The organism is Bacillus cereus group sp. BfR-BA-01430 (assembly GCF_022663115.1).
Lineage (GTDB): Bacteria > Bacillota > Bacilli > Bacillales > Bacillaceae_G > Bacillus_A > Bacillus_A cereus_BD.
In genome coordinates, this window is record NZ_JAKUEW010000003.1 from 1 (window position 1) to 113683 (window position 113683).

Below are 113683 nucleotides of genomic sequence, written 5' to 3' on the forward strand. Positions count from 1 at the left end.
AATAGACGCTTCTCTTCTTTGTTTTGGAGTTGTGTTATCTTCCATTTCATTAAAGGCTGGAATTGCTTTTTCTAACTTCTTCGAATCAATGCGTTCATTCACAATATCTTGGCCAAGTAGTGTAACGAATGTGCCAATTACAGTTGCTTGTTCTTGTTTAGTTAGTTGCATCTATCCTCACTCCTTACGCTAATCGCTTATACAAAATTAAAGACCACGACACTAATGCGACGTGGCCATATATAAATTCAATCGGTCTTTTCATCCTTATTGCGGATTCTTACCGCCCATGCCCGTTCTTCGGTAACGGTAACGTTTTGATAAAGGGGCTATGATCATTGATTATGAGCGCATAGATACGCTATCCCCACAGTATTCTTTTTTCAAAGAACTATTAACTGTAGAAATATCGTACCGTCGATTCCAATATAAAAAGGTACCCCATTTGGTACCCTCTTTGTCCATTTATATCATGCCTAACGCCTTGGCCAAATTCACCACAGCGGACTTTTTCTTTCGATAAAACTTCCCTTTTTTCATTCCGAGTACAGTGTAAATATACTCATCGTTCAACTCTTTCGCACTCATGTACTTCATTTCTAGTACACGCTGTTCGTCTTCATCTAACGCTTCCTCAAATGCTCGTTTTAATTGCCTGTATCGAATTTCGTCTGGTGCGCTAGTTTGTCGTAACTCTGGAAACAATAATTCCGCTCCTAGTTCTGTTCGCTCTTGTAGATTTTGAAACTTTACTTTTAGGACTTTATAATCACGTAACTCTTCTATAACGAAAGGGCGTATTTCTTTCTCGTTTACATATCTAGAAGATGACGATTGATTCATACGATACGATTCCCCTCCGTTTAAACTTATTCTTTCAAAGGATTATTTTGTTTAGTTTTATTTCTTTATCTTTATAAATCGCCTAACTGTTTTTCGTGGCGTTACATTTACCATACCAAAGAAGTTTTCTACTTCTCTTGCCCAAACATTTTCAGTGTTATAATCATCTTCTGATTGATAGATCACATGAGGCTTGTCCTTATCTATAAACGTTACTCCTTTGTGGTAAAACATCTGAACTTTGTTGATTTCCTGTCCTTCAGGAGTATGGGCATCAAAAGCAATCCCACCATCTTCTAATTCAGACGCACGACCTTCAAACTCATTGAAGGGTAATGCTATACAACTGAAAAAGTACTCCTTTTGTTTATAATGCATATATAAATCTCCATGTTGCATGTCTCGTTCTTCCTTTCTATTAAAATAATGACATCTGCCCGCTCTTATTCTGCTCTTCCAATTCCTTTATTCTCTTCTCAAGCCTTTCGATTTCTTTCCGCATTGGTACGTTCCTCTTTTGTTAGTTTCATATCAACACCTACAAGACTGCTTTGAGCGCCATGCCTAATGCTTGTGATCTACCTTGTAGTTCAAGACGGTGTTCACGTTCTTCACTGGCTATTTTTTCAGCTAATCGAAGATTATCGTTCATTCTGCGCAACTGGTACTCTAACTCGAATTTCTTTTCATTCAGAGCATTAAATTCGTTTTTTAACACGTTGTAATCTTCCTCAGAGTCTCGTAATTGCTGTTTCATACGTTCAAAGCTATCTTCTGCTTCTAGGCGTGCCTTTGTTTCTGCAATAAGATCTTGCGCTAACTTTTCTTTTAAATCCTTTAATTCGCTATATCGCTTTGATATTTCGTTTAATTCTTTAGCTAGTGCATCTTTTTTGTCTATGATTGTAGCCATTGTTTCTTGCCAGCTGCTATCTAATGTCTCTGTCTTGCTTATATGAGAAGAAGCCACAGATTTTAATTGTGACGGTTCAGATTTCGTTTTTTCAACGTTTTGACGCTTTGGTAATGTTTTTGTATCACGAAGTTTCTTAGACGCTCCTACACGCTTTTTAGACGCGCTATTCGCTTCACGCCTTCTCGAAATGTGATAGTATAAATTCCCTTCCGTAACTCCAAGATGTTCAGCGATTCTTCCCCATGTCCATTTCTTTTCGTCCGCAGCACGTAATTTCTCAGCCGTTGCACAAATTTGATCCCAGTTTTTTTGTTCAGCCATACTACTCGTTCTCCCTTCGATTAGGCTACCGCCTAATTTTTCGAGTGTTTTCCCTATTTCACAATTTTGACGACAATACCCATTACGCTTGTCTTGACTAAGCTTTTTAGGAACCTTCTCACACCCTTTACATTGACTATCTTGTATATCTAGAATCCTAAGTCGTATCTGACGCTTCTCCGCTCTATTCAACCCATCACCCCATGTATGAGATTGAAAGGAAAGTAGTACAACGAATTCGCTATACTACCAACCTGTTTTATTAGTCTTCTAACTCTTCATCGAAAGGCTTGTCCTCATCTGTTACTTCGTATTCCTCCGATTCTTGTTGCTCTTGATCCTGAACCGGTTCTTCTGAATTTGGTTCTTCCACTGGCTTCTCCTCTGCCTTTGGTTGTTGCGGAGCTTCTGGCTGATTTTCTTTCCATTCGTGCCATTTCAATGCTAATGGAGCCACACGCTTACGATATTCATCGATAACTTCAATAATTTGGCCAGATGACATATCCAACTCATTTGCAAGTTTCAAGTAAGATTCACCTTCAAGGCGTCGTTTCACGATTTCAGGTAATTTCTTCGGCATTCCATCAAAGCTTGGTGCTAAACCACTGATAATAAATTCATCGACAATTTCACGATCCGCTTGTTCTTTTTCTTCACGCGTTGGAATCTTTTCTTCTGGAATATCAAAGTCTGCTTCTAGCTGTTCATACTCTGGTTTCACTTCTTTTACGATGCCTTTATCATCTACTTCATACTGCGTAACAGGTTCGTTTGTTTTTGTATTGATAGTGACGTTAAAGCTAACTTGCATGGATTCTAATGCAATAAGAACTTTTGTATCGATTAAGTCTGATAAAGCATCTAATTTACCTTTTAACGATGAATCCGTTACTTCTAACACAATTTCTTTTTTGCCATCTGGTTTAAGGTTTACTTTTTTTAACGTTGGTTTGAATTCGATATATGCCATTATGATCCGCTCCCTTTATTTAGCCTTTTTTAGTTTTTTCTCTTCACGCTTTAATCTGTCGTACTCATCCAAAGTGATAAAACCACCATATTTTTTCACATGTTTTAGCAAAATGAGCTGTAAATGTGGGTATTTGTATTCGAATAATTTTCGCTTAACCTTAAAAGTTTCTGTACATAGACCTTTTATATCGATGACTTCTACATCACCATTTGGCAAATAAACCATGAAGTCTGCTATATATGTAATTGCTAGAAACTTTTTGCCATTCTTCGTGAATGCTGGTTGCAAGTTAAAGCATGGTTGTAATTCAAAATTTAAAACCTCACCTGCAGCTTGGCGAACTTTTAACCCCTCGTAGTAATCAGCCTCAGCTTTGCTATCAAAAACATGACCATCTAGCTCAACTTTTTTATTTCCGTACTTACTCATCGCGAATCCCTGTACTTCCAAAACCATTGATTCCTCGCTCACTATCAGGTAGTTTGTCTACTTCCACAAAAAGAGCTGTTTGCACTGGCGCTATTACGCCCTGTGCAATACGGTCTCCTTTTAATATTTGATACGCTGTACTTTCATAAAATTCCGGCTCACCATGAATATCGTTGCATCCGTAATCTTCGTTACCTTTAGGAGAGGTATTTTCAATAATCACGCCAACCTCTCCTCTAAAACCACTATCCACCGTTCCAAGAATTACCCTTAACTTTGTTCTTCTTGAAATCCCACTTCTTGGCCTTACTTGAAGCTCGTAACCTGGCGGAATTTCAAAAGCTAATCCTATAGGAATGACTTTTGTTTCTCCTGGCTTAATAATTACGTCCTCCGCTGCCATTAGATCAAACCCAGCATCTCCAAACCTCGCATATCGCGGGAGGTCCACATCTTTCAACCTTTTAATTTTCACTCGCAGGTTCATCGTTTTTCCCCTTTCGCTTCGCTGATCAATAAAGTAATTTCATACGCGCCATGTTCCATCGCTTTCATGTAGCACACTCCTTTTGTAAAATTATTGTAAAAATAGTTATCGCTCGAACCACCTAACTATTTACCGCGTTATAATGTAAGTGAGTCTATCATCCATGCAAAATACCCTATGACTTGCTAGGAGCAATCCTAGCCTTTTTATGTGCCCCTACATCACTTCTGTGTAAGTACCTTTTCGATAATCTCGAACTACATTGCCATCCTCATCAAAGTAAGCAATCTCCCAATATGGATGACAATTGTGCTTCTCTATTTCTCCATCGAACAAAACGAACAAATTAGTTTTCCAGTTTCCGACGATCGTACCCCACATGCCAGCTACGTTTACTCGCATACCCATGTAAGCAAAATGCAACTTTCGAAACTTCTGCATTTTCTTGAAGCTTTCTTCCTTGCTGAACAGTTGTGTTATATCGAAAATTCCAAGGTTCTCACACTTCACAAACTCCATAAATGTACTCATTGGCATTAAAGTGAATTTTGTTTTATACGTTTGCCAATACTTAAAGCGAGCTTGTCCTTCATTCTCAGCAATGATAAATTCCTCACATGGCCAATGTTCTAAAATGGTTCGTAATTTGAACTTGTATAACAAGCTCATTGCGCTCTCCCCCTTTAATTTGCAATTAACTTCCGAAATAGTTCTTCATTACGCGTATCTAGTGCAAAATCGATGAGTTGCTTTTTAAGAAGTCTCTCGATGTCATCATGATCTTCTCCGTCTAGGTAGGTTTCTAATGTGCATTCATCGTCTTCAACTACTTCCATGTATAATTCATTACTGTATTTCCCTTTGAAATTTAGCTGAATGTAGATTGGGTCCCTATTGGAATTAAAATGCATAAATGTATCTAATCCTTCGGTAAGAGTGTCATTCGGTTTATAGCATGCAAATTCTCTACCTTCCGAGAATGTCGCTGAAATCTCTATCCCATATGGATACTTTTTAGCATTCTCAACAAAATGAATCCTTTCTACAAACTTTCCATACTTATTGAATGTATATAAAACTCGATATCCTTCATCTTCTCTTGATAACACGTTATCTAAAATGAATTTCATAAACTCCCGCTTTTTCTCAAATGACACGTTGCTCATACTTCACACCTCCAAATTTCATTTCAGCTTCCTTCAAACGTGTTTGAAAATCTTCCCACTCTTGTGCGCGTTTCTTTTGTTCCATCACACCCACTTCACAAGTACATGATTCAAACAACCAAGCCCCTGGGAACGGAGAACTAAATACTTTACCAGTGCCATTGCATGAGCACATATCATTCACTCCTTCTCGCGATAATCTTCGCCTTCAACAGCGATTAAATAATGTTTACTCATTCCAAACAATCGACTTTTTGCTGCATAACCAATCTTTTCAGGTAATGTTTCATCATCTTCATTAGAGCTGTATAAAATCGGCAAATTATGGCGATACCTATAATCAATAATTTGATAGTAGAGATTCTCTTTTGCCTCTGACCACTTAGATTTCCCTAAATCATCCCATATGAGAATCTCTACTTTTTTTGCATGGTCCAACAAACGATTAAACTCTTTCTTTTCATCGTTCATCATCTTTGCTGCAATGAGATCGTCCATAAAGGTTCCATCCGAAATGAGCAACACACTATATCCTTGCTTCATAAGATACTTTGCTGCAGCTACTTGAAGATGTGTTTTGCCAAGACCAAAACTGTTATGATCCCTTTTCGCCTCTGCTCGCTTAGCTGGTTCTAATTGTTTAATTCGTAACTCACCAAATGTAGCTATGAAACCCAAGCTATTCTGTTTTGTTTCTCTAATCTCTTTAAAGTTCTTCAAATACTTTGCCATTGTGTTATACAGAAGCTTTTGTTCTTCTGTTTCTCTCATATAAGAATCAAAACGAGCGTCTGCAAATTCTTCTGGAATCATCGCATTTTTCAAACGACGTTCTAACACTCGTTGCGCTTTACAATCGCAATCCTTTTGCATAGAAACTCTCATACCAAATTCATTTACTTCCTCATAGAAGATAACTTCCGTATCTTGACACTTCGAACATTTATACTCGTTTAATGAAGCTCGGCATGTTCCGCTTTCTATTTGCATTTTCCTCTTCATAATTTCTGCTCGCTGCATAACCTCTGCCAGTGCGCTTCCGATGTGCTGCATTTCCTACACCACCTCTTCGGTTTTTATAATCTTCATCGAGTTTGATAACATCTGCCAGTGTTTTAACGTTGTTCTTTTGCCAATTACTTAAAATTGTTCGAATATATGTCCATCTTGGAGCATTTTCATCAAGTGCTTTATCAACTGCTGCATTCACCAACTCACTGCCAAATAAGTCGCAAAATTCACCTAATTCTTGCTCCGCAATTACACTTAACGGGATGCTATTCTTCATCAGATGTTCCAAGCTATTTTTAAACTGTAGATCAATTAACGGATGTGGATTATCATCATCATCTATATTTGTAGTAATCTCTGTAGTATTCTCTGTATTTGTCCTTACTTCAAAGTAGGGAGGGTCCTTACTTTCAAGTAAGGAGGGTGGTAACTTTGAAGTAGGGTCCCTCTTTACTTCAAAGTAAGGAGGGTCTATTTCTATTTGTTGATACATGCTAGAAATCTTTTTGATTTCTGATGCTACTGGTTCTACAAACATCACATTATTCAAGACTTTTCCATCAACATTGATAGTACGAAACTCAATTTTTATAAGCAGCATGTCCGTTAATAAATCACACGCTCTCTTTACCTGCAATTTTGAAAAACCAAATGTATCAGCTAATTGTTGATAGTTCTTCTGTAATTTATCTGCCTTGAATTTTTTCTTATATGTGACCTTCCCTGTTATTTCATCTCGAATAACTGTAGGTCTATACCAATAAACAATTTCACTTAAAACCATAATTGCTACTATGTGAGGTTTTCCGTTACTAAAAGTGATGTAATTAAACCATTCGTGATCTACCACATTTCCTTTCAGGTTCAATCCTCCAATTTCAGATACAACATTACTCATGCTGTTACCCCCTTGTGCAAATCGCGATGTAAAACTCATTTTCCTTGACAACTTTCTGTATACGATAACCTGGATAACCAATTTGTATATACCTTGCAATCAACTGTTTCAACTCATCTTTTGATTGTGCTCTCTCCCATAACTTGCAGGAGAGAAGCACCTTGGATTTGTTATTCATTCTTCAATCACGAATTCTTCTTGGCTTGTCCCTTCTGTTGGTGTTTCTTCCACCTCAACTGAATCAGCTTCAATAAATTGCGGTTCTTCTGTAATATCTTTTCGGACTACTTCGTCATGCTGTGCTTGCGATTGAACTTCGATACTAATTGGCAAGTATTTGAACATGTAACGAACTACTGTTTTCTTTGCCATTTCTTCATAATCGGACTTCCAAGGGCTATAATTTGAATTTGCAGAAGCTGAACGTTTACGACGCTTTTCAATTTCACTCTTTGGCATAAACTCCATCTGATGACCACCATCTTTGAAATGAGCAACTGCATATGCTCCGATAAATTCGCCACGATCGCCAAATGATGGTTTATGTTTTAACTGTGGATTTAATCCTAATTCATATTCAAATTCATCATTTTCGTACACTGCATGAGCATAGATGCTTTGAATGTGCCCCGAACGTCTTGCTAAATCAATCATCCCTTTGTAACCAATGATAAAAGTCGCTTCACCTTTATAAGGCAAGATGTAGCAGTGTCCGAGTAATCCTGGTTCTAACCCCAACTGCACTGCTTGCATGACAGCTCCCATAAGCGATGGTACATTGCATTCAAGCAATTTAGGGTTTGTACGAATAGTTGTTAAAGCAATGCGACTCATACGATCCATGTCCATATGTTTTGGTAATACTTCCGCGAAACGTGGAGCCATTTTCTTCATGTACGCTTCCACTGTCTGTTCAGGTGATAAAGGTGCATTCACTTTACGGTTTGCTAATTGATTTTTGATTTTTTCGTTTGTAGCCATTAGTTTTTATCCCCTTTCGTTAACACTGTTAATTTCATTCCATCATTGCCTTCAAAGTTCTCTATGTGCAAAGAACGTCGTCTTCCGGATATATCCACCAATACTAGACACTCAGCTTCCACCCTATTCACAAGATAAAATTCATTCCACTTATCTCCATCGACATCATGTCCTTCAACAAAAACTGCTTTACCAAATAACTCTTTATTAAAAACTGTTGCTTGAATAAGAAACTTCATCAATTATTCCTCCCTTATTTAACTGAGAAGCGACGAGAAGTCGTTTCTTTTGTATACTTTTGAAATAACTCAGGATGTTCTTTTGCAAATCTCTTGCTATCAAATCGTTTGTAGCTATAAGTTTTCCAGTAGATTGTATAGTTCTCAGTTCTACCAGCTTCATTTTTGCCGAGTTTCGCTTTAAGTTTGTTCTCATATTCTGCTTTCTGTTCTTGCAAGCTTTTAATTTCTTTATCAATTTGATTGCGAGCCTCAATCAGAATTTCTTCATCTCTTCCTAAGCTAACAAAGCTGTCTTCGACTGATTTTGGATACAGGTGTTTAAGTAGCTCGGTGGATGCCTCTGTTCCATCAAACATCGGTGGTTCATTCTTCTCAACATGATTGAGCCAGAAGTCTTTTTCAATATCGATGATGTATTGAATGATTTCTTCATCTCGCTCGATCTTTTTGTACACGAATTTGTTTCCACCAATGAGTACCGCAATCCACCATGCTTCGTATCCAGTTACAGCCATATAATGTTGGCATTGAAGAAGATAAGCGTCTGGAACTTCCTCATCTTTCCATTCTTTTTTAAAATATTCCGACGCTGTTTTGCATTCAAGACCAATTTGTTCACCAACAATAAGCCTGTCCACGTTAGCAAGCATCCACGGATATTCAGGATGTTGTAAGATTGCGTTCCTACGTTGCACCTTTAAATTCGTACGTTTGGAGAACTCTTTTGCCACTACTTCTTCCAAAACATTTCCGAAGTACGCTGCTTCACTTTGTTCATCTTCTTTTTTTATTACTTGTGTTTTTTCAAGGAATACTTGAACTGCTGATTTCCATTTATTCAAACCTACGATAGCCGAAACATCTGAACCGCCAATACCTTGTGTTCGTGCTTGCAACCACTGTTTATGGTCCATATTGAGTGTATTTATTAAAACTTTCGCTTGCATGTTTTATTCACTCACTTTCTGTGGTATACTAACTTCAACTTATCTTTTAACGAGGAAGCCCATACCCGTGGGTTTCCTTTTTTATTCTCCAGCGGTTTTCTTCTCAAATCCAAGCTGCGTAATCATGTAATTCATGATGTTTTCACGCAAAACCACTTCACCATCTGGAGCCACTAAGAACTCATCCCCCGGCAAAATTTCACTGCCCATTGCATCCTCAATTGGATGGTCAATCATGTTTTCTTGTGGATCTGGTATGCCGTATCCATTGTGCATGAACATTGGATTATCAATCATCTAACTCACCTCCCCGCAAAGCGTTATGTAATGCGCTCGCTCTACAACCGATGCATCAATGCCTTGACTTCTTAAATGCTGAATGATCCCCAAGATGTTTTCGCGATCTCGTTCACGTTCTTCATCATGCCTTTCTTTGGCCCGATATAATTCTGCAAGTTCCCTTCTAGCCAAGCGTGCCTCCTTAATCCAGATACAAAGCATTAATGGATCGTGTTTCTTCACTGCTTCAATTTGCTTCTGTTCGCAATACTGCAAAAACTCATCTAATATTTGTTTTCTTTCCATGTCTTTTTGTAGAACTGGTGCTGTTATCACGATTTCACTCCTCTTCTTTTCGTTCAATAGTTCGTAAGTGACGCTTGATTTTATTACGAAATACCTTACTTACTTTCATTGCTTTGATTGCCAGCCAAGTGTCAAATATTTGTTCATCCACCACAAACTCTTTAAAAACGTTTGTATAACCAAACAAATTAATAATTGTAGAATGATCGTTCGTTGCAAGTGTTGCTTCATAAAATGTGTCACGCTCATCACGTGGTTCCTCAATCACTTCCAAAACTTCAAATCCTGCTTCTAAATGTTTTTGAACTGCCTCTTGCAAAACTTTTGGCGCTTCTTCCAATTTGATTGACTTCATATCACTTTCCCCTTTCGCAACTTTTTGTTTTCTTCTTCAAGTCGCTCGTTCTCGTTGATAAGCTGTTCAATGAATGTTCCCACGACTGCTATTCCCCCAAAAACGACTACGATGACTAATCCAGTGATGAAAAGACTAAACGTACTTTCAGCCAATGCTGGATCCATGTGATACCTCCTTTTGTTTATCAACCCATTCAAGAAAATCTTCTACCTTAACGCGTTTACTTTTACCGATTGTGATTGTTGGGAAATCTTTTCGTTTCATCAGTGCATATGCAGATGAACGAGAGATATTTAAAAACTTTTGTACATCTTCTGCCTTTAGCGCGAATGGTAATTCTTTGATTTGATACATAATTAACACTCCTTTTCATTTTCATTGGTACATAGATCCTCGATTTATTCGGGATAATAAATGATATAAGAGGCATACCAAGTTTGCTTCAAGCAAACCATTAGGTAAAAAAATAAGTCGTTTTATACTGACTCCTTTAAAATTTCTTCAGTTGTTACATTCAATAATTTGGCTAACCTAACTAGCTTTGTAATACTTGGTTGCCTGTTGCCTAGCTCCAAATTACAATAGATAGATTTATTTCGATAGCCAATATTTTCAGCCACAAAACTTTGACTATATCCAAGTTGTGTCCTCAAGGCTTTAACTTTTTCGGTATCAAGTACCATCATTTTATCACCTTCATCTTGTTTGTTAATTTGATTATACACTAAGGGTTTGCTTCAAGCAACCCTTTTATACAAAAAATTTAGTTGTCTTACAGCAAACCTTTTTGTTACATTCTATATAGGGACATCATTAACTATAGTTAATGATTTTAAGGGGAGGATTTACTAATGAGTGATAATATAATTGGTATTCGAATTAAAGAAATACGTGTAGAACTTCTAAAAATGAGTCAACGTGAATTTGCAGAAGCTTTAAATGCAAAGAAAACAATGATATCTCTATATGAGAACGGTAAAAGAAATCCCTCCAGAGAAACAGTAGAAAAAATGTCGCGATTATCTGGAGTTTCTGCGGATTACATCATGGGATTATCTGAACATAAAAGTTTAAATTCAAAAGATTCAAGAGCTCTTAAAGATGATCTCAAAGAACTAATGCAACAGATCGACGAACTCAATCCGCGAAAACGAGAAGAAATAATCAATATGATTAAAAATGAGTTATAAGAAAAAAGCGATAGATAGCTTAATTGCTAACCATCGCTTTTTTTAATCTATTAAGCTTTTCTATAGCCTCTTTATCACCTTGGTATACTTTTTCTAATAATGCTTCCATTTTATTCTTAATTGCGGTTAATTCTAACTGTTCTGCTATTTGATTCTTCATGCTATTCTCCCCTATCACCCTTGATTATTCAAAAATGTCAAAATGAAGAAAATGAATAAGTCCTATAACGTACGAAATGCCATTACACTTTGAAGTGTAATGGCATTTCGCTTTTTGATATTTATCCGATGGTACCAGGATCCAACATCATTTTTACAGGTTCTTTAACTTTCTCCTTACCAACTTCATTTGAAATTGAAGATACAGATAACGTAAGAGCACATACAATTGCTAAACCAGCTATAATCTTTTTCATCTCAACAATCTCCTTATTTTAAAATATCAAATATTTTTATGTAGAATAAATTACCATCTTTCAAAAATCGATGATAAGCTTTTTTACGTAATTCAGAGTTTTTAGTAGCTACAGCTAGATATAAATCTTGAAAAGCTGTACGATTCTCAATTTTGTATAACATTTCAGCTGCTGCGTCATGTTCATTTAAAAAAATTTTCAGTAATGCTTGTTCAGCTATATCATGAATATAACTTGATTTTACAGGAATTTTCCGAATTATACAACAGAAAGCTAGTGTATTCTCAACTAATTTCCTTTTCAGTAATGATTTGCTATTTGTTATTTTATGTAATTCTTGAAGTGAAATTTTAAAATAATGAATAGATTTCTCTACATTTGTAAAAATATAACTTTCCCCTAGAACACTGTAGGCTGTTGCCTTTAACAGACAAGGCATTTCGGCTATATTTAGTACCTCATATAATAAATTTCTTGCATTCTCTACTTCATCTTGCATTAAGTACGCATAGGCACATAAAATATTCAATTCTGTATTAATTAATGTTTTTTCTAAACCATCTGGCATTTCATATAACTTATCTCGAATCATATCGTGCATAGTTACAAATAGATTATAAGCTCCCATATCTGAATACCCGTAAATACTTAACAAGTTCACTAAAATATTTATATTAACTTTATTTAAATTAACCTTTGCACGTAAATCATCTAGTCTTTTAAAAAAGTCTTTTGAACGCAAATTCCCAGATTGCCTTTCAATTCCAACTTTAAAAATTTCTTTATAATGTTTCGTGACAGATTGTCGACAATCTCGTTCAAGTAGGCTATGCAAGATATCCGTATATCCAGCCAAATATGTGTAGTACATCGCTGCTCTAATATCTGCTTCTTTATCTGTAGATTTTAAAAATCCTTGAACAATTTCCATTTTTTGATCTTCTGTTTCTGTATTCACAAGAATTTTCATCAACTTTGAAAAATTCATAGGTACTTGACCATTTATTGTTTTCCATAAGTTTGATTGAGATAAATGAGTTATTTTTGAAAGTTTTGTAAGAGTAATGTCTTTTTCAGGTACAATCTCCTCTAAGTTTATACAATCACGCATTAGAACCCTCCTCAGTTTAGACCCGAAGACACAGCCCTAATTTTTCTCAATAGGAAAACGCATCACAACGCTATATATGCCTGAGAATTATGTTATACTAAATGCTGACTCATGGAAGGTTTTCCCTATCACCGGTAGGGTAAAACGTAACAGTAGTGTGGCCTCACTACTGTTACGCCGTGGGTCTTTTTTGTCATTTATTTGTTGCTCTTATCTTATCATAAAAATCAGAACGTTCATTCTCGCATTTGGTATTCCATGTTGAGAAATTTTTTCAAACCTTTGAATTTTAGCACAAGAATATTTTACCACAAATAAAGAACGTTTGTTCTTATTAATTTTTAAAAAATATTGAGAAATTTTTTCTATAAACAAAAAAAGAGCCAAACGGCTCTTTTAAACACCTGTTCCCGGATCATTAATTGTTTTCCAACCTGTTCCAGGTTCTTCGTTGTATTTCCAACCAACTCCTGGATCATACATACCCATTCCACCACCTGGGTCTTTTGTAAACTCTCCCATTTCTCATTCCCCTTTCTTGTTCTGAGTCTATAAATATTTTAACGCACATGTTCTATATCTGTAAATTTTCTTTTACAGAAATTAGGCTAACATGCTATCATTCAGATACCACTACCACAAATCACAGCTTGTATCTAGAAAACGATTATGACGAGGTGAAAATCATGGCATACTTTCGTAAACGTGGTGAGAAGTGGTCTTTTACTATGGATGTTGGCAAGGACCCAATCACTGGTAAACGAAAACAAATTACTAGAGGTGGTTTCAAGACAAAAAAAGCTGCTCAAGAAGCCGCAGCCAAAGTTACAAATGATTTAGCGAATGGAGATTTTGAGAATAATGATATCCGTTTTTCTCAACTCGTAGAGATCTGGATGCAAGAAAAAGAAACAACATGTAGACCATCAACACTATATCAATACAAACGCATTCTACGCTCACGTGTTATGCCTGAATTTGGCGAGAAAAGGTTGTCAGATATAAAACCTCTAACTGTTCATAATTTTCATCAGAAGCTACTTAAAGAGGGTCTAACTACGAAATACATTTCATCTGTTGATGTTATGTTAAAACAAATCCTTGATAAAGGTGTAGAGCTAGAAATGATTAACTCTAATCCAGCTAAGAAAGCAAAACGACCAAAAGTAAAAAAGAAAGCGCAAGCTAGTTGGACAATTGAAGAAGCAATGAAATTTATGGAGTATGCAAAAATACAAGGAAGTTACTATATTACATTTGTTTTAGCATTGCATACAGGCATGCGTATCGGAGAAGTCTTGGCTCTAAAGTGGAATGATATTAATTTCGAAAACAAGACTATCCATGTTCAAAGAACGTTAACACTTGTGGATGGTAAGTATGTATTAGGCGAAACAAAAACTGAAGCATCTAATCGTGTGATTCCAATGACCGAGGAATTAGCAGAAGAATTGGTAGAGTATCAAAAATATAAAAAAGATAATCCTCTCGATTTATTAATTTGTACGAGAAATAAAAAAATCGTGCACCCATATACGATACGCTATCAGATGAAGGCTTTGTGCAAAGCGATTGACGTACCGTATATTAGATTTCACGATATTCGAAGAACGTTTACAACTATTTTAATCGATTCTAACGTAAATGCAAAGGTTGTTGCAAAATTACTTGGTCACACAAATGTTTCTACATCATTAAATATCTATACGGATGTTTATGAAGAACGTCAAATTGAAGCTGCTGAAAAGTTACAAAATGCATTAAAAAGTGGTCGAAGTGGTCAAAATGTGGTCGTTGAGGAAAATCAAGAGGGTTAAACCCTATGATATAAGTGGTATAATGCTTTTATAGTGTAAGTTTTTTCTTTACACTATAATGAAGTCATTATAGTAAATAATATATAGATTATCATGTTTTTCGAAAAGATGCTACACTGAAAGGAGAGATTATTATAAAGGCAAGCGGTATTATCGTTGAATACAACCCCTTTCATAACGGTCATGTTTATCATGTGCAACAAACAAAAAAGTTAACACAATGTGATGTTACGATTGCGGTCATGAGTGGATCTTTTTTACAACGTGGTGAGCCAGCTCTCGTATCTAAATGGCATCGAACAAAAATGGCTTTAGCTGGTGGTATTGATCTTGTTGTAGAACTTCCTTATGCATTTGCAACTCAAAAAGCGGAAACATTTGCAAATGGGGGCATTTCTATTTTAAACGCGCTTGGTGTTTCAGATATTTGTTTTGGAAGTGAAGATGGACACGTTCAAAACTTCTACAATACTCTATCTTTACAGCAAAAGAAGCAAAATACTTTTCATCAGCTCGTACAGCAATATATAAGCGAAGGAAATAGCTATGCAAAAGCAACTTCTGAAGCCTTTTCTCATATTTTATCAGGACATAACACAATTGATATGTCACAACCAAACAATATATTAGGATTACATTATATTCAAGCTATTTTGTCACAAAAAAGTATGATTCGTGCTCATACGATAAAAAGATTCGCAGCTCATTACCACGATGAATCCTTTACAGACAAGCACATCGCCAGTGCAACAAGCATTCGCAAACAACTGTTTATCGAGGATTGCTCCTTTACCAGTATAGATCCATTTGTACCGAATTGTACTTCTTCTCTTTTAGAAGAATATTATCATGTATACCATGTATTACATAATTGGGAAACATATTTCCCTCTTTTCAAGTACAAACTCTTGACGATGTCTGCTAAAGAACTCCAACATATATACGAAATGGAAGAAGGTTTAGAACATCGTATATTAGCTAAAATACAGCATGCCACATCCTTCCTTACATTTATGGAGGCTATAAAAACAAAACGATATACGTGGACAAGATTGCAGCGAGTATGCACGCATATTTTAACCAATACAACAAAAGAAGAGATAGAGAGCGCCGCAATCGAAAACCATGCACCGTATATTCGGTTACTTGGCATGTCCCAAAAAGGGCAATCTTACCTTTCTAAAAATAAAAAACAAATAAGTCTTCCTCTTCTGACTCATACAAAAACATTTGAACATCCTGTTTTAAACATAGAACGACGAGCAAATGCCGTCTATCTTTCCGCTTTACAAGAACCTTTACGCACAAAATGTATACAACAAAATATAACACAACATCCAATTCGATATAATGAAATAGACAAGACATTCTTATAACATAAAAACGGAAAGCGATATGAACGAATCTTTCATATCGCTTTCCGTTTTAAGTTCAATGAAAAAACTTTAAAAAAAGAAGTTACTTTTTCTCCGGCATCTTTTCTAAATAAGCTAATGCATCATCCAATGTATCCACCGGTACAATTTTCATTTTTGTTTTAATATCTTTAGCAGCTTCAAGTGCCTTTTTATAATTTGAGTTTTTCGCTCCTTTTTCATTTGGAGCAAAGAAGATTTCAGCTCCTGCGTCGCTTGCAGCTACCACCTTTTGTTGAATTCCGCCAATTGGACCAACCTCTCCTTTTTCATTAATTGTACCTGTTCCAGCAATTTCATGCCCTTTTGTCATATCGTTTTCAATTAATTGATTATAAATCTCTAACGTAAACATCAGGCCTGCTGATGGTCCCCCGATCTCATGGGAGTCAATCTTCACTTTTGGATCTGCCACTAATTCTCGTTCTGTAACAATAGAAACTCCAATACCAACACGCCCCTTACCGCCAGGGATTTCTTTTACTGCCAATTGTTCTTTCAAATGTTTTCCATTTCTTATATATTCAATATGTACAACATCGCCTTCTTTTTTACTTGTCATATATTCAGCAAATCGCTCTGTCATTTCAAATGATTTTTCATCAACAGCTACAATTACATCCCCAAGCTTTAATTTTCCTTCTGCCGGCATATTGTCTGCAACCCCAGCGACTAACACTCCTTTATTTTGAAAAGAAACGGGACGATTCGCTCGCTTATATGCATTATAAATAGCAGCATTTTGAGAGTGTTTCATCGCATAATCTTGGCGAAATTGATATTCTTCATCACTCTCACCTTTTTGCAATATTTCCTCCGCTTTCGAAATATGGTTATATTTGTTAAATTGTGCAGCTATCAAATTGATTACATTAGCAGGTCCCATCGAAACTGTCACAAGCATAAAGTCACCAGATTCTTTCTTTCCGCCTTCCACTTGTACATAAGGGGTTAACTTCGCAGCCATTCCTGGTTTTGTTATATAGTAAGGCAGGCGAACATATACAAGTAGCATCGCCAATATAACTCCAATTAAAATCGCATATATAAACCGAAAACGCTTAAACATTATTTTTCTCCTTCCACTGCTCAATTAATAAGTAAATATCTTGAATATGTTTCTTTGCTTCTTCTTCTCCTACTCGAATAATTTCTTCAATATTTGTAAAGGCACGAGAACTAAACTGTTCTACTGCTGGACGCATCATTAAATCCGATGCAATTTGTCGATTAACAACAAGTTCATACTGCATAATTTCAATGCTTTGCATAATTACGTCATAAATAGAATTGATTTCACCATTTACTTTAATAGGGGATACATCTACAGCAATTACAATATCAGCCCCTAAATCTTTGACGACGGATACAGGAATACGATCAATCACTCCTCCATCCACTAATAAGCGCCCATCTATTTTTTCAGGAACAAACACTCCTGGTACAGAAATACTTGCCCTAACAGCATCAGCAATAGATCCTTTTGTAAATACAACTTTTTCCCCCTTTAAAATGTCAGTGGCTACAACTGCAGTTGGGATATCTAACTCTTCCATTTTTTTATTATATGTAAACATTTTAATCATATCTTTTACACGTTTTCCAGAAATAAATCCCATTTTCGGAACAGTAAAATCTAAATAATATTTCCTCTTAAATACTGAAGCCATTCGATAAAGTCTTTCAACATTACAACTTGTAGCATAAAATGTTCCAATTAGCGCCCCCATACTACTTCCTGCTATCATATCAATAGGAATATTAGACTCACGTAATATCTTAATAACCCCTACATGAGCAAATCCTTTTGCCCCACCAGAGCCAAGAGCCAAGCCTATTTTCGGTTCTCTCATATCAATCACCCTTAAACTTTTTTTATCCCTTTTTCATACTTATGGTCTAAATTTACTATGTATCCACGTATACTGAAATGAACGTTTTTTGGGACAAAGGGGGATTTTGCAGTATGTATGAAAAATGGAAAACAGCTTTTCTCACAATCACAACGCTATTTCTAACATTCTCTCTTGTACTTCATCCCCAAGCCGCATTACAATCTTCTATTCGCGGATTAAATATGTGGTGGGAGGTTGTCTTTCCTTCATTATTACCTTTTTTTATCGTTGCCGAGCTTTTAATTAGCATAGGCGTTGTAAAATTTATCGGTGTCCTTTTAGAACCTCTTATGCGCCCTCTCTTCCGAGTCCCTGGTATCGGCGGGTTTGTTTGGGCAATGGGAATGGCCTCTGGTTTTCCTGCTGGCGCGAAACTAAGCGCTAGATTACGTCAAAGTAACCAACTAACACAAATTGAAGCAGAACGCCTCGTCTCTTTCACAAATTCTTCCAACCCATTATTTATTTTCGGTGCTGTATCTATCGGGTTCTTTAATAATCCAAAATTAGGCTTCATTTTAGCCGCCGCACATTATATAAGTAACTTTACTGTCGGACTACTTATGCGCTTTTATGGTGACAATAAACCTTACATAAAACATGCATCACCCGTTCAAAAACGTCCCTTACAACATGCTTTTTCCATTCTCCATGAGACACGTTTACAAGAAAAAAGACCAATTGGAAAACTGCTAGCAGATGCCATTATTTCTTCCATTCAAACGTTACTTATGATTGGCGGATTTATTATCTTATTCTCTGTTTTCAATAAAATGATTACCGTTTTTCAAATTACAGCAACTCTGAGTTTTATTATGCAACATATTTTATCTTTCTTCCAATTGTCCACTCATTTTAGTATTCCTATTTTATCTGGCCTTTTTGAAATGACACTAGGAAGTAAAATGATTAGCCAAACAAATGGTACAACTATTTTGGAACAAGCAATGATTACAAGCTTTATCCTTGCCTTCAGCGGCCTTTCGATTCAAGCGCAAGTAGCGAGTATACTAGCTGATACTGATATTCGCTTTAAACCCTACTTTTTTGCCCGAATCATTCAAAGTATTCTTGCTCCTATTTACACATTTATATTTTGGGGACCACTGTATGAAAAATCACATTCTTTTTCACCGAACCAACAAGATATTCCTGTCTTTTTATCCAATTATTCTTCAGCACTTACAAATACTTGGGAATTACTTCTTCACTATGGACCCATTTTTACACTACTTTGTTTGTATCTATATGTTATTTTATTATTCTTACGCACCATACGCTAACTCTGTAACGCGTTAGCGAATCGAACAGAGTTACGAGAAAATCTCACTGCTCCCTATAACAAAATCAGTAAAGAAAAACCCCGTTTTATTTTAACGGGGTTTGAAACTTTTCTTTTAAAGCACGTTCAACACAAGATGGAACAAGTCCTGATACGTTCCCTCCGTAACGAGCTACCTCCTTCACAATACTTGAACTTAGAAATGAATATTGATTATTTGTCATAATAAAAAACGTTTCAATATTCTCATCTAACTTTCGATTCATCGAAGTAATTTGCATCTCATACTCGAAATCAGAAACAGCTCGTAAACCTCGCAAAATGGCATTTGCATTGCGCATTTTCGCATATTCAACCAACAACCCACTATGTGAATCTACTTTCACATTTGGAATCTCCTTTGTTGCCTCTCGGATTAACTCTAAACGCTCTTCCACCGAAAAAAATGGCTTCTTTGCTGAATTATTTAAGACGACAACATATACTTCGTCGAACACCTTTGCTCCCCTTTTAATGATGTCCAAATGTCCAAGAGTTATTGGATCAAAACTCCCTGAAGAAATTGCTATGCTTGTCATTCGGTCCCCCCACCTTCATACTTATAAATCGAAATGGCTGTAATACCGTACTTTTCTACTCTTACCTTTACAAGCTCTCCTATTGTTTCAGGTAAGATCACTTCATTCCCATGCTCTGCCATAATTAAACCATCTTCATTCAGCAATCCATGTTGATCTATAATGCTAATGAGAGAGACTATTTTTTGATCTTTATATGGCGGATCTAATAGGATTAGATCGAATGAAACCTCACGTTTAATTAGCGCTTTCACAGCTCTTTCCGCATCATTTCTATATACTTCAGCTTGATTATGTACTCTACAACTTTCCAAATTTTGATGAATTATCTTCACTGCTTTATGATCTCGATCAACAAAGATTACTTTGTCCATCCCTCGGCTAAGCGCTTCAATCCCAAGACCTCCGCTTCCGCCAAATAAGTCAAGGGCACTCCCTCCCTCAAAGTATGGACCTATTATATTGAAGATAGATTCTTTTACTTTATCTGTTGTTGGACGTGTTGTACTACCAGGTACAGCTTTAAGCGGATGTCCCTTACATTTACCAGAAACTACTCTCATTTGTTGTCACTACCTTTATTTCAATCTATAAACTATGGAGCGATTATTCGTAACCGCTATCAAACCTCAATATTTTCTAATCATTTTACCATTACAGAATAACTGAATCCGTTACTTATGAAAAGAAAAATATTTATTTTCAGCAATATTTTATGTGTATATTCAGCTAACAATCACTTCAAGAATATAATGGAAAATGAATGAACCTGTACACTTTATCTATTTATGATTAACGCAGCGAGTTCACTTTACCTTTTTTATCCTATCATAAAATAAAAGAAAAATAAAAAGCCTACGATAAATTTTAAATTCATTATGTATATCTTCAATTAGATTGGACATAAATAAAGATAACAACATCACCTTCGATGTTGTTGCCAACCGCGGAGAAGACTTACGTTTCCCCATAAGTTCTTCCTCCGGTTTCTCCTCTCCCTTTGCCTTCTTACTAGTACATACTAGTATAAGAAGGGCCCTGCTTTGCAGGGTTTTTTTCTTTGCCTTCTTTTCATTTAAAAAATGAAATGATACAGTAAAAGAAAGAGGAGGAAACTGATATGATTCAACGTTTTATTGAACTAGGAGAAGGCTACTCTGACTTATATGAATTACTTGAAATTGCCAAAGCAAACAAAGAACGTGTAACGCATATGTTACAATTCGAAACCGTTAAAAATCATAAAAAAGTATGTTCACTTGTTGTCATCCTAAAACCAACAACTGTAGGCGATTTCCAGCCACTATACATATGTCGTGAAGGCATCCCTATACTTGATCATAAAAAAAGTAAGCGAATGATTTTATTTGAAGAAACTGCTGAACAAATCGGCAAAAAAGTAATTCCCTTTACTGTGAAACCATCTACAACTTTCCCAGAAAAAGAGTTGTACTTTAATCATCTAATTGGCATTTTGCGAATGAATCACTTTATTCCCCCAATGAAATAAAGTAAAACTTTCATCAGTAGGGGGCCTTCCTCCACGCGAAAAACCCCCCTACCCAAATCGGCTAGGGGGGATTTTACTTAACTATAATCATATTCTTTCGCACGATCTGGACGTGAATTTTCAAATTCCGTTTTTAGAAACGGACGATACGATTGTTCAATCCTCTTAACAAACGGAAGTTTATTTAACTTATGCATCATATGTTCTAATTGATCCATATCACAATATACAACTGCATATTTTAATCGTTTTGATATGTAATGAATATTACCATATTTACGTAAAATTTTGGCATGTTTTAATGAATGTAAATAAACAATCAAACTCTGTCGTTGTCCAAACATAATCTTCTCCTTCATCATACTCTTCATATATTCTACTAACATAAATCAGAAATTTTCGACATTATAGCACGCCATAGCTTCGGTCCTATTCTTCTTCCACATTTCAAAAACGGGGTATATTACCCCGTTTTTTTACAGCCACAACTACCTCCGGAGCCACAACCGCCTCCACAACCACCTGCATCAAAAAACGGATTCCCGGTAGGAACTTTAATCGCAGATGAAACTTCCGAGCCAATTGCCACGCTCACTTCATCTAATAATTTTTGTAAATTACTTTCCGCTTTTTTAAAAGCAGCAATCTTATCATGCAAATCTACAGATCGCTTTAATTCTCGCATCTTTGTCGAAACAAAAGCATAATCCGGATGATACTTACCAAATCTTCTAACTTCCTCATAGCGCTCTTTCATCGCCGCGAACTGACGAATGAGCTCCTGCGCTTCCGAATCTTCCTGTAAGTCCTTGAAACATTTGCGATAGTTCTCTGCTATATCTGAATAAACAACTGCCTGTGCTAGTTGTTCTGCCTTATCTAAAATTAATACGCTTTCTAGCGTCGCTACAATCATGAGAGACACCTCCAAGTATCTATCATAACATATTTTAAAGCAGAACTACTAATCTGGCCGTCTCACTTACATATAAAGTGAAACTTTAATCAGTGGGGGTTTTCTTCATCCCCCACTGATTATGAACCCTCACCAATCGGGCTGTTACGGGCAGCCCTACTCCCACCTATCTTCCTTGCTTCTTTCTGAATCTTGAGGAGGGAGTCTTACTGCCCGTTAATGCGGGATAACATAGTAGCAATAGAACTACCCATTCTCATCCTTATACGCAAATGTGCTCTGCAATGTTATATTTTAAAACTTCCCATTTTCCTTGATCTTCTTTTACATAATTCATACAAGCGTTTTTCAAAGGTGTTTTAAATGTAATTTCTTCTGGCAAAATCGCGTGCAAAATTGCTTTAATTGCATGTGAATGTGCCACAATGATGATGCGCTTTCCTGCATGCTTTTTTGCAACATCTTGTAGCGCTGTAAAACAGCGATTTACAATCTCTTCATCCGATTCCATACCTTCTACGTTTCCGATTGCAATCTGCTCTCTCACTGTCGCAACTGGCTTCCCAGAAGCTTCTCCAAAATTCCGTTCAACAAAGCGTTCATCCAAAATAATTGAATGTATTCCTACCACTTCACCAATTGCTTGTGCTGTTTCCTGAGCCCGAATCAAAGGACTACTAATAATTACATCCCATGTTTCTAATTGTAAAGCAGCAGCACTTTGACTCGCTTGCTTTTTCCCAACTTCATTTAGCGGAATATCTTCACGCCCTTGAATAATCTCTTGAAAGTTCCAATCAGTTTGTCCATGTCGTACGAAACAAATTTCCGTCATGCTGTAACTCCTTTTTTTCAATAATACGTTTCTATTGTAACAAAAGTTTTACATGACGGACATAGTTTTTCCTTCCCATTACGTTGCATTTTGCTGAGCCATGTATTGAAACATATCAATCATAATGGACGCCACCGCTAATTGATTTTGAAATTTTTCTACTTTATCCGGTATAGTTTTTTTGAAATGTTGTAAAGCAGCGAGTTCAAAAGCTTCCTTTTCATCTGGATTACGCGACAGTTTACGATACCAATATGGCTCTTCTCGAATATAGCGTTCTAAATCTTCATTCGCTTTTATAAATTCCATCAGTTCCGCTCTCATCCTCTTTTCCCCCTAATCTTTTCGAAAGAAAAACGGATTATTTTCAGAATTTCTTTGCTCTGGTTGTGTACGATTCTCTTTAAATTGTTGAATCACTTGTTGGACACTTCCGATTGCACTCGTTACATTTGTTAAATGTTGCTGCATCTCTTCTACATTTAATTTTTTGAAAAAAGAAAGCATTTGCTCCATTAAATCTGAAGTTCTTTCCTCTTTACTTTCTTGTGCTGGAGAAGATACTTGTTCACCATCCGCTTGATACTGTTTCCATATTTCATCTTTTTCCCCAAGTAAATACCATTCTTCATAAAATTGTTGCCATGTTTTTTGGCCACTGCGAACTTCATGAACCATTTTAGGATGATGATTAACAAACTCTTTAAATTGTTGAACAGAAGGATGTAACGCTCTTTTTGTCGTTGGCATAATCCTCACCTCTTCATATATATCTACTATATTGTAAGAAAAAAAAGGCGCATGGTTCGCCTATTTTTAAACGATTCATGCACCTTTTTATTTCCTTATAAAATTTTGCGTATAAAACTTGTCATATACACCGACACCAAGTCCAGTAAACTGCTCATTTAGCAAGTTTTTTCGGTGACCCTCACTATTCAACCAGCCTTGCAGTGCAGCAATCCCATCACTATGTTGAGCTGCTATATTTTCACCAGCTAATTGGAAAGCCACTTGTCCTCGCTGTAATCGATCTCCTAATGTGCCATATTTCGGTGAATCATGTGAAAAATAATTATTTTCCTTCATATCTTTACTATGTCCAAATGCAACATCTGCAGTTTGTTGATCCCATGTTAATAAAGGTAACTGATGACGTTCTCGAATAATATTTGTTAAATCTAAAATTTGCTGCATATTTCCATGTTCTACTTGTGACATTTTCTCTGGAGACATCGGTTGTTCTGGCATTAATTCACCGGAATATACAAGTTGATACGGTCTTTGACGTAGTAATGTATCATCATCCATATAACGAATTCCAACAAGCTCATGCGTAAAGTGATCAAAATACAACTGTGCCCAACTATCCTCTTCAATTGAAATAAGTGGTTGTTCCATTATTTCAGTATCAGACAATTCAAATTGATAACTATTCTTTCCCTTTTTCAAAGAAATCTCATGAGAAAATGGCTTCTTTTTATATGCTTCTTCATATTTTTCATTCATACGAAATGGTGTCACATCAACTTGATCTCCAGCTGCATAAGCTGTTACAATTTTATGCTCAGCAATTCCAAATTGAACATATTGTGATAAATCTTGATTATATACCCACCATTCATATCCATATGCAGAAGGCTCAATCCGAGATGGCTCCCCCCACTTGGCTAGTAAATTTTCAGCATCTCTCCCTAAAAAGTCAGCAATCGTTTGTGCCTCTCCCTCAGTTACCGGCTTCTTTTTCTTTACGAGTTTTTGTTCTTGCTTATAATGAGAAGGGCTTAATATATATTGTGAAACGAGTAATTTCCCGTACAAATCAATAGCTAAAATAAAAATCGTAATCATTACGATACGCAATAATTTCTTCAAACGATATACCTCCTGGGCAAACATAAAGTTGAGATATACACAAATTCCTTACTAGTCTTTCCCTTTTATGTGTACCGTACTCTTTTCTTTCACTATACCATATTTTGATGAAAAAAGTTGTGATTCTCTCTTTTCTCCCAATACGAATTGCGTTTTCTAATTTTTCATACTATTATAAAATTGACGTCTACTATTTTATAAGGAGGGATTCCATGCAATTCGCAAATTCAAAACTCATTGGAACAGTAATTGACTTTACACTTCTTACAGAAATTATGAAAAATCACCATTTCGTGCTAGCAGGCCAATGGGATTATGAGAGGGTTACATATGATTATAAATTCGAGATATTAAAAGATGTATATTACTTAAGAGTACAAGGTGTCGCAGTCGAAGGAGATATTGGAGGGCGATACGCACAGATTAAATTGCTTGCACCACTGTTAGGAAAACATTATTATCCACACGGTGTTGAGTATGGTACAGATGAAACTTTCCCTACAAATGTTATTCAAAAAAGTGAACAACTTCTTCAAAATATTGAAAAAGAACTAAAAGAATTTCAAATGATTGAATAAGGTGACACTTTCATCATTCTTCATTCCTCACGAATTAGACTTTTATAGGCAACTTAAATAAAACAGGCGCATCGATACAGATATGCGCCTGTTTTATTTGTTCTCCCGAAAACTTTCCCTATTCTGTTTATTTTGTTTGCAAATATGGCGGAACTGCTTGTAATTGTTCTTCATCTTTTTCCCGTTCTTTACGAGCCCATTTAAAAAATACATATCCAATCATTGTACCATACACGATTTCCTGAACAATTTTCATAATGATACCACCGGTTTGCTGATCTTGTACAACGGGCATCCAATGCAAAAACTCTGGACCTGTAATATTTAAATCGGTCAATGTCCCTGCTGGTACACAAAGTTCCATCGCTTTCATCCAAGCGCTTGAATCTGTATAGGTCGCAAATAATGGCTCGCTTGCAAAAATAATTAATGCACAAGCTGGCGTTAATAAAATACCGTTAGCAAACATATATCCTAACTTTTTTATATCACTTAATGACTGTTGCTCTGGCAATGGATTTAACATCGGCCACCACATCATTACCGATGTAAAAAACAATATAGCTAAAACAATGGGGTGCGCTACTTGACTTTGCTTTACCGCATCAAATACAAGTGGCAAATGATAAAAAGAAAACAAGCCATTAAATACAAATAAAGCAATCAATGGTTTCGCAAATAACTTTAAAATAACTTGAATCGCTCTAAAAGATGTAATATAGCTATATAACCAAACTGGTATTCCTAATAACAATAATGGAGGTACCGCGATATACATCACTGCCATTTCGAGCATATGAGCACTGAAAATAATATGTCCTATTAAATCAATCGGTCCTCCCTTTACAATATATAGAAGAATGATTCCTGACGTAAAATAAAATATCTGTTTTTTACTAACCTTTTCTGCATGTTCAAATCTTGTTCTATACGGTCCAATGATGAAAAAATAACAGATGAGAATCGAAATCATAAATATGAAAAAAATCGGACTCCATAATGCTTGAAAACCAAATATCCACAAGTTACTCATGATTTACACCCACCTTTCAAAAATGTAGTCGCTTCATAAAAAAGGAGGGCCATAGTAATCCAAAGGCCCTCCCCTCATGTCTTCTTATATCCACACAATTGTCATGAAGGCCAAAACCGTTAATAGTCCGATTAACAATCCAGAGTATAGAAAGAACGAAGCTGCTTCATGTCCTTTATGACTCATGTGCATAAAATAATACAATTGAAATATGACTTGAACGACCGCTAATAATAAAATAAACGGGACAGAGAAAATGGGACTAAATGTCTTTGGATACGCCACTGCTACAAATGCTACAATTGTCAAAAAAATCATTAGTCCAAATGTAATAACTTGATGTTTCATTTCCTCTGCACTTTTTCTTCTACGATAAACGAGATCTACCTTTGAATTATTCGTTTGCTTTGTCGCCATTGTTTATCCCACCATTCCCATCAAATATACTACAGTGAAAATAAACACCCAAACTACATCAATAAAGTGCCAATAAATAGATGCAACATAAAACTTTGGAGCATTATATAAATTCAAACCACGTTTCGCATTGCGAAAAATCAAAGTTAAAATCCAGCATAGTCCAAACAATACGTGTAATCCATGTGTGCCAACTAACGCATAAAAAGCTGAACCAAATGCACTGCTTCTCATAGTATGCTTAAATTCGTGCGCATAATGATAAAACTCATAAATTTCAAACCCTAGAAACCCTAAACCTAACAGCACCGTAACAAGTAACCAAAGCTGCATTTGTTTAAAATGAAAGTTCTTCATATGATACATTGCATATACACTCGTTAAACTACTTGTTAATAGAAGCATTGTCATAATAAACACAAGTGGCATTTGAAACATTTCTTGCGAAGAAGGACCACCGTTTGTTGAATTTTTTAATGCTAAATATGTTCCAAACAAGGAAGCGAACAATACTGTTTCGCCTCCAAGGAACAGCCAAAATCCGACAAACTTATTTTTTCCTTCGAGGGTTGCTTTTTCAGGCTCTGCTGGAAATGTTTCATTCGTTAATTTTTCCTCTACATGCATTATGCCGTGCCCCCCTTATCATCCAAGTCTTCTTTATGAATATGATAACCGTGATCATCAATTATAGATCGGAAGAACATTGTACCGAATGTAATGATAAGCCCAATAATGGCTACGAAGAGCCAAAACTTATCTTTTCCACCTTGCATATACATCGCGCCAAATGCTGCTATAAATAAGCCAAGCGATATGACAAATGGTGAAAATGAAGCGTTTGGCATATGGATGTCACCGATAGGCTCTGCTGGTGTCATCTCTTTATTCCCATCACGTTTCTCAATCCAAAAAGGATCTAATCCGCGGACGAACGGTAATTGCTTAAAGTTATATTCTGGCGTAGGAGCAGGCATCGTCCATTCCAGCGTGCGACCATCCCATGGATCACGCCCTGCTTGTTCTTTGGACACTGTCGTTTTCACGATGTTATATAAAAGAACGATTGTTCCAAGTCCCATAAACGCAGAACCAACCGAACTAATTAAGTTCCCCATTTCTAATCCTTGACCTGGTAAATACGTGTAATAGCGGCGCGGCATCCCAATTAATCCAAGGAAGTGTTGAATAAAGAACGTTAAATGGAAACCGATAAAGAATAACCAAAATGTAATTTTCCCCAATGTTTCATTCAATACTTTGTTAAACATAAGAGGCCAATAATAATGCGCTCCTGCCAATAAACCAAACACAACGCCTCCAACGATTACGTAGTGAAAATGCGCTACAACGAAATAGTTATCATGGAACTGATAATCAGCTGGTGCAGAAGCAAGCATAACCCCTGTTACACCGCCCATTACAAATGATGGAATAAAACCAACAGCCCACATCATCGGTGTTGTAAAACGAATACTTCCTCCCCACATTGTAAAGAGCCAGTTAAAGATTTTAATTCCCGTCGGTACTGCAATTGCCATCGTTGCAACAGAAAAGATCGCATTCGCAACAGGACCGAGACCAACTGTAAACATATGGTGTGCCCATACCATAAATCCTAAAAATCCAATTAATACTGTTGCAAATACCATCGATGAATAGCCGAATAATCGTTTTTTGGCAAATGTCGCAAAGATTTCTGAGAATATTCCGAAAGCTGGAAGTATAAGAATGTACACTTCTGGATGCCCAAAGATCCAGAATAAATGCTCCCATATAATCGTATTCCCTCCCAAAGCTGGGTTGAAAAAACTTGTACCAAATAAACGATCTAACATAAGTAACCCTAATCCAACTGTTAATGGTGGAAAAGCGAATAAAATAAGTGAAGATGTGACAAATGTTGTCCATGTAAACATCGGCATTCGCATATATGTCATTCCTGGTGCACGCATATTAATGATCGTAACAAGAAAATTAATACCACCAATTAGCGTACCGAGACCTGATATTTGCAATCCCAATACATAAAAATCAATACCATGTCCTTCAGAAGCTAAAGATAACGATGCATACGATGTCCACCCTGCATCAGGAGCTCCTCCTAAAAACCAACTTAAGTTTAAAAATACGCCTCCAAAGAAAAATAACCAAAATCCAAGTGAGTTTAAAAATGGAAATGCTACATCACGCGCCCCAATTTGAAGTGGCACAGCAGCATTCATAAATGCAAACACAAGCGGCATAGCTGCGAGGAAAATCATTGTTGTACCGTGCATCGTTAATACTTGATTGTAAGCATCTCCAACAAGAAAATCATTGTTTGGAATTGCTAATTGTAGACGGATAAATAGTGCTTCTATTCCGCCGATGATAAAAAATAATCCACCTGCAATTAAATAGAGAATGGCAATTTTTTTATGGTCTACTGTCGTTAAATAATCCCATATAACAGCACCCATCCCCTGTTTTTTTGCTACAGAACTCACGTCTTCAACCTCCCCTTCGCAAATCATAATCCCTATTATTTCTCAACTTTTAACGTCTTCAAATATGCATTTAATGCATCAACTTGGGCATCCGTTAAATTTCCATATTTGCCAGTCATTTTATTTCCTGGCTTCATATTTTCAGGATCTTTCAGCCATTTCTTCACATTTTCATCATTGTTTTCGGCAATGCCGGCAACCATATCGCGATCAGCGAAGTTTGCTAGGTTTGGTGCGATACGTGCAGAAGGTGGTCTACTATCATTTGATCCAACTGCATGGCAACCAATACAGCTTTTATCAAATATTTCTTTCCCTTCTTGCTCTTTTGTAGAAGCTACTTCTTTTTTGCCATCAATTTTCTTCATATCAGCAATCCAATTTTTGTACTCGCTTTCATTAACAGCTTTTACTTTAAATTGCATTAATGAATGTGATGGACCACAAAATTCTGTACAAAATCCATTATAAGTGCCCGCTTTATCTGCTTTTAACCACATTTTATTTACATTATCTGTATTCGTATCCATTTTTCCAGCTAATGATGGAACCCAGAACGAATGCTTAATGTCGGCACCTTTCAAATTTAAATAAACCTTCTTACCTGTGGGGATAACTAAATCTTGAGAAGTCACTATCTTTTCTGATTTATAAGAAAATTCCCACCAATAAAGATTCGCTGTTACATCAACAACGATTGTGTCTTTATCGATATTCTTTTTCTCCATTGCACTTACATCAGCAAGTTTGAATGTATATGTAACCGTTGGAACAGCTAATATCAATAAAAGTATAATTGGAATAACTGTCCATATAATCTCTAGTTTGTGATTTCCTTCAACTTGCTGTGGAATGTAATCCTCCTGCCCTTTCCTTTGTCGGAAACGCACAATTACATACAAGAAAATAATAGTAACTACCAATACTACACCTACCATAATTGCACTTGCTAACAACAGTAAATCATATTGCATTTTCGCTACTTCACCTTGTGGAATTAAAGTAGATTGAAAGGCTTTACCGCATCCCCCTAACAGTAAAGCCATCAGTGAAACGAACGAAAACAGTCGCCACTGTTTCTTCATACAAACAACCCCCACTTTCTTTGTGAATTAGATTATACTTTATAATAAGTAAAGTAAATCTCAACGTAAAGAAATCCACTCGTGTCGTTGTCTTAGAAGAATGTAACTACAATCATTGACACAAATAAGATTGTTAAATAATTCAAGGAGTAGACAAACATTTGAACGGACCATTTGATGTCATCTTTCTTACGGAATCCATAGAATCCCAAAACAATCCATCCGATGTTAAGCAATGTTGCAATTACCATAAATGTTATGCCAAGCCCACTCATATAAAATGGTAATGGTAATAAACATACTGTCCAAATCATAATTTGGCGTTTTGTAATATCAAATCCATGAACAACCGGAAGCATTGGAATTCCTGCATTTCGATATTCATCAACACGCTTCATCGCTAAAGCGAGGAAATGTGGGATTTGCCAAATAAACATAATTAAGAATAACATCCAAGCGATTGGATAATCTAAGCTAGGATGAATTGCCGCCCAACCAATTAAAGGCGGAACCGCTCCAGATACGCTACCTACCACTGTATTTAGCGTATATGCTCTTTTTGTCCATAAAGAATATAAAACGACATATGTGAAAGCACCAATAAAACCTATAAATGCTGCCATCGCTGTTGTCAATAACAAAAATACAAATCCAAGAAGTAATAAAGTAACACCTAACGTTAATACAAATCCAGGTTTATATTTTCCTGTCACCGTCGGACGATTTTTTGTCCGCTCCATTAAGTGATCAATATCGCGATCAATATAGTTATTTAAGCTACATGCCCCTGCCATAATGAGTGCGGAACCTACGATTGTAAAGAACATTTTATCTAAATGCTCTAAAGCATTCAACCCATTAAAATGTAGCGCTAACCAAAATCCAGTAAATACAGTTAATGTATTTGAATTGACAATCCCCATTTTAACGAGCGCTAATAAATCTTGGACACGCGTTGTCTCCGGTACATCTGTTACAGCTGACTCATCATGCAGCTCACTTGTTGCATGGTTCATCATTTCAACCCCCTCTTAAAACATTCGTCCTTCTTCTGTGCTTAGACTCTCTAAAGCAGTACGCTTCTATATAGCTATATTATTACAATAGAAATATTGTTAACTCATTCCACTGCTACTCTACGCTCATACTCCCATATATTAAATCATATTTCCCAAACATTTTGTGAAGAAAACATGAACTTTTTGTGTCGAATATTTAAAAACTTTTTCCGGTTCATCCCTATCATAACATGATATTATCCTCTATAATAAACTATTTTGTCATATTTAGCATGCATTCTCCCCATTTCTTTTCATAATAAAAGTATTTTTCACTAAAATATGTATTTTTTAATCCGTTTTTTCTTTTTGAACGCGTTTTATTCTATCTCTTCATTTCTTTGCTATTTTATTAGTTTTTATATATTATTAGGACTGTAATGCGTTTGACTCTCCAAACGCAATCGGAATGAAAATATTTCACAATAACTTCATAACAGAAAGATGGTGAAAAAGATTGCAACGCTTTATTAAATGGTTAGCAGTCATTACAAGCCTAGACCTATTAGGTGTTCTACTAGGGGGAGCATTAGTTACAAAAACTGATTCTGGTCAAGGATGCGGTAAGTCATGGCCACTTTGTAACGGTGAACTTGTTCCATCTAATCTATCAATGGAAACAATTATTGAGCTAAGCCACCGTTTAACATCTGGATCGGCAGGAATTCTTGTTACACTCCTTTGTATTTTATCTTGGAAATATTATAAACATGTGCGCGAAACAAAACCGCTTGCTATTTTATCTTTTGTGTTTTTAGTTGCACAAGCATTAATGGGCGCAGCAGCTGTTGTTTGGGGACAAGTCCCTGCTGTACTCGCTATTCATTTTGGTATTTCCTTAATTTCGTTTGCTTCTGTTATTTTATTAGCGTGTCTCATTTTTGAAATCGATAAAAAATTTGATGCACGTTCTCTTATTATGGATAAAAAGATGAAATTCCATATTTATGGTGTAACAATTTACAGCTATATTGTTGTCTATACAGGGGCTCTTGTACGTCATGAGCGTGCAAGCTTAGCATGTCCAGAATTTCCGCTTTGTAGTAAAAATCGACCATGGCCTACTCAATTACATGAATGGGTGCAAATGGGACATCGTATTGCTGCAATCTTACTATTTGCTTGGATCGTATACGCAATGATTCTCGCTATTCGTCATTATAAACAGGAACGAGTCGTATACCTTGGATGGATTACTTCATTCATCCTTGTTACACTTCAAGCAATCGTAGGAATTTTAGTCGTATATACAAACGCTAGTCTCACAATGGCATTACTGCACTCTCTCTTTATTTCATGTCTCTTTGCTGTATTATGTTATTTAGTCATGTTAGGAACTCGAAGTAAGGTAAATGCAAACCAACCGTCCTCAACAGAAAACAAACGATTCTTTTCATAAAGAAAACGAGCTGCGATCAAGCAGCTCGTTTTCTTTATGTTTATTATTTACAACGACGAATCCATGTTAGAAAAAATCAACTGACTTATAGTTGCTTTTTTCATTATTGTTCCAATTCAATTAATAAATCTCCTGTTTGAATTGCATCTCCATCTTTCACGTACACTTTCTTCACTTTTCCATTGAACGGCGCTTGAACAGTTGTTTCCATTTTCATTGCTTCTGTAATTGCCATAGAATCACCTTTTTTCACTTCATCGCCTTCATTCACAACAACTTTAATAACTGTCCCTGGCATTGTTGCGCTAATGTGATTTGGGTTCTCACGATTTCCTTTCACGCGTTGTGCAACTGTCGCCTTAATACTTTCATCCTTCACAACAATTTCACGAGGTTGCCCATTAAATTCAAAGTAAAGTACACGCGTTCCATCTGGTTGTGGTTCTCCAATTGAAACTAATTTCACCATCAATGTTTTACCACGTTCAATTTCAACACCGATTTCTTCCCCAAGTCTCATACCATGGAAGAATGTTGGAGTATCAAGCACAGATACATCTCCATAAAGTCCTGCAACCTTCTCATAATCCATAAATACTTTTGGATATAACGCATATGCAACAACATCAAAAATTGTTACTTCGCGTCCTAGCTTATGGAATAATTCTTCTTTTAAAGCATCAAAGTCCACTGGTTCTAATAATTCACCTGGTCTTACAGTTAATGGCTCTTTTCCTTTTAAGATAATTTTTTGTAATTCTTTTGGAAAACCACCATATGGCTGTCCAAGATCACCAGAGAACATCTCAACAACTGAGCTTGGGAAATCTAAAGCATGGCCACGTTCAAAAATGTCTTGTTCGGTCAAATGGTTTTGTACCATAAACAATGCCATATCCCCAACAACTTTTGATGATGGTGTTACTTTTACAATATCCCCGAACATATCATTCACACGGCGATACATCGCTTTTACTTCATCGAAACGATCTCCTAATCCAACTGCTTTCGCTTGTTGTTGCAAGTTACTATACTGACCGCCTGGCATTTCATGCATATATATTTCAGTATGTGGAGCATTCATACCACTTTCAAACGGCGCATAATATTTTCGTATATCTTCCCAGTAATGAGAAAGTTTTTCTAACGATTGAATATTGACATCTGGCTGTCTTTCATTCCCCCCTAATGCGTAATATAACGTATTTGCACTTGGTTGTGACGTTAAGCCTGCCATAGAGCTTACTGCTACATCGACAATATCAACGCCAGCTTCAATTGCCTTCGTATACGTTAAGATACCATTTCCACTCGTATCATGCGTATGAAGGTGAATTGGAATTGATACCGTATCTTTTAAGGCTGAAATGAGATCATAAGCCGCATTTGGTTTTAATAATCCAGCCATATCTTTAATACCTAAAATATGGGCACCAGATGCTTCTAGTTCTTTTGCTAAGTTTTTATAGTATTGCAAGTCGTATTTACTGCGCATTGGGTCATGAATATCCCCTGTATAACACATTGTTGCTTCCGCAATCTTACCGCTATCTCGTACAGCATGAATAGCAACTCTCATGCCTTCAACCCAGTTTAAACTATCAAATATGCGGAAAACATCAATGCCAGCTTGCGCAGAACATTCTACAAACTTTTGAATGAGATTATCTGGATAGTTTTTGTAGCCCACTGCATTTGCTGAACGAAGTAACATTTGGAATAATACATTCGGCATACTTTCACGAAGTTGCAGTAATCGTTCCCATGGGTCTTCTTTCAAGAAACGGTATGCCACATCAAATGTAGCTCCTCCCCACATCTCTGTAGAGAATAAATTTGGTAACATTCTCGCCGTCGGCTCAGCAATTTGTATTAAATCTTTTGTACGCACACGCGTTGCTAATAGAGATTGGTGGGCATCACGGAATGTTGTATCCGTTAACAGTACACGTTTTTGATCTTGTACCCATTTTACAAGGCCATCTGCACCATGCTTATCTAAAATTTGTTTTGTGCCTATTTGGATTGGTTCATAATGTTTTACATTTGGTATACGTGCATCTGGGAAAATCGGCTTTTCTTTTTTCCCTACTCCTGGGAAACCATTTACCGTTACTGTCCCGATATAACTTAACATCTTTGTACCACGGTCTTTTCGTTTCGGGAATACAAATAATTCAGGTGATGCATCTATAAATGATGTGTCATATTCTCCTGATAAGAAATTTTTATGCTTCACTACATTCTCTAAGAATGGAATATTTGTTTTAATACCACGAATACGGAATTCTTTTAAGTTACGCTCCATTTTTGCGGCAGCTTGTTCAAATGTAAGTGCCCAAGTTGTCACTTTTACAAGTAAAGAATCATAGTACGGCGTAATAACTGCCCCTTGAAAGCTATTACCTGTGTCAAGACGAACACCGAATCCTCCACCCGAACGGTATGCCATAATTTTTCCTGTATCAGGCATAAAGTTATTGAGCGGATCTTCTGTTGTTACACGTGATTGGATGGCATAACCATGAATGATGATATCTTCTTGTTTTGGTATGCTCACAATCTCGCTATGTAAAGTGTGGCCATCTGCGATTAAGATTTGTGATTGTACGATATCAATCCCTGTAATCATCTCTGTAATCGTATGTTCTACTTGTACACGTGGATTTACTTCGATGAAATAAAAATCATCACCTTTCACAAGAAATTCCACTGTACCAGCATTTAAATAATTCACATTTTTCGTCAACTTCACTGCCGCCTGACAAATACGATGGCGCAGGTCATCCGAAAGTGATACACTTGGTGCAATTTCAACCACTTTTTGATGACGACGTTGTACAGAGCAATCTCGTTCATATAAATGAACGACATTCCCTTCTTCATCTGCTAATATTTGCACTTCTATATGCTTAGGTTTTTCAACAAATTTTTCAACATATACTTCATCGTTACCAAAAGCTGCTTTCGCTTCTGATTTTGCTCGATTATATGATTCTTCCAGCTCATTATGATTGCGAACAATACGCATACCTCTACCGCCACCACCAAGGGAAGCTTTAATAATAATTGGGTATCCATATTTTGTCGCAAATTCTTCAACATCTTCTAATGAATCCACAGGTCCATCGCTACCAGGAATGACTGGAATATTTGCTAATTGCGCCTGTGTTCTTGCTTTTACTTTATCTCCAAACATATCTAGATGTTTACTTTTCGGTCCAATAAAAATGATTCCCTCTTCTTCACAGCGTTTTGCAAATTGAATATTTTCTGATAAGAAGCCATAACCAGGATGAATAGCATCTACATTGTTATTTTTAGCAATTTCAATAATCCCTTCAATATCCAAGTAAGCATCAATCGGCTTCTTGCCTTCCCCTACTAAATAAGATTCATCCGCTTTATATCGATGATAAGAACGGCTATCTTCTTTTGAATAAATTGCAACTGTACTTAAACCAAGCTCTGCACAAGCTCTAAATACACGAATTGCAATTTCTCCACGATTAGCTACCAATACTTTTTTAATGCGTTGCAGCTTTGTCATAATTTTCCCCCTCTACTTTCCTACCACTCTAGAGATTACATAGACATAGATACACACCCTAAAGAGCGTGAAGTTCTTCACTTTCTTTTTCAACCTATACCTAGAAAGTTTCACTTTATTTTTATACATCATACCTTATTTTTCAACAAATGATAAGTTTTCTAATCAATTTGTTTCATAAAAATAGTATAGCATACCTCTCCACATTCTAACACCCTTTTTGTATAACATATTTGAATAAAAATGACATACTTTTATTGCAAACAAACAAAAAGTATAACACTTTAACTTATAAGAAAAGAGGTTGCCCTAAAATATAACTTTTCGGACAACCTCTTTTCTGGAAATTATAATGTTGTAATACTCATCATTCTTTCACTTTATTTCACCACAACAAGATGCGGTTCCTTTTTCTCTCTTTCCGGTTCCACTTCTCTTCGTTGTTTCTCTTGCTGTTTCACATGACTACTTATATTAAATAATATGCCCATCGCAATTAAGTTTGCCGTTAAAGAACTACCACCGTAACTGACAAATGGTAAAGGTACACCAGTAAGTGGGATTACGCCAGACATACCACCAACATTAACAAACGTTTGAACACCAATTAAACTGGCAAGTCCAATTGCAATTAAACTGCCAAAAGGATCTTTACATTTTTGTGCAATTCGAAATGCGCGAATAATAATCAGTAACAAACTAATTAAAACAATCGCTACCCCGATAAAACCAAGCTCTTCAGATATAATTGCCATAATAAAATCGGTTTGCGGTTCTGGTAAATATCCATATTTTTGTATACTATTACTTAGCCCCTTACCATGTAGACCTCCTGAAGCAATAGCAACATACGAATTTATGAGTTGAAATCCATTCCCTTGTGGATCTGCAAATGGATCGAGAAACACAGCAAAACGAGCTTTTTGATATTCGCTAAGCATGTGATTCCCTATAAAATACAGAACAGGAATCCAAGCGATAGAGGTTAATGCAAATCGTTTTATCCATATATTAATACGAACGCCTGAGCAAAGGAACATAATTCCTACCATGCCCCCAATTAATATGTCCGTTCCTAAATCATTTTGCTTTAAAATAATAAACATGATCAAACCAACAACAAACAGTGTAAGTGCGGAACCTTGAAAAACTGGCGTATCCGTCTCTTGTTTCCTTGCAAAAAAACGAGCTAATAAAATAATAACGACTATTTTCACGAATTCTGCCGGCTGTATTCCTAATATCCAGCCTTTTGCACCGTTTACCTCTTTACCAAACAAATAAGCCGCTGCTAATAATCCTATACTTCCCAAACTCATTAATACTACAATAATTCTTTTTCTCCAAAGTCTATACGGAATAATCGAAATAAGAACGAATATGATTCCTCCAATAGCTAAAATGAATAATTGTTTATTAAAAAAGAAGTTCGCTGGTTTATTCTTCATAATCGCAACGATGGAGCTAGCACTGTATACCATTATAACTCCCAACACACATAAAATAATAAGAGGAAGTAATAATGAATAGTCCATTCTTTTCCACATTTTTTTCATTTCATTTCCTCTTTCTATTTTCATTTTAATTATTGTTGTATTCCATATGTATATATTGTCTTCCTGCTTTATATACAAATAAAAAGCTCAAACTGATTCAGTTTGAGCCCCTTTATTTGAACCCGTCATCATTTTTTATTTGTAAATGCTTCATGAAGTGCTGATAATTCCCGTTCAAGCTCTCCTAACATCTCTTTTCCTTGTTCTTCAGAAATAAGATCAAGACGAACCGCAAAGTCAACCTCACGGGATAAACCAAACATTTGTGTATCTAGCACTTCTTCATATAATGGACACTGCGGCATCGTAAGGTGGTCCATTTGTACCTTAATAAGTCTTAAAATCTTCTCCGCATCCGCTTGTAGAAGGGCAAGTGCCTTTTCCTGATGATTTGCTACTGTCTCAGACGCCAAATTGATTCCCTCCGTTTCCGTCCTACTCTCCTATCCTATCTATTAATATTAGCGATAGTTTTGACAAATTGCAATAGAAACATTTTTTGTGACATCCTTGTCTAATCCTATTATACTGAAAAGTGGGAGTATAATACAAATGGGGGAACAACAATGAGCGAAATTTTGTTTATTAGTGGAAAAGTTCGTTTTCCACTTACGATTGATCCAAGCGTTTGGATCTTTGATGATCGAAAAGTAGACTTAACAACTTACTTTCATGAACCACAACAAGAAACATCTGAATTAGAAACATATTTAAAGCATACTTCTGAGCATTGGGATCGAGAGATTCGTGATGGAGCAGCTTTCCCACCAATTCAAAAAAGCGTCAAACAATTTAAAAAGGAAAAACTGATTACAGGGACTTTCGGAATGCCATTTCAACCTTTTCTTAAAAACGCGGAAGTGATGGACGGTGTGACTGAGATAAAAATCGAAACACTTCATGATGAAATTACATTGCCGCTAAAACAAGTACAAGATGCCATTCTTGGTTTTTCAAAAGATGGGCAACCACTGAGAGAAGACGGGCCTGTTCATCTTTATTTTGGAGATGGTTCGAATCAAAATAATCCGATTCGAAATATCCGGAAATTCATAATTATATGAGTGATATTCTGTATTCAATCACGAGTGATTCTTTTCTGTTTTGACAAAAAGGAGTAGGGATGATCCCTACTCCTTTTTACAATAAATCCGCTGCTAATTGAGCTAAATTAGATCGTTCACCTTTCACGAACTTCACATGACCGCTAATTTTTTGTTCCTTCAGTTTCTCGACCACATATGTTAAACCATTATTATATTCATCTAAATAAGGATGATCAATTTGCTGCGGGTCTCCCATTAATACGATCTTACTCTTTTCCCCTACCCTTGTTAAAATCGTCTTCACTTCATGTTTTGTTAAGTTTTGCGCTTCATCGATAATAATAAATTGATCTGGAATACTTCTTCCTCTTATATACGTCAGTGCCTCTACTTCAATTGAGCCCATACCAGCTAATATAGCATCTAATTCCCCTGGTTTTTTCGTATTGAATAAATATTCAAGATTATCAAAAATCGGTTGCATCCACGGTCTCAACTTTTCCTCTTTTTCACCTGGTAAATAACCGATATCTTTCCCAACAGGAACAATAGGCCTCGCTACAAGGAGCTTTTTATACAATCCTAAATCTTCTGTTTGCATAAGCCCAGCAGCTAAAGCGAGCAACGTTTTCCCTGTCCCCGCCTTTCCTGTTAAAGTAACTAACGGAATATCTTCTCGCAACAACAATTCTAATCCCATAATTTGCTGTACATTGCGCGGACGTATTCCCCAAACTTGTTCATTATGAAACACTAACTTTTTCACTTTTTTCCCTGAACGATCTACAATTCCAAGTGCAGAGCTTGATCCACCAAGCGCATCTTTCATCACAATAAACTGATTGGGATAAAACGGATGATTCGCAATTTCCGATAAAGGAAGTTCTCCTTTTTCATAAAAATAATCCAATTGTACTTTTGATATGTAACCTTCTAAAAAACCCGAATATATATTCTCCACTTCAATAACTCGATCGCTTAAATAATCTTCAGCTTGCAGTCCTAAGGCGTCCGCCTTCACTCTGACGAGGACATCCTTACTGACTAAAATAACTGGCTTTCCATCCTCTTTTTCTTGCTCTTCTAATGATAAATTTTTTGCCACTGCTAAAATGCGATTATCATTTGTTTTTTCTACAAAAATGTCTTGCAGTTGAACAAATGAACGATGATTTAACTCAATCCGAAATGTCCCTCCATTTTCAAGAGGAATACTGTCATATAACTTTCCAAGTTCACGAAATTTATCGATTAACTTAGATACATAGCGAGCATTTCGTCCAACTTCATCCATATAGCGTTTTTTCGAATCAACCTCTTCTAATACAACTGCTGGAATCACTACTTCATTTGTTTCAAAAGAAAAAATAGATAACGGATCCTGTAAAAGTACATTCGTATCTAACACGTAGATTTTATCCAACCTGTTACCCCCTGACTCCACTTTTAAGTTTGTAGAACAAGGGTTTCATCCATAATAATATGGACGAACCATTGTTATAATTATATGTACCGTACAAACGAGGTAGAATCGAAATTCATATAAATTTAATTTTTTCTTCCTCTTCAATTTAGAAAACAAATCAAAATTTATAACCTATAAGAAGACAAAAGTTATCTATTCACTCGCTGAAAAGAAGAAGGTACACATAATCGCCTTTATAATTCTTTCATACCCGTCAGCACTTGATGATCTAATTGTTTAGCCGCTCGTAAATCATATGTCTTCTCAAAAGTTGGTTCAGTAGCAAGCCTTGCCCCATAAAACATCACATCACGAACCTCTTTTATCGCTACCTCTATCACTGTTAATTTCAAAGGAATTCCTTCCATCTTTTCAGTTATAAATTTTGCCTCGCCGCTTATGGAAAATACGGATTCATTCGCCATGATTGTGAATACAATTCCTGTATTGTGACGCAAATTTTCTACAATACGCGAGCGCTGATCAACAGCAAAACGAATACTTTCTTCACTCATTGCATATATCCATGAAATAGCACTTACATTGGGAATCTTTTTTTCAAAATCAACTGTAGCAACTGTAACAATATTCTCTCTACGTAAAATTTGTATGAAAGATTCCGATAATTTAAGCTCCACTATATTCGCCATATTTCCACCTCCAAATGTTTCCTATCTTTATGATAACTTATTTTTAGAATTGCGAAAATATTATTTTTTTCCTCTATATCTCAAAAACATTGAACTTACATGATATACTTATATCGATAGAATTTGTATTGAGGTGACGAAATGAGAGTCAAATGCATGATTTGCGATAAAAAAGATAAGCTAGATGATGAAAATCCTTTGGCTAAAAAGCTTCGTAACCGCCCAATTCATACATATCTGTGCCCAGAATGTACAGAACGTATTGCAGAACGTACAATGAAACGCCACGCAACCGGAAAGTTTCATTTATACCAAGATAAAACAGTAGAAGATGAGTGGTAACATAAATGAGTCCTTAATCATTCAGATAAGGGCTTATTTATATTTCTCTGGTTCCTGATTGGTGAAGCCTCATAATCAGTGGGGGATGAAGAGAACCACACTGATTAAAGTTTCACTTTATCTAGTCTATAAAACAATCGATTAATTCTAACGGAAACCTCGCATAACCCATTTCTTTCTCTTTTTCATACGTAACTATATACATCTCTTCTCTTTTTTCTACTTTCACATTCTTTAATTGATGATCTTCATATAATATGTTGTGAAATAGCTCATAGGTTTCTTGCGCAGCTATATCATCTGGTCGTGCTTCAACAATTATTTTGATTGTTAACCAGTTGTATAATGCATCTTGTACGGAATGCATGAGGTTCCCTCCTCTTAACTTACTTTTTGTTGTTTTGCTTGTCGCAGGCGCAGTTTATAAATTCCTAATACAATTATCGCTACAACAAGTCCTTCCCCAACTGGTAAAAAAACAGCAAAAAATGTAAGAACGGTGCATCCAATCGCTAACAAAGCATAAATAACAACATTTTTTAATACCGATAACTTCCTCGCAAACCCTAAATGATAAACAATGGCACTTAAAACGATAATAGTGCCGTAAAGCATCCACATTCCCATTTTAGGATTTACATCTACTTGATATAGCTTTGCAAAAAAAGACATTTTCTCAAGCATCCTCTTTTCTCCCCCTACTAACAACAAAAATCGCGTTCTTCTCGTTTTTATTATATTTTCCACTACCTACTATAAGAGTACCTTGCAACAAAAATACTGTCCACAAAAAAGAGTAAATTTTCAAAAAATAGCCCTTAAAAAAAGAGCCGTCTTTTGAAAAGACAGCTCCTTCTCTTACGCTTCTACAGATTTCTTTCTCTTCGCAGCTTTTTCACGTTCATTTTTATCTAGAATTTTTTTGCGCAGACGAATAGATTCTGGCGTTACTTCACAATACTCATCATCATTTAAATACTCTAATGATTCTTCTAATGTCATAATGCGTGGTTTTTTCATTGTTGAAGTTTGATCTTTTGTTGCAGAACGAACGTTAGTTTGTTGTTTCATTTTTACAATGTTAACCGTTAAATCATTTTCACGTGTATGCTCTCCAACAATCATACCTGTATATACTTCTGTACCAGGTTCAACGAAGATGACACCGCGATCTTCAACTTGCATAATACCGTATTGTGATGCTTTCCCTGTTTCAAGTGAAACGAGAACACCTTGACGACGTCCACCAACTTGTCCAGCATGTACTGGTTGATAGCTGTCAAATGTGTGGTTCAAAATACCATAACCACGTGTTAACGTTAAGAATTCTGTTGTATAACCAATTAATCCACGTGCTGGTACCATAAATGTTAGACGAACTTGACCATTTCCGTTATTCACCATATCTAACATTTCACCTTTACGAGCTCCCATAGATTCCATGATGGAACCAGTGTATTCTTCTGGTACATCGATTTGCACGCGCTCTACAGGCTCACATCTCACACCATCGACGTCTTTAATAATTACTTCTGGTTTTGATACTTGTAATTCATAGCCTTCACGACGCATATTTTCAATTAAGATTGACAAATGTAATTCCCCACGGCCAGATACAATCCATGCATCAGGAGAGTCTGTATTCTCTACACGTAAACTTACATCTGTTTCTAATTGCGAGCGAAGACGCTCTTCGATTTTACGAGATGTAATATATTTCCCTTCACGACCTGCAAATGGGCTGTTATTTACAAGGAACGTCATTTGTAATGTCGGCTCATCAATACGTAATAAAGGTAGAGCTTCTTGATGTTCAATCGGACATACTGTTTCCCCAACGTTAATGTCTTCCATACCAGAAACAGCTACTAAATCGCCAGCTTTTGCTTCTTCAATTTCTTGACGTTTTAATCCCATGTAACCAAAGATTTTTGTTACGCGGAATTGCTTCACACTTCCGTCAACCTTCATTAAAGCAACTTGCTGTCCTACCTTCATTGTACCGCGGAATACGCGCCCAACTCCGATACGACCTACATAATCATTATAGTCAAGAAGAGCTACTTGGAATTGCAATGGCTCATCGCTATTATCGATTGGTGCTGGAATATGATTGATAATTGTTTCAAATAATGATTTCATATTCTCTTCTTGATTTGCTGGATTTGGATCCAAGCTTGCTGTTCCGTTCATCGCTGAAGCGAATACAACCGGGAACTCTAATTGATCTTCATTTGCACCTAGTTCAATGAATAAATCTAATACTTCATCAACAACTTCTTCTGGACGAGCAAAGTCGCGGTCAATTTTGTTTACAACAACGATTGGCGTTAAATTTTGCTCAAGTGCTTTCTTTAATACAAATCGTGTTTGTGGCATACAACCTTCATATGCATCAACAACAAGTAAAACACCATCAACCATTCGCATGATTCGTTCTACTTCACCACCGAAATCAGCGTGTCCAGGTGTATCTAAAATGTTAATTCGTTTATCTTCATAGTGAATCGCTGTATTTTTCGCTAAAATCGTAATACCGCGTTCTCTCTCTAAATCATTCGAATCCATTGCACGTTCTTCTACATGCTCATTTGCACGGAACGTTCCCGCTTGACGTAATAACTGGTCAACAAGTGTTGTTTTACCATGGTCAACGTGGGCAATAATTGCTATATTACGTAAATCTTGTCGTTTTTTCAACATGTCCAACTCCTAGTGTCTTTTTAATCCTTCTCTATTATAAGAGCGAAGAGGATATAATGGCAATCAAAATAAAATCAAGAATGAAAATATAGTTGTATTCTTACTTTTGTGAAAGTAAAATAAAATTGGAGGGTGAAGATATGGAACACATTCAGTACCGCTTTTTATTAACAGCTATTATCGGTGTTATTTTCTTAATCGGCATTGGAATTATGATTGCTGAAAATAGTCCCATTGGTATTATTATTTGCATTATTGGTACATTTGTTACAGTTGGATACGGCTTTATAACAAAACGAAAAATGCGCAAATCACAATAACGTGAAAAAGTAAGAAGCTTTCTATAGCCTCTTACTTTTTTGTTATTGTAATACAAATGGTAATAATTCATCATATACGCCAGGTTTCGCCACTAGTACACTACTTTTTTCTACAATAGAAATTGGTGTCCCAGTAAATGTTGTCACTTTGCCACCAACTTCTTCAACAATAATTTTCCCACCACCAAAATCCCAAGGAGATAACCGCGGCGTTATATAAGCATCCAACCTTCCTGTTGCCACATATACCATCTCTAATGCCGCACAACCATACGAACGTGTTCCTCTTGCCTTTGTAACAAGCTGCATCATTTTTTCCATATGAAGCAACGGGTTATCAGTAAGCCATGTCGCATTTAAAGCAACTATGCTACTTTCTAACGCTCCTTCTTGTAACATCGGAATAGATACACCATTACAAAACGCCCCTTCCCCTTTTACAGCATGGTATAACTCATCATGTACGGGATCATAGATAAGACCGATTATTCCGATACCGTTCTCATAAATACCAATCGAAATAGCAAAATTTCGTTTTTGATGAACAAAATTCATCGTACCATCAATTGGATCAATTAACCAAACAATCCCATTAGAAGAAGTGACTTCATCCCCATACCCTTCTTCTCCTAAAATATAATGTTCTGGGAATGTTTCTTTAATTTTCCCAATAAAAAATTGTTCTATTTCCCGATCCATATTCGTTACTAGATCGGCCGCATTTGACTTTGTTTCAATGATAAGGGCTTGTTTTAGCGATGCCCTTAAGCTCTCTCCTGCTTCTCGAACCCACTGTTTTGCATGTGTATCAATTTCTTTCCATACCTCTTGCATATTTTAAACACTCCGATCTATACTGTTCACAGAAAAAACGAACCCTTTATAAGGTTCGCACCAACTTAATTTTTATACATATACTATTATTACGCTTCTAAACGAATCATTTCAAGTCTTAAGACTTCCAATTTTTGGACACACTCTTCTTTTTTCTGATTGTCATTTTCCATCATCGCATCATATAACGTTGCTAATTCATAATCTAACTCTAATCTTAATACCGGAATTCTTTTTTCTGCATCTGTTCTCTTTAATGCATTAATCACTTGTCTCATAGTATTTGCCTCCTCCCAATATTCGTCTGCCCTCGGACTAGAATTAACTTAATTTTCTGATTTTTTGTTTTATACTATACTATGTTGGATAAAGTATCTATGCAACAAATTTATATTTTTTTACCGATTTTTTTGTGCTGTTCTTTTTATGAATCGTACAAGCTATGCTAAAATAAAAACAAACTAGGAGTTGGAGGAACGATTATGACATTACAAACTTTTCAATCAGCTGACTTTGCTGTCTTTTCAGTTGACGGTCTTGAAAGACGTATGAATGCAATCAAAACACATATCCAGCCAAAATTAGAAACATTAGGGGAACAATTTTCCCATTACTTATCTGACCAAACTGGCGAACCTTTTTTCTATCATGTTGCCAAACATGCACGTCGCAAAGTCAATCCACCAAACGATACTTGGGTTGCTTTTTCAACAAATAAACGCGGCTATAAAATGTTACCACACTTTCAAATTGGCTTATGGGGCACCCATGCTTTCATATACTTTGGTTTAATCTATGAGTGTCCACAAAAAGAGGTAGCGGCTCATGCCTTATTAGAACATTTAAATGATTTAAAAACAAATATACCAAATGACTTCGTTTGGTCCATTGACCACACTAAACCAGATGTTCTACCACATGACACATTAGAATCAAAAGATTTACAAAAAATAATTGAACGATTAGCTACTGTAAAAAAGGCTGAGTTATTAGTTGGAATTCATATAGCGCCAGAGGAATTTTCATCTATGACAAATGAACAATTTCAAACTAAGATTGAATCGACGATCCACTCACTCCTTCCTTTATATAAGATTTGCAATCGATAGTAGAAAACGGACAATTGCTATTGTCCGTTTTTAGTTGTTATCATATTATAGCACTCTAAAATTCATTTTTCAAAATTTTTTTACATTTTAACAATCTTATGCTCTTCTGTATCTTTCCCTTTTTGTATCGTACGGTATATTGAATAACCACTTACTTCCTGAAATTCTTTATCAATTTTCTTTTCTTCAGCTTTGGATGGAACAATTCTTTTGAACTTGCGATATAAATCCATCAATTCTTCTTTAACAATTCCTTTTTCATTTGCTTTTTCTATCGCCTCATAAAATTTCACAACAGTAATCATCTCTTCATTCGACCAGTCATAATCAAGTGGATATTGATATTCCATATTTACACCTCATCTATCTTTATTGTTCTGTTATTATGCTACCGTAAAGACTACAATTTCATCCGTGATATAGCCTCTTTGCATTATACACTATTTTGCTAGTCTAAGCTGTCATTATATCCATAGACTGTTTCGGTATATATCCCCTACTTTATATTTTAAATCCATACAGTTAAAAATAATATTTTTCTATACATCTATAATTATTGGTGATATAATGCTTTTGTTTTATAGAAAATAAAATGATACTTCCATTTTTTATGAGTGGTAAGTCAAACAAATCTAGTTCTTGAGAACGATGATATAACAAAACATCTTCTAATAGAACAGAGTCACATAAAACAAATCAAAATAAATAAAAGAAGGGGTGTATAGATTGTCCCAATACAAAACACCATTGTTTACCGCTTTAGTAGAGCACAGTAAGCGAAATCCAATTCAATTCCATATTCCTGGTCATAAGAAAGGACAAGGAATGGATCCTGTATTTCGTGAATTTATTGGGCATAATGCATTAGCAATTGACTTAATTAACATTGCACCGCTTGATGATTTACATCATCCAAAAGGTATGATTAAAGAAGCACAAGATTTAGCCGCAGCAGCGTTCGGTGCAGATCATACGTTTTTTTCCGTTCAAGGTACAAGCGGAGCAATTATGACAATGGTGATGAGCGTATGTGGTCCCGGAGATAAAATTCTTGTACCACGAAACGTTCATAAATCTGTAATGTCAGCCATTATTTTCTCAGGTGCAAAACCAATTTTCATTCATCCTGAAATTGATGCGAAACTTGGTATTTCACATGGTATTACCATACATTCTGTAAAAAAAGCACTCGATGAACATCCCGATGCGAAAGGATTACTTGTAATTAATCCAACATACTTTGGATTTGCTGCAGATTTGCAGCAAATTGTTGAATTAGCCCATTCCTATGAAATACCTGTACTAGTTGATGAAGCTCATGGTGTCCATATTCATTTCCATGATGAGTTACCGATGTCAGCGATGCAAGCTGGCGCAGATATGGCTGCAACAAGTGTGCATAAACTAGGTGGCTCTTTAACACAAAGTTCCATTTTAAATGTAAGAGAGGGCCTTGTAAATGTAAAGCATGTCCAATCCATTATTAGCATGCTTACTACAACATCGACTTCTTATATTTTATTAGCTTCCCTTGATGTTGCAAGAAAACGATTGGCAACAGAAGGAAAAAAGTTAATAACAAAAACAATAGAGCTAGCTGAGCGTGTTCGTAATGCTGTAAATCATATTGAACATCTTTATTGTCCTGGAAAAGAAATGTTAGGTACCGACGCGACATTTCGTTACGATCCAACGAAGCTTATCATATCTGTGAAAGACTTAGGAATTACAGGCCATGAAGCCGAGTTATGGTTAAGAAAACACTATAATATTGAAGTCGAGCTTTCAGACCTATATAACATTCTATGCCTGATTACACTAGGAGACACGGAAGACGAGACAAATGTACTCATTGCAGCTCTACAAGAACTAGCCACAACATTTAAACATCGTGCAGATAAAGGCGTTCAAGTACAAGTAGAAATCCCAGAAATTCCTGTACTAGCCCTTTCTCCACGAGATGCTTTTTATTCAGAAACAGAAGTTATTCCGTTTGAAGATGCTGCTGGCCGCATTATAGCCGATTTTGTAATGGTTTATCCACCAGGGATTCCAATCTTTACTCCAGGAGAAATTATTACACAAGAAAACTTAGATTATATCCAGAAAAATTTAGAAGCTGGATTACCTGTTCAAGGTCCAGAAGATATGACACTCCAAACATTGCGTGTCATTAAGGAATTTAAGCCTATCAGTTAGTTGATAGGCTTTTTTTTCACCATTTCCTCTTTCATTCATACGCTATTACAGAATGTAACGTATAGGTGGGATACCATTATGATTGTGATTGGTCGTTCTATTGTACATCCTTATATCATGAATGAAAATGAATCATTTGCTAACGAAAAACAACAAATTTTATCTATCATGACTGGAAATCAAGAAGTATACTCCTTTCGGACAGTCGCTGAACTCAACTTTGATTTAAATGTAAGGATGCATATTATTACCTCTGCATTAGAACTTTTTCAAAGTGGATTTCAGTTCCGTACATTCGTGACATCTTTTTGTAATGAAGAATATTGGCAACGAACAGCGCTAGGAGGATTTCAATTGCGTCCCGGTGTATCATCTTCTATTGCAATACGAGATATTTTTAAAAATGGGAAAATGTACGGAACTGAATGTGCAACAGCAATGATTATTATATTTTATAAAGCATTGTTAGAGCTATATGATGAAGAAATATTCAACCATTTATTTGCAAACCTTCTATTATATACATGGGATTATGATCGTGATTTAAAATTAATGACAAAGACAGGTGGAGATATTGTACCAGGTGATTTAGTCTACTTTAAAAATCCTCAAGTGAATCCTGCTTCTATCGAATGGCAAGGAGAAAATGCAATTTATTTAGGTAACTCTTTTTATTACGGTCATGGAGTTGGTGTAAAAACAAAAGAACAAATCATTTATCTGTTAAATGATAGAAGAATCCCCTCTGCTTTTATTTCAGCCTATTTAACCGATTTTATTACGCGTATAGATAGTCGCATCATGAGTCAATATACTTCTCATCCCCTGCCACAAACCTCACTAGGATTTATCCCGATTAGAGACGATGCAATTGTAGCAACTATCGGACACACAACTACCATCTATTAAAAAAGCGTCTGCATTCGCAGACGCTTTTTTCTACTATTAAGCTTTTACATGTTGCTTATGGTCACATTTACAATGAGATCCACATTTGCCGTAAAGTACTGTCGTTTTTTTATCCTCAAAATGCGCGATTGTTTCTTCACAAACTTGGCATACGATTGTTCCCATCTTCTTTTCCCCCTAAGTTTCTTTCATACTGTTATATTGAATTCTTTACACGTTCTATATATTATTGGGCTTTTGCATGTTCCTTGTGATTGCATTCGCAATGAGACCCACATTTCCCATAAAGTACTGTTGTTTTTTCCTCTTCAAAGTATGCGATTGTACTTTCACAAACTTGACATACAATTGTTCCCATTTTTCTTTCCCCCTAAGTTAATGGTCCTAAAAACTTTTCTAGCTCCCAAATTTATATACTACTGGGCCTTTGTATGTTCCTTGTGACCACATCCGCAAGATCCACATTTGCCGTAAAGTATTGTTACCTTTTCATCTTCGAAGTGTGCGATTGTATTTTCACAATCTTGACATACGATTGTCCCCATTTTTCTTTTCCCCCTAAGTTTGTAATCCCAAAAACTTTTTTGTAACCGCTTAACTTTCTGACTTCATTTTAATATGTTATACTTTTTAAGTCAATAGGTTTTTAGTATAACACATTAAAAATTTTTATTTCACATTAGTATGAAACAATCATACAAAAAACAGCCATATTTCATACGACTGTTTCTGTTTTTCATTCTTCATGCTCAGCATGTACAGAGGAAGTTTGTGGAACAAGAAATTTAAAAAATTGTGCTAAATCATTTGCTTCTACTTCTGATGCTAATTTAAATATTTCTTGTAAATGTTGGGTATTTTCTACATCATCTGGTCCAAGAAGTGTTGCTCGCCCCGTCTGCATACAAACGACAAGTGTTTTTCCAAAAAACATATTTGTATAAATAACTCCAAAATCATAGCGATTTTCATGCGTCATAAATCCTAAAAAGCGTATATGGACATTCTCATGTTCATCATACAATTTCTCGAACATCTTACTGCTCCTTTCTAAAGACCATTTCCTTCCCGTATATATTACACGAAAAAAAGCAATAACCTTTTAATTGTCAAAAAATTTACAATAATGTTACAATAAAATTGTAAATGACGTTAGGAGGAGATCTTTTATGCAGCATGCCTTTATAAAACTTGTATCTAAATCTAAAACACAGTCTGTCTCATTAGACGACATAAAAGAACTTTTTCAATATTATAAAATAATCACTTCACAAACTGGCACGCAAATTCATTACGCATATGCAAACTTTGCCTTTCCTTATGAAATAGTGGATACTTCAAATTCGACGCTAGAACTAAAATCGAATCATGAGAGATATAACTGTATTTATGTAGGAGTTGACTCGGAAAATGACCAAACCTTTATTCAAATTTCTTTGCCTTCTACAGCAACATTTGGAGACAAAGGAAAAGCAAATGAATTTTGTCGTTTTTTAGCAAAAAAATTAGAGGGTGAACTACAACTATTTAATGGAAGAACCATGTATTTTTATAAACGATAAGATTTAAAAGAGGTACGATATGATTAAAAACAAGATGCTATTTATACAAGTGAGAATGAATGCTTGTTTTCTTATAGGAAGCATAACATACGCAATTACATACGCAAGATAGAGAAACACAAAAAAGAGCATTATTTTATAATGAACCTTATCACCACTTGATAAGGATAACACAATAGAAAAACCACTCCATAAAAGAAAATGATAAAATATAACATGTATGAATTTCACGGAACCGTCTCCTTTGACATGCTCTATTTTATTATAATATATGGGATTGAAAGCAAATCAATTCCATAATAGGAACAAGTTTATTTTCTTAAAACCACAATCCCTTATAGGGTGAACTGCTTTCGTTTCACATCTACAAGTTTGTCTCCATACAACAACTCCAATAAAGTGTAATTTTAATCAGTGGGGTGTTCTTCGTCCCCCCTACTGATTATGAGCCTCCACCAATCGGGCTGCTACTGCCCTAAAATAGCGAGATAAAAAAACCTTCAAAGTAAGAAAAAACGTCTCTTACAGAATAAGAGACGTTTTTTCTTACTTACTATATTATTTTACAATGTGAATTGGCATTCCAAGAGCAACTTCTGCTGCTTCCATTGTAATTTCACCTAATGTTGGATGAGCATGGATTGTTTGTGCAATATCTTCTGCTGTCATACCAGCTTCGATAGCTAGTCCTAGCTCAGAGATAATATCAGAAGCACCTGCACCTGCAACTTGCGCACCTACAAGAAGACCATCTTCTTTACGTGTTACAAGTTGTAAGAAACCGTCTGTGCTGTTTAATGATAATGCACGACCGTTTGCAGCGAATGGGAATTTAGATACAGCTACGCTCATTCCAGCTTCTTCTGCTTGTTTCTTTGTATAACCAACAGATGCTAATTCTGGATCAGTGAAGCATACTGCTGGAATTCCAATGTAATCGATTGCTGCTGCATGGCCACTAATAGCTTCAGCTGCTACTTTACCTTCGTAAGAAGCTTTGTGCGCTAATGGTGGTCCAGGAACGATATCACCGATTGCATAGATGTTTGATACATTTGTACGACATTGCTCATCGATTTCGATTAGACCGCGATCAGTCATTTTAATTCCAACTTGCTCAAGACCGATTTCTTGCGTATTTGGACGACGACCTACAGTTACTAATACGTAATCTGCTTCTACAGTTTGTACTTCGCCTTTTACTTCGAAGCTAACTTTTACGCCGTTTTCAGTTTCTTCAACGCCTTTAGCCATAGCTTTCGTATGAATTGTAACGTTTCCTTTTTTCTGAAGAGCGCGTTTCACAACTGAGCTCATTGCTTTTTCGAAACCAGCTAAGATTTCGTCACCAGCTTCTACTACAGTAACTTCTGTACCGAAGTTAGCATAAGCAGTACCTAATTCCATACCGATGTAACCGCCGCCGATTACAACAAGTTTTTTAGGAATTTCAGGTAAGCTTAAAGCACCTGTAGAGTTGATCACACGTTTAGAGTATTTGAATCCTGGAATTTCAATTGGTGTAGAACCAGTTGCAAGGATTGCATTTTTGAATGTATAAGTTTGTGCTGCATCTTCAGTCATGACACGTAATGTATTCGCATCTACGAAGTAAGCTTCACCGCGAATGATTTCAACTTTGTTTCCTTTAAGAAGGCCTTCTACACCGCCAGTTAATTTCTTAACTACGCCATTTTTCCATTCTTGAACTTTTGTGAAATCCACTTTTACGTTTTCAGCGATAATACCCATGTCATCAGAATGTTTTGCATGCTCAAAACGATGACCTGCATTAATTAACGCTTTAGAAGGAATACATCCAACGTTTAAGCATACGCCACCAAGGTTAGCTTTTTCAATAACTGCTACCTTTTGACCTAATTGTGCTGCACGAATTGCTGCAACATATCCACCAGGACCTGCACCAACAACGACTGTATCTAATTCAATTGGGAAATCTCCTACTACCATTGTTATTACGCCTCCATTACTAATAATTGTGGGTCGTTTAATAGACGTTTAATTTGGTTTAATGCTTTTTGAGCAGTTGCACCGTCAATTAAACGATGGTCAAAGCTTAGAGATAATGCTAATACTGGAGCTGCAACGATCTCACCATTTTTTACAACTGGTTTTTCAGCGATGCGACCAATACCAAGGATTGCTACTTCTGGGTGATTGATAACTGGAGTGAACCATTGTCCACCTGCAGAACCAATGTTTGTGATTGTGCAAGAAGCACCTTTCATTTCAGCAGGAGCTAAGCGACCTTCACGTGCTTTTGTAGCAAGCTCATTAATCTCATTAGAGATTGCAAAGATAGACTTGCGATCAGCATCTTTAACAACTGGTACTAAAAGACCTTTATCAGTATCAGCTGCGATACCAATATTGAAGTAATGTTTATGAACAATTTCTTGAGTTGCATCATCTAAAGAAGTGTTCAACATTGGGAATTCACGTAATGCAGATGTTAAAGCTTTTACAACATATGGAAGGTAAGTTAATTTAATACCTTTGTCAGCTGCAACAGCTTTGAATTTCTTACGATGAGCAACAAGCTCTGTTACATCTACTTCGTCCATTAATGTTACGTGAGGAGCTGTATGTTTAGAGTTAACCATTGCTTTCGCAATCGCTTTACGGATACCGCTCATTTTCTCGCGAGTTTCTGGGTATTCACCAGCTGGGATTGGTTGTGCTTTTGGTGCCTCTTCTTGAGCCGCTGGAGTAGCTGCTGCTGCTGGAGCTTCAGTAGTCGCTGCTTGTCCACCATTTACAAATGCATCGATGTCAGCTTTTACAATGCGACCGTTTTTACCAGATCCAGCTACTTTATGGATGTCTACACCTTTTTCACGAGCATATTTACGAACAGATGGCATAGCGATTACGCGTTCATTTGTTGTTTCTGCCGCTGGAGTAGCTGCTGCTGGAGCTTCTTCTTTTGCTTCCTCAGCTTTTGGAGCATCGTCATGCTCGTCACCTTTAAATTTAAGGTTTTCGTAACCAGGAGCGTCAAATTTAACAAGAACATCTCCTACTACTGCAACTGTTCCTTCTTCTACAAGTACTTCAAGTACTTTACCTTTTACAGGAGAAGGAATTTCTACTACTGCTTTATCATTTTGTACTTCAAGAAGTACATCGTCTTCGTTTACTTCATCGCCTGGTTTAATAAACCATTTTACGATTTCACCTTCGTGGATACCTTCACCGATATCTGGTAGTTTAAATTCAAATGCCACGGAATTCATCCCCCTGATTCATTTCATTATTATGGAATATGTACAAAAGAAATCAGCATGTGCTGACTTCTTTTGCACATGAATAACTAAAATTAGAAGTTCATTACTTTTTTAACAGCTTCAACAATATCTTTATGGTTTGGTAACCATACGCTCTCAGCTTGAGAGAATGGGAATACTGTATCAGCAGCTGCAACACGTAGAACTGGAGCTTCTAAGCTTAAGATTGCGCGGTCATTAATTTCCGCTACAACGTTTGCTGCAATACCAGCTTGTTTTTGAGCTTCTTGAACAACGATTGCACGGCCTGTTTTCTCAACAGATGCAATGATTGTTTCGATGTCTAATGGTTGAACTGTACGTAAGTCAACAACCTCTAAAGAGATACCTTCTTTTTCAAGCTCTTCAGCAGCTTTTAATGCAGCATGTACCATAGCACCGTACGCAAAAACAGATACATCTTTACCTTCGCGTTTTACCTCAGCTTTGCCTAATTCAATTGTGTATTCGCCTTCTGGTACTTCTTGGCGGAATGAACGATATAATTTCATATGCTCTAGGTAAATAACTGGATCGTTGTCACGAATCGCAGAAATTAAAAGACCTTTTGCATCGTATGGAGTAGATGGGATAACAACTTTTAGACCTGGTTGTTGTGCCACTAAACCTTCTAAGCTATCAGCGTGTAATTCTGGAGTATGAACGCCACCACCGAATGGAGAACGAACTGTGATTGGAGCAGTCCAACGACCACCAGAACGATAACGCATACGAGCCATTTGACCAGCAATTGAATCCATTACTTCGTAAACGAAACCGAAGAATTGAATTTCTGGAACTGGACGGAAGCCTTGAAGTGCTAAACCGATTGAAAGTCCACCAATACCAGATTCTGCAAGTGGAGTATCCATTACACGGTCTTCGCCAAATTCAGCTTGCAAACCTTCAGTAGCACGGAATACACCGCCGTTTACACCAACGTCTTCACCAAAAACAAGTACGTTAGGATCATTTTTCATTTCAACGCGTAAAGCATCAGTGATTGCTTGAATCATTGTCATTTGAGCCATGGCTTACTTCGACTCCTTTTCTTTGTAAATTTCATATTGTTCAGCTAAGTTGTAAGGCATTTCTTCGTACATGATTTCCATTAAATCAGTTACTTTTTGTTTTGGAGCTTGGTCAGCCTTAGCAATAGCTTGTTTGATATCTTCTTTTGCTTCTTCGATTACTTTTTCTTCTTCTTCTTGAGACCATAGGCCTTTATTTTCTAAGAATGCACGGAAGCGTACGATTGGGTCTTTTTGTTCCCATTCATTTTCGATATCTTTTGTACGGTAACGAGTTGGGTCATCACCAGCCATTGTATGTGGACCATAACGGAATGTTAAAGTCTCGATTAAAGTAGGACCTTCACCATTTACTGCGCGCTCACGGGCAAAAGCAGTTGCTGTATATACAGCTAATGGGTCCATACCGTCTACTTGAATTCCATAAATACCTGCTGCTACTGCTTTTTGAGCTACAGTTTTTGCTGCAGATTGTTTTTCTACTGGAGTAGAGATTGCATAACGGTTGTTTTGAACAACAAAGATTGCTGGAGCTTTGAACGCACCTGCAAAGTTCATACCTTCATAGAAGTCACCTTGAGATGCACCGCCGTCACCAGTGTAAGTAATTGCAACAGATTTTTTACCACGTAATTTCATACCTAACGCAACACCAGCAGTTTGGATAATTTGCGCACCGATAATAATTTGTGGAGGAAGTGCATTTACGTTCTCTGGCATTTGGTTACCCATGAAATGTCCACGAGAGAATAAGAATGCTTGATATAATGGTAGACCGTGCCATACTAATTGTGGAACGTCACGATATCCTGGTAAAATAAAGTCGTCTGCTTCAAGCGCAAAATGACTTGCTAATTGAGAAGCTTCTTGTCCAGCTGTTGGTGCATAGAAACCTAAACGTCCTTGACGGTTTAAAGAAATAGAACGTTGATCTAGTACGCGAGTATACACCATACGGCGCATTAATTCTTTTAATTGATCATCAGTTAAATTAGGCATTGCTGCTTCATTCACAACTTCGCCTTTTTCATTTAAAATTTGTAATGTTTCAAATTGAGCTGCGATAGCTTTCATTTGCTCATCAACATTAAATAGGGTCTTTTTTGTTTTAGTACCCATTCCGTTCACCTCTTCCTCTCTTGAACCATATTCTGAAACGCTTTCACTAGCATACATCTAGAAAGAAAACGCAATCATGTAAACCGATAGGAATCCTTATCGGCTGAGAATAAATTTGTGTACCTAACAATCTGTACTAATGTTTTTTTAGAAACATATTAATACAATCTTGATCACGTTTTTTAGTTTACAACTATTCTAATCACGATGTCAATTACTTTAATTACGATTTTTTTATGAACAACATTGAAGGTTTCGCCATCCATACATGTTTTTATTTTCACATCTGTATTAGTAAGCATAAACCTACTGTTATATTATTCCCTGTTTCACTTGTTCTTGACCCTAGAATAATATGTAAACGATTTAATTCTCTTTAGTTTTTCTCTCTTTACAACAAAAATATGCAACACTTCTTCCTTTTCTAGGTAAATGCCCATACATTTCTCTCTACTCTTCCATACATTATAAGTAACCGCAATATTAGCGGAAAATGATAAAGGAGGTCATATATATGTACGGATACACATATTGTTATCCAACTGGCTCATACCCTTCTTACGGCTACGGCGGTTCTTGCGGCGGATCTGGACGCGGTTTTGCTTTAATCGTTGTATTGTTTATCCTTTTAATTATCGTTGGTGCTGCTTGTATTCGTTAATGTAAGACACAACAACTATGAAAAAGAGGTGCCCCAAAAGTCAGTGAAACCTGATTTTTTTGGGGTCTTTTTTCCTTCAAGGAATTGAAAATTTGAACAAGACACTCTTTTCGCAATGTACTACATATGCTTTGCCATGACTTTTTTTATTTCCTTTGGTAGACTTAAGGAGAAAGGAGAGATTACATATGCTTACAATGAACGATGTAATTCGTGAAGGAAATCCGATTCTCAGAGCAGTAGCAGAAGAAGTACAGCTACCAGCTAGCGAAGAAGATACACAAACACTAAAAGAAATGATTGAATTTGTCATAAACAGTCAAAATCCGGAAATGGTTGAAAAATATAATTTGCGCCCAGGGATTGGATTAGCGGCTCCACAAATTGGTATTTCGAAAAGAATGATTGCGATTCATGTTACAGATGCAAATGAAACATTATATAGCTATGCATTGTTCAATCCAAAAATTATTAGTCATTCCGTTGAACGTACATACTTACCAGCGGGCGAAGGATGTTTATCTGTCGATCGTGAAGTACCTGGATACGTTCCTCGCTATGCAAGGATTACAGTGAAAGCAACAACTGTTGATGGAGAAGAAGTAAAATTACGGTTAAAAGGCTTACCAGCGATTGTCTTTCAACATGAAATCGATCATTTAAATGGCGTCATGTTTTATGACCATATTAATCAAGATAATCCTTTTGCTGCTCCTGAAAACGCAAAACCTCTTGAACGCTAAAAAGCAGAAGCCACGCTTCTGCTTTTTTATTCTTATCCGATTTTTCTTTATGAAATGGTTTTCATCTCTATCTTAAATTAAACCAGCCCACTGTAGCCCGTGATGAATCCCGTCTTCACTCACATCTTTTGTTACATAATTTGCAAGTTTCTTCAGCTCTTCATGACCATTTCCCATTACAATTCCTGTTCCAACTGCTTCAATCATTTCTAAATCATTCAGTCCATCTCCAAAAGCATACACTTGTTCTTTCTGAAATCCTAATCTTTCAATAAACTTTTCGATTCCTTTCGCTTTTGAACCTCCATTTGGAATAATATCCATTGAATATGCATGCCAACGAATAAAATGAAAATCTGGATAATCATGAATAAACTTTTCTTCTTCACCTGTTTGACAGAAAACAAGCGTTTGATAAATATCACGGTTTTCATAAAAATTAGGCTCATATACCGGGTGTTCAAAATGCAAACTCCCCAAACCTTCTTTTACATAATCATGATATTCTACCGTTACTTTCATATCTTGTTCATCTAAATAAACAAGTGGATACCCTTCTTGCTTTGCAAATGTTGTAAATTTACGAAGTGCTTCTGGGCGTAGTGGATTTTTAAAGATGACCTCATCCTCAAATACAACATATTGACCATTAAAACTAACATAATTATGAATATTGAGCTCATGACGGATATCTTCGAACATAAATGGAGCACGTCCCGTTGCAATTGCCACATGGACTCCCTTTTCTTGTAAAGTACGCACCGCTTCTCTTGTAGATTGCGGAATTTTTTTATCATGATCTAACAATGTTCCATCAATATCAAAAAAGACAATTTTATCATTCATTTATCAAAACCCTTTCCACTTCTTATATACTTCTAACTTTACTATTACTTTTCAAATACCAAAAAAAAGTATAACATATTAACCATACTTAAAGTAAGTATTCGCTTTCTAACCTTATCCATATCATACACATGTATTAACGAGAACGAGTACCAAGGTTTTTCTAAATGAATTTTCTTTTCTCATCTTTCTCATACTATACACATAACGAGTAAAATGACTGTCAATTATGACGTGCTATTCATACCAGCACTTAAACGATAAACGATGAATAAGATAATGCAAGAAAACCCGATGAATATACGTGTATGTTTTACAATAAGGAAAGGAAGGAGCGGCTATGCTAAAAAAATTGAAGAAAAAGCTAAAACGCTATTTGAATGATTTAGTACGAAAAAAAACAATGGCTTAATCGTGCCCATTTCGGGCTTTTTCTTCATTCCCATTCGAAAAAACATGAAAAACATGACTGTTTGCTTTATAATAGGTAACAGATAATGCAAAACATAGACAAGGAGAGGTTTTTCCAATGATTTTTAAAGTATTTTATCAAGAAAAAATGACTGAGGTTCCAGTACGTGAAAATACAAAAGTTCTATATTTAGAGGCTGACTCTGAAAGAGACGTTCGTGCAAAATTAAAAAAGTTCGCATATAACATTGAGTTTGTTCAGTCAGTGACTGGCGCTCATCTTGAATACGAAAAGCAAAATGCTGATTTAAAGCTAACGGAGATCGTATAATTTATGAAATTCCTAAAAAACGATCAGGTTGCCGTATTCGCTCTTGGTGGACTGGGCGAAATCGGCAAAAATACATATGCTGTTCAATTTCAAGATGAAATTATTATAATTGATGCTGGAATTAAATTTCCAGAAGACGAACTTCTCGGGATCGACTATGTGATCCCTGATTACACTTATTTTGTACGAAACGAAGATAAAATTAAAGGCGTCTTCATCACACATGGTCATGAAGATCATATCGGTGGAATCCCTTACTTATTACGCCAAGTAAATGTTCCGATTTACGGGGGGAAATTAGCGATTGCCCTAATTAAAAATAAATTAGAAGAGCACGGTTTACTTCGTAAAGCAAAACTTTACGAAATTCAAGAAGATGATGTAATTAAATTTAAAAAAACATCAGTTTCCTTCTTCCGTACGACACATAGCATTCCAGACTCATTTGGCGTTGTTGTGAAAACACCACAAGGGCAAATTGTTCATACGGGAGACTTTAAATTTGATTTCACACCAGTTGGTGAGCCAGCAAATTTAACAAAAATGGCTGAAATCGGTAAAGACGGTGTACTTTGCCTATTATCCGATAGCACAAATAGTGAAGTTCCTAACTTTACAATGTCTGAACGTCGTGTTGGTGATAGCATTCAAGATATTTTCCGCAAAGTAGAAGGTCGTATTATTTTTGCTACTTTCGCATCTAATATCCACCGTTTACAACAAGTTGTCGAAGCTGCTGTTGAAAACAATCGCAAGGTAGCTGTATTTGGTCGAAGTATGGAAGCTGCCATTCAAATCGGACAAGACCTTGGTTATATTCGTTGTCCAAAAGATACATTCGTTGATGCAGCTCAAATTAATAAACTACCTGCTAACAAAATTGTTATTTTATGCACAGGTAGTCAAGGTGAACCAATGGCGGCACTTTCTCGCATTGCCAATGGTACACATCGTCAAATTCAAATTATCCCTGGAGATACGGTTGTATTTTCTTCTTCTCCTATTCCAGGAAATACAGTTAGTGTAAGCCGCACAATCAACATGTTATACCGTGCTGGTGCCGAGGTTATCCATGGTAAGCTTACAAATATTCATACGAGCGGTCACGGCGGACAAGAAGAACAAAAACTTATGTTACGCCTCATTAAACCGAAATATTTCATGCCTATTCACGGCGAATATCGTATGCAACGCATGCATATGAGCTTAGCAAATGATTGTGGTATTCCTGAAGAAAATTGTTTTATCATGGACAATGGTGATGTACTCGCTCTACGCTCAGATGAAGCAAATATTGCTGGGAAAATCCCTTCAGGGTCTGTTTATATTGATGGAAATGGAATCGGCGACATCGGAAATATCGTATTACGTGACCGTCGTATTCTTTCAGAAGAAGGACTTGTAATCGTCGTTGTAAGCATCGATATGAAAGAATTTAAAATTGCCGCAGGACCTGATATCATCTCTCGCGGATTCGTTTATATGCGTGAAAGCAGCGATTTAATTAATGACGCACAAACATTAATTACAACACATCTAGACAAGGTGATGGAACGAAAGACAACACAATGGTCTGAAATTAAAAATGAAATTACAGATACATTAGCTCCATTCCTATACGAAAAGACGAAACGTCGTCCAATGATTTTACCAATCATTATGGAAATATAAAAAACATGCTCCAAAAGAAATAGTCTTATTTTAATGGAACATATTATAAAAGTGAAAAGACCAATTTGTATAACGAATTGGTCTTTCTTCATTCATGTTAAAATGATAACAATCCAACGAAACATTAGCTACAAAAAAAGGAGCCCATCACCTATATATAGTAGGTGATGGGCTCCTTTTTATTATGAAGTGGATTTTTTCCGTGACCTCATCTACAGCCAAGCCTTTTTTCATACGATTCTTTCATCGTAAGAAATGCTTAAAACGATCCACTTCGTCATCATGACCAATCACAATTAAAATATCCCCAGACTGGATATTTTCAGTAGCTCGCGGCGAGACAATCACTTCTTTACCTCGTTTTATCGCTACGATATTCAAGCCAAATTTCGCACGAATATCCAGTTCGATTAACGAATGACCATCGATTTTTTTATTAGCTATAATCTCTACAATACTATGTTCATCTGAAAGCTCTAAATAATCTAATACGTTGCTAGAAGCAATATTATTTGCAATACGTTTTCCCATATCACGCTCAGGATGAACAATATGATCTGCCCCTATTTTACTTAATACTTTTTCATGATAATCATTCTGAGCTTTTACAGTAATATTTTTCACGCCTAATTCTTTTAAAATAAGTGTTGTTAAAATACTAGCATTTAAATTATCTCCAATTGCTACAACAACGTGATCAAAGTTGCGGATACCAAGACTTTTTAAGACCATTTCATCTGTGGAATCTGCAATTACAGCATGAGATGCAATATTTGCAAATTCATTAATTTTATCTTCATCTAAGTCAATTGCCATTACTTCCATACCTAATTGTGCTAATTCACGGCAAATGCTGCCTCCAAAACGCCCAAGTCCAATGACAGCAAACTCTTTCTCTTTTTCACTCACATGAATTCCTCCAATAACATCAAATCCAACTTCATTTTATTGTAGCATACTTTATTTTCACTAGCGAACCTTGCCTACTACTACTGTTTTTGGATGTAAAAATATTGTTGTACATACAATGAAATACTGCAGACTAGCATTCCAAATACAAAAATATTCCCAAACGAACTAAACGTTTGAAAAACGAATACTAATGTTTCTTGACCAAAAAATGCAAACAACAGTTGCGCAAAAGCAAATAAAAGTGCCCACATATAGTGATGTTGATGAAATAAATAATGCGTCGCTCCTAAAAAAGCACAAAAGGAAATGATAAATATCCACCATGTTCCAAAAAATAGTTGCCACCCTCCAAAATGATGGCCGTTCATAATTACTGCGATAACCACTATTACAAACATTGTTGGCACACTCCAAAATAGTGCTCTCCCCCTAAAAAAGCGAACACCATTTTTATCCCCTTTTTCATTTGCACAGTACGTCAAAAACGCAGTACTTATATATAAAACAGAAAGAATTGTTAAAACAATAATTAACCAAAAATGAAGCTGGTAATATTCATGTTCTATATTTGTAACGATAGCAGCAAGCATACATGGAATGAACATCCCTGTCCAACCATCAATTTTCTGTTCATTCCAAAACACAGCATTCCCAATTCGAACACCTAACAGCATAAAAATAATAATACCGATTCCAAATAAAGTTGCCTTATTTCCGACAAAACTTGTTGAAAATGCAACTAATCCAATAAATAAAAAAAGAACAAAGCCATTCATAATTTCTAGTACAGGGGATAAGTATTTCTTCACCCACTGGTATGTTTCTTTATATTCATCTTTATTAGCTAAGCGATATGCGTAAAAGCTGATACCGAAATATATCGCAGCAATAATAACGTATGTATACAGAAAGAAACATAATATTGCACTACTGATTTGCACCTGACTCCCCACCTTTTTCAATGTATCACATTGATTTTACACACGTTTTATATAAAAAGTAAACTAAAACATATCGCTTCTTTGCTAACTTATATGCCGAATTTACTCCCCTTACACCCATTCTAATTTTTCGTAGAACATATTTTAAAAATCCTTTATCTCCCCACCGAGGATTGCTCTCCAAAATCGTGTCGTAAAAAAAGAACAGGTCTACTCCCTGTTCCCTTTCCATTTTACATATTGATTTAAAAATTCAATTGCTCGATCAATTGCCGCTTCATTTGGCTTTAGTTTCGCATGATGCAAACCATATTCAGAATCGACACCAAGCCAAAACATAAATCCTGGAATATCGCGAAGCATGTATCCGAAATCTTCTCCCGTCATAGCCTCCGTGCAAGTAACCACATTCATATTCGTATCTTTTGAAGCGAACTCCATAAATTCTTTTGTTAATGCTTCATGATTATATACTTGATGATACATTGCACCATAATCAATAACCGCCTCACATTGGAATGCAGCCTCAATCCCAGCAACAATCGCTTCAATTCTATCTTTCACTCGCTTCATTGATTCAACAGATAATGTTCGAATTGTCCCCTCTAAACGAGACTTTTCTGCAATTATATTTTGAACGGTTCCACCTGTAATTTTACCAATTGTAATCACTGCACTATCCAATGGATTCACATTACGACTAATGACAGATTGAAGCTGGGTAACAAGATGACTAGCCGCAACAATCATATCATTCGCCATATGTGGGTATGCCGCATGTCCACCTTTCCCCTTTAAATCAATATACAATTCTGATGTATTTGCAAAGAGTAACCCTTCTTTTGTAGCAATCGTTCCGACTGGATATTCTGGTGCAATATGAAGCCCAAGAATCATATTTGGTTTCCATTCTTTTAATTCTTCGCTTTCTAGCATAGGAAGTGCCCCGCCAGGCCCTTCTTCAGCGGGCTGGAATAGAAAAACAAGGTCATCATCTATTCTGTCATTTACAGTAGCTGTAAGCAATCCTAAGCCAATTGTAGTATGAAAATCATGACCGCACGCATGCATCATTCCTTCATGAGTCGAAGCGAATTCATATCCTGTTTCCTCTACAATTGGCAAACCATCTATATCCGCGCGATAACCAATTGTTTTTAATGGATTCTTTCCCTTAACTTTAACGATAACCCCTGTTTTCCATGTCTTTACTTCAATGTGTTCATTAGGAAGTGTCTCAATATAATTTAAAATATATTGCTGTGTTTTCCACTCCTGAAATCCTAATTCAGGAATTTTATGTAAATCCCTACGAATTTGTGCAAATTTACTGATTGTCATGTCTACACCGCCATTTATAAAAAGCGTAAGGGCTTCTTCATTCCCTTACGCTTTTTGCTTTTTTATTTTTCTGGGTTTAATTGACGAAGCTCTTGCTTAATTTCTGTTTTAGATTTTGTCTTCTCATCAATTTTTTTAATGACACGTGCTGGTGTCCCTGCAACTACTGTGTATGGAGGTACATCTTCTGTTACAATCGCACCCGCTGCAACAACCGCACCTTTTCCTACTGTCACACCTTCTAAAACAACTACATTTGCACCAATTACAACATCGTCTTCAATGATAACTGGTTTAGCAGAAGGTGGCTCAATAACACCTGCAAGAACTGCACCTGCACCTACGTGACAGTTTTTACCTACTGTTGCACGTCCGCCTAATACAGCGTTCATATCAATCATAGAACCTTCACCGATTACGGCACCGATGTTAATTGTTGCATTCATCATAATAACAGCATTATCACCAATTTCGACATGATCACGAATAATCGCACCTGGCTCAATACGTGCTTTAATACCTTTTAAATCAAGCATTGGGATTGCAGAATTACGACGGTCATTTTCCACAACATAATCTGCAATGTGTTTTTTATTTTCTTCAAGAACCGCCTTAATTTCAGACCATTCTCCAAATAACACACCCGCTTTTTTGTTCACAAATGCTTGTACGGTTTCAGGGAATGTTACCTCTTTTAAATCCCCTTTTATGTATACCTTCACAGGAGTTTTCTTTTCACTTTTTTGAATAAATGAAATAATTTCATTTGCATCCATCATTTTCATGCTTGTTGCCTCCTAAATCCATTTATATTGTTACTCTATCAAACGAAAGAGCTAGTAGCAAGATAATAATCTTATTTTTCCTTTTGAATTTCTTCTATAATTTCTAAAAATGCTTGCACTTGCTTTAATTGTCTAGCAGAATCACTTGTTAATAGCCAAGTTTCTCTTGTTAATTGTACAGGTGTTTTATATGTATTTGTCTTTACTTCTTTTAACACTGTAGAAGGCAACAAAGCATAGCCAATACCATTTAAAACAAGTTGCTTACACGTTTCAATCTGATCTACAACGATTGTACGTTTAGGAGGATTAGAAAATAGCCCGTACCACCAATTTTGAATTTGCCCATAGTATGTTGAATCACTTTTAAATTGTATAAAAGGTCTATTTGTATCCTTAAGCATAGAAATATCTTTTATTTCTGTATCAACTAAGTATAATTCATCCTCAAATAATTGTTGTTTATGCCCTTTATATTCTTGCGTCCCTCTTAAAATAGCAACATGGACGTCTCCTTCATAAAAATGCTTTTGCACTTCGCTACTCCAACCTGTAAAAAGCGAGATCTTCACAAAAGGATATTTTTGTACAAATTTTTTCAAAACAGGAGGTAACCAATATTGTCCAATGACAGAAGCAACAGCAATTTTCAAAGTTCCATATGTCTCAGTGTGGTAGATTGCTAACTCACTCTTAATTGCTTCTTCTCTTTCTAACATCTCCTTCGCATAACTAGCTACCTTTTCCCCTTCTGGTGTAATTGTCAATCCCTTTTGCGAGCGAATAAAAAATTTCATTCCCCATTGTTTCTCCATAGATTGTAATCGTTGACTTAGTGCAGGCTGCGAAACAAATAAACGCTCCGCCGCTCTTCTCATATTGGATTCTTGTGCTAAGACAACCATCATTTGAAAATCATCGATTTGCAACTTTCTCCCTCTTTCCTTGTCCTACATATAAAACAAACATTAAGTCAATGGAGAATATCCAAGCTGACCTTTCTAACATAAAATCCCTATCGTATTGTCATTACATGACGAAACACCCATCTACCCTCAATATATGCATTATGTTTATTAACATGCACAGTCTAACTTACATTTTTCATGGTGAAATAAGTGTAAAGTTTGCTTACCTTTTCATCTTTATTTCTTTTTAAATATAATAGATGCACGATAAAAAAGCGACTTCTTTTTTGTCTACGAAGTCGCTTGCCCTTCACTACCGATTATACTGCCTTACTTTTTTATTTAACAGCTTTAAAATAGCTCGTCGCGTTAAAATGCCTTCAAAGTACTCCTCATCATTCACAACACAAATAAAAGGATGATCAATCGTCATTCCTAATGCTTTCGTAAATGAATCATCTAACTTAAGGAACGGAATATCTTTTTTCATTACTTCTTCCACTTTCATATTCTCAAGTTTCTCAAATTCAATGCGCTCTAATCCTAAAATTCCATCTAAAATCATGGCAGTACTAATGAGCCCATGCAATTTATACATCGGATCTAACACAGGAATTGCAGAATATCCGGACTTCACTAAAACAAGTAACGCATGCTCTAAACTGTTACCAATTTGAACGTGTGCAACCTTTTCTGATGAAATCATTAAATCCTTTACAAGAACTTGTTGAAACTCATCTTTCGGAATACTAATCATTTTACATCCCCCATTTTTATCCCTTTTTCCTGTTCATAACAATTTCCCGTACAGCCTGAAAAACCTTCTGCTTTCTTTTTTATCCTGCTATTTTAGGGCAGTAAGACTCCCACCTCAAGATTCAGAGAGAAGCAGAGAAATTAGGTGGGAGATTAACTGCCCGTAACAGCCCATTTGGTGAGGGTTCATCATGAGTAGGGGATGAAGAAAATCCCCCGCTCATTCAAGTTTCACTTTATTTCCCACTGTTATTCATATATTATGACAGCGTTTTCACATCGTTATGTTGTCCGTAACGAATTCCTATAAAATATAATATACATACATCATTTTATCATAGAACTCAAAAAAAAAACTACCTTTCTGGTAGTCCTTAATAACCTTCATTTTTTAATCTATAAAATAATCTCGCGATTCTTTTATATTGGGAAATATTTGTTTTCTTAAGGCCGCTTTCAATATCTGTCAGCTCAACAGCTAAAATTTCACTTGCATAATTTTGTTGAAATAAAACTTCTAACAATAACTCTTTTTCTTCATTTGTTAATCCAAATTCTTTCTGCATGTACTCCTCTCCTTACAATCATTTCCTTTTGTTTATTATATAAAATATTTATTTAATTTAATAGACAAAAAATTCATTTTTATTTTGTATATCGATTTGCATAACTAAAGGCTGCATAAGAATCTGGTTTGATTTTAGCGGTCAATCCCATCTCTCTTATTTTTCTTGTCATATCAGAAATAAATTCTTTCGTTAACCCATCATTTCCTATATCCAAGTGAATTTCCATTACAAAACCAGCACCTTCATGAGCATAAGGATGCAATAAATCCCAGATCTTCTGCATCCGTTCTGCTGTAAATAAACATGCAATCTCTTGACTTAGTTGTGTTTCTAAATATATTTTTTCGCGTAATGTTGGTAATTTTTGATGTATAGCTTTATAGTGCAAGCATCCCCATGCTCCTTTACCAACACGATGAATATGTACTGCTGTAACAAAACGAGTTTCCTTTTGATGTGCTTGCGAATCAGTTCCAATTGATAACCGGTATAAATTCCTTGGATCTCTTTTAATAAAATGACAAATACGAGTAAACACTGTTTCAAAATCCATGTATCTTTCGGATATATTATAAAATTTATGCTCCCCGCCCATATAGTCACGTCCTCCCGATTAGACAGACTTTTTTGTTATTTCATTATATGGGACAAAAGTAAAAAATATAACACTTCTATCCTTTACTCGTCTCAATATTTCTCATGATATACTGACACGAGGGACATGTGTAAATAACATTTTGATTCGACTGAGCTGTTAATACATCCTTTATTTCAAATATACTATGACATTTAGGACAAATAACCCTCGGCATCCCTTCCACCTTCACCACTCCTTAAAAAATTTTATTATCAGTGTAGGAAGAAAAAATTTTTATTATACATACTTTTACAAATTCGAATGAAAGTGCTCATATGCGATTCTTAACATACAAAAAAGGTACCGCCCCTTGGCGATACCTTTTTTATATGTATCAAGAAATGATATCGTAAATCTCAATCGCAACCATATCAATGTTATCAAATTGATATACTTGTGGTTTTTCACCTTGTTGATACACTTCTAACTCATACATTTCACTTTTATCAAAAAATTTCACGCTACATTTACGTTCACCGTTCACTTCGAAATAGCGTTGTGCTACTTCACCGCTTTCAGCTTGTTCTTGTAGACTAACAAGTCGAGTTAAAATTCCTTGGAGTAGAGACATGAAATCTCTCCTTTCTCTAATCTTCCTATCAATTATGTTTTACAGCTATACTCATTCTATCCGTCATAACAGAAAAAATGTCCCACACTCTAGGATAAAGGGTATTAGCAAGAAACTCAACTAAAATTTGTCGAAATAAGAGGTAAAAAGCAGAAAGAATATCTTTTGTCTTCTTTGTTGCGGTTTTTTTAGCTGGAGAATATAATAAAAAACAGAAAATAGGAGGAGAATCATTATGAAAAAAGTCGAGGTCTATACTCAACCTGATTGCCCACCATGTGCAATTGTAAAAGAATTTTTAAAACATAATAACGTAGCCTATGAAGAATTTAACGTAAAAAAAGATGCAGCTGCTCGTGATCGTTTGTTATATGATTACGATTCCTATTCAACACCTACTGTTGTTGTTGATGGAGAAATAGTCGCTGGCTTTCAAATTGAGAAATTACAACAGTTATTAAATATAGAACAGGAATAGGCAAAATGCACTATTCCTGTTCTTTTAATTCTTGTGATTTTGTTATTTCTGTCAAAAGCTCCTGACTTTCATGGTAGCCAGCTAACTTCCATCTTCCGTCATCCTTTTGTAACGTAACAATTTGATACTGTTTATTTTTTCCGCGTTCATATACATATAAAAGACGATACTCTTCATTATAAGCTAGTTTCGTTTGAGAAGAAAAACTAAAAGGGGCTTCTTTTGTAGGAAGTAAATATTCACCACTTTGTTTGTCATGATTACTATTTTCATCCGTAAACACTTGTAAGAAGTTATTTGTAAAATATGGTGACAGTACCTCATACATTTTTTCCATTGATAACTGTTTTCCACGAATCGAAAATTGCGCTTCATATCCTTTTTGAATTGTTGTAAATATTTCTTTTTGATTTACTTTCATTTCTTCTTTCCCAAGAACCGTTGTAACACTATACCCCACTAGAAAGGCAACACACAAAAATAGAACAAACCATATTCCATATTTCCTCATTTTTTCACCTTCCTTTACAAGAGCTTGTCTTTGTAGTATTCATTGTAACAATGATTATGCAAAGAAAGTGATGGTTTCGTTCGTAAAATCTTTACAATGATAGACAGCATTTTCACCACCATTTTCACTATTACCAATTTATGATAAAAACAAACAAAAAAATGCACGAATTGCTTCGTGCATTAAAATAAAACATCTTCTTCATATAAAAATTCATACGATAAATCAATAAATAAGAAATGTTCGTCGTCAACCGGAAAAGAAAATGTTCGCACCATTTCCCCTGTTTCAATATCTGCGTATAAATCCGACAGTCTCGCTTTGTTCTCAAATCGCATTTTCATTATATTTTCTAAAAAGTATGGGCGCCAACTCCAATTTTTCATATAATATTCAGGCATAACAATCCATTCCCCATCTTTTTTCATAATGTTTCCTGATTGCTGAAAACCATCTTCATTGCAGATAAAGACACGGAAGCTACAATACGATACATGTTGACTAAAATGTAATAGCCACTCATTCACATTTTCATTCTTTTTTTGCTTTAATAAAATATTCCCAACTTGCTCACGCAATGTTTCGGTGAGCTGATAAATCTTTTGTAATTTCTTCTTTTCATGTTGAATAAATTGATGGCACTCATTACCAAGACGTTCTTTCAAAATATTTGCTTCAATAAAATCTGGCAAGCACTCTTTCAAATAATCCCCTTGATAATATCTTCCTCCGTTTTTCCATGCATATTGCAGTTGGTAAAACGCATCAATTTCTTCATATAATAAAGTTGCACCAATTCTTCTTGCAAGTAGGGATAGAGAATACAAAATATCTTGGTATGATTGTAAAAGGGCTGTTTGCCTTAAATTTGTTAAATCTACTTTCAAAATATCAGGTGCTAACACACTAATTCGTTCCAAATTACTCATACCTGTTCCTACTTTATTGATTGCAATTCGAATGCCATATGTACGATAATACATTAACAAATGATTAAATTGTTCAATGTCTTCCTTACACTCATGCTCCGTTATTTCTAAAACAATATTGCTTACGTTTAATCCTTTTTTTTCGTACATCAATAAAAGCTGTAGTAAACTTTCTTCTTCATCATTCATTAGCACATTAACATTTCGGTGTATAAACAATAAAAAAGATTGATTTGTTTTTAAATATTGATTTAAAGCTTTTTCCACAATGTTATTATCCACTTCAAGCTGAAACTCACTTGGAACAGAATCATCATGAAAGAAAGAAGACAGGCTTTGTATCCCTTCTTCTGTTTGGATACGTCCCACTACTTCATATCCAACTACTGTATGTTCATCAGCACTAAAAATAGCTTGATAATAAGGAAGGACTTTATCCAAATTACTCATTACATCTAATGCGTCTATCAAACTGCTTCCCTCCCTTTACTTTTCAAAAAATTATAACACGGTATGTATAGAAAAATAATAAAAAATCCCTTCAGTTTTCCTGAAGGGATTAGAGGGGTAAAATGCTAAGGGGAATTAGCAATTCTACTATGAAGAAAAAAGAGGTCTTAAATATACCTCATATACACTCTTCTGTAAATACCTTTTTCTAACGTGTCACAAATTCGTCACATTTTACGATACATAGATCATGATTCCGATCTATGTCCCCATCCCTTTAAAACGGATACTGATGTAAATGTTGTCCACCATCCATTGTCATGCATGTTCCATTTATGTACGCTGCCTCATCAGAACATAAATAAAACGCTAAGCTTGCGATTTCTTCTGGTGTTCCCAATCTTCCTAGTGGAACACTCTGCACGGTACGTTTTGCCATTTCTTCTGAAATCCATAATTTATCTGCACCACCTGTTCTTTCAATCGGACCAGGGGCAATCGCATTAACGCGAATACCATATTTACGCCCCCATTCTACAGCTAACGTTTTTGTCATTGCTAGCACTCCAGCTTTCGCTGCTGCGGAATGAATTACACCAGGGCCAGCATCCCATGCATATGTAGCTACCATGTTAATGATATTTCCTTTTATCCCTTTTTCAATCCAATACTTTCCTACCGCTTGACTACAATAAAACGTTCCATTCAATACAATATTAATTACAGCATTCCATCCATTAATAGATAACTCTTCTGCCGGACAAATAAAATTACCTGCCGCGTTATTAATTAAAACATCGATACGTCCAAATTCCTTATCAATAGATTCAATCATACGCTGAATATCCTCCGTATTTCGAACATCCATTTGTACTGTTAAAACCTGTCCGTCAAATTGTTCAATTTCTTTTTTTGTTTCTTCCAGCTTTTCTTTCGTACGCCCTGTAATAACAACTCTTGTTCCTTCCTTCGCAAATCTAGTTGCCATCCCTTTCCCCATTCCACTTGAACCGCCTGTTATCACGACTACTTTACGTTCCAATCCTATCCCCTCCTTCAAAAATGAATACACATTCATTTTACCATTTTATCGGATAGAATTCTTTATATTTTTAATTTTTTCTGATATCTTTATATACAAGAACTTACTAGAAAGGAGAAAGGTAACCCATTATGAATCGTATTCATATTCCTTATTTCAAAACATGAAACCTATCCATGATTCTATGAAACAAATGACAAGAAGAAATTTTATGAAAACAGGAATACGCACTTGCCTTTATACTTGTATTACAGCTGGTATCGGCTATTACTACGCAAAATATATAGAACCTAATTTCCTATCTTTTACACACCATACACTTCAATCCTCCCTTATCCCTAAAAGCTTTCATGGTATGAAAATTATACAATTTAGCGACGTACATTTAGGTTATTATTTCTCTCTTCAGCGTTTATCAACCATTGTTTCTAAAATAAATGATGCTACACCCGATATCGTCCTGTTTACTGGTGATCTAATCGATAATTATCAAACATATGGCGAAACTCCTTTCGTCTCTGCTATTTTACGTAATATTAGAGCGCCGTTTGGAAAATTTGCAATCTATGGAAATCACGATCACGGCGGTTATGGAACGGAATACTATCAGCAAATTATGAGTGAATCCGGCTTTGAACTGCTTCAAAACAAAGAAAAGAGAATTCGATTATTCGATGGTACCGAAATCTCTATTGTTGGAATTGATGACATACTCCTTGGAAAACCAAAAATTGAAGAAACTTTACAACATATGAAACACAATATCTATACAATTGTTCTTGTTCATGAACCTGATATAGCATCAAAAGTCGCCAAATTCCCAGTAAATGTCCAACTTTCTGGACATAGTCATGGCGGGCAAGTTCAATTGCCGTTTCTAGGGGCCGTTATTACTTCAACGCTTGCTAAACAATATATTGAAGGGTTTTACCATATCAATGACTTAGTTCTCTATGTGAACCGTGGTCTTGGCAGGACTAGAATTCCCTTTCGATTTATGGCTCGTCCTGAAATCACCCTTTTCACATTACAGTATACGGAAAAGTAACACCCTTACGCCTATTTTCATATATCCTTTCTTGTACTCGCTCATCCACGTTTTTCCCCCATATGATAACAATGAGTCCAATAAAGGAGGTTGTTACATGTATTCCTACTATCAGCCCATCCCAGTTCGTTCAGCACCTGTTGGTCCAGCAGGAGACTCACGCTTTCTACCATTTTTTGGTGTTCCGTTTTTAGCTGGAATTGCTGGCGGATTACTTGGCGGGGCATTGGCCTTTGGTCCTCGACCATTCTATCCACCTTATCCACCAGCACCATATCCTTGTTACGGAGCTTCTTGCCAACCGTACTTTTATTAATAGTCATTTCCCATCCATTTCTAAACATAACTGTATTTATGAATGGATTATGCAAGTTTAACAAACTATTTTCTCCATCCTCATTTTTCACTAACAATATTGGAAGGAGAAAGCAAAAGAGGGTATCCTAAAAGTTACGGGATCCCCTCTTTTCAGTACTATATATGTGCAACGACGAACTTATATATGGTATGTCATTTGATGGAAAGCCCTTTTTGGCTCTCTCTCCTCATTTCATTCTGCATCCATCTCTTGATAAGCTAGCTTAAACAATTTCACTTGACTATCAATTTTTTCAACTTCGTTATTTATTACGTAATAATATTCACCATCTTTATTTTGTTCCCGAGTTTTCACATTATCGGCTAAAATAAGCTGCAAAATTGCTTTTATTCTAGCTTTCATTTCAAACTCTAGTATCGGAAAAGATATTTCGATTCTTTTTTCCATATTCCGTGTCATCCAGTCCGCTGAAGATAAGTAAACTTTTTCATGACCATTATGATGGAAATAATAAATGCGACTATGCTCCAAGTAACGACCAACAACACTAATTACCCGAATATTTTCACTTACTCCTTGAATGCCTGGGCGCAAACAGCATATTCCTCTCACAATGAGTTCGATCTTAACCCCGGCTTGCGATGCTTCGTATAACTTTTTAATTAGCGGTTTATCTGTTAAAGAATTCATCTTTGCAATAATACGTCCATTCCCATATTGTTTATGGTAACGAATTTCTTCATCTATCAGATCCATAAATTGTTTACGAATATCAAAAGGTGCTACTGAAATCTGATGAAAATGTGGTTTTGTTGTATAACCGCTTAAATAGTTAAAGAAATTTGTTGCATCTACTCCAAACTCTTTTCTAGATGTAATATAGCCAAAATCCGTATATAATTTCGCAGTAGCATCATTATAATTCCCGGTCCCTAAATGCACAAATCTTTCGATTTTTCCGTTTTTTCTTCGGACAACAAGGGTAATTTTACTATGCGTCTTCAAGTGACTCACACCATAAATAACATGACATCCCTCTTGCTCAAGTTCCTTTGCCCAATGCACATTATTTTCTTCATCAAATCGAGCTTTCAATTCAACTAATACAGTTACTTGTTTCCCTTTTTCTGCCGCTGTCTTCAATGCTTGAATAATGGGAGAATCTCCGCTTACACGATACAGTGTTTGTTTTATCGCTAATACATTCGGATCATCTGCTGCATCACGTATAAACTCAATAACAGGTTGAAACGATTCAAACGGATGATGCAATAAAATATCATGCTCCTCCACTTTTTCAAATACATTTTCTTCATCATCTAAATCTCGTGGCGGTTGCGGAATCAGCGCTGGATATACAAGGTGTTCATGTAAAGGTGCTAATTCTTTATAAAGAGAAAATAAACATGTTAAATCCAGTGGGCCATCTATCATGTACACATCTTCATCTTTTACCTCTAATACTTCATACAAAAGAGTTAACACTCTTTCATCAACATGCTCTTCTCCAACTTCTAAGCGAACAGCCGCGCCCCATTTCCGTTTTTTCAGCTCTTTCTCAATTACTTTTAATAAGTCTCGTGCGCCTTCTTCATGTATTGTTAAATCCGCATTTCGTGTAATGCGAAAGCGTGTAACAGATGATACTTTATATCCTGTAAATAATTTATGAGTAAAGCTACTAATAACATCCTCTAATAAAATAAATTTCTGCTTCTGGCCTTCACTTGGTAAAAAAATAAAACGTTCCAGCAATGATGGCACTTGTACAATGCCAAGTTTCGTCCGATTTTCCTCTTCGACTTGCTTTTCATCATAAAGAATAGTAGCTAAGTTTAAGCTTTTATTTAAAAGCATCGGAAACGGACGGTACGCATCAATCGCTACAGGTGTTAGAACAGGGAAAATTTGTTCGTCAAAATATTCTTCAATAAATGCACGTTGTTCCTTTGTTAAATCTTGAAATCCTAAAGGTTCAATTCCCTCTTCTTTAAGTGCAGGTAATATGACATTTTTAAATGTATCATACTGAACTTCCATTAATTCATGAGCCTTCATTGAAATCTTGTTAAGCTGTTGCTTTGGCGTTAATCCCGCTTTATTTTCCGGTTGATTAAATCCAGCCTTTACTTGATCTTTTAATCCAGCTACACGCACCATGAAAAATTCATCTAAATTTGAACTGAAAATACTAATAAACTTCAATCTTTCTAAAAGCGGATTCCCCACATCTTTTGCCTCTTCTAATACGCGCTCATTAAAAGCTAACCAGCTTAACTCTCTATTATTGTAATAAGCAGTATCATTTAAATTTAATCTATTCCCCTTCAATAATTCCATTCTATTCACACTTCCCCTTGAAACTTTCTCAATATAATTTAAGTACATTTATTGTATCAAATTCCAATTTATTTAAGTGTAAAATTTTTGTAAAGATATCCGTACTTCTTAACATTCTTTTGTAAATATCAACTGAATGTTCATCTTTAATATCTTTTCTAACTGTTTTTTTTGTTTCTCTGCTTCCACTATTTCTGCTAAAACGGCTTGCTTACAAAAGACTTGAAATACAAGTGCATCTTTATTTCGTTCTATGTGTATGTTTTCGATAAGCTGTCGCTGCCTCACATTTAAAGCAGCCGAAAATTGCAATACCGCTCCTAAAAAGCGCATTTTTTTCTGCTCATTTTTGTCAAACCAATCTTCAAATGGCGCTAAATGCTGCTTAAATAACACCTTTGACTTATATGAAGCAATAAGTGCCAATCTAACTCGCTCTTTATGCATCATACCGTCAATTGTTTTATTCGCTAATAAATAAAATGTATGTAAACGGCTTGCTTCTTCATCGATATATTTCCCAATATTAAATACTTTAGCCGCTTGATAAAATGCTTTCCAGTCTTGTTCTGATAAAGAAATAAGTCCAGCTTTCTCAAGCTGTTTACAAATAACCGCTCCATGTTTAATAAGCTGAATAACAAAATCCATATTTATTTCATATTCATGTGACAATAAATATAAGCTTTCTTCTATCACATTTGGATAATAGGAAATTCCAAATCCCCTTGTTAATTCTTCATAAAATACACCTTCCCGCAAACCTTTCCTACTTAATACAAATGCTGGCGCCTCAATCATATTTGTGAGAATATGAAAGACTTCAACCGCTGGAATGATTGTATCTGCTCTATCTTTTGCTAATCCATCTAACTTTTGTAAATCAGCAAAAGAAAGCTTCATCAACACTTCTTGTACATCCTTTATATCTTTTTCTTTCATCTTGTACAGATGTAGGCCTGCTAAAGGATAGGAAATTAAATTTTGATGAATTTTGACCAAATTTCTAGCACTACCACCAATCGCAATAAGCGGTAGTTTTTTTCCTCTTAACCAAGGCAACGTTTGAAATTGATCATATAGATAGTTTCTCAATTTCTTCAATTCTTCTGTAGTTGGTATCTCATGCTGAATAAATTGTTGTTTCAAAGAAAGAGCTCCAAATGAAAAACTATAATATTCTACAATTTCTCTATCTTTAAAATATGTAACTTCTGTACTTCCTCCGCCGATATCAACAGTAATCCCTTCACAAAATGAAGTGGAATTCATGACTGCCAAATACCCATAACGTGCTTCTTCATATTCAGACAAAATCCGAAGCGTAAAGTCTGTTTCTCTTGCAACAAGCCTTTTTATTTCCTCCTGATTTTTAGCTTGACGAATAGTCGCTGTAGCAACACAAAGTACATTTTGTAAATGATAGAACCTTGTACTTTCTTGAAATTGGCGCAATGTTTGAAGTAATATTTTTGTGCCTTCTTCTATCAATAGACCGCCTCGCAAATAATTTCTTAGACGAGCGACAACTTTTATATTTTCAATCTCCTTATAAAAGCCACCATTTTGTCTTTCATAAATTACCAACCTCATCGTATTCGAACCGATATCGATAATGGCATATTGCTGTTTCAATATATCTTTCATTTTTTTCACTCTTTCATAATCAAATTTCTAAAACCCCTTCCTATCACTATTATACAAAATAGTTGTTTTTTGGAACAAGATTGCTTTAATATTAAACATATACACAATCATTTTTTGTATATAATAATGACTTATTCTATTTATGCTATAATAGTGAAAAACTAGAAAGGAGATCCATACAATGAAACAATCCCAACCTCAATCTCATTCACAAAAACAATATTCTGTTAATCAATTAGCTCAATCTATTTTTGTTGTAAATCGTCATGCAAAGGCAGCTACAAACCCTAAATATTTATATTGGTTAAAAAAAATTGCTTTAGAGCGCCTAATCGCTGAAAAAAAGGCAATTAAAGAAGGTCTACATTTTTCTAGAAATCCACGCTTCAGTCAACAACAGTCTGATGTCTTGATCCGTCTAGGTGATTATTTTTTCCACATTCCTCCCACAAAAGATGATTTTCGTACTCTCCCACATCTTGGTGCTCTTGAATCTTCCTATCGTAATCCCAAAACTACCCTTTCTTTAACAGCAGCAAAGAAGACCCTTCAAAATTTCATCGGTCCTGAAGCCTTAAAACAAGAAAAAAAATTAAACGAAGCTATTCCGTGGTATCGACGTACGTATACAAAAAAATAAGGTTTGGCCATATGGCCAAACCTTATTTTTCTTCTTTAATTTTAATTTTCGCTTCTTTATAGAAAGCGACTTTTTCTTTATTATATGATTTCGTATATTCATTAAACTTATCTTTTTCAGTATCGATATCTTTATAAGATTGATTTACTGCTTTCACTTTATCACTAATCGCTTTTAATTTTACATTTTTATCTTGTAACATTGTATATAATTCTTTTTCTGCTTTTAATGATTTCGTGTAGCTGTCATACATCTTTTTAAATGATTCATGTCGTTTTTCATATGTACGATTCACTTGATCCGCTTTTTCTTTTAACTTACTATCCTCAATTTTTTTTACATATTTATCAACTGACTTCATCTCTTCTTGCGCTTTCTTTAATGCGTCTTTTTCTTTATTAATGATTTTTCCACGCTCTGCTGTATTTTTAATAGCTTGGTTAAGCTTTTCTTTCACAGCTTGATTATTGTCCTTTCCTTCCTGCACAATTTGTGTGTATAATGCTTGTCCTTCTTTTTCCATAGCTTCTAATTTTTTTGCGTCTTCAAACATCGTTTTTTCTTGCTTTGCAGCATTTTCAAATGCCACATATAGTTCTTCCTCTGGTTTTGGGCCAAAACACCCTGCTAATAAAGTCATAGATAATGCCGTTACGATTGCTATTTTATTATACTTCAACGTATTTTCCTCCTACTTAAATGCGATCATCATGCCAAAAATTTAATGGGAAATGAGCTGATTCCTCATATACTTCAAACTCATATCCTTTTTTACGAAGATCATTAATAATTGTTTGTAAAGCTTGTACAGTTTGTTTCTTCTCGTGCATTAAAATAACTTCTCGGTCTTGTTTAGCCCCTGAAATTACATTTTGCACTACACCATTTGGATTTCCTGATAATTTCCAATCTAAAGAATCAATCGTCCAATCCCATTCTTTCATACCTGCGGCTACCATTTGATCACGTAACCCTTGATTTAATCCTGGCATACTACCATATGGACAACGAACAAGTTTTGGATGAATCCCTGTAATATCTTTCACCATATTTTGTGCTTGTTTCATCTCTTCTACAAATTGCCCTTGTTTATAAAGTTTCGCATAATTATGTGTCATGCTATGAACACCAGGATAATGTCCTTCCTTTACTAAACGTTTCACACTCTCACTATGGGATGCAATATTACTACCAATCATGAAAAAGGTCCCTTTTATTTCATTTTTCTTTAAAATATCTAAAATTTCTTTTTGAAACTCACTCGGTCCATCATCAAATGTTAAATAAGCGACTTTACGTACTTGTCCATTAAATTTCACCGGTGCTTGCTTAGCTAATTCAACTTTAGACTGTTCACTAGCCATCTGAACGATGTTCACTTGATTTGCTACAGCCTTCGCAGGCGATGTAAAGGAGCGAAACAAGAAAAACCCTGCTGCGATAGCACTGATTGCGAGAGCAATTATTACCAGCCGCCTGACGAAAGGCGATCGCTGGCTCTGACTCCTTACGTCTATCATTGTACCATTTCCTTTCTCTCTTTCTACCAATCTACTTGTTCATTTTACACATTGTAAAGGCTGACTTGCAACAACTTACAATTTTTCTTTTCCTTCCCTTAAAAGGAAAAGTGTAGAGTCCTTCCCTCTCTACACTTTCAATTAAAAAAACAATGTGCAAAATAGCTTGACACATCCCTCACAATTATATGCTGATTACATGTATTTTTAAAGACTTTTGTTACAAAAGACCATTTCTTTGTAACAAAAGAGATAAAATTGTTACGAAATACTTTTTTACTATTTATGATTTTTTAGGTCCCTATTTTTATATAGATTCGTTTTCGCCTTATTTAATAATTCTTCTATTGTTCTTCCTTCTATCGGATAACTAGCAGCTCCAAATAAAAATGTAATATTCACCATATCATTTTCTAGTTCTTTCGTTATATTATTTAAAAATCGATTGATTATACTAGAATTTTCATATCCATTATCAACCGCTATAATTACATATTGATTTTCTTCCCAACGTGCCACAACATCACTTTTCCGAACCGTATTTACAAGTATATCTTCTACCTTTTTTACTAACTGATTTATTTTTTTCTCTTGCAAATTGCTTATTAATTCACTCCATTCATAAATGGAAATCATGTATACAGTAACTTTGTGGGTATTCCTTTCTGACAAGGCAGCCATTTTCCCAAAAAAATCTATCATAAATTCATTACTTTTTATTCCTAACCGATCATGGCTTTCTCCCTGCTTTTTATCATAACGATGCCCAAAATAATAACTGAATATCATTTGTATAATATAAATAATAAGGACGGTCCAAAAAGAACGAGCATCCATTTTGGCAATTACATCCTGCAAAGCAATCCACTCTGTAACTGCAACTGTATTTCCTAATAATAACCCACTAATTTTCCCTTTATGCTTCATGTATAACCTCCTTTACTCATACTATATGTTTTTATAATAATAATATTTTTTGCCTCAAAAAAATGTACGAATTTCGCACCCTTTCTTTTTATAAGCTTGTATTCGTTTTTTATTCTATTTCATATATATAGTATATAAGCTTGATAACAAGGAGGAATATCATGTTCAAAAAAGAAAATGTATCAGACATTATACGCTTTGTTGCAGGATTTCTTTTATCTTTAAAACTACTATTTGAATCATTTGGATTAACCTTTATTACACATGATCAAATTGATGCTATTATAAATGTCGCGTCATTCTTATTCATTCTATATTTCGGATACAAAAACAACTATGTAGGTAAAAAAGGAATAGAGCAAAAAGAATTACTAAAAAAACACAATCTTCACTAAAAAAAGGAACCAATGAAATGGTTCCTTTTATCGTTTTATTATACGTGCTGCTTTCGTTTGCAAAGGTCCGTAAGTTATTCCTGCGGACTGAAATGTATATGTAGCGCTTAATGACATCGTATCAAGGATATTAGGCCTTGCTATTTTGAGCTGACAAACTAACCGAGCTTTTTCGTTAGGAAGCAATTTTTCAATTCGCCATCTAACAAGTTGAAATAAAAATTCTCCTGTCCCTTTATTCATCTCTAATGTATTAGGTACATACAAAAAATGATCCCGAATCATGTGACTTACAATTATACGAGAAATCTCCTTTTCTCCCTTATTTTCGATTTCAAGCTGCATATAGAGAATACGATCTATATCATAAACAATTTGATATGAAAAATTCTCTTCTTCCATGCTACGAATTTGTAAAGTTGCTGTTACATTTGGAACAGCTGTACTCTCCTTTTCTCCTTTTCCTCCTCCTTCTATCCATAAAATAGGTTGCAGGGGCATAAGAAACATTTCTTGATTTGAAATACACTTCCATGCTCTCATAACTCATTTCACCTCATTCTAGATCTATCAACTGTACATCTTTACTGCGCACGTCCCAGCCTGCTTACGTATTCTTTTCCAACTTCTTATCACTCCATCCGCTCAATACATAAGCTCTTACCATTTTTCTCTCTTCTCTATTCTTATTCAACAATGAAAAGAAAAACCATTTTAAATAATAGAAAAGCATATGATTTCCTATTCCTTATAGCTCCAAGTTTCAAGTTCTTATTTATAGGCGTGAAGATTTTGACCTAAGAAAACAGTTTGCCTTTTAGTCAAATTTGACTATAATATGCTTTTTGCGCAATTCTCATAGTACAAGTCAAACTGTATATAACAATATTCTTTATGAATTGTACTTCGATTTCTTAAACAAAATATCTTTGAGAGATAAGACTATTTCATTTTCATACTAAAGGAGGACTATATTTGGAAACACAGATAACACAAAACAAAATAAGGAAAACAAAATTTGTTGTTACTGGATTGTTACTTGGTATTTTAATGGCAGCAATGGATAACACCATCGTTGCAACTGCCATGGCGACAATTGTAGGTGATTTAGGAGGATTTGATAAGTTTGTTTGGGTTACATCCGCTTATATGGTAGCTACAATGGCCGGAATGCCTATTTTTGGAAATTTGTCGGATATGTATGGACGCAAACGCTTTTATATTGGAGGGCTATTAATCTTTTTACTCGGTTCTATTCTTTGTGGTACAGCATCAAGCATTGAACAATTAAGCGTTTATCGAGCTATTCAAGGAATTGGCGGCAGCGCCCTTATGCCAATTGCTTTTACCATTATGTACGATATCTTTCCACCGGAAAAACGCGGGAAAATGACTGGGCTATTTGGTGCCGTTTTTGGAACATCAAGTGTTTTCGGTCCTTTATTAGGTGCCTATATCACTGATTATATAAGCTGGCACTGGGTTTTCTATATTAATATTCCATTAGGTATTATTTCTTTCTTCTTTATTTCGAAGTATTATAAAGAATCATTACAACATAGAAAACAAACAATTGATTGGGCTGGTGCAATCACGCTTGTTATCAGTATCGTCTGTTTAATGTTCGCACTAGAGCTTGGGGGTAAAGAATACGCATGGAATTCGAATGTAATCATCGGTTTATTTACAATATTCACCATTATGCTTATCCTCTTCTTTTTTGTAGAGAAAAAGGCAACTGAACCTATCATTTCTTTCCATCTATTTAAAAAACGGTTATTTGCAGCAAGTCAAGGAGTTGCATTTTTCTATGGCGCAACTTTTATTATTTGTACAGTTTATATTCCTATCTTCGTACAAGGCGTGCTTGGCGGCTCAGCTTCCAACGCTGGGTTAATTTTAACACCAATGATGATTGGTTCAGTAATTGGAAGCCAAACAGGCGGACAACTTGCTTCACGAACGAGCTATCGTAACATTATGATGATCTCAGGAGTATTTTTTATCGTCGGTATTTATTTACTTAGTACATTAACGATAGAAACACCACGAACACTTGTAACAATCTTTATGATTCTTACTGGCTTAGGTGTTGGGTTCTCATTCTCAGTTTTAAGTATGTCTTCTATTCACGACTTAGGAATGAGAGAACGAGGAGCTGCCACGTCTACAAACTCATTCTTCCGCTCTCTTGGAATGACTCTTGGTGTAACTATTTTTGGTACGATTCAAAATCATATTTTTGCTAATCAGTTAAAAGTCGTTTTCCCACCTGAATTTGCAAAACTAGCCCCAAAAGGTGGAGACACGAGCTTTTTATTAACACCGCATGCTACGGAAAAAATCTCACCTGAAGTACTTAGTTTGATTAAACAATCGCTTACAACATCGATTGCTGATACATTTCTTTGGGCACTTATCCCCGCTTCTTTAAGTCTTATTTGCATTTTATTAATGGGTAAAGAGCGACTTTTCACAGGCGAAAAGAAGAAACATAAACAAGTAAGTTAAGATAAAGTGAAACTTTAATTAGTGGGGGTTTCTTCATCCCCTCCACTGATTATGAGCTCTCACCTATCACCTTGCTTCGCTCTGAATTTTGAGGTTAGAGTCTTACTGCCTTAAAATAGCGGGACAAAAATGATCTAGCATACAATTCACACTACCTAATATATTTTTCCGGATCATAAGAAACAAAAAATTAGAATTTTGTTATTTTAAAACAGTAGACAAAATTCTAAAAATTATGTTAGAATTTGTTTCAATATCATATTCGCTTGTTAAATTCCTTTCAATGAGGAAAATAGGTACACAAATGAAACGATTTGTATTTAAAAGGGAAGTTTGGTGAAATTCCAACGCGGTCCCGCCACTGTAACTGCCAAGATTTTTTTCTATGCCACTGTGAAAATGGGAAGGTGAAAGAAATTGTATAAGGCATAAGCCAGGAGACCTGCCTATTTTAACAACACTGATAGACTCACGGATGATGATTAGGTGTTACAAACAATAAGCTAAGGTTATTTTATATCCTTTTATGCTTATTGTTACGTGCATTTCCGAGTAAACCGAAATGCTTACTTATAATTAAGGAGGGAATTTAAATGGCACTTCACACAAGTAATTTAGGTTATCCACGAATTGGATTACAGCGAGAGTGGAAAAAAACATTGGAAGCCTTCTGGGCACAAAAAATTGACGAACAACAATTTGTAACAACAATGAAAGAAATCCATCTTCAACGTTTAAAGGTTCAAAAAGAAAAAGGAATCGATTTCATTCCAATTGGTGATTTTACATATTATGATCACGTGCTAGACACTGCTTATATGCTTGGTTTTATTCCATCACGTTTTTCAAACTTCACCTCTTACCTTGATATATATTTTGCAATGGCACGCGGTTCCAAAGATCATGTAGCCTCTGAAATGACAAAATGGTTCAATACAAACTATCATTATATTGTTCCTGAGTATGAAGAAGGACTAAATATTTCTTTGAAAGATAATCGTCCACTCCGCTTATATGAGGAAGCGAAGCGAGAATTAGGAATAGACGGAAAGCCTGTTATATTAGGCCCTTATACATTTTTAAAATTAGCAAAAGGATATACACAAGATCAATTCTCCACCATTTTACACAAACTCGTTGCACCATATGTACAATTATTACATGAGCTTCATGAAGCTGGAGCGCGACTCATCCAAATTGATGAACCTATTTTTGTTTCCTTAACAAAAGAGGAAATGATAGAGGCGAAAAAACTTTATGAAACCATTCAAAAAGAAGTTCCAAGTGCAAACATAATTTTACAAACATATTTTGATAACGTTGAAGAAAACTATACAGAACTTATTACATTCCCAGTAGCCGGCATTGGACTGGACTTTGTTCACGGTAAAGAAGGAAATATAAAAGCAATTGTAGAACATGGATTTCCGGCCGAGAAAACATTAGCTATCGGCTGTATAGATGGGCGTAACATCTGGAGAGCCAATCTTGATGAGGTCTTCACTTTATTTGAAGCATTAAAGACACGCATTGCACCGAAAGATTGGATCATTCAACCTTCGTGTAGTTTATTACATACACCAGTTGATAAGACAGAAGAAACACATTTATCACCGGAACTATTTGATGCACTTGCATTTGCAAACCAAAAATTAGAAGAACTTACTCTTATAAAACGTGGCCTTTCTGAAGGTGTGAACAGTATCGAAATAGAGATCGCTACTTATCGTAACGCTCATGAAGCAGCTCACTCTTCCGCTGCAAGAAATCGAAAAGATGTTCAAGCAGCGAGAACATCTCTGAAAGAAGAAGACTTCTCTCGTCCTCTTCCATTTGAACAACGTTATGATTTGCAACAAAAAGCTTTACAATTACCGTTACTTCCTACAACGACAATCGGTAGTTTTCCGCAAACTCCTGAAGTTCGTCAAACGCGTAAACAATGGCGGAATGGCGAGATTACAAACGAACAGTATGAACACTTTATTGAAAAAGAAACCAAAAAGTGGATTCGCTACCAAGAGAATATTGGCCTTGATGTACTTGTTCATGGTGAATTCGAAAGAACTGATATGGTGGAATACTTCGGTGAACGACTTGCTGGATTCTCCTTTACTAAAAACGGTTGGGTGCAATCATACGGTTCACGCTGTGTGAAACCACCAATCATTTACGGTGATGTTGCATTTATTAACGACATGACATTGAAAGAAACTGTGTATGCACAAAGTCTTACAAATAAAGTCGTAAAAGGTATGCTAACAGGTCCTGTAACAATTCTAAATTGGTCATTTGTTCGAAATGATATCCCTCGCAAGGAAGTATCTTACCAAATTGCACTAGCACTTCGTCATGAAATTGAACGACTTGAATCATCAGGTATTAGAGTCATTCAAGTTGACGAACCAGCTCTTCGCGAAGGTATGCCATTAAAAGAAAAGGACTGGGATTCATATATTGAGTGGGCAGTTCAGTCATTCCGCTTAGCAACAGCTTCTGTGGCAAATGAAACACAAATTCATACGCATATGTGCTATAGCAATTTTGAAGATATTGTCGATGCGATTCGCGCGTTAGATGCTGATGTGATTTCAATTGAAACATCAAGAAGTCACGGAGAATTTATCCATACACTCGAACATACGACATATGAAAAAGGAATTGGTCTAGGAGTCTACGATATTCATAGTCCACGTGTACCAAGTAAAGAAGAAATGTATACAATTGTAGAGCAATCTTTAAAAGTTTGTAACCCAAAATACTTTTGGATTAATCCAGACTGCGGATTAAAAACAAGAAGAACAGAAGAAGTTCTACCTGCTTTAGAACATATGGTTGAAGCTGCAAAAGAAGCTCGTACACTACTGAAAACGAACGCTTAACAAAAATAGGTATCCTACTCGATAGGGATACCTATTTTTTATGTAACTCGCTTTCTTCTCAAATCGTAGTGTCATAACTATTCTTCTCTTTCAAAATATAACTCATATCGCACTCTATACAGTTCATCATCTGTTGGCTCTTCAAGGGGAATCACTTGCAACACTAACATATAATTTCCTTTTGGAACGTCAATATGCACTGTATTAGAAAGAATACTTTTCACAAACACTCCCTCATCTTTTACAACAAAAGGAACAGATACCTTTCTTACAATCCCTTCTCTCTCTCTATGCTGACCTACATATCCTTCTACTTCACATGTATAATCAGAGATTGCTTCAAAAATAACCGCATCATCCGCTTGCACATATCCTCTCTCAAACGCCTCATCCGTCCACTCTATATCCGGTGGTGGTCCATCGTAATTCATTACAATGAACTGCGCATAAGAAATTGTTAATTCCATAAACAACACTCCCGTCTTCCGTTATTTCACTACAAATTTCACACGTGTACCATCTTGATATTTATCCAACTTATTACCGACCCATGAGCCAGCTCCTCTATTATCAGCAGGACTAATATACTCAATATGGGCCCCCTTGCCTCCTTCTTTACACATTGCCATCGGCCATTCATCACGATCATATCCTTTTTTTGGTGGATATGGAGCTAAAGATTGCTTTCGTCTGTCGCCAGCGCCATTTCTATCAATCGTACAGATTTTAGAATGTCCTTCCTTTATTGCATTTTCTATATGCTTTCCGGTTTCTGGATAACGCTCTTTCGGAAATTCTAGAACTTGATCATATGTACCGTCCTTTTGTTTTACTTGTTCTGTCGGTATAAGTGCTTCATAAACAGCCACTAAAATAGAAAGAACTGCAATGATTAAAATAATAATCCCTTTCAATTGTTTCATACGTATGCCTCCGCTTTTTAAATCCTTTTCTTTGACTAGGCTATTATAACAAACTTTTTATCCATTTGTTTTCAGACATTATTTTCATTCTCTCTCTTATTTGCGTCAAAAAACATTCATTTCCCTTCAAACTTTCGCTAATTATGTAGAATTTTTCTAGACTTACGACATTCTTTTTCAAAGGAAGTCCACATAAAATATGGAATTGATATATACGATACTTTTTGGGGAGGAAATATCATGGAGACGATCTATAAAACGAAAGATGTCACAAATAAAACAGGAATCCCAAAACATATAGTTCGAAAATATAGTCAACTTTTAGAAGAGTATGGTTATAACATTGCAAGAACTGCCGATGCTCGTATATACAAACTAGATGATGTAAAGCTATTAAAATTAATTCATGAACGAGCAGCTACTTTACAAGAAGATATTACAGAAACGATTCCGATTATTTTAAAGGAAAAAGATCATCCGCCCGTGGAAATCAATGTTACAAAAGAGCAGCAAGACATGCAAAAGAAAGATGAAAATCGTAATTTTGAAGAATTCATGTTAAAGCTTGAAATGTTAGCTCAATTGAATGAAGCAATTATTCATCAAAACTCTACGCTCATTACGCAAAACCGTTTGAAAGATGAAAAACTTGATGAATTAATGCAACAAGTATATGTAAAAGAAGGAAAACAAGGAAAAATGCTACAAGAGCTTGTCGATCATGCAGCTCATACCGATGCTTTACAAAAAGAAAAAATGGACTTATTAATGAATCATATGTATAAGCGTGAATCCAAACAAGAAGAAAAAATGAATAAACTGATCCAGCAAATTTATAATAAAGACAATAATCGTGATGCTCAACTGATGCAAGTCATTCGTGAAATTCAAGAAACAAAGCGCATGATTGCCGCATCAAAGGAACAAAGTTTATTTCAATCCTTTAAAAATCTATTTGTTCGTGTAAAACAAGAAAAAAATCTATGAGTGTCACCTTGTCACAATTTACTATCTAATAATCAAGTTTTCATATAAAAAAAGTTACCTTTTACGGTAACTTTTATTCCTTATTTTTAACTGCTGGTAATGTAATAATCGCTTCTGTCCCTTTCCCACTTTCACTATTATATTCCAGCGTACCGTTATGTGCTTGTAAAATACGAAATGTTACCATAAGCCCCAGGCCCGTTCCTTTTTCTTTCAATGAGTAATAAGGCTGTCCAAGTCTCGCTAGTTGCTCTTTCGTCATGCCAATTCCACTATCTTTTACTCGCACAATAATGGTGTCACCTTTCTGAATAGCAGTAACCTTTAAATAGCCTTTGTTTTCTTGAATCGCTTCGATGCCATTCTTTACAACATTCATAATCGCTTGCTTCAATTTCGTCTTATCACCTATCGTATAAAGATTTTCAGAGATTTCAACCTGTAAATACACACCTTGCATTGCTGCAAATGAAGACATTAACGTAGTCATTTCAATTAATTGTGCAGATAAACAAATATGTTCTTTTTGTTCAATTTGTGGCCTGGCTAAATTTAAATAATCAGAAATAATTTGTTCTGCTCGGTCTAATTCAGCTAATACAAGACGCATATACTCTTTATTTTTCACATCTTCTGTACTATCGAGCAATTGAATAAAACCACGCACAACAGTAAGAGGATTTCTAACTTCGTGTGCGACACTTGCTGCTAGCTCACTAACAATATTTAATTTTTCTGATTTTTGCATTTCTGCACGCAGTAATACATTTTCATTTAAGTACTCTGTTAAATATACTTGAAATACCATTGTCATCACCATAATAAATAAAGCAACAATATACCCGCTATATACATGTGAAGTAGAAGAGATAAATCCAGTTCCTAATAACACATCAAATATTTCTATTACGAGACAGATTAGCACATATAAAGACGCGACAATAAATGATAAAATAAGCTTTTTATTTCTTGGAAAGACTGTCCACTTTTTTGATAATAATAATGGGATAATGACTAACACAATGACCTCTATGATCCGAAACCAATTGAAACCATGTAAAAACCATTCATATATGAGAAAAATCATAGTTGGAATCAAACCAATCATTCCACCATATAAGAAACTACTCATAATTGGAATCGCATGAAAATTAAAATTACAAATCTCTCCAAAACAAATTGGATATGTCATCGAAAGCACAAGTGTAACACTGGACAAAAATGTAATAAAATAACAATTGGGCTTTGGAAGCATATTTTGATAATGATTAAGACGGATTGCTTCATATAAAAATAGCGGCAAAATAATAATCGCAACTTGGATCATTAAATCACGGATTAGCTCCATAGCCTTTCATCTCCTATATGTATTTTGATTTGATTATATCATTTTAAAGTCTACTTTGTTTCAAAATTTAGATTTTTCCGTTTATATTTGTAAATCATTTGTGAACAAACAATAAGAAATGTTACAACTTTCCGAAATGATTGTAAACCATGTACCAAATTACTATGATGCAGTATACAATGAATACGGATTAAAAATTAAAGCACAACAAGCCAGATATACGGACAACTATAACAACATCAAACATATAATCCATACTATCTATGTTTATAAATAAGTAATCATTATTTTAGTAGGAGGAGATAAATATGGCAGGAACTACCCTTGTTTTAAAAGAGGAGAATCTAGTCGTCCTCGAAAATGTTGAAAAATCAGTGTATGAAGAGTTACAAAACAAAACTGGAGACGAAAATTGTACTTGCGCTGTAAACGAAACGGTTATACATCTTGGAAAAGTTTCTTCCGTACTTTGGAATGAAGATGAAATAGATTGGGAATACGGGTATTAAAGAGTCGCTTTTCAGCGACTTTTTTTTTTCGCTGAAAAGCGAAAAAATTAAAAATATGATAAAATAAATATAATTTTTCAAGCCGAAGAAAGGGAGTCAACATGGAACAATTTATTAATCCAAAAGTGAAGGATATTAAAATTTCTGGTATCCGTCAATTCTCTAATATGATTCAAAACTATGACAATATTATCTCTTTAACAATTGGGCAACCTGATTTTCCAACTCCTTCTTTAGTAAAAGAAGCTGCTAAGAGAGCAATCACAGAAAATTATACAAGTTATACACATAATGCTGGTCTACTAGAGTTACGCGAAGTAGCTTGTAATTTTCTAAAGGAAAATTATAACTTACACTATACACCTGAAAACGAAACCATCATTACAATCGGGGCTAGCGAAGCGATTGATATTGCATTCCGTACTATTTTAGAGCCTGGAACAGAAGTTATTTTACCCGCGCCTATTTATCCTGGCTATGAACCAATCATTAGACTTTGTGGTGCAACTCCTGTTTTTGTAGATGTTCGTCCAACAGGATTTCGTTTAACAGCAAAAGCGATTCAAAATGCAATGACAGATCGAACAAGATGCATTGTTTTACCTTATCCTTCTAATCCGACTGGTGTTACACTATCAAAAGAAGAACTAACGGATATTGTAAATGTATTAAAAGATAAAAATATTTTCGTTTTATCTGATGAAATTTACAGCGAACTTGTCTATGAAGAAAGTCATCGATCTATCGCTCAGTTTCCAGAAATGCGCAATAAAACAATTGTTATTAACGGCTTATCTAAATCACATTCGATGACAGGATGGCGCATTGGTCTTTTATTTGCCCCACAATATTTAGCAGAACATATTTTAAAAGTTCATCAATATAATGTAACTTGCGCAACTTCGATTGCTCAATATGCCGCAATTGAAGCATTAACAGCAGCAAAAGATGCACCGAAAATGATGCGCCATCAATATAAAAAACGTCGTGATTATGTCTACAATCGACTCATACAAATGGGGCTCTCTGTCGAAAAACCAACGGGCGCCTTTTATTTCTTCCCGTATGTTGGCCATCTCACTTCTTCATCATTTGACTTTGCTATTGACCTTGTGAAAAAAGCTGGAGTTGCTGTTGTTCCTGGAACAGCATTTTCAGATTACGGTGAAGGATATATCCGTCTTTCCTACGCGTATAGTATGGAAACATTAAAAGAAGGCTGCGATCGTTTAGAAAATTTCTTAAAACAAACAGCGAAGAGATAATGAAATGCACCTCCAACTGTTAGACGCGGTCTACAGTTGGGGTGCATTTCATGAACACTCTTAGCTTTTTTCATAATACTCACAAGTCTGACGTTTCAATAATTTATGTGGAATCACAATACATTTTGAACTTGATTCTGAATGCTCCACTTTATCGACTAATGCTTTTGCAGCTTCATAACCTAATTGATAAATGTTGACATCTACTGTTGTCAAAGGTGGACTCGCAATCTCGGATAACAACGCATTGTTAAAGCTCACTAACGAAACATCTTTCGGTACAGAAATCCCTTTTGCTGTAAGGGCACTTAATACACCGAGGCCAATTAGATCGTCTGTAGCCATAATTGCTGTTGGTGGTTCTTCTAATCCCATTAATTCTTCTACAGCTTGCTGACCACTTTCCCTTGAGAAATCTAAATGGAATATATATTCACTCGGTAACTGAATATCCGCTAACTTTAAAGCATCACTCATCCCAGCTAAGCGATCTTTTGTTACGAGTAAATCGGAGCCACCACCAATAAATGCAATTCGTTTATGTCCTAAAGAAATAAAATATTCTGCAACTTCTCTTGCAGCTGTATAGTTATCATTATCAACATATGTAATTTTGTCTTTTTTCTCATACGGTTTTCCGATTAAAACAAACGGGAAGTTTTGTTCATTTAAATATTGAATAATCCGGTCATTTTCACGTGAATATAGTAGGATAATGCCTCCTATTTGACGTCCTTGCACCATTTTGATGACTCCATTAAAAATCTCTTCTTCCGTCTCACCTGTTGACATATATAAAGCATACCCTTCAACATGAGCAAACGAACTAATCCCACGAATAACTTCTGGAAAAAACGGGTTTTGAAATGCTTTATTTGCAGAACTTGGCATAACAAGACCGATCGTTTTCGTCGTTTGATTGGCAAGGCTTCTTGCATTTAAATTCGGATGATATCCGAGCTCGCTCATAACTTTACGAACTCGCCGCTTCGTCTTTTCACTTATACTTGGATTATCAGCAATCACACGAGACACCGTTGATGGCGCAACATTCGCTTGTTTCGCTACATCTTTAATCGTAACTGTCATACAATCTCCTCCTCTCTTCTTATTCTTCATCTATTTTGATTTTGCAAATTTGTGGGTTATAGAAAAAAGAAAGTCCCATTTCTTTCGCGTTTTAATAAATTATATCAATGTAAACGAATATTCTCCCACTTCATGTATTGTAAAGGATATAGGCTTATTTTCCTATACTATAATATACTATTTTTCGCTACCATTTCATATAAGCTAATGACGAATAATTGTCACTTATAGCTAACTAAATCATATTTAAAGTTATCTTTGTAAACAATAACTCTGTCATACAATCTATTTTCCAACTGAAATAAAGCTAATATTGATTAGCCACTGTACAAAATAATTCATAAAACATATACAAAAAATAAATACGAATGAAAATATAAATTCTACTCCTATAAACAACGTTATACATAAAAAACAATCGTTTGTAATATATTGCTGTTTTATAAAAAATGAAAGGGGATTTTTCTCTATGTTGCAAGAAGCAATATATCATCGACCGAAAGACCATTATGCATACGCTTACAATAAACGTACACTTCATATTCAGCTCCGCACAAAAAAGGATGATGTAAATGAAGCCCTACTTGTTCATGGCGATCCTTATGAACGGAAAGATAAAAAGTGGATTACAACTCAAACTCCTATGAGAAAGACTGGATCTTGCGCTTTATTTGATTATTGGTTCGTTTCAGTCACACCAAAATTTAAACGTTTGCGATATGGATTCAAACTACACAATAACGATGAAACACTTATCTATACAGAGCGAGGCTTCTTCTCTGAAATTCCAGATCATGACGTTGGGAATTTCTTTTGCTTCCCTTTTATTCATGAAAAGGATGTCTTTACAGCACCATCATGGGTGAAGGATACAGTATGGTATCAAATTTTCCCAGAACGTTTTGCAAACGGAGATATTACACGGAATCCTGAGCATACTCTTCCGTGGGGGAGTACAGATCCAACACCAACAAACTTCTTCGGTGGAGATTTTACTGGCGTCATTGAACATCTTGATTATCTCGTGAAACTCGGTATTTCTGGTATATACTTTACTCCGATCTTTACAGCACATTCCAATCATAAATATGACACAATTGATTATATGGAAATTGATTCGCAATTTGGTACGAAAGAAATTTTTAAAAGGTTAATAAACGAGTGTCATAACCGAGGAATTAAAGTCATGCTTGATGCCGTTTTTAATCATAGCGGATACTTTTTCGATAAATTTCAAGATGTTATAAAGAAGGGTGCGTGTTCTCTATATAAAGACTGGTTTCATATCCATGAATTCCCGATTGTAACCGAGCCACGTCCGAACTATGGTACATTCGCATTTACACCGCAAATGCCAAAATTCAATACCGCTCATCCTGAAGTTAAAGAATATTTACTGGAAGTAGGACGCTATTGGGTAAAAGAATGTAACATTGACGGTTGGCGTCTTGATGTAGCAAATGAAATTGACCATGCATTTTGGCGAGAATTTCGTAGCGAAATCAAATCGATTAATCCCGAAGTCTACATTGTAGGTGAAATTTGGCACGATGCACTACCATGGCTGCAGGGCGATCAATTTGATGCCGTCATGAGTTATCCAGTTACAAATGCTCTTCTTTCTTATTTTGCATATGAAACAATAGCACCGAGTACATTTATGGAGCAAATTACAGTTTTTCTTCATTCCTATCCCATGAATGTAAATGAGGTAGCTTTTCACTTATTAGGTAGCCATGATACACCTAGAATTTTAACAATATGTGGCGGTAACAAAGGTAAGGTAAAACTTCTTTACGTATTCCATCTTTCGTTTATCGGCTCACCATGCATTTATTATGGTGATGAAATTGGGCTAGATGGCGGCATGGATCCCGGCTGCCGAAAATGCATGATTTGGGAAGAAGACAAGCAAGATAAAGCCTTATTTGAACATGTACAAACATTAATTTCATTACGAAAACAATATAAAGCATTTGGTGGTCATGGGACCTTTCAATTTATTGAGGCAAATGATAAGCAAGGTTATATCTCTTATACGAAGACATATAGAGAAGAAACGATTTTCTTTGTTTTAAATCCAACAACTCATGAAATTTCGGCTCCTATGCCGTTTCATATTTCTAGTAAAAAAATCATTAATTTATATACAAATGAAGAATTTGCAGCAGAAACAAATTCATTACAAGTTACACTTCCACCATATGGATTTTCCATTTTAAAATGGTCTACCTAAAAGGCTTTGTGCTTACGTACAAGATCTTTGTTTATTTTTTCAGAGAAGATATTTGCTAATATATACAAAAAACCGTCCACGCACAAATCGAGGGCGGTTTTCCACTATTATACTAGGGTTTCAACTGTATGAAATGATTGCTTCTTTGCACTAATAACACCGAAGATAGGCAAATCCGTTAGCATCACTTCTTCTTGCTGTTTCATAAATGATGACGTCAATTGTTTTATTTCGATTGAAACGTCATTCATACAAAGTACATTGGAATCGTTTCCTTGTTGATCAGAGAAAATAGCGTCAATTTTATATAACACAGCATTATGAAACAACATATCAATGCGATGATAAGCAGCAATGGCGACATCAATAACATGTTGCCAATCCCTCTGTCTGTCCATATTATGAGATACAAATCGTGCTTCTCCACCTAAATTTACAATCTCTTCTGCTGTCGCTTGTCCGCTTTCTCTATCAATATCTGTTACAATCACTTTAGCACCTTTTGCTGCCAATAAAAGAGCTGTACTGCGTCCAATACCAATCCCACCGCCAGTTACAACGATGACCTTTCCTGCAAGTTTCATTGTCATTACCCCTTCTAAAAGTCCTACCGTCCTTCAGTATACTCCTTTCCTAGATAAATCTGCAAGAAGGAACAGCCATTCCCTCGACAGCAACTTTAATCTAGTTTTCTTTTTCTGACTCATATAAGACACTAACGAAATATGTATAAAGGGAAACGTTAATCAGTGGAGATTTTCTTCATCCTGACGAATGATGAACTCTTACTAATCGGGCGCTCTAAAATAGCGAGATAAATGTAATTTGATTAAAAAATAAGGATGTACGAATGTTAGAAAAGCTAACGCTCATACATCCTTCATCTCTATAGAGAGAATCATATAGAAAAGTACTTCCTTATATTCACCCTATACTCGTCTTCCATTCTTTATTCTCTCTTAAACGAGACTCATTACTTTCGTCTTTGTAACTAAATCATGGAATCCACAATTATCTTGACGAAATAGCATCATATATACATTACATATTGCTGGGATTCCAAGAAATACTATGTTCGGTACTAACAATACAAAAAAACGTACCATTAGCATTTGTATCGTTAACGTTTCCTTTGTTAATGATATAAGTTTTATTCTAGTCATTTTTTTCCCAATGGTACAACCATTCCAAATAAAGGGAAGAAAAATAAAATAAATAGCCATTAATAGAAAAACAAGTGTAAGATCATATCGATAATCACCCAAGCTAACATTAAAACGATTAAAAATCGCACTGTAGTTTCCAGTTATGATAGCTACAATCACCCCGTATAAAACAGAGATTAGAAACATATCAATTATGGAAGCACCAATGCGATTCATTACCACCGCTGGGCGATGCATCTTTAACTTCATCTTATGTCGACTCCTTCGTATCCTTCTTTACTCGTTTCATCGTATCATTTCTAAAAAACATTGTAAACTAGCGTTTCTTTCTCATTTCTTGTACAATGTGTTACAACAGCATTGTAAGGAGGTACTCATATTGAGACGATGGATCATTCTATTTGTCACTATATTACTCACAGGTTGTACAGGAAGCGGAAATCATCCAACTTATACTATTAATGAGGAATATGAACTTATTAATACTTCCGGGAATGCATTTGAACTTTTCCCAACACAAGATGCTGTATATGCGACACAATATATCCCCGCAAACATAACAGAAATTGCTTGGGATGATAGATATATTACCGCAAAACAAATTGAGGAAACATCAGATCCACATAATCCTGAGGCAACATTAACGAATAAACAAAACGAGTATTATTGGATTATTGATATCAAACAAAATAAACGCTTTGGACCGTATAATGAAAAACAATTTCAAGAACAAAAAGATGCTTTTAAAATTAAAAAACAGTTTCAAAAAGTAGATACGTACGTAAAAGAAATAGAAAAACAATCAGCCGAAACAGAAAGCTGATTGTTTTTTATATTCATGATATTTCATTTAGATAGCGCAATGTTGAACGTTCTTGGTTCTGAAATCGTTTCATGCGTATCCTTACTTGCGAGAACATCTGTTGTAAATGAAATGTTTGTAACATCTGTTTTTCCATCTTCAAGTATCAGCCCAATCATACCATCCCTCGTTTCACCTGGGTTATACTCCTCTCTTGATACACTTTCTGTGCCAGCGATTGTATTCTCTTCATATAAGAAATTCTGCTTTGTTACATTGAATTGCTGTGTTTCATTAATCATAACATCATTTATAGCGGAAAACTGCATGGCTTTATCTCCACTGTTTTCTACTTTATATGAAATTTCAACATAACGTATCGTGTCCTTAATTTCTTGACCACTTAAAGAAGCATATAATTCAGCATCTTCTTGACTCACTTTATCTCCAAGTCTGCGCTGCACTTCCTCTGGGCTTAAAGCTGTATAAACTTTCAATGTGTCCTTTGCCTCTTTACTCATTTGTGATAGCTCAATAACTTTCACATCTTGTACATGAATTTTCACTGGGGCTACTTCGAATGTTTGATTTACGTGTTTCAATTTTTGTAATTTAAATGTTCCCCATCCTTTTTCTTTTACAGCTTGTCCAACTTTTTTCAATTCTCTCCCACCATATTCAGCCGTCACTGGAATTGCTTCTACCTTCTTCTTCTTCGGTTCTTTCTTTTCTTCCTTTTGAAAACAACCACTTAATATCAAGAGACAACTACATAAAATACAAATACTTTTCCATACTTTCATAATTCTATTACTCCTAACACTTTCATTCATTTAACAAAATACTGCTTTCATTTTATATAGAACGGAAACAGTGAAAATCCCGTAAACAACACTTGTAAACCTGGATACTATTATACTCTCTATTTGTAAAATATGAAAATAGAAGTCTACTTTAGCGCCATGCGGCATGAAACAAAATAAGAGAACATCTCCTTTTTTCATAACCAACGCATGAATTTATATGTATAACACGCACACTTTATCCCGCCATTTCAGGGCAGTAACAGCCCGATTGGCAAGGTTTCATAATCAATAAGGGATGAAGCCCTCCCACTGATTAAAGTTTCACTTTATCATAACGACTTCCTTCATTTCTATGCAATACTTATTTTCACATTGGCATATCTACACATTCAATGATAGACTTTTTATCATCAGGAATAAAGAGGAAGGAGGAATATTTTTGTCTATAACACTCGTCTTTTTTCTGATTCTCATACCGCTTTTCATAAGTACATATCTCTGTTTTTTCTTTTGGAAGCATTTAAAAATAATAAAATATATTCCCGCACTAGTTGGTCTTTTTTCTACAGTGTTAATTTTCCTTTTAAAGAGACATACATATGGATGGGAAGGATTAGGATTTGGAGTTTTACAATGTATTCTTTTCCTTGCAAGCTGTCTTACCCTCGTATTCGCTTCTATACTAGAAACAAAATCTTCGATGAATTGAGGTTTATATATTGAATAAACATGGCCCTTTTCTAAAAAGCATCTCTTTATAAAAAGAGCAAATGCATAAATTCACGGTTTATCCTTATTGCTTACTTGCTATTTAGACATTACCATCGCTTCATTTTCATCCAAATGTAACATTAAGAAGAAACCGAGCACTATCAAATAACAAAACTCTTGTTCGAAAATCGCGAGCGATTATTCCATCATTTATTTCAATCATAAAAAAGAAGCGGTCACTGCCGCTTCTTTTTTATAATGCTTCTATAAATAATGCTACTCCAATACCGCCGCCAACACAAAGGGAAGCAATTCCCTTTTCAAGACCCCGTCTTTTTAATTCATGAATTAAGCTTACCGTAATGCGTGCTCCTGTGCATCCAATTGGATGACCAAGACCCACGCCACTACCATTCACATTTACTTTTTCACGATTTAAACCGAGTTCCTTTTCGACCGCCAAATATTGAGCCGCAAAAGCTTCATTAATTTCCAGTAAGTCGGCATCTTCCAACGACCAATTCACTTTTTCTAATCCTTTACGAATTGCTGGCGCTGGGCCAATTCCCATAATTTTAGGATCTACTCCGGCTACTGAATACCCTACAACCTTCGCTAATGGTTGCAAACCTTTTTCCTTCGCTTTCTCTTCACTCATTAGTACTAAAGCAGCACTACCATCATTAATACCTGATGCATTTCCAGCCGTTACAGAACCGTCTTTACGAAATGCCGGTTTTAAATTGGCCAACTTTTCCGCTGTAATGTCAGCACGCGGATGTTCATCTTTCGAAAACACAACTTCTTTTCTTCGTTCTTTTATTGTGAGTGGCACAATTTGGTTATCAAAATAACCAGATTCAATAGCTTGAAGGGCTAGCTGATGACTACGAAGCGCAATTTCATCTTGTTCTTCTCTTGTAATATTATATTGTTCAACTAAATTTTCTGCCGTTTCACCCATCATCATATGATGAAGAGGATCTTCTAAAACTTCCCACACCGTATCACGAATTTCGCCGTGCTGAAGACGCTGTCCCCAGCGGTGCTGTTTTAACGCATAGGGGCTAGAGCTCATCGCCTCTACTCCGCCTGCAACGACCACATCACTAATACCTAACTGAATTTGCATTGCTGCAGACATAATCGCTTGCATGCCTGAAGAACATTGACGCTGAATCGTATAACCTGTAACTGTTTCTGGAAATCCTGCTGCTAATGCAGCTGTTCGCGCTGTATTTGCCTCATCCGTTCGTTGAATGCAGTGCCCTAAAATGACTTCGTCCACTTCATGAGACTCTACTCCGCTTCGTTTTACAGCTTCTTGAAGCACAGGAACCGCTAATTCTACTGGTGTTACATTTTTTAGCGCTCCTCCGAAAGTTCCGATTGGTGAACGAACTGCTGCTGTAATCACAACATTCTGCATCTTATACTTACCCCTCTCTTATGGATCCTAATCAATTTTTAGATGGAATAACATAAGATGCCTATCTATATGAATTATACTATAATCACCTACAAAAAAACAAAATATTTAATATAATTAAAATAAACAAAATATTAAACTTCTATTCTGTTAGTGCATAGAAAAACTTTTGTAATATTTTTTCCGTTATCTTATTTAAATTGGGCAATTTCTGAATAGAGAAGTATGCAATACTCGATCCTTCTTTATCTAATTCTATTTTTGTACTAACATGATGAGCTTGATACAGATGAATAACATGATAAATCTCATCCCCGCTTGGATAGCGATAATAAAGATCCTTTCCAGACAGAACACCAAGAAATTGTAATATCTTTGCTTCTAATCCAGTCTTTTCAAATAGTTCTCGCCGAGCCGTTTCTTCTGTCGTTTCTCCAAGTTCCATTGCGCCCCCTGGCACTCCCCAATCATATGTATCAGAACGATATTGCAGGAATACTTCTTGCTTTTCATTTAAAATAATGACGGCTGATCCGACAAGAATTAACGGCCTCGTACCAACTGACTTCCGTAACTCTTCAATATACCCCATTATAAAAACTCTCCTTTCTTATCATAACAAACCTCGTATTATTTTTTCCTATTTTAAACAAAGAATACTGTAAGTATGACAATTTATCTTCTCAAAAATTGATCCATCAAAAAGGGAAGCATCCGCTTCCCTTTCTTTTCATTATTTTTGAAAACTTTCATATTTTACTGCTTCAAATGCCTGTTCAATTTCTTCATTTCGGTAATGAACATATGTAAACCGTCCTAATTCTACTAATCTTGCAATTTCTTTCAGTGCCTTTTCATTTTCATATGCTTCTTGAATTGCAAAATGTACATAAAATTTCATAAGTGGATGTTCATATAAAGGCTCCCCTACCTCTACATATACGTTCTCTACCCCTTGAACAACTTTCACATAACTTGCAAACTGATAGACAGCTTCTCGGTCTGAAACAATTTTTAATGTATACATATATTTCCCCCCTTTTTTTTACTATATCAAAAAGAAATGCCACTCACTTCATTTAACTATGAATATTTCCTGAATTCTAATTACACTTATTTATCTGTAAAAAACAGCTGTTAATAAACAACTTTACAAAAATCTCTCTATAATAATCGTAATTTCTATTGACATAGTGCAACTAGTACACAAAAAAGCGAATCTTTGCATGTACCCATTTCATAAATATTTTCCCTAACTCACTTAAAATCTAAATAGATTGACAGTATTTTTTCAGTTGCTGTATAAATACGACAAGAGTGGGATAAAGGGAAGCTTTAATCGCTGGGAGCTTCATCCCTCACTGATTATGAGGCCTCACCAACCAGGCTACTGCAGGATAAAATTACTTCTTATAGTGATTCCATCTATACACATGCTGGCTTTCTGTCATACTGTATAGCACTACTTTGTTTTCTTTTGAGGTGTTTTCCCATGTCCCCGTATATAAACATATGCATCTGCATTACACCAGGATCTAATATTACAAATAATCGTATCGCAAAAGATATAGCCGTTGCCGAATTCATCTGGCATCCTATATCGTTTCGCATTCAAGATGTCCTTACATTAGACGATTCCTTCCGCTTTGATGATTATGAAATTAGCTATATTGCCTCTATTCAAGAACAACCAAAAGTTTCATCCTTTTTTCATACATGCACTTCACAAGTTCCAAATTGTGATATTTATATTTGCTATATTGGAAGCAACTACTTTCAAGAACAATCGGTCATTGCTTGTGCTTATTCTTTAGCAAAACAAAATCATCTTACCGGTTATATTATTTTGACAAATTCAGCTGCACCTATGCGGAACATTTATACACTCGCTCATGAAATCGGACATATTTTATTTACAAGACGCATTCATGGAAAACTTACCCATGCTGATCCTCATTCTCCCATTGGATCTGAACATCACCCTTCAGCAAGTAACCTTATGCATAAAATTGTTCCGCGACCAGATAAGGTTCCCCTCGATTCTCTCTTAACAAAAGAACAAAAACAGTTAGCTTTACAAAGCGTTTTATTGCATAAAGAAAAACAGTAACTCGAGAACGTTACTATTTAAAATAAACCGTTCCAATCTAAAAACCATATACATGTAGCACAGAAAAGAAATAAACAACTAAAGGCACATGTAATGAAACGAAATACAATCCGATAATATCGATTCGGGAATATTCGCTTACACATCCAAAGCAGCCCTTTCCCTATTCAGCCAAACCAAAAAAAAATATCCTGATGTATCTTCAAGCAAATTTCCAAAATACTCTTCATCTATTTTTTTAACGCTTTATCCGGAAGAATTCTCCTTCCTCAAGCGTGTGCAGGGCGATAACCCAACAGTAGGTGGGAGATGAATTTCGGTTTGGCATAGCCAAAAGATTTTTGATAAACTAGAAACATGAAGTTCTTTGATAACTTGATATATAAGGTTGCAGGAAGAAAACAAAGTGCGAAAACCAAGCCGTTCGGTTCCTGCGTAAAATATCAACCGTAAAAAAGAACGTCCAAGCGTTGGACATCTAGGGGTGGAATAACCCGAAGTAACGCTCAGGGAGACGAAAGGTTGCTTTCGTCGTGGAACTGAGAAGCCCCTACTTCAATTTAAGTGGCGGGTAGTTCACCAAAAGTAGTATATAGTCCTAAACTAGCTAATAGGAGAAAACAAATAGATATGATACAAACAAGAGCAATTGACAACCTCCTCTCTCCTTCATTTATGCGTTTATTTCTTTTCCTATCCTTTTTAAATCTATTTTCATTAATACAATTAAACTACCATATAAAAAGATTGGTTCTAAAGCACTCAAATTCGTATCTTTCACCGCTGTACATTGAAATATAAACATAACGGTAAACAACACAACCACTTGAAGCAATCCCATCCAACTTGCTAAACGCATATTAATAATCGCCAATATGAATAGGAGTAATCCTCCTAATATATAACTTTGCAACGAGGATAAATAAAAAAGCGGTGGCTCATACCATTTGTTAAGTAGCATAATAAAAACAATCAAACCTATCGGTAAAAGTGTGATACCTATAAATAATATCGAAAATTCTTTTAATTTACTTTTAAGAAATGCAGACTTACGAAAGGCAATAATTCCCAAAGGAATACTAATAGTCAATACAATTGGATAACCAATGAAACTAAGAAGTGTTATAGATACTGGCTCGTTCACACTATGAAATAAAAGATCTGGAATCGACCAGTACGCAAATACACCTATTATAAGTGCGATTAATAGCTTCCTATTTTCTTTTGTATCTCGTTCCATTTCTTTCGCCAATTCATCCGCATACTCTTTTGGTGAATCTCCAAATATATCCTTAACAGTCTTCCCTTCCTTTTCTCCCTCTATTAAATGAAGTTCAGCATCTTCTAAAAATGTGTTGATCTCTTCTTCTTTAATTCCTTTTGTCAATAAATATACCTTTGTATCTGTTAAAAACTTTTCTCCTTCTTTAGAAACCTGTATCATCATCTTCTCCCCTTTCCTTGTAATAAACGCTCCACGCTACTACGCATCGCTTCCCAGCGCTCCATAAATTCATCGAGTGCATCTTCCCCTTTTTCTGTTAATGTATAATATTTTCGCTTTGGACCAGATGGCGATTCTTTCATTGTACTTGTAATGAAACCTTCTTTTTTCATTCGGATTAATAGCGGATAAATACTGCCTTCACTCGCCATGGTGAAACCATACTTCGCTAGCTTTTCACTCATTTCATATCCGTATATCTCTCCCTCAGAAATGATAGCAAGGAGACACCCTTCTAAAATTCCCTTTAGCATTTGACTTGTCGACATCATTCAAATCCTCCCTCTATCTTGTATAACAAGATAGATACGCATAAGTATCTTGCTTTACAAAATAGTATAGCAAAGACTATTTTGTAAAACAATATAGCTAACTGTTTTTCTCCAAATGTTTGCAGGATTTTCATTCTATACTCTCTAAATAATGCAAGTAAGACAAATCTTATCTCATATAAAGGAGTGTATTTCATCATGATTACAAACCAAGTTATTTTTCTAACAGGTGCTGCGAGTGGTATTGGGTATGAAATGGCTGCTGCCTTTGCAAAAGAAGGAGCAAAAGTTGTCGTGAGCGATCGCCTTGAAGAGCGCGCTAAAAGTGCGGCTGAACAGTTACAAAAGATGGGCCATACAGCAATTGGATTAAAATGTGACGTGACATCTGAGCAAGAAATCGAGGAAGCCATTGCTAAAACAGTAGCAGAATTTGGTTCGTTACATGTCCTAATCAATAACGCTGGTATGCAACATGTTTCCCCCATTGATGAATTTCCAACTGATACGTTCGAGCTTCTTATTAAAATTATGCAGATTGCACCGTTTATCGCAATAAAACATACCTTTCCTATTATGAAAAAACAACAATATGGACGCATTATTAATATTGCCTCGGTTAATGGACTCGTTGGATTTGCTGGAAAAGCTGCTTATAATAGTGCCAAACACGGTGTAATTGGATTAACAAAAGTAGCTGCGTTAGAAGGGGCAACGCATGGAATTACAGCAAATGCTCTTTGTCCAGGATACGTTGATACTCCTCTTGTTCGCAATCAACTCCAAGACTTAGCTCATACGAGAAATGTACCACTTGAACGCGTATTAGAAGATGTTATTTATCCTCTTGTGCCGCAAAAACGATTACTGGAAGTACAAGAGATTGCTAACTATGCTTTATTTTTAGCCAGTGAACAAGCAAAAGGAATAACTGGACAAGCCGTTGTGATTGATGGAGGCTATACAGCCCAATAATTTTTCTGAAAAGAGCCCGCCCTAAAAGATTTTTTTTAGGCGGGCTCTTTCTTATTTCGGTTCGTAAGGTGCTTCATATCCTTTCATTTGCTGCGGGAGTTTCTCGATTGCGACAATGACACCATCCAACTTATTTTCAATGCGGTGTAGTAAATATAATGTCACAACAATCGGAAACCCTACGTTGCCAATCATCGATATCCATTCTTCCACCTTTTTTCCCCCTTTCTCTTATATACATAAGTATGTACAAGAAATAGGGGCATAGAAATAACAAACTCCCTTGCACAAGGTTACTTTTCAAATAAAGAAGCAATTTCTTTTGTATAATCTCCCTGTAAAATCCCTTTCTCGGTAATGATTCCTGAAATGAATTCATGAGGTGTTATATCAAATGCTGGATTATATATATGAATTCCAGCCGGGGCAATTTGTTGTCCGTTTATCTTTGTTACTTCTGTCTCATCCCGCTCTTCGATTATGATTTCATTCCCTGTTTTCTTTTTCATATCAAATGTAGACAAAGGAGCAGCAACATAAAAAGGAACTTGATAATGTTTTGCTAATATAGCTAAATTTAAAGTCCCTACTTTATTTGCAGTATCTCCATTTGCCACAATTCGATCCGCTCCTACAATAATAGCAGAGATGTTCTTTGTTTGAATTGTATGGGCAGCCATATTATCTGTAATAAGCGTTACATCAATACCAGCTTCTTTCAACTCCCATGCGGTCAAGCGTGCCCCTTGTAAAACAGGTCTTGTTTCACAAGCATAAGCATGTAAATGAATTCCTTTTTCTTTTCCGATATAAAATGGTGCTAATGCCGTGCCATAACGAGCAGTCGCAATACTACCTGCATTACAAATTGTTAAAATACGGTCGCCGTCTCGGAAACATGTTAACGCATGTTCTCCAATACTCCGGCACACTTGTTCATCTTCTTGTTGAATTTGTAGCGCTTCCTCTTCTAATATTTTTCGTGCTGTCTTTATCGTGGATACTTCTTCAATCGCAGCTCTCATACGGTCGATAGCCCAAAATAAATTAACCGCTGTCGGGCGCGAAGTCCCTAAATAATTACAGTCTCGATTGAAATTTGCTTTGAATTCCACTATATTTATAGCTTCATATTTTTGAGCAGCTAAAGCTAATCCAAAAGCAGCTATAATACCAAGCGCTGGCGCACCTCTCACCTCTAGCATAACAATACTTTTCCAAACATCTTCAATACTTGTTAATGTTTTATATTCCGTAACATGCGGTAACTTCGTTTGATTCAAAATAGCAATAGAATCACCTTTCCAACTTATCGCTCTTGGAACTGCAACGGTTGTATTCACACTCTTATTCCTCCTTCAGAAACAATATGTTGAAATAACGTTTTGAATACTTGAATATCTGCACCCTTTGGTTGATGTAATAATAGACTTCTACCCAAATATAGAGCTTGTTTTTTTACTTGTATTCTTCTATCCTTGTCAACAATTCCATCTAAATCTACTACATGTGCCAAGCCTACCGTTCTACGTATAACTTCACAACCAGCAAATCCAACCGCATCACGAAAAATATGTTGCAGAACAATCGGAAGCCATTGCTTTTCCTTCGTATACGTTTCAACGCCTTCCAATATCCAAAGTTTTGTAAATGTATCTACGAAATAGCCCCATGTTTTTTTAATATGAAAAAATATAATTTCTCGTTTCTCTTCTCTTGATAAGGCATTTAATAATAAATTTGCTATAAACTGTCCTAAATCGAATCCAAGCGGGCCGAAAGTTGCAAACTCAGGATCAATGATTTTCGTTTCTTGTGAAGAAGCAAAAATGCTTCCTGTATGTAAATCCCCGTGAATTAAAGCTTCCTTTCTCGTTAAAAATTTATATTTATATTGCGCAACTTGCAGTTTTAAATTTTTATCACACCAAAGCTCTTCTATAACAGACCGAAGTTCCGTCTCATAGTCGTTTGTCTCGTAATTTCCAAACGGATCTGTAAAAACGAGATCTTCTGTAATTTTACAAAGATCAGGGTTTATAAATTTTCCATCTAACACTCTTTTTTCTTCGGCATTCAGTCCAAAATCCGAAGTATAAAATAGCACTTTCCCTAAAAAACGACCTACATGCTCAGACAATAATGGATACTCTTCTCCTTCGATGAACCCTTTACGTGCAATTGTCAAAGATGATAAATCTTCCATCACTATTACAGCCAATTCTTTGTCATGTCCGTATACTTTTGGAACAAATTCTGGCACATACTTAGCAAAAATTTGTAATGCCGAACTTTCAATGGTTGCCCTATTAAGCGAAAGCGGCCAACTTTCACCAACTACTTTTGCATATGGAAGTGCTTGCTTTACAATGATTCCTTGCTCCCCATCATGAAGATGGAATACATAATTTAAGTTCCCATCCCCTATTTCTCGGCAAACGATTGTTGCTTCTTTTTCAAAATATCCCTGCTCTTTGACATATTGTACTGCTGTTTCTTCCGTTAATGTATAATATCCCACTGTCTCATCCTCCTTTTTAATTCAGAGGTTTCCTCAACATAAGAAAAACCTCTTTCCATGAAGAAAGAGGTTTGAAGTGTATCTTCTCCCCTCTTATCTGCCAGAAAATTCATTTTCTGCTGGAATTAGCACCGTGCCTTTTTGGCGCATAAGCGCCCCATTTCACAATGGTATTACGGTCGGTTGCTGGGTTTCATAGGGCCAAATCCCTCCACCTGCTCTTGATAAGAGTTGTACGACTTATTCGAATTTTTAACTTTCTGATGAAGACTATAACAAGAATAAAAATCATTTGTCAATCTTTTTATTTATACAATTCCAAACGGCGATCCATAAAGACGGGAATTCCTTTTCGGACCTCTTCTATCTTTTCTAGCTCTATATGTCCATAAAGAATGATTTCTCCTTCTTGTGCCTCCGCGACAATTTTCCCCCATGGGTCAATAATAAGCGAGTGACCGCCAAACACGTTATTTGAATCTTTTCCTACTCGATTACACGCTACGACATAACATTGATTTTCAATTGCTCTCGCTTGCAGTAATAAACGCCAATGCTCAATGCGAACAAGCGGCCATTCTGCTACTACAAATACGATTTTTGCTCCTTTAGCAGTATGTACGCGTATCCATTCTGGAAAACGAATATCATAGCAAATAACCCCTCCGCACTGAACTTCATCTAAAGTAAATTCTCCTGTTTCATGTCCTGCTATTAAATACTTATGTTCGTTCATTAATTGAAACAAGTGCACTTTGCTATATTCATGTTGTACGTTTCCTTGGCGATTTATAATATACATCGTATTTGTAACACCTTTCTCTGTCTGCTTTGCAACAGAACCGCCGACAATGTTCACGCTAAATTCTTTTGCCCATTTTGAAAGCACTTCTTTTGTTTGTTTTCCGTCCTTATCCGAAATTTCAGGAAGTCGCTTCAAATCATATCCTGTTGTCCAAAGTTCAGGCAATACAATTACATCTGGTTTCTCTTTCATTGCCTCTTCTATTTTTTTCTCTGCGTGCTCTACATTTAAAGTTACATCACCAAAAACAATATCCATTTGAATACATGCGACTTTCATTTTTTCAGCCCCATTCTTTATTTTTCTCTTTACAAAATCTTGGAAAGATTATATCATTTGTCACTAGAATTGTAACAACTTTCAAAAGAGGTGGAAAGTATGAAAGATTTTCAACCTTCCAAGCTTATGACATCACTTCCAACACAATTTTTCGCTTCACTTGTCGCAAAAGTCAATAAAGTAATAGAAGCTGGACATGATGTCATCAACTTAGGGCAAGGGAATCCCGATCAACCAACACCGCCGCATATCGTAAAATCTTTACAACATGCAGCAGAAAAGGGGCTTCATCATAAATATCCACCATTTCGTGGACATAACAGCTTAAAAGAGGCTATTGCAATATTTTATGAACGTGAATACGGGGTAAAAATAAATCCAAAAACAGAAGTTGCGATTTTATTTGGTGGAAAAGCGGGATTAGTAGAATTGCCACTTTGTTTTACAAATCCTGGTGAAACAATTCTTGTTCCTGATCCTGGATATCCTGACTATTTATCTGGTATTGCTTTAGCGAAGGCAAAGCTTGAAACAATGCCACTATTAGCAGAGAATCATTTTTTACCGGATTACATGAAAATAAGCGAAGATACTGTCAAGCAGGCAAAATTAATGTTTTTAAATTATCCAAACAATCCAACTGGTGCGATCGCTTCAAAAGAATTTTTTGAAGAAACAGTCCGTTTTGCAAATGAACATAACATTTTAGTTGTGCATGATTTTGCTTATGGCGCTATCGGTTTTGATGCAAAAAAACCGATCAGTTTTCTACAGGCTAACGGTGCTAAAAATACAGGCATTGAAATTTATACATTATCAAAAACATTTAATATGGCTGGTTGGCGCATCGCGTTTGCAGTTGGGAATGAAAGTGTCATCGAAACGATTAATCTACTGCAAGATCATATGTATGTTAGTCTTTTCGGCGCTATTCAGGAAGCTGCTTGCGAAGCATTATTAAGTTCGCAAACTTGTGTAACCGAATTAGTGAACCGCTATGAATCTAGGAGGAATGCTCTTATTTCGGCATGTCATTCCATCGGCTGGAATGTTAAGGCTCCAAAAGGGTCCTTCTTTGCTTGGTTACCAGTTCCAAATGGTTATCATTCTGAACAATTTGCCGATCTATTATTAAATCAAGCGCACGTTGCAGTTGCTCCGGGCATTGGTTTTGGAAAACATGGTGAAGGCTATGTAAGAATTGGTCTCTTACATAGTGAAGAACGATTGCAAGAAGCTATTCACCGAATTGGTAAATTAAAAATTTTCAAAAAACCATTGACAACTTAAGTTATCTCTGTCAAAATTCAGATATCAAAAAAAATTAAAATATTTCCAAATACTTCTTATCAAGAGCTGGTGGAGGGACGAGCCCGACGAAGCCCGGCAACCGATCTACAAATGTAGACACGGTGCTAATTCTCGCAGCGTTACGCTGACAGATAAGGAGCTGGTTGTAAAAAAACCTCTCCTTAGCTGAGAGGTTTTTTTATTTAACTAGGAGGTTATGAAAATGAGCGGAATAATTGCAACATATTTAATTCATGATGATTCTCACAACTTAACAAAAACAGCAGAGCAAATCGCTCTTGGCTTAACGATTGGTTCATGGACACATTTACCCCAGTTATTACAAAAACAATTAAAACAACATAAAGGCAATGTTGTTCATGTAGAAGAACTCCCACAACAAGAAGATGTAAACAACTATCTTGGCAAAAAAGTAACAAAAGGTATAATCAAAATTCATTATCCATCGTTAAATTTCAGTCCCGATTTACCAGCAATTTTAACGACAACGTTTGGAAAATTATCATTAGATGGGGAAATTAAACTTATTGATCTCACGTTCTCAGATGATTTGAAAAGACAGTTCTCTGGACCAAAATTTGGAATTGAGGGTGTGAGAAAGAGGTTACATGTTCATAATCGTCCACTTTTAATGAGCATTTTTAAAGGAATGATTGGGCGAAATATTGGATATTTGAAGACGCAGCTTCGTGATCAAGCAATTGGCGGAGTGGATATCGTAAAAGATGATGAAATTTTATTCGAAAATGCATTAACACCACTTGAAAAACGAGTTCGTTCTGGAAAAGAAGTATTGCAATCTGTTTATGAAACATATGGTCATAGAACTTTATATGCAGTAAATATAACCGGTCGTACTTATGATGTAAAAGAAAGGGCAAAACGGGCAGTAAATGCTGGTGCTGATCTTCTGCTGTTTAATGCGTTTGCATATGGATTAGATGTACTACAAGCACTAGCGGAAGATCAAGATATCAATGTTCCTATCATGGCTCACCCTGCTGTTAGCGGTGCTTATACATCATCAAAATTATACGGCTTTTCCCATTCCCTATTACTTGGAAAATTGCTTCGTTATGCTGGTGCAGACTTTTCTTTATTCCCATCGCCATATGGAAATGTTGCGTTAGAAAAAGAAGATGCCCTTCAAATTGCAGAAACATTAACAATAGCAGATTCTCATTTAAAAAGAAGTTTCCCTGTTCCATCAGCTGGCATTCACCCTGGATTTGTTCCATTTACCCTTCGTGACTTTGGAAATGATGTTGTCATTAACGCTGGTGGTGGTATCCATGGTCATCCCAATGGTGCCCAAGGCGGAGGAAAAGCATTGCGTGCAGCAATTGATGCAACTTTGCAAGGAACACCATTACATGAAGTAGATGATGCTGATTTACATACCGCACTACAATTATGGGGAAACCCATCGCGTGAGGTGAAAATATGAGCATTCAAATTTTCTGCGACTTTGATGGCACAATTACAAATAACGACAATATCATTTCTATTATGGAATATTTCGCGCCACCAAAGGCTGAGGAAATAAAGAAACAGATATTAGCTCAAGATCTTTCGATTCAAGAAGGTGTGTCGCAACTTTTTCATTTATTACCGACCAATCTCCATGACAATATCATTTCATTTTTAAAAAACAAGGCAAGTATACGTAGTGGTTTTCAGGAATTTGTACAGTTTATAAATAAAAATGATCTTTCTTTCTATGTCATTTCAGGAGGAATGGATTTCTTTGTGCATCCCCTTTTAGATGGGCTTGTTCCAAAAGAAAAGATTTATTGTAATGAAGCTGACTTTTCAAAAGAATACATTGAAATAAAATGGCCATATCCTTGTGATAAACATTGTAACCATCATTGTGGCCTTTGTAAATCCACGCTGATTCGAAAACTTAGCTCTCAACAAGATTTTCGCATTGTCATTGGTGATTCTATTACAGATTTGCAAGCAGCTAAGCAAGCTGATAAAGTATTCGCACGTGATTTTCTCATTACAAAGTGCAAAGAATATCATATTCCTTATACACCATTTCATACGTTTTCTGATATTCAAAACGAGTTGCAGCACTTGTTGGAGGTAAAACTATGAAACAACTTTTTCGTAAATGGCATACGTTAAGTGAATTAAAAAAAGAATTAACAAATCGAAATTGGTTCCCAGCAACAAGTGGTAATATCTCTATCAAGGTAAGTCATGAACCGCTTACCTTTCTTATTTCAGCTAGCGGAAAAGATAAAACAAAAACAACGCCAGATGACTTTTTATTAGTGGATCATCAAGGAAATCCCGTATTGGAGACGGAATTACGCCCTTCCGCTGAAACCATTTTACATACACATATTTATAACCATACAAATGCTGGCTGTGTTCTACATGTTCATACAACCGATAATAATGTGATTACAAACCTATACGATAAAGAAGTAATGATTCGAAATCAAGAAATTATAAAAGCGCTTAATATTTGGGAAGAAGGGGCAACCATTCGTATTCCAATTATTGAAAACTATGCACACATTCCGCTTCTAGGCGAAGCATTCAAAAAACACATTCAATCAGATTGCGGCGCTGTCTTAATTCGAAATCATGGCATTACAGTATGGGGAAAAGATAGCTTTGATACAAAGAAAAGGCTAGAAGCATATGAATTTTTATTCCAGTTTCATATAAAATTATTAACCATTCAAGGAGGCGTTTCTAGTGGCGCAAATTCGTATTCATGAAATAAATACTCGCATTGAAAATGAAAAAGAGGTACAGCTGTTTTTACAAAAAGAAGATGTACTATATGAGAAATGGAACATTTCTAAATTACCTACGTATTTACAGAATAACTATGCTTTAACTGATGAAAATAAGGAAGAAATTTTAACTTTATTTTCCAACGAAATAGCAGATGTTTCACAGCGTCGCGGTTATAAAGCTCATGATATCATTTCTCTTTCAAGTGCAACACCTAATCTTGATGAGTTGCTCATTAACTTTAAACAAGAGCACCATCATACTGACGATGAAGTTCGCTTCATTGTCAGCGGCCATGGTATTTTTGCTATTCAAGGCAAAGACGGTCGTTTTTTTGATGTTGAACTTGAGCCAGGCGATCTTATTTCTGTACCTGAAAATGTAAGACATTATTTTACTTTACAGGATGATCGCCAAGTTGTAGCCATTCGTATTTTTGTTACAACTGCAGGCTGGGTTCCTATTTATTAAGGTAGATAGTTGAATAAAAGGAAGTGGATCCCCTTTTCCCACCTTTTATTCACTCTACATATATACATCCTCCTATGGATCAGGTTTATTACCACTCATGTAATAAACCTGTTTTTTTATTTTATCAAGTATCTTTATCAATATTTTTTGAACATTTTTTGAACCTTTTCTGAAAATTCTGTTTAAATTGTGATATAATACCAATAATAGAACTGGAAAGAAAAATATAGATTGAGGGGGAAAATCATGAACTTAATTATGGCACTTATAATTGGAGTTACATGTGGGGCTATTCCTGCCATTCTCGGAGCTATTATGGAGGAATTAGAAATCGGAATGTTAGGTTTTGTCGCATCTTCTGTAAGCGCTTTATTGTTCGGTTTATACGGGGCTATTCCTGTATCTATTCTTTTTGCCTTCTACATTGTACGTCATGCTCGTGTCAAACAATTTGATCCTAATCATGTCGCACAAATTATTCCTTTTCCAATTGAGCGCTCGCGTCGTGCTTCTAATTTATAGTCCATTCCTCATCCCATTACTTATCCTAATTTATCCTTCATATGATAAAATCCCCCACCTACCTCTACACGAGACTCTGGTGGGGGATTTTTTATAGAGATACTTCCTCTCGCTCAACAAAGAAAGGGCACCGATACACATATAATAAAAAAGATAGTAAGGACAGTTACCCCTTACTATCTTTTTTCCTAGCACTTATATCTCTCTAACAATGCGAAGACTTTTATTTATGCTCTTCTAAAAACTGAAACAACTCCTGTAAATGCAGTGCATCTTCTCCATAGCTAACAGACACATAACTTACTCCATCAATTTCAGCACTCATATATAAATCGATTCCGTCACGATCATATTTTAATGCTAAATAGAACTCCATCTCTTCTAACATTTTCTTCGAAGTTCGAATGACATAATGATTATTT

133 protein-coding genes, 4 pseudogenes and 3 riboswitches (1 of these 140 cut by a window edge) are annotated in these 113683 nt (G+C 35.7%); of the genes and pseudogenes, 40 read left to right on the forward strand and 97 right to left on the reverse strand.

All coding sequences use genetic code 11. The features are described 5' to 3' along the window. Window positions 1-465: 465 nt before the first annotated feature. The 20 genes from MR058_RS08150 to MR058_RS08250 form a co-directional block, all read right to left on the reverse strand. Window positions 466-843, reverse strand: a complete 378-nt coding sequence (locus tag MR058_RS08150) for an ArpU family phage packaging/lysis transcriptional regulator (protein WP_012095047.1) — start codon at window positions 841-843, stop codon at window positions 466-468. A 57-nt stretch (window positions 844-900) separates the two neighbouring features. Then, window positions 901-1242, reverse strand: a complete 342-nt coding sequence (locus MR058_RS08155; protein ID WP_109090152.1) for a hypothetical protein — start codon at window positions 1240-1242, stop codon at window positions 901-903. 139 nt (window positions 1243-1381) lie between these two features. Then, window positions 1382-2080, reverse strand: a complete 699-nt coding sequence (locus tag MR058_RS08160; RefSeq protein ID WP_041809936.1) for a hypothetical protein — start codon at window positions 2078-2080, stop codon at window positions 1382-1384. Window positions 2081-2342: 262 nt separating this feature from the next. Then, entirely contained in the window at window positions 2343-3053 is a 711-nt protein-coding gene (locus tag MR058_RS08170; protein WP_012095055.1) for a hypothetical protein, read from the reverse strand. Window positions 3054-3068: 15 nt separating this feature from the next. Beyond that, window positions 3069-3485, reverse strand: a complete 417-nt coding sequence (locus tag MR058_RS08175; protein WP_012095059.1) for a DUF1064 domain-containing protein — start codon at window positions 3483-3485, stop codon at window positions 3069-3071. After that, the gene (locus MR058_RS08180; protein WP_012095060.1) at window positions 3478-3972 is read right to left on the reverse strand and encodes a dUTP diphosphatase; all 495 of its coding nucleotides are present in this window, start codon (window positions 3970-3972) and stop codon (window positions 3478-3480) included. The genes MR058_RS08175 and MR058_RS08180 overlap by 8 nt, the downstream gene beginning before the upstream one ends. A 216-nt stretch (window positions 3973-4188) precedes the next feature. Then, window positions 4189-4641, reverse strand: coding sequence for a hypothetical protein (locus tag MR058_RS08185; protein ID WP_012095061.1), 453 nt, complete (start codon window positions 4639-4641; stop codon window positions 4189-4191). 14 nt (window positions 4642-4655) lie between these two features. Then, window positions 4656-5138, reverse strand: a complete 483-nt coding sequence (locus MR058_RS08190; RefSeq protein WP_012095062.1) for a YpiB family protein — start codon at window positions 5136-5138, stop codon at window positions 4656-4658. Next, complete coding sequence (locus MR058_RS08195) at window positions 5119-5313, reverse strand: hypothetical protein (protein WP_041809938.1); 195 nt, start codon at window positions 5311-5313, stop codon at window positions 5119-5121. The genes MR058_RS08190 and MR058_RS08195 overlap by 20 nt, the downstream gene beginning before the upstream one ends. A 5-nt stretch (window positions 5314-5318) precedes the next feature. Then, complete coding sequence (locus MR058_RS08200) at window positions 5319-6128, reverse strand: ATP-binding protein (RefSeq protein WP_237701336.1); 810 nt, start codon at window positions 6126-6128, stop codon at window positions 5319-5321. Continuing rightward, entirely contained in the window at window positions 6082-7047 is a 966-nt protein-coding gene (locus tag MR058_RS08205) for a DnaD domain-containing protein (protein ID WP_012095064.1), read from the reverse strand. The genes MR058_RS08200 and MR058_RS08205 overlap by 47 nt, the downstream gene beginning before the upstream one ends. A 174-nt stretch (window positions 7048-7221) precedes the next feature. Beyond that, entirely contained in the window at window positions 7222-8028 is an 807-nt protein-coding gene (recT, locus tag MR058_RS08210) for a recombination protein RecT (RefSeq protein ID WP_210351374.1), read from the reverse strand. Then, window positions 8028-8267, reverse strand: coding sequence for a hypothetical protein (locus MR058_RS08215; RefSeq protein WP_041809942.1), 240 nt, complete (start codon window positions 8265-8267; stop codon window positions 8028-8030). The genes recT and MR058_RS08215 overlap by 1 nt, the downstream gene beginning before the upstream one ends. Window positions 8268-8281: 14 nt before the next feature. Continuing rightward, complete coding sequence (locus MR058_RS08220; RefSeq protein WP_012095067.1) at window positions 8282-9217, reverse strand: YqaJ viral recombinase family nuclease; 936 nt, start codon at window positions 9215-9217, stop codon at window positions 8282-8284. Between the two features lie 81 nt (window positions 9218-9298). Continuing rightward, the gene (locus MR058_RS08225) at window positions 9299-9514 is read right to left on the reverse strand and encodes a YqaI family protein (RefSeq protein ID WP_242143516.1); all 216 of its coding nucleotides are present in this window, start codon (window positions 9512-9514) and stop codon (window positions 9299-9301) included. Beyond that, window positions 9515-9829: a hypothetical protein gene (locus MR058_RS08230; protein WP_242143783.1), complete on the reverse strand. Its 315-nt coding sequence runs from the start codon at window positions 9827-9829 to the stop codon at window positions 9515-9517. Between the two features lie 7 nt (window positions 9830-9836). Continuing rightward, window positions 9837-10157, reverse strand: coding sequence for a hypothetical protein (locus MR058_RS08235; RefSeq protein WP_012095070.1), 321 nt, complete (start codon window positions 10155-10157; stop codon window positions 9837-9839). Further along, window positions 10154-10324, reverse strand: coding sequence for a hypothetical protein (locus MR058_RS08240; protein WP_167527342.1), 171 nt, complete (start codon window positions 10322-10324; stop codon window positions 10154-10156). Before MR058_RS08240 ends, MR058_RS08235 begins: the two co-directional genes overlap by 4 nt. Further along, window positions 10305-10514: a helix-turn-helix domain-containing protein gene (locus tag MR058_RS08245; RefSeq protein ID WP_242143517.1), complete on the reverse strand. Its 210-nt coding sequence runs from the start codon at window positions 10512-10514 to the stop codon at window positions 10305-10307. Before MR058_RS08245 ends, MR058_RS08240 begins: the two co-directional genes overlap by 20 nt. A 122-nt stretch (window positions 10515-10636) precedes the next feature. Then, on the reverse strand, window positions 10637-10885 hold the full coding sequence (locus MR058_RS08250; RefSeq protein WP_237701312.1) for a helix-turn-helix domain-containing protein: 249 nt from the start codon (window positions 10883-10885) through the stop codon (window positions 10637-10639). A gap of 126 nt (window positions 10886-11011) precedes the next feature. On the opposite strand from MR058_RS08250, the gene MR058_RS08255 reads away from it, so the two are divergent. Continuing rightward, window positions 11012-11350: a helix-turn-helix domain-containing protein gene (locus tag MR058_RS08255; protein ID WP_012095072.1), complete on the forward strand. Its 339-nt coding sequence runs from the start codon at window positions 11012-11014 to the stop codon at window positions 11348-11350. A 19-nt stretch (window positions 11351-11369) separates the two neighbouring features. Here the strand turns inward: MR058_RS08255 and MR058_RS08260 are convergent, their stop codons facing one another. The 4 genes from MR058_RS08260 to MR058_RS23310 all read right to left on the reverse strand — a co-directional run bounded on the left by MR058_RS08260 (window position 11370) and on the right by MR058_RS23310 (window position 13399). Next, a complete protein-coding gene (locus tag MR058_RS08260; RefSeq protein WP_167527343.1) occupies window positions 11370-11510 on the reverse strand; it encodes a hypothetical protein in 141 nt (46 codons plus the stop codon). Between the two features lie 121 nt (window positions 11511-11631). Beyond that, on the reverse strand, window positions 11632-11766 hold the full coding sequence (locus MR058_RS23305) for a hypothetical protein (RefSeq protein ID WP_087099040.1): 135 nt from the start codon (window positions 11764-11766) through the stop codon (window positions 11632-11634). Between the two features lie 13 nt (window positions 11767-11779). Further along, window positions 11780-12877: an AimR family lysis-lysogeny pheromone receptor gene (locus tag MR058_RS08265; protein ID WP_012095073.1), complete on the reverse strand. Its 1098-nt coding sequence runs from the start codon at window positions 12875-12877 to the stop codon at window positions 11780-11782. Window positions 12878-13273: 396 nt separating this feature from the next. Further along, window positions 13274-13399 (reverse strand): hypothetical protein, encoded by a 126-nt coding sequence (locus tag MR058_RS23310; protein ID WP_012095074.1) that lies wholly within the window; start codon window positions 13397-13399, stop codon window positions 13274-13276. Between the two features lie 164 nt (window positions 13400-13563). Here MR058_RS23310 and MR058_RS08270 point away from each other — a divergent pair, with 164 nt between their 5' ends. Further along, window positions 13564-14694, forward strand: a complete 1131-nt coding sequence (locus tag MR058_RS08270) for a site-specific integrase (RefSeq protein WP_242143518.1) — start codon at window positions 13564-13566, stop codon at window positions 14692-14694. 134 nt (window positions 14695-14828) lie between these two features. Beyond that, on the forward strand, window positions 14829-16070 hold the full coding sequence (locus MR058_RS08275; protein ID WP_313928198.1) for a nucleotidyltransferase: 1242 nt from the start codon (window positions 14829-14831) through the stop codon (window positions 16068-16070). Between the two features lie 82 nt (window positions 16071-16152). On the opposite strand, the gene MR058_RS08280 is transcribed toward MR058_RS08275, so the two are convergent. Continuing rightward, on the reverse strand, window positions 16153-17178 hold the full coding sequence (locus MR058_RS08280; RefSeq protein WP_242143520.1) for a SepM family pheromone-processing serine protease: 1026 nt from the start codon (window positions 17176-17178) through the stop codon (window positions 16153-16155). Then, window positions 17171-17962 (reverse strand): patatin-like phospholipase family protein, encoded by a 792-nt coding sequence (locus MR058_RS08285; protein WP_242143521.1) that lies wholly within the window; start codon window positions 17960-17962, stop codon window positions 17171-17173. The genes MR058_RS08280 and MR058_RS08285 overlap by 8 nt, the downstream gene beginning before the upstream one ends. 113 nt (window positions 17963-18075) lie before the next feature. On the opposite strand from MR058_RS08285, the gene ylbJ reads away from it, so the two are divergent. Beyond that, window positions 18076-19287: a sporulation integral membrane protein YlbJ gene (ylbJ, locus tag MR058_RS08290; protein ID WP_242143522.1), complete on the forward strand. Its 1212-nt coding sequence runs from the start codon at window positions 18076-18078 to the stop codon at window positions 19285-19287. 85 nt (window positions 19288-19372) lie between these two features. Here ylbJ and coaD read toward each other — a convergent pair whose 3' ends face one another. Both coaD and rsmD read right to left on the reverse strand, forming a co-directional pair. Next, on the reverse strand, window positions 19373-19864 hold the full coding sequence (gene coaD, locus MR058_RS08295; RefSeq protein WP_242143523.1) for a pantetheine-phosphate adenylyltransferase: 492 nt from the start codon (window positions 19862-19864) through the stop codon (window positions 19373-19375). Next, the gene (rsmD, locus tag MR058_RS08300) at window positions 19861-20427 is read right to left on the reverse strand and encodes a 16S rRNA (guanine(966)-N(2))-methyltransferase RsmD (protein WP_242143524.1); all 567 of its coding nucleotides are present in this window, start codon (window positions 20425-20427) and stop codon (window positions 19861-19863) included. The genes coaD and rsmD overlap by 4 nt, the downstream gene beginning before the upstream one ends. Window positions 20428-20984: 557 nt before the next feature. On the opposite strand from rsmD, the gene MR058_RS08305 reads away from it, so the two are divergent. Next, window positions 20985-21374: a DUF7147 family protein gene (locus tag MR058_RS08305; RefSeq protein WP_242143525.1), complete on the forward strand. Its 390-nt coding sequence runs from the start codon at window positions 20985-20987 to the stop codon at window positions 21372-21374. Between the two features lie 77 nt (window positions 21375-21451). On the opposite strand, the gene MR058_RS08310 is transcribed toward MR058_RS08305, so the two are convergent. The 6 genes from MR058_RS08310 to MR058_RS08335 form a co-directional block, all read right to left on the reverse strand. Continuing rightward, window positions 21452-21718 (reverse strand): YlbG family protein, encoded by a 267-nt coding sequence (locus MR058_RS08310; RefSeq protein WP_012095083.1) that lies wholly within the window; start codon window positions 21716-21718, stop codon window positions 21452-21454. Window positions 21719-21837: 119 nt separating this feature from the next. Next, window positions 21838-22290: a YlbF/YmcA family competence regulator gene (locus MR058_RS08315; RefSeq protein ID WP_242143526.1), complete on the reverse strand. Its 453-nt coding sequence runs from the start codon at window positions 22288-22290 to the stop codon at window positions 21838-21840. Between the two features lie 262 nt (window positions 22291-22552). Then, complete coding sequence (locus tag MR058_RS08320; protein ID WP_242143527.1) at window positions 22553-23125, reverse strand: histidine phosphatase family protein; 573 nt, start codon at window positions 23123-23125, stop codon at window positions 22553-22555. Window positions 23126-23203: 78 nt separating this feature from the next. Beyond that, window positions 23204-23449, reverse strand: a complete 246-nt coding sequence (locus tag MR058_RS08325) for a YlbE-like family protein (RefSeq protein ID WP_242143528.1) — start codon at window positions 23447-23449, stop codon at window positions 23204-23206. A 12-nt stretch (window positions 23450-23461) separates the two neighbouring features. After that, entirely contained in the window at window positions 23462-23875 is a 414-nt protein-coding gene (locus MR058_RS08330; RefSeq protein WP_242143529.1) for a YlbD family protein, read from the reverse strand. 87 nt (window positions 23876-23962) lie between these two features. After that, the gene (locus MR058_RS08335) at window positions 23963-25000 is read right to left on the reverse strand and encodes a CAP domain-containing protein (protein ID WP_242143530.1); all 1038 of its coding nucleotides are present in this window, start codon (window positions 24998-25000) and stop codon (window positions 23963-23965) included. Window positions 25001-25212: 212 nt separating this feature from the next. Between MR058_RS08335 and MR058_RS08340 the strand changes: the two genes are divergently transcribed. Then, on the forward strand, window positions 25213-25578 hold the full coding sequence (locus MR058_RS08340) for a YugN family protein (protein ID WP_242143531.1): 366 nt from the start codon (window positions 25213-25215) through the stop codon (window positions 25576-25578). A 127-nt stretch (window positions 25579-25705) separates the two neighbouring features. Here MR058_RS08340 and ctaG read toward each other — a convergent pair whose 3' ends face one another. From ctaG to cyoE, 6 genes are all read right to left on the reverse strand, one after another. Then, window positions 25706-26611, reverse strand: a complete 906-nt coding sequence (ctaG, locus tag MR058_RS08345) for a cytochrome c oxidase assembly factor CtaG (protein WP_242143532.1) — start codon at window positions 26609-26611, stop codon at window positions 25706-25708. A gap of 84 nt (window positions 26612-26695) precedes the next feature. Continuing rightward, the gene (gene ctaF, locus MR058_RS08350) at window positions 26696-27028 is read right to left on the reverse strand and encodes a cytochrome c oxidase subunit IVB (protein WP_242143533.1); all 333 of its coding nucleotides are present in this window, start codon (window positions 27026-27028) and stop codon (window positions 26696-26698) included. Window positions 27029-27031: 3 nt separating this feature from the next. Further along, window positions 27032-27655: a cytochrome c oxidase subunit III gene (gene ctaE, locus MR058_RS08355; protein ID WP_048721906.1), complete on the reverse strand. Its 624-nt coding sequence runs from the start codon at window positions 27653-27655 to the stop codon at window positions 27032-27034. Further along, window positions 27655-29490: a cytochrome c oxidase subunit I gene (gene ctaD / locus MR058_RS08360; protein ID WP_242143784.1), complete on the reverse strand. Its 1836-nt coding sequence runs from the start codon at window positions 29488-29490 to the stop codon at window positions 27655-27657. The genes ctaE and ctaD overlap by 1 nt, the downstream gene beginning before the upstream one ends. Window positions 29491-29552: 62 nt before the next feature. Further along, a complete protein-coding gene (coxB, locus tag MR058_RS08365; RefSeq protein WP_242143534.1) occupies window positions 29553-30602 on the reverse strand; it encodes a cytochrome c oxidase subunit II in 1050 nt (349 codons plus the stop codon). A gap of 92 nt (window positions 30603-30694) precedes the next feature. Further along, window positions 30695-31618, reverse strand: coding sequence for a heme o synthase (gene cyoE / locus MR058_RS08370; RefSeq protein WP_242143535.1), 924 nt, complete (start codon window positions 31616-31618; stop codon window positions 30695-30697). Between the two features lie 499 nt (window positions 31619-32117). On the opposite strand from cyoE, the gene MR058_RS08375 reads away from it, so the two are divergent. Continuing rightward, window positions 32118-33059, forward strand: a complete 942-nt coding sequence (locus tag MR058_RS08375) for a COX15/CtaA family protein (RefSeq protein WP_242143536.1) — start codon at window positions 32118-32120, stop codon at window positions 33057-33059. Window positions 33060-33162: 103 nt separating this feature from the next. On the opposite strand, the gene pyc is transcribed toward MR058_RS08375, so the two are convergent. The 3 genes from pyc to MR058_RS08390 all read right to left on the reverse strand — a co-directional run bounded on the left by pyc (window position 33163) and on the right by MR058_RS08390 (window position 38578). After that, on the reverse strand, window positions 33163-36609 hold the full coding sequence (gene pyc / locus MR058_RS08380; RefSeq protein ID WP_242143537.1) for a pyruvate carboxylase: 3447 nt from the start codon (window positions 36607-36609) through the stop codon (window positions 33163-33165). A 380-nt stretch (window positions 36610-36989) separates the two neighbouring features. After that, a complete protein-coding gene (locus MR058_RS08385; protein WP_242143538.1) occupies window positions 36990-38165 on the reverse strand; it encodes an FtsW/RodA/SpoVE family cell cycle protein in 1176 nt (391 codons plus the stop codon). A 128-nt stretch (window positions 38166-38293) separates the two neighbouring features. Continuing rightward, window positions 38294-38578: an Fpa/YlaN family protein gene (locus tag MR058_RS08390; protein WP_242143539.1), complete on the reverse strand. Its 285-nt coding sequence runs from the start codon at window positions 38576-38578 to the stop codon at window positions 38294-38296. Window positions 38579-38731: 153 nt separating this feature from the next. Here MR058_RS08390 and MR058_RS08395 point away from each other — a divergent pair, with 153 nt between their 5' ends. After that, on the forward strand, window positions 38732-39229 hold the full coding sequence (locus MR058_RS08395; protein WP_242143540.1) for a peptidyl-prolyl cis-trans isomerase: 498 nt from the start codon (window positions 38732-38734) through the stop codon (window positions 39227-39229). A gap of 76 nt (window positions 39230-39305) precedes the next feature. Here the strand turns inward: MR058_RS08395 and MR058_RS08400 are convergent, their stop codons facing one another. Further along, window positions 39306-40634: a PhoH family protein gene (locus MR058_RS08400; RefSeq protein WP_242143541.1), complete on the reverse strand. Its 1329-nt coding sequence runs from the start codon at window positions 40632-40634 to the stop codon at window positions 39306-39308. 236 nt (window positions 40635-40870) lie between these two features. Beyond that, window positions 40871-41326, reverse strand: coding sequence for a pyridoxamine 5'-phosphate oxidase family protein (locus MR058_RS08405; RefSeq protein ID WP_242143542.1), 456 nt, complete (start codon window positions 41324-41326; stop codon window positions 40871-40873). 141 nt (window positions 41327-41467) lie between these two features. Between MR058_RS08405 and MR058_RS08410 the strand changes: the two genes are divergently transcribed. Continuing rightward, complete coding sequence (locus tag MR058_RS08410) at window positions 41468-41668, forward strand: YlaI family protein (RefSeq protein WP_012095103.1); 201 nt, start codon at window positions 41468-41470, stop codon at window positions 41666-41668. 121 nt (window positions 41669-41789) lie between these two features. Here the strand turns inward: MR058_RS08410 and MR058_RS08415 are convergent, their stop codons facing one another. From MR058_RS08415 to typA, 3 genes are all read right to left on the reverse strand, one after another. Continuing rightward, entirely contained in the window at window positions 41790-42035 is a 246-nt protein-coding gene (locus MR058_RS08415; protein ID WP_242143543.1) for a hypothetical protein, read from the reverse strand. A gap of 14 nt (window positions 42036-42049) precedes the next feature. Continuing rightward, on the reverse strand, window positions 42050-42352 hold the full coding sequence (locus MR058_RS08420) for a YlaH-like family protein (protein ID WP_242143544.1): 303 nt from the start codon (window positions 42350-42352) through the stop codon (window positions 42050-42052). Window positions 42353-42526: 174 nt separating this feature from the next. Then, window positions 42527-44371: a translational GTPase TypA gene (typA, locus tag MR058_RS08425; protein ID WP_242143545.1), complete on the reverse strand. Its 1845-nt coding sequence runs from the start codon at window positions 44369-44371 to the stop codon at window positions 42527-42529. Window positions 44372-44511: 140 nt separating this feature from the next. Between typA and MR058_RS08430 the strand changes: the two genes are divergently transcribed. Further along, complete coding sequence (locus MR058_RS08430; protein WP_000400124.1) at window positions 44512-44691, forward strand: DUF5325 family protein; 180 nt, start codon at window positions 44512-44514, stop codon at window positions 44689-44691. 42 nt (window positions 44692-44733) lie between these two features. Here MR058_RS08430 and MR058_RS08435 read toward each other — a convergent pair whose 3' ends face one another. Next, window positions 44734-45525: an inositol monophosphatase family protein gene (locus MR058_RS08435; protein WP_242143546.1), complete on the reverse strand. Its 792-nt coding sequence runs from the start codon at window positions 45523-45525 to the stop codon at window positions 44734-44736. 89 nt (window positions 45526-45614) lie between these two features. Beyond that, window positions 45615-45803 (reverse strand): hypothetical protein, encoded by a 189-nt coding sequence (locus MR058_RS08440; RefSeq protein WP_001250169.1) that lies wholly within the window; start codon window positions 45801-45803, stop codon window positions 45615-45617. 204 nt (window positions 45804-46007) lie between these two features. Between MR058_RS08440 and MR058_RS08445 the strand changes: the two genes are divergently transcribed. Then, window positions 46008-46634, forward strand: a complete 627-nt coding sequence (locus MR058_RS08445; RefSeq protein ID WP_242143547.1) for a YktB family protein — start codon at window positions 46008-46010, stop codon at window positions 46632-46634. Between the two features lie 80 nt (window positions 46635-46714). On the opposite strand, the gene MR058_RS08450 is transcribed toward MR058_RS08445, so the two are convergent. Beyond that, the gene (locus MR058_RS08450) at window positions 46715-46984 is read right to left on the reverse strand and encodes a UPF0223 family protein (RefSeq protein ID WP_242143548.1); all 270 of its coding nucleotides are present in this window, start codon (window positions 46982-46984) and stop codon (window positions 46715-46717) included. Between the two features lie 376 nt (window positions 46985-47360). Here MR058_RS08450 and MR058_RS08455 point away from each other — a divergent pair, with 376 nt between their 5' ends. Together MR058_RS08455 and MR058_RS08460 are read left to right on the forward strand one after the other, a co-directional pair. Then, a complete protein-coding gene (locus tag MR058_RS08455; protein WP_277926486.1) occupies window positions 47361-48833 on the forward strand; it encodes an aminotransferase class I/II-fold pyridoxal phosphate-dependent enzyme in 1473 nt (490 codons plus the stop codon). A 78-nt stretch (window positions 48834-48911) separates the two neighbouring features. Next, the gene (locus MR058_RS08460) at window positions 48912-49742 is read left to right on the forward strand and encodes a protein-glutamine gamma-glutamyltransferase (protein ID WP_242143550.1); all 831 of its coding nucleotides are present in this window, start codon (window positions 48912-48914) and stop codon (window positions 49740-49742) included. A gap of 36 nt (window positions 49743-49778) precedes the next feature. Here MR058_RS08460 and MR058_RS08465 read toward each other — a convergent pair whose 3' ends face one another. From MR058_RS08465 to MR058_RS08480, 4 genes are all read right to left on the reverse strand, one after another. Further along, window positions 49779-49907, reverse strand: coding sequence for a GapA-binding peptide SR1P (locus MR058_RS08465; protein WP_242143551.1), 129 nt, complete (start codon window positions 49905-49907; stop codon window positions 49779-49781). A gap of 61 nt (window positions 49908-49968) precedes the next feature. Continuing rightward, window positions 49969-50100: a GapA-binding peptide SR1P gene (locus tag MR058_RS08470; RefSeq protein ID WP_242143552.1), complete on the reverse strand. Its 132-nt coding sequence runs from the start codon at window positions 50098-50100 to the stop codon at window positions 49969-49971. A 58-nt stretch (window positions 50101-50158) separates the two neighbouring features. Beyond that, window positions 50159-50287: a GapA-binding peptide SR1P gene (locus MR058_RS08475; protein ID WP_242143553.1), complete on the reverse strand. Its 129-nt coding sequence runs from the start codon at window positions 50285-50287 to the stop codon at window positions 50159-50161. Window positions 50288-50478: 191 nt separating this feature from the next. Beyond that, on the reverse strand, window positions 50479-50778 hold the full coding sequence (locus tag MR058_RS08480; RefSeq protein ID WP_242143554.1) for a DUF3055 domain-containing protein: 300 nt from the start codon (window positions 50776-50778) through the stop codon (window positions 50479-50481). A gap of 133 nt (window positions 50779-50911) precedes the next feature. On the opposite strand from MR058_RS08480, the gene MR058_RS08485 reads away from it, so the two are divergent. Then, window positions 50912-51304 carry a DUF1885 family protein gene (locus MR058_RS08485; RefSeq protein WP_242143555.1) on the forward strand — a complete coding sequence of 131 codons (393 nt, stop codon included), beginning with the start codon at window positions 50912-50914 and terminating at the stop codon, window positions 51302-51304. A gap of 3 nt (window positions 51305-51307) precedes the next feature. On the opposite strand, the gene MR058_RS08490 is transcribed toward MR058_RS08485, so the two are convergent. The 5 genes from MR058_RS08490 to pdhA form a co-directional block, all read right to left on the reverse strand. After that, window positions 51308-51535, reverse strand: a complete 228-nt coding sequence (locus tag MR058_RS08490) for a hypothetical protein (RefSeq protein WP_242143556.1) — start codon at window positions 51533-51535, stop codon at window positions 51308-51310. A 327-nt stretch (window positions 51536-51862) separates the two neighbouring features. Then, window positions 51863-53275, reverse strand: coding sequence for a dihydrolipoyl dehydrogenase (lpdA, locus tag MR058_RS08495; RefSeq protein WP_242143557.1), 1413 nt, complete (start codon window positions 53273-53275; stop codon window positions 51863-51865). A 5-nt stretch (window positions 53276-53280) separates the two neighbouring features. Next, window positions 53281-54552 carry a dihydrolipoamide acetyltransferase family protein gene (locus tag MR058_RS08500; RefSeq protein ID WP_242143558.1) on the reverse strand — a complete coding sequence of 424 codons (1272 nt, stop codon included), beginning with the start codon at window positions 54550-54552 and terminating at the stop codon, window positions 53281-53283. Window positions 54553-54644: 92 nt separating this feature from the next. Next, window positions 54645-55622: an alpha-ketoacid dehydrogenase subunit beta gene (gene pdhB / locus MR058_RS08505; protein ID WP_242143559.1), complete on the reverse strand. Its 978-nt coding sequence runs from the start codon at window positions 55620-55622 to the stop codon at window positions 54645-54647. Between the two features lie 3 nt (window positions 55623-55625). Further along, a complete protein-coding gene (pdhA, locus tag MR058_RS08510; protein ID WP_242143560.1) occupies window positions 55626-56741 on the reverse strand; it encodes a pyruvate dehydrogenase E1 component subunit alpha in 1116 nt (371 codons plus the stop codon). 580 nt (window positions 56742-57321) lie between these two features. On the opposite strand from pdhA, the pseudogene MR058_RS23645 reads away from it, so the two are divergent. Beyond that, window positions 57322-57402, forward strand: a pseudogene (locus MR058_RS23645) (YjcZ family sporulation protein); the annotation flags it as partial. Window positions 57403-57590: 188 nt separating this feature from the next. Further along, a complete protein-coding gene (def, locus tag MR058_RS08520; protein WP_242143562.1) occupies window positions 57591-58145 on the forward strand; it encodes a peptide deformylase in 555 nt (184 codons plus the stop codon). A 72-nt stretch (window positions 58146-58217) separates the two neighbouring features. Here def and MR058_RS08525 read toward each other — a convergent pair whose 3' ends face one another. After that, window positions 58218-58991, reverse strand: coding sequence for a Cof-type HAD-IIB family hydrolase (locus tag MR058_RS08525; protein WP_242143563.1), 774 nt, complete (start codon window positions 58989-58991; stop codon window positions 58218-58220). A 529-nt stretch (window positions 58992-59520) separates the two neighbouring features. On the opposite strand from MR058_RS08525, the gene MR058_RS08530 reads away from it, so the two are divergent. Continuing rightward, complete coding sequence (locus MR058_RS08530) at window positions 59521-59733, forward strand: DNA-dependent RNA polymerase subunit epsilon (protein ID WP_012095134.1); 213 nt, start codon at window positions 59521-59523, stop codon at window positions 59731-59733. A 3-nt stretch (window positions 59734-59736) separates the two neighbouring features. Beyond that, complete coding sequence (gene rnjA / locus MR058_RS08535) at window positions 59737-61404, forward strand: ribonuclease J1 (RefSeq protein WP_242143564.1); 1668 nt, start codon at window positions 59737-59739, stop codon at window positions 61402-61404. A gap of 243 nt (window positions 61405-61647) precedes the next feature. Here the strand turns inward: rnjA and MR058_RS08540 are convergent, their stop codons facing one another. From MR058_RS08540 to MR058_RS08585, 10 genes are all read right to left on the reverse strand, one after another. After that, window positions 61648-62313, reverse strand: a complete 666-nt coding sequence (locus MR058_RS08540; RefSeq protein ID WP_012095136.1) for a potassium channel family protein — start codon at window positions 62311-62313, stop codon at window positions 61648-61650. Between the two features lie 80 nt (window positions 62314-62393). Next, window positions 62394-63257: a cytochrome C oxidase assembly protein gene (locus MR058_RS08545; protein WP_242143565.1), complete on the reverse strand. Its 864-nt coding sequence runs from the start codon at window positions 63255-63257 to the stop codon at window positions 62394-62396. Window positions 63258-63467: 210 nt separating this feature from the next. Next, on the reverse strand, window positions 63468-64598 hold the full coding sequence (locus MR058_RS08550) for an N-acetyldiaminopimelate deacetylase (protein ID WP_242143566.1): 1131 nt from the start codon (window positions 64596-64598) through the stop codon (window positions 63468-63470). Window positions 64599-64660: 62 nt separating this feature from the next. Next, window positions 64661-65383, reverse strand: a complete 723-nt coding sequence (gene dapD, locus MR058_RS08555; protein ID WP_242143567.1) for a 2,3,4,5-tetrahydropyridine-2,6-dicarboxylate N-acetyltransferase — start codon at window positions 65381-65383, stop codon at window positions 64661-64663. 71 nt (window positions 65384-65454) lie between these two features. Beyond that, window positions 65455-66312: a LysR family transcriptional regulator gene (locus tag MR058_RS08560; RefSeq protein WP_012095141.1), complete on the reverse strand. Its 858-nt coding sequence runs from the start codon at window positions 66310-66312 to the stop codon at window positions 65455-65457. Window positions 66313-66604: 292 nt separating this feature from the next. Continuing rightward, window positions 66605-67048, reverse strand: coding sequence for a cyclic-di-AMP-binding protein CbpB (cbpB, locus tag MR058_RS08565; protein ID WP_242143568.1), 444 nt, complete (start codon window positions 67046-67048; stop codon window positions 66605-66607). 373 nt (window positions 67049-67421) lie between these two features. Beyond that, window positions 67422-67613, reverse strand: a complete 192-nt coding sequence (abbA, locus tag MR058_RS08570) for an antirepressor AbbA (protein ID WP_242143569.1) — start codon at window positions 67611-67613, stop codon at window positions 67422-67424. A gap of 79 nt (window positions 67614-67692) precedes the next feature. Next, window positions 67693-68211 (reverse strand): ribonuclease H-like YkuK family protein, encoded by a 519-nt coding sequence (locus MR058_RS08575; protein WP_242143570.1) that lies wholly within the window; start codon window positions 68209-68211, stop codon window positions 67693-67695. A 76-nt stretch (window positions 68212-68287) separates the two neighbouring features. Next, window positions 68288-68437, reverse strand: a complete 150-nt coding sequence (locus MR058_RS23460; RefSeq protein ID WP_242143571.1) for a zinc-ribbon domain-containing protein — start codon at window positions 68435-68437, stop codon at window positions 68288-68290. A gap of 150 nt (window positions 68438-68587) precedes the next feature. Continuing rightward, on the reverse strand, window positions 68588-68824 hold the full coding sequence (locus MR058_RS08585) for a YkuJ family protein (RefSeq protein WP_000055151.1): 237 nt from the start codon (window positions 68822-68824) through the stop codon (window positions 68588-68590). Between the two features lie 235 nt (window positions 68825-69059). On the opposite strand from MR058_RS08585, the gene MR058_RS08590 reads away from it, so the two are divergent. Further along, window positions 69060-69302, forward strand: a complete 243-nt coding sequence (locus tag MR058_RS08590; RefSeq protein WP_242143572.1) for a glutaredoxin family protein — start codon at window positions 69060-69062, stop codon at window positions 69300-69302. Window positions 69303-69312: 10 nt separating this feature from the next. Here the strand turns inward: MR058_RS08590 and MR058_RS08595 are convergent, their stop codons facing one another. The 3 genes from MR058_RS08595 to fadH all read right to left on the reverse strand — a co-directional run bounded on the left by MR058_RS08595 (window position 69313) and on the right by fadH (window position 72234). Beyond that, window positions 69313-69813 carry a DUF3993 domain-containing protein gene (locus tag MR058_RS08595; RefSeq protein ID WP_242143573.1) on the reverse strand — a complete coding sequence of 167 codons (501 nt, stop codon included), beginning with the start codon at window positions 69811-69813 and terminating at the stop codon, window positions 69313-69315. Window positions 69814-69995: 182 nt separating this feature from the next. After that, window positions 69996-71213, reverse strand: coding sequence for an EAL domain-containing protein (locus MR058_RS08600; RefSeq protein WP_242143574.1), 1218 nt, complete (start codon window positions 71211-71213; stop codon window positions 69996-69998). Window positions 71214-71469: 256 nt separating this feature from the next. Beyond that, a complete protein-coding gene (gene fadH, locus MR058_RS08605) occupies window positions 71470-72234 on the reverse strand; it encodes a 2,4-dienoyl-CoA reductase (RefSeq protein ID WP_242143575.1) in 765 nt (254 codons plus the stop codon). 184 nt (window positions 72235-72418) lie between these two features. Between fadH and MR058_RS08610 the strand changes: the two genes are divergently transcribed. Both MR058_RS08610 and MR058_RS08615 read left to right on the forward strand, forming a co-directional pair. Continuing rightward, entirely contained in the window at window positions 72419-73282 is an 864-nt protein-coding gene (locus MR058_RS08610) for a metallophosphoesterase (protein WP_242143785.1), read from the forward strand. A 97-nt stretch (window positions 73283-73379) separates the two neighbouring features. Further along, window positions 73380-73598 (forward strand): hypothetical protein, encoded by a 219-nt coding sequence (locus MR058_RS08615; protein ID WP_242143576.1) that lies wholly within the window; start codon window positions 73380-73382, stop codon window positions 73596-73598. A gap of 234 nt (window positions 73599-73832) precedes the next feature. Here MR058_RS08615 and MR058_RS08620 read toward each other — a convergent pair whose 3' ends face one another. Together MR058_RS08620 and MR058_RS08625 are read right to left on the reverse strand one after the other, a co-directional pair. Then, window positions 73833-75941 (reverse strand): RNA degradosome polyphosphate kinase, encoded by a 2109-nt coding sequence (locus tag MR058_RS08620; protein ID WP_242143577.1) that lies wholly within the window; start codon window positions 75939-75941, stop codon window positions 73833-73835. A 108-nt stretch (window positions 75942-76049) separates the two neighbouring features. After that, window positions 76050-77588: a Ppx/GppA family phosphatase gene (locus MR058_RS08625; protein ID WP_242143578.1), complete on the reverse strand. Its 1539-nt coding sequence runs from the start codon at window positions 77586-77588 to the stop codon at window positions 76050-76052. 181 nt (window positions 77589-77769) lie between these two features. Between MR058_RS08625 and MR058_RS08630 the strand changes: the two genes are divergently transcribed. Next, the gene (locus MR058_RS08630) at window positions 77770-78228 is read left to right on the forward strand and encodes a YkyB family protein (protein ID WP_242143579.1); all 459 of its coding nucleotides are present in this window, start codon (window positions 77770-77772) and stop codon (window positions 78226-78228) included. Window positions 78229-78250: 22 nt separating this feature from the next. Here the strand turns inward: MR058_RS08630 and MR058_RS08635 are convergent, their stop codons facing one another. From MR058_RS08635 to MR058_RS08645, 3 genes are all read right to left on the reverse strand, one after another. Further along, window positions 78251-78868: a YkyA family protein gene (locus tag MR058_RS08635; protein WP_242143786.1), complete on the reverse strand. Its 618-nt coding sequence runs from the start codon at window positions 78866-78868 to the stop codon at window positions 78251-78253. A gap of 55 nt (window positions 78869-78923) precedes the next feature. Then, window positions 78924-79748 (reverse strand): peptidoglycan-N-acetylglucosamine deacetylase, encoded by an 825-nt coding sequence (locus tag MR058_RS08640; RefSeq protein ID WP_242143580.1) that lies wholly within the window; start codon window positions 79746-79748, stop codon window positions 78924-78926. Window positions 79749-80027: 279 nt separating this feature from the next. Continuing rightward, window positions 80028-80675 carry a diguanylate cyclase domain-containing protein gene (locus MR058_RS08645; protein WP_242143581.1) on the reverse strand — a complete coding sequence of 216 codons (648 nt, stop codon included), beginning with the start codon at window positions 80673-80675 and terminating at the stop codon, window positions 80028-80030. Window positions 80676-80836: 161 nt separating this feature from the next. Here MR058_RS08645 and MR058_RS08650 point away from each other — a divergent pair, with 161 nt between their 5' ends. Continuing rightward, entirely contained in the window at window positions 80837-81070 is a 234-nt protein-coding gene (locus MR058_RS08650; RefSeq protein WP_242143582.1) for a phage holin, read from the forward strand. A gap of 27 nt (window positions 81071-81097) precedes the next feature. On the opposite strand, the gene MR058_RS08655 is transcribed toward MR058_RS08650, so the two are convergent. Next, window positions 81098-81613, reverse strand: coding sequence for a hypothetical protein (locus tag MR058_RS08655; RefSeq protein ID WP_242143583.1), 516 nt, complete (start codon window positions 81611-81613; stop codon window positions 81098-81100). A 432-nt stretch (window positions 81614-82045) separates the two neighbouring features. Here MR058_RS08655 and MR058_RS08660 point away from each other — a divergent pair, with 432 nt between their 5' ends. Together MR058_RS08660 and metE are read left to right on the forward strand one after the other, a co-directional pair. Beyond that, a complete protein-coding gene (locus MR058_RS08660; protein WP_242143584.1) occupies window positions 82046-83581 on the forward strand; it encodes an MDR family MFS transporter in 1536 nt (511 codons plus the stop codon). A 277-nt stretch (window positions 83582-83858) separates the two neighbouring features. Then, a riboswitch (cobalamin riboswitch) is annotated at window positions 83859-84045 on the forward strand. Window positions 84046-84174: 129 nt separating this feature from the next. Beyond that, a complete protein-coding gene (metE, locus tag MR058_RS08665) occupies window positions 84175-86463 on the forward strand; it encodes a 5-methyltetrahydropteroyltriglutamate--homocysteine S-methyltransferase (protein ID WP_242143585.1) in 2289 nt (762 codons plus the stop codon). A gap of 77 nt (window positions 86464-86540) precedes the next feature. Here metE and comJ read toward each other — a convergent pair whose 3' ends face one another. Continuing rightward, on the reverse strand, window positions 86541-86930 hold the full coding sequence (gene comJ, locus MR058_RS08670; RefSeq protein WP_242143586.1) for a competence protein ComJ: 390 nt from the start codon (window positions 86928-86930) through the stop codon (window positions 86541-86543). Between the two features lie 21 nt (window positions 86931-86951). Then, window positions 86952-87386 (reverse strand): NucA/NucB deoxyribonuclease domain-containing protein, encoded by a 435-nt coding sequence (locus tag MR058_RS08675; protein WP_242143587.1) that lies wholly within the window; start codon window positions 87384-87386, stop codon window positions 86952-86954. Window positions 87387-87626: 240 nt separating this feature from the next. Between MR058_RS08675 and MR058_RS08680 the strand changes: the two genes are divergently transcribed. After that, complete coding sequence (locus MR058_RS08680) at window positions 87627-88373, forward strand: DUF3967 domain-containing protein (RefSeq protein WP_242143588.1); 747 nt, start codon at window positions 87627-87629, stop codon at window positions 88371-88373. 73 nt (window positions 88374-88446) lie between these two features. Here the strand turns inward: MR058_RS08680 and MR058_RS08685 are convergent, their stop codons facing one another. Continuing rightward, window positions 88447-89721 (reverse strand): sensor histidine kinase, encoded by a 1275-nt coding sequence (locus tag MR058_RS08685; protein WP_242143589.1) that lies wholly within the window; start codon window positions 89719-89721, stop codon window positions 88447-88449. 308 nt (window positions 89722-90029) lie between these two features. Here MR058_RS08685 and MR058_RS08690 point away from each other — a divergent pair, with 308 nt between their 5' ends. Further along, window positions 90030-90230, forward strand: coding sequence for a hypothetical protein (locus tag MR058_RS08690; protein WP_242143590.1), 201 nt, complete (start codon window positions 90030-90032; stop codon window positions 90228-90230). A gap of 101 nt (window positions 90231-90331) precedes the next feature. Then, entirely contained in the window at window positions 90332-91495 is a 1164-nt protein-coding gene (locus tag MR058_RS08695) for an aminotransferase A (protein ID WP_242143591.1), read from the forward strand. Between the two features lie 60 nt (window positions 91496-91555). Here MR058_RS08695 and MR058_RS08700 read toward each other — a convergent pair whose 3' ends face one another. Continuing rightward, a complete protein-coding gene (locus MR058_RS08700; RefSeq protein WP_242143592.1) occupies window positions 91556-92584 on the reverse strand; it encodes a LacI family DNA-binding transcriptional regulator in 1029 nt (342 codons plus the stop codon). 469 nt (window positions 92585-93053) lie between these two features. On the opposite strand from MR058_RS08700, the gene MR058_RS08705 reads away from it, so the two are divergent. Continuing rightward, the gene (locus MR058_RS08705) at window positions 93054-94820 is read left to right on the forward strand and encodes an alpha-glycosidase (protein WP_242143593.1); all 1767 of its coding nucleotides are present in this window, start codon (window positions 93054-93056) and stop codon (window positions 94818-94820) included. Between the two features lie 107 nt (window positions 94821-94927). On the opposite strand, the pseudogene MR058_RS08710 reads toward MR058_RS08705, so the two are convergent. Together MR058_RS08710 and MR058_RS08715 are read right to left on the reverse strand one after the other, a co-directional pair. After that, a pseudogene (locus tag MR058_RS08710) lies at window positions 94928-95434 on the reverse strand (SDR family NAD(P)-dependent oxidoreductase); the annotation flags it as partial. A gap of 345 nt (window positions 95435-95779) precedes the next feature. Beyond that, window positions 95780-96235 carry an RDD family protein gene (locus MR058_RS08715; protein WP_242143595.1) on the reverse strand — a complete coding sequence of 152 codons (456 nt, stop codon included), beginning with the start codon at window positions 96233-96235 and terminating at the stop codon, window positions 95780-95782. A gap of 130 nt (window positions 96236-96365) precedes the next feature. On the opposite strand from MR058_RS08715, the gene MR058_RS08720 reads away from it, so the two are divergent. Continuing rightward, window positions 96366-96809 carry a DUF3997 domain-containing protein gene (locus tag MR058_RS08720; protein ID WP_242143596.1) on the forward strand — a complete coding sequence of 148 codons (444 nt, stop codon included), beginning with the start codon at window positions 96366-96368 and terminating at the stop codon, window positions 96807-96809. Between the two features lie 23 nt (window positions 96810-96832). On the opposite strand, the gene MR058_RS08725 is transcribed toward MR058_RS08720, so the two are convergent. Further along, entirely contained in the window at window positions 96833-97594 is a 762-nt protein-coding gene (locus MR058_RS08725; protein WP_242143787.1) for a hypothetical protein, read from the reverse strand. Window positions 97595-98033: 439 nt separating this feature from the next. On the opposite strand from MR058_RS08725, the gene MR058_RS23465 reads away from it, so the two are divergent. Both MR058_RS23465 and MR058_RS23850 read left to right on the forward strand, forming a co-directional pair. Next, entirely contained in the window at window positions 98034-98303 is a 270-nt protein-coding gene (locus tag MR058_RS23465) for a hypothetical protein (RefSeq protein WP_313949166.1), read from the forward strand. Window positions 98304-98449: 146 nt separating this feature from the next. Next, window positions 98450-98530 (forward strand): annotated as a pseudogene (locus tag MR058_RS23850) (AAA family ATPase); the annotation flags it as partial. Between the two features lie 28 nt (window positions 98531-98558). Here the strand turns inward: MR058_RS23850 and MR058_RS08735 are convergent. From MR058_RS08735 to MR058_RS08745, 3 genes are all read right to left on the reverse strand, one after another. Continuing rightward, complete coding sequence (locus MR058_RS08735) at window positions 98559-99734, reverse strand: acetyl-CoA C-acetyltransferase (RefSeq protein WP_242143597.1); 1176 nt, start codon at window positions 99732-99734, stop codon at window positions 98559-98561. Between the two features lie 142 nt (window positions 99735-99876). After that, entirely contained in the window at window positions 99877-100326 is a 450-nt protein-coding gene (locus tag MR058_RS08740; protein ID WP_242143598.1) for an NUDIX hydrolase, read from the reverse strand. Window positions 100327-100467: 141 nt separating this feature from the next. Beyond that, window positions 100468-100761, reverse strand: coding sequence for a DUF3928 family protein (locus tag MR058_RS08745; RefSeq protein WP_242143599.1), 294 nt, complete (start codon window positions 100759-100761; stop codon window positions 100468-100470). 465 nt (window positions 100762-101226) lie between these two features. On the opposite strand from MR058_RS08745, the gene MR058_RS08750 reads away from it, so the two are divergent. Then, on the forward strand, window positions 101227-101844 hold the full coding sequence (locus MR058_RS08750; RefSeq protein WP_242143600.1) for an ImmA/IrrE family metallo-endopeptidase: 618 nt from the start codon (window positions 101227-101229) through the stop codon (window positions 101842-101844). A 673-nt stretch (window positions 101845-102517) separates the two neighbouring features. On the opposite strand, the gene MR058_RS08755 is transcribed toward MR058_RS08750, so the two are convergent. After that, window positions 102518-103285: a DUF1129 domain-containing protein gene (locus tag MR058_RS08755; protein WP_242143788.1), complete on the reverse strand. Its 768-nt coding sequence runs from the start codon at window positions 103283-103285 to the stop codon at window positions 102518-102520. 2 nt (window positions 103286-103287) lie between these two features. After that, a complete protein-coding gene (locus tag MR058_RS08760; protein WP_242143601.1) occupies window positions 103288-103617 on the reverse strand; it encodes a PadR family transcriptional regulator in 330 nt (109 codons plus the stop codon). Between the two features lie 201 nt (window positions 103618-103818). Between MR058_RS08760 and MR058_RS08765 the strand changes: the two genes are divergently transcribed. After that, window positions 103819-104595 carry a 3-hydroxybutyrate dehydrogenase gene (locus MR058_RS08765; RefSeq protein WP_242143602.1) on the forward strand — a complete coding sequence of 259 codons (777 nt, stop codon included), beginning with the start codon at window positions 103819-103821 and terminating at the stop codon, window positions 104593-104595. 51 nt (window positions 104596-104646) lie between these two features. Here MR058_RS08765 and MR058_RS08770 read toward each other — a convergent pair whose 3' ends face one another. The 4 genes and pseudogenes from MR058_RS08770 to MR058_RS08785 form a co-directional block, all read right to left on the reverse strand. Next, complete coding sequence (locus MR058_RS08770) at window positions 104647-104808, reverse strand: YvrJ family protein (RefSeq protein WP_012095188.1); 162 nt, start codon at window positions 104806-104808, stop codon at window positions 104647-104649. Between the two features lie 80 nt (window positions 104809-104888). Further along, a complete protein-coding gene (mtnA, locus tag MR058_RS08775; protein ID WP_242143603.1) occupies window positions 104889-105938 on the reverse strand; it encodes an S-methyl-5-thioribose-1-phosphate isomerase in 1050 nt (349 codons plus the stop codon). Next, window positions 105935-107116, reverse strand: coding sequence for an S-methyl-5-thioribose kinase (gene mtnK / locus MR058_RS08780; RefSeq protein WP_242143604.1), 1182 nt, complete (start codon window positions 107114-107116; stop codon window positions 105935-105937). The genes mtnA and mtnK overlap by 4 nt, the downstream gene beginning before the upstream one ends. 90 nt (window positions 107117-107206) lie before the next feature. Further along, window positions 107207-107347, reverse strand: a riboswitch (SAM riboswitch). Between the two features lie 73 nt (window positions 107348-107420). Next, window positions 107421-108285: pseudogene (locus tag MR058_RS08785) on the reverse strand (carbon-nitrogen family hydrolase). 14 nt (window positions 108286-108299) lie between these two features. Here MR058_RS08785 and MR058_RS08790 point away from each other — a divergent pair. From MR058_RS08790 to MR058_RS08815, 6 genes are all read left to right on the forward strand, one after another. Further along, window positions 108300-109490, forward strand: coding sequence for a pyridoxal phosphate-dependent aminotransferase (locus MR058_RS08790; RefSeq protein ID WP_242143605.1), 1191 nt, complete (start codon window positions 108300-108302; stop codon window positions 109488-109490). Window positions 109491-109543: 53 nt separating this feature from the next. Then, window positions 109544-109649, forward strand: a riboswitch (SAM riboswitch). A 64-nt stretch (window positions 109650-109713) separates the two neighbouring features. Further along, window positions 109714-110958, forward strand: coding sequence for a 2,3-diketo-5-methylthiopentyl-1-phosphate enolase (mtnW, locus tag MR058_RS08795; protein WP_242143606.1), 1245 nt, complete (start codon window positions 109714-109716; stop codon window positions 110956-110958). Then, window positions 110955-111614, forward strand: coding sequence for a 2-hydroxy-3-keto-5-methylthiopentenyl-1-phosphate phosphatase (locus tag MR058_RS08800; protein WP_242143607.1), 660 nt, complete (start codon window positions 110955-110957; stop codon window positions 111612-111614). The genes mtnW and MR058_RS08800 overlap by 4 nt, the downstream gene beginning before the upstream one ends. Further along, on the forward strand, window positions 111611-112249 hold the full coding sequence (locus tag MR058_RS08805; protein WP_242143608.1) for a methylthioribulose 1-phosphate dehydratase: 639 nt from the start codon (window positions 111611-111613) through the stop codon (window positions 112247-112249). The genes MR058_RS08800 and MR058_RS08805 overlap by 4 nt, the downstream gene beginning before the upstream one ends. Further along, window positions 112227-112739 carry a 1,2-dihydroxy-3-keto-5-methylthiopentene dioxygenase gene (locus tag MR058_RS08810; protein ID WP_242143609.1) on the forward strand — a complete coding sequence of 171 codons (513 nt, stop codon included), beginning with the start codon at window positions 112227-112229 and terminating at the stop codon, window positions 112737-112739. Before MR058_RS08805 ends, MR058_RS08810 begins: the two co-directional genes overlap by 23 nt. Window positions 112740-112985: 246 nt before the next feature. Next, window positions 112986-113261 carry a hypothetical protein gene (locus MR058_RS08815; protein WP_242143610.1) on the forward strand — a complete coding sequence of 92 codons (276 nt, stop codon included), beginning with the start codon at window positions 112986-112988 and terminating at the stop codon, window positions 113259-113261. Window positions 113262-113484: 223 nt separating this feature from the next. Here the strand turns inward: MR058_RS08815 and MR058_RS08820 are convergent, their stop codons facing one another. Next, window positions 113485-113683, reverse strand: the 3' portion of a protein-coding gene (locus tag MR058_RS08820) for a DUF3909 family protein (protein ID WP_242143611.1). Its footprint extends 134 nt past the window's final position; 199 of the gene's 333 nt are visible here — the last part of the coding sequence; its start codon lies beyond the right edge, outside the window; it ends in the stop codon at window positions 113485-113487.

Excerpts from the sequence above, each read along its gene's own strand:
- MR058_RS08150 (WP_012095047.1), bottom strand. The coding sequence starts at position 843 with ATGAATCAATCGTCATCTTCTAGATATGTAAACGAGAAAGAAATACGC.
- MR058_RS08155 (WP_109090152.1), bottom strand. The coding sequence starts at position 1,242 with ATGCAACATGGAGATTTATATATGCATTATAAACAAAAGGAGTACTTT.
- MR058_RS08160 (WP_041809936.1), bottom strand. The coding sequence starts at position 2,080 with ATGGCTGAACAAAAAAACTGGGATCAAATTTGTGCAACGGCTGAGAAA.
- MR058_RS08170 (WP_012095055.1), bottom strand. The coding sequence starts at position 3,053 with ATGGCATATATCGAATTCAAACCAACGTTAAAAAAAGTAAACCTTAAA.
- MR058_RS08175 (WP_012095059.1), bottom strand. The coding sequence starts at position 3,485 with ATGAGTAAGTACGGAAATAAAAAAGTTGAGCTAGATGGTCATGTTTTT.
- MR058_RS08180 (WP_012095060.1), bottom strand. The coding sequence starts at position 3,972 with ATGAACCTGCGAGTGAAAATTAAAAGGTTGAAAGATGTGGACCTCCCG.
- MR058_RS08185 (WP_012095061.1), bottom strand. The coding sequence starts at position 4,641 with ATGAGCTTGTTATACAAGTTCAAATTACGAACCATTTTAGAACATTGG.
- MR058_RS08190 (WP_012095062.1), bottom strand. The coding sequence starts at position 5,138 with ATGAGCAACGTGTCATTTGAGAAAAAGCGGGAGTTTATGAAATTCATT.
- MR058_RS08195 (WP_041809938.1), bottom strand. The coding sequence starts at position 5,313 with ATGTGCTCATGCAATGGCACTGGTAAAGTATTTAGTTCTCCGTTCCCA.
- MR058_RS08200 (WP_237701336.1), bottom strand. The coding sequence starts at position 6,128 with ATGCAAATAGAAAGCGGAACATGCCGAGCTTCATTAAACGAGTATAAA.
- MR058_RS08205 (WP_012095064.1), bottom strand. The coding sequence starts at position 7,047 with ATGAGTAATGTTGTATCTGAAATTGGAGGATTGAACCTGAAAGGAAAT.
- recT (WP_210351374.1), bottom strand. The coding sequence starts at position 8,028 with ATGGCTACAAACGAAAAAATCAAAAATCAATTAGCAAACCGTAAAGTG.
- MR058_RS08215 (WP_041809942.1), bottom strand. The coding sequence starts at position 8,267 with ATGAAGTTTCTTATTCAAGCAACAGTTTTTAATAAAGAGTTATTTGGT.
- MR058_RS08220 (WP_012095067.1), bottom strand. The coding sequence starts at position 9,217 with ATGCAAGCGAAAGTTTTAATAAATACACTCAATATGGACCATAAACAG.
- MR058_RS08225 (WP_242143516.1), bottom strand. The coding sequence starts at position 9,514 with ATGATTGATAATCCAATGTTCATGCACAATGGATACGGCATACCAGAT.
- MR058_RS08235 (WP_012095070.1), bottom strand. The coding sequence starts at position 10,157 with ATGAAGTCAATCAAATTGGAAGAAGCGCCAAAAGTTTTGCAAGAGGCA.
- MR058_RS08240 (WP_167527342.1), bottom strand. The coding sequence starts at position 10,324 with ATGGATCCAGCATTGGCTGAAAGTACGTTTAGTCTTTTCATCACTGGA.
- MR058_RS08245 (WP_242143517.1), bottom strand. The coding sequence starts at position 10,514 with ATGTATCAAATCAAAGAATTACCATTCGCGCTAAAGGCAGAAGATGTA.
- MR058_RS08255 (WP_012095072.1), top strand. The coding sequence starts at position 11,012 with ATGAGTGATAATATAATTGGTATTCGAATTAAAGAAATACGTGTAGAA.
- MR058_RS08260 (WP_167527343.1), bottom strand. The coding sequence starts at position 11,510 with ATGAAGAATCAAATAGCAGAACAGTTAGAATTAACCGCAATTAAGAAT.
- MR058_RS23305 (WP_087099040.1), bottom strand. The coding sequence starts at position 11,766 with ATGAAAAAGATTATAGCTGGTTTAGCAATTGTATGTGCTCTTACGTTA.
- MR058_RS08265 (WP_012095073.1), bottom strand. The coding sequence starts at position 12,877 with ATGCGTGATTGTATAAACTTAGAGGAGATTGTACCTGAAAAAGACATT.
- MR058_RS23310 (WP_012095074.1), bottom strand. The coding sequence starts at position 13,399 with ATGGGAGAGTTTACAAAAGACCCAGGTGGTGGAATGGGTATGTATGAT.
- MR058_RS08270 (WP_242143518.1), top strand. The coding sequence starts at position 13,564 with ATGGCATACTTTCGTAAACGTGGTGAGAAGTGGTCTTTTACTATGGAT.
- MR058_RS08280 (WP_242143520.1), bottom strand. The coding sequence starts at position 17,178 with ATGTTTAAGCGTTTTCGGTTTATATATGCGATTTTAATTGGAGTTATA.
- MR058_RS08285 (WP_242143521.1), bottom strand. The coding sequence starts at position 17,962 with ATGAGAGAACCGAAAATAGGCTTGGCTCTTGGCTCTGGTGGGGCAAAA.
- ylbJ (WP_242143522.1), top strand. The coding sequence starts at position 18,076 with ATGTATGAAAAATGGAAAACAGCTTTTCTCACAATCACAACGCTATTT.
- coaD (WP_242143523.1), bottom strand. The coding sequence starts at position 19,864 with ATGACAAGCATAGCAATTTCTTCAGGGAGTTTTGATCCAATAACTCTT.
- rsmD (WP_242143524.1), bottom strand. The coding sequence starts at position 20,427 with ATGAGAGTAGTTTCTGGTAAATGTAAGGGACATCCGCTTAAAGCTGTA.
- MR058_RS08305 (WP_242143525.1), top strand. The coding sequence starts at position 20,985 with ATGATTCAACGTTTTATTGAACTAGGAGAAGGCTACTCTGACTTATAT.
- MR058_RS08310 (WP_012095083.1), bottom strand. The coding sequence starts at position 21,718 with ATGTTTGGACAACGACAGAGTTTGATTGTTTATTTACATTCATTAAAA.
- MR058_RS08315 (WP_242143526.1), bottom strand. The coding sequence starts at position 22,290 with ATGATTGTAGCGACGCTAGAAAGCGTATTAATTTTAGATAAGGCAGAA.
- MR058_RS08320 (WP_242143527.1), bottom strand. The coding sequence starts at position 23,125 with ATGACGGAAATTTGTTTCGTACGACATGGACAAACTGATTGGAACTTT.
- MR058_RS08325 (WP_242143528.1), bottom strand. The coding sequence starts at position 23,449 with ATGAGAGCGGAACTGATGGAATTTATAAAAGCGAATGAAGATTTAGAA.
- MR058_RS08330 (WP_242143529.1), bottom strand. The coding sequence starts at position 23,875 with ATGCCAACGACAAAAAGAGCGTTACATCCTTCTGTTCAACAATTTAAA.
- MR058_RS08340 (WP_242143531.1), top strand. The coding sequence starts at position 25,213 with ATGCAATTCGCAAATTCAAAACTCATTGGAACAGTAATTGACTTTACA.
- ctaG (WP_242143532.1), bottom strand. The coding sequence starts at position 26,611 with ATGAGTAACTTGTGGATATTTGGTTTTCAAGCATTATGGAGTCCGATT.
- ctaF (WP_242143533.1), bottom strand. The coding sequence starts at position 27,028 with ATGGCGACAAAGCAAACGAATAATTCAAAGGTAGATCTCGTTTATCGT.
- ctaE (WP_048721906.1), bottom strand. The coding sequence starts at position 27,655 with ATGCATGTAGAGGAAAAATTAACGAATGAAACATTTCCAGCAGAGCCT.
- ctaD (WP_242143784.1), bottom strand. The coding sequence starts at position 29,490 with ATGGGTGCTGTTATATGGGATTATTTAACGACAGTAGACCATAAAAAA.
- coxB (WP_242143534.1), bottom strand. The coding sequence starts at position 30,602 with ATGAAGAAACAGTGGCGACTGTTTTCGTTCGTTTCACTGATGGCTTTA.
- cyoE (WP_242143535.1), bottom strand. The coding sequence starts at position 31,618 with ATGAACCATGCAACAAGTGAGCTGCATGATGAGTCAGCTGTAACAGAT.
- pyc (WP_242143537.1), bottom strand. The coding sequence starts at position 36,609 with ATGACAAAGCTGCAACGCATTAAAAAAGTATTGGTAGCTAATCGTGGA.
- MR058_RS08385 (WP_242143538.1), bottom strand. The coding sequence starts at position 38,165 with ATGAAAAAAATGTGGAAAAGAATGGACTATTCATTATTACTTCCTCTT.
- MR058_RS08395 (WP_242143540.1), top strand. The coding sequence starts at position 38,732 with ATGAGCGAAATTTTGTTTATTAGTGGAAAAGTTCGTTTTCCACTTACG.
- MR058_RS08405 (WP_242143542.1), bottom strand. The coding sequence starts at position 41,326 with ATGGCGAATATAGTGGAGCTTAAATTATCGGAATCTTTCATACAAATT.
- MR058_RS08410 (WP_012095103.1), top strand. The coding sequence starts at position 41,468 with ATGAGAGTCAAATGCATGATTTGCGATAAAAAAGATAAGCTAGATGAT.
- MR058_RS08415 (WP_242143543.1), bottom strand. The coding sequence starts at position 42,035 with ATGCATTCCGTACAAGATGCATTATACAACTGGTTAACAATCAAAATA.
- MR058_RS08420 (WP_242143544.1), bottom strand. The coding sequence starts at position 42,352 with ATGCTTGAGAAAATGTCTTTTTTTGCAAAGCTATATCAAGTAGATGTA.
- typA (WP_242143545.1), bottom strand. The coding sequence starts at position 44,371 with ATGTTGAAAAAACGACAAGATTTACGTAATATAGCAATTATTGCCCAC.
- MR058_RS08430 (WP_000400124.1), top strand. The coding sequence starts at position 44,512 with ATGGAACACATTCAGTACCGCTTTTTATTAACAGCTATTATCGGTGTT.
- MR058_RS08435 (WP_242143546.1), bottom strand. The coding sequence starts at position 45,525 with ATGCAAGAGGTATGGAAAGAAATTGATACACATGCAAAACAGTGGGTT.
- MR058_RS08440 (WP_001250169.1), bottom strand. The coding sequence starts at position 45,803 with ATGAGACAAGTGATTAATGCATTAAAGAGAACAGATGCAGAAAAAAGA.
- MR058_RS08445 (WP_242143547.1), top strand. The coding sequence starts at position 46,008 with ATGACATTACAAACTTTTCAATCAGCTGACTTTGCTGTCTTTTCAGTT.
- MR058_RS08450 (WP_242143548.1), bottom strand. The coding sequence starts at position 46,984 with ATGGAATATCAATATCCACTTGATTATGACTGGTCGAATGAAGAGATG.
- MR058_RS08460 (WP_242143550.1), top strand. The coding sequence starts at position 48,912 with ATGATTGTGATTGGTCGTTCTATTGTACATCCTTATATCATGAATGAA.
- MR058_RS08465 (WP_242143551.1), bottom strand. The coding sequence starts at position 49,907 with ATGGGAACAATCGTATGCCAAGTTTGTGAAGAAACAATCGCGCATTTT.
- MR058_RS08470 (WP_242143552.1), bottom strand. The coding sequence starts at position 50,100 with ATGGGAACAATTGTATGTCAAGTTTGTGAAAGTACAATCGCATACTTT.
- MR058_RS08475 (WP_242143553.1), bottom strand. The coding sequence starts at position 50,287 with ATGGGGACAATCGTATGTCAAGATTGTGAAAATACAATCGCACACTTC.
- MR058_RS08480 (WP_242143554.1), bottom strand. The coding sequence starts at position 50,778 with ATGTTCGAGAAATTGTATGATGAACATGAGAATGTCCATATACGCTTT.
- MR058_RS08485 (WP_242143555.1), top strand. The coding sequence starts at position 50,912 with ATGCAGCATGCCTTTATAAAACTTGTATCTAAATCTAAAACACAGTCT.
- lpdA (WP_242143557.1), bottom strand. The coding sequence starts at position 53,275 with ATGGTAGTAGGAGATTTCCCAATTGAATTAGATACAGTCGTTGTTGGT.
- pdhB (WP_242143559.1), bottom strand. The coding sequence starts at position 55,622 with ATGGCTCAAATGACAATGATTCAAGCAATCACTGATGCTTTACGCGTT.
- pdhA (WP_242143560.1), bottom strand. The coding sequence starts at position 56,741 with ATGGGTACTAAAACAAAAAAGACCCTATTTAATGTTGATGAGCAAATG.
- def (WP_242143562.1), top strand. The coding sequence starts at position 57,591 with ATGCTTACAATGAACGATGTAATTCGTGAAGGAAATCCGATTCTCAGA.
- MR058_RS08525 (WP_242143563.1), bottom strand. The coding sequence starts at position 58,991 with ATGAATGATAAAATTGTCTTTTTTGATATTGATGGAACATTGTTAGAT.
- MR058_RS08530 (WP_012095134.1), top strand. The coding sequence starts at position 59,521 with ATGATTTTTAAAGTATTTTATCAAGAAAAAATGACTGAGGTTCCAGTA.
- rnjA (WP_242143564.1), top strand. The coding sequence starts at position 59,737 with ATGAAATTCCTAAAAAACGATCAGGTTGCCGTATTCGCTCTTGGTGGA.
- MR058_RS08550 (WP_242143566.1), bottom strand. The coding sequence starts at position 64,598 with ATGACAATCAGTAAATTTGCACAAATTCGTAGGGATTTACATAAAATT.
- dapD (WP_242143567.1), bottom strand. The coding sequence starts at position 65,383 with ATGAAAATGATGGATGCAAATGAAATTATTTCATTTATTCAAAAAAGT.
- cbpB (WP_242143568.1), bottom strand. The coding sequence starts at position 67,048 with ATGATTAGTATTCCGAAAGATGAGTTTCAACAAGTTCTTGTAAAGGAT.
- abbA (WP_242143569.1), bottom strand. The coding sequence starts at position 67,613 with ATGCAGAAAGAATTTGGATTAACAAATGAAGAAAAAGAGTTATTGTTA.
- MR058_RS08575 (WP_242143570.1), bottom strand. The coding sequence starts at position 68,211 with ATGGGCGGGGAGCATAAATTTTATAATATATCCGAAAGATACATGGAT.
- MR058_RS08585 (WP_000055151.1), bottom strand. The coding sequence starts at position 68,824 with ATGTCTCTACTCCAAGGAATTTTAACTCGACTTGTTAGTCTACAAGAA.
- MR058_RS08590 (WP_242143572.1), top strand. The coding sequence starts at position 69,060 with ATGAAAAAAGTCGAGGTCTATACTCAACCTGATTGCCCACCATGTGCA.
- MR058_RS08595 (WP_242143573.1), bottom strand. The coding sequence starts at position 69,813 with ATGAGGAAATATGGAATATGGTTTGTTCTATTTTTGTGTGTTGCCTTT.
- MR058_RS08610 (WP_242143785.1), top strand. The coding sequence starts at position 72,419 with ATGAAACAAATGACAAGAAGAAATTTTATGAAAACAGGAATACGCACT.
- MR058_RS08615 (WP_242143576.1), top strand. The coding sequence starts at position 73,380 with ATGTATTCCTACTATCAGCCCATCCCAGTTCGTTCAGCACCTGTTGGT.
- MR058_RS08620 (WP_242143577.1), bottom strand. The coding sequence starts at position 75,941 with ATGGAATTATTGAAGGGGAATAGATTAAATTTAAATGATACTGCTTAT.
- MR058_RS08625 (WP_242143578.1), bottom strand. The coding sequence starts at position 77,588 with ATGAAAGATATATTGAAACAGCAATATGCCATTATCGATATCGGTTCG.
- MR058_RS08630 (WP_242143579.1), top strand. The coding sequence starts at position 77,770 with ATGAAACAATCCCAACCTCAATCTCATTCACAAAAACAATATTCTGTT.
- MR058_RS08635 (WP_242143786.1), bottom strand. The coding sequence starts at position 78,868 with ATGACTTTATTAGCAGGGTGTTTTGGCCCAAAACCAGAGGAAGAACTA.
- MR058_RS08640 (WP_242143580.1), bottom strand. The coding sequence starts at position 79,748 with ATGATAGACGTAAGGAGTCAGAGCCAGCGATCGCCTTTCGTCAGGCGG.
- MR058_RS08645 (WP_242143581.1), bottom strand. The coding sequence starts at position 80,675 with ATGAAGCATAAAGGGAAAATTAGTGGGTTATTATTAGGAAATACAGTT.
- MR058_RS08650 (WP_242143582.1), top strand. The coding sequence starts at position 80,837 with ATGTTCAAAAAAGAAAATGTATCAGACATTATACGCTTTGTTGCAGGA.
- MR058_RS08655 (WP_242143583.1), bottom strand. The coding sequence starts at position 81,613 with ATGAGAGCATGGAAGTGTATTTCAAATCAAGAAATGTTTCTTATGCCC.
- metE (WP_242143585.1), top strand. The coding sequence starts at position 84,175 with ATGGCACTTCACACAAGTAATTTAGGTTATCCACGAATTGGATTACAG.
- comJ (WP_242143586.1), bottom strand. The coding sequence starts at position 86,930 with ATGGAATTAACAATTTCTTATGCGCAGTTCATTGTAATGAATTACGAT.
- MR058_RS08675 (WP_242143587.1), bottom strand. The coding sequence starts at position 87,386 with ATGAAACAATTGAAAGGGATTATTATTTTAATCATTGCAGTTCTTTCT.
- MR058_RS08680 (WP_242143588.1), top strand. The coding sequence starts at position 87,627 with ATGGAGACGATCTATAAAACGAAAGATGTCACAAATAAAACAGGAATC.
- MR058_RS08685 (WP_242143589.1), bottom strand. The coding sequence starts at position 89,721 with ATGGAGCTAATCCGTGATTTAATGATCCAAGTTGCGATTATTATTTTG.
- MR058_RS08690 (WP_242143590.1), top strand. The coding sequence starts at position 90,030 with ATGGCAGGAACTACCCTTGTTTTAAAAGAGGAGAATCTAGTCGTCCTC.
- MR058_RS08695 (WP_242143591.1), top strand. The coding sequence starts at position 90,332 with ATGGAACAATTTATTAATCCAAAAGTGAAGGATATTAAAATTTCTGGT.
- MR058_RS08700 (WP_242143592.1), bottom strand. The coding sequence starts at position 92,584 with ATGACAGTTACGATTAAAGATGTAGCGAAACAAGCGAATGTTGCGCCA.
- MR058_RS08705 (WP_242143593.1), top strand. The coding sequence starts at position 93,054 with ATGTTGCAAGAAGCAATATATCATCGACCGAAAGACCATTATGCATAC.
- MR058_RS08715 (WP_242143595.1), bottom strand. The coding sequence starts at position 96,235 with ATGAAGTTAAAGATGCATCGCCCAGCGGTGGTAATGAATCGCATTGGT.
- MR058_RS08735 (WP_242143597.1), bottom strand. The coding sequence starts at position 99,734 with ATGCAGAATGTTGTGATTACAGCAGCAGTTCGTTCACCAATCGGAACT.
- MR058_RS08740 (WP_242143598.1), bottom strand. The coding sequence starts at position 100,326 with ATGGGGTATATTGAAGAGTTACGGAAGTCAGTTGGTACGAGGCCGTTA.
- MR058_RS08745 (WP_242143599.1), bottom strand. The coding sequence starts at position 100,761 with ATGTATACATTAAAAATTGTTTCAGACCGAGAAGCTGTCTATCAGTTT.
- MR058_RS08750 (WP_242143600.1), top strand. The coding sequence starts at position 101,227 with ATGTCCCCGTATATAAACATATGCATCTGCATTACACCAGGATCTAAT.
- MR058_RS08760 (WP_242143601.1), bottom strand. The coding sequence starts at position 103,617 with ATGTCGACAAGTCAAATGCTAAAGGGAATTTTAGAAGGGTGTCTCCTT.
- MR058_RS08765 (WP_242143602.1), top strand. The coding sequence starts at position 103,819 with ATGATTACAAACCAAGTTATTTTTCTAACAGGTGCTGCGAGTGGTATT.
- MR058_RS08790 (WP_242143605.1), top strand. The coding sequence starts at position 108,300 with ATGAAAGATTTTCAACCTTCCAAGCTTATGACATCACTTCCAACACAA.
- mtnW (WP_242143606.1), top strand. The coding sequence starts at position 109,714 with ATGAGCGGAATAATTGCAACATATTTAATTCATGATGATTCTCACAAC.
- MR058_RS08800 (WP_242143607.1), top strand. The coding sequence starts at position 110,955 with ATGAGCATTCAAATTTTCTGCGACTTTGATGGCACAATTACAAATAAC.
- MR058_RS08805 (WP_242143608.1), top strand. The coding sequence starts at position 111,611 with ATGAAACAACTTTTTCGTAAATGGCATACGTTAAGTGAATTAAAAAAA.
- MR058_RS08815 (WP_242143610.1), top strand. The coding sequence starts at position 112,986 with ATGAACTTAATTATGGCACTTATAATTGGAGTTACATGTGGGGCTATT.